Annotated in this window: 106 protein-coding genes, 1 tRNA gene, 1 other RNA gene and 1 pseudogene (1 of these 109 only partly in view); 35 read left to right on the plus strand and 74 right to left on the minus strand. The window is 63.6% G+C overall.

Features of this window, described 5'->3' with window-relative positions:
• The first annotated feature begins 513 nt into the window (after positions 1–513).
• A complete protein-coding gene (locus ABID58_RS26455) occupies positions 514–1,662 on the plus strand; it encodes a hypothetical protein (RefSeq protein WP_354035701.1) in 1,149 nt (382 codons plus the stop codon).
• Positions 1,663–1,886: 224 nt separating this feature from the next.
• On the opposite strand, the gene ABID58_RS26460 is transcribed toward ABID58_RS26455, so the two are convergent.
• On the minus strand, positions 1,887–2,198 hold the full coding sequence (locus tag ABID58_RS26460; protein ID WP_148749745.1) for an ArsR/SmtB family transcription factor: 312 nt from the start codon (positions 2,196–2,198) through the stop codon (positions 1,887–1,889).
• Between the two features lie 94 nt (positions 2,199–2,292).
• Between ABID58_RS26460 and ABID58_RS26465 the strand changes: the two genes are divergently transcribed.
• Positions 2,293–3,045: an SDR family NAD(P)-dependent oxidoreductase gene (locus tag ABID58_RS26465; RefSeq protein ID WP_354035703.1), complete on the plus strand. Its 753-nt coding sequence runs from the start codon at positions 2,293–2,295 to the stop codon at positions 3,043–3,045.
• 150 nt (positions 3,046–3,195) lie between these two features.
• On the opposite strand, the gene ABID58_RS26470 is transcribed toward ABID58_RS26465, so the two are convergent.
• Positions 3,196–3,864 (minus strand): hypothetical protein, encoded by a 669-nt coding sequence (locus ABID58_RS26470; RefSeq protein WP_354035705.1) that lies wholly within the window; start codon positions 3,862–3,864, stop codon positions 3,196–3,198.
• Positions 3,865–3,990: 126 nt separating this feature from the next.
• On the opposite strand from ABID58_RS26470, the gene ABID58_RS26475 reads away from it, so the two are divergent.
• Positions 3,991–4,554 carry a nucleoside 2-deoxyribosyltransferase gene (locus tag ABID58_RS26475; RefSeq protein ID WP_354035706.1) on the plus strand — a complete coding sequence of 188 codons (564 nt, stop codon included), beginning with the start codon at positions 3,991–3,993 and terminating at the stop codon, positions 4,552–4,554.
• An 88-nt stretch (positions 4,555–4,642) separates the two neighbouring features.
• Here ABID58_RS26475 and ABID58_RS26480 read toward each other — a convergent pair whose 3' ends face one another.
• From ABID58_RS26480 to ABID58_RS26500, 5 genes are all read right to left on the minus strand, one after another.
• A complete protein-coding gene (locus tag ABID58_RS26480) occupies positions 4,643–5,680 on the minus strand; it encodes a thermonuclease family protein (RefSeq protein ID WP_354035708.1) in 1,038 nt (345 codons plus the stop codon).
• Positions 5,681–5,892: 212 nt separating this feature from the next.
• The gene (locus ABID58_RS26485) at positions 5,893–6,447 is read right to left on the minus strand and encodes a hypothetical protein (RefSeq protein WP_246229689.1); all 555 of its coding nucleotides are present in this window, start codon (positions 6,445–6,447) and stop codon (positions 5,893–5,895) included.
• Positions 6,448–6,458: 11 nt separating this feature from the next.
• Complete coding sequence (locus ABID58_RS26490) at positions 6,459–6,668, minus strand: hypothetical protein (protein ID WP_354035710.1); 210 nt, start codon at positions 6,666–6,668, stop codon at positions 6,459–6,461.
• A gap of 126 nt (positions 6,669–6,794) precedes the next feature.
• A complete protein-coding gene (locus ABID58_RS26495; RefSeq protein ID WP_430640159.1) occupies positions 6,795–8,180 on the minus strand; it encodes an MATE family efflux transporter in 1,386 nt (461 codons plus the stop codon).
• Between the two features lie 38 nt (positions 8,181–8,218).
• Positions 8,219–8,719, minus strand: coding sequence for a hypothetical protein (locus ABID58_RS26500; RefSeq protein ID WP_148749752.1), 501 nt, complete (start codon positions 8,717–8,719; stop codon positions 8,219–8,221).
• A 306-nt stretch (positions 8,720–9,025) separates the two neighbouring features.
• Here ABID58_RS26500 and ABID58_RS26505 point away from each other — a divergent pair, with 306 nt between their 5' ends.
• The 3 genes from ABID58_RS26505 to ABID58_RS26515 all read left to right on the plus strand — a co-directional run bounded on the left by ABID58_RS26505 (position 9,026) and on the right by ABID58_RS26515 (position 14,048).
• Positions 9,026–12,073 carry an ATP-binding protein gene (locus ABID58_RS26505; RefSeq protein WP_354035712.1) on the plus strand — a complete coding sequence of 1,016 codons (3,048 nt, stop codon included), beginning with the start codon at positions 9,026–9,028 and terminating at the stop codon, positions 12,071–12,073.
• Positions 12,074–12,344: 271 nt separating this feature from the next.
• Complete coding sequence (locus tag ABID58_RS26510) at positions 12,345–13,547, plus strand: OpgC domain-containing protein (protein WP_354035714.1); 1,203 nt, start codon at positions 12,345–12,347, stop codon at positions 13,545–13,547.
• A 12-nt stretch (positions 13,548–13,559) separates the two neighbouring features.
• On the plus strand, positions 13,560–14,048 hold the full coding sequence (locus ABID58_RS26515; RefSeq protein ID WP_354035716.1) for a DUF2059 domain-containing protein: 489 nt from the start codon (positions 13,560–13,562) through the stop codon (positions 14,046–14,048).
• A gap of 6 nt (positions 14,049–14,054) precedes the next feature.
• Here ABID58_RS26515 and ABID58_RS26520 read toward each other — a convergent pair whose 3' ends face one another.
• From ABID58_RS26520 to ABID58_RS26545, 6 genes are all read right to left on the minus strand, one after another.
• Positions 14,055–15,551 (minus strand): sugar ABC transporter ATP-binding protein, encoded by a 1,497-nt coding sequence (locus ABID58_RS26520; protein ID WP_148749756.1) that lies wholly within the window; start codon positions 15,549–15,551, stop codon positions 14,055–14,057.
• A complete protein-coding gene (locus ABID58_RS26525) occupies positions 15,548–16,645 on the minus strand; it encodes an SMP-30/gluconolactonase/LRE family protein (protein WP_354035718.1) in 1,098 nt (365 codons plus the stop codon). The genes ABID58_RS26520 and ABID58_RS26525 overlap by 4 nt, the downstream gene beginning before the upstream one ends.
• Positions 16,642–18,765 (minus strand): ABC transporter permease, encoded by a 2,124-nt coding sequence (locus tag ABID58_RS26530; protein ID WP_354035720.1) that lies wholly within the window; start codon positions 18,763–18,765, stop codon positions 16,642–16,644. Before ABID58_RS26530 ends, ABID58_RS26525 begins: the two co-directional genes overlap by 4 nt.
• A gap of 79 nt (positions 18,766–18,844) precedes the next feature.
• Positions 18,845–19,861, minus strand: a complete 1,017-nt coding sequence (locus ABID58_RS26535) for a sugar ABC transporter substrate-binding protein (RefSeq protein ID WP_354035722.1) — start codon at positions 19,859–19,861, stop codon at positions 18,845–18,847.
• Between the two features lie 40 nt (positions 19,862–19,901).
• Entirely contained in the window at positions 19,902–20,873 is a 972-nt protein-coding gene (locus ABID58_RS26540) for an ABC transporter permease (RefSeq protein ID WP_148749760.1), read from the minus strand.
• A gap of 40 nt (positions 20,874–20,913) precedes the next feature.
• On the minus strand, positions 20,914–21,336 hold the full coding sequence (locus ABID58_RS26545) for a hypothetical protein (RefSeq protein ID WP_354035723.1): 423 nt from the start codon (positions 21,334–21,336) through the stop codon (positions 20,914–20,916).
• A 467-nt stretch (positions 21,337–21,803) separates the two neighbouring features.
• On the opposite strand from ABID58_RS26545, the gene ABID58_RS26550 reads away from it, so the two are divergent.
• On the plus strand, positions 21,804–23,417 hold the full coding sequence (locus ABID58_RS26550; protein WP_354035724.1) for an acyl-CoA synthetase: 1,614 nt from the start codon (positions 21,804–21,806) through the stop codon (positions 23,415–23,417).
• Between the two features lie 111 nt (positions 23,418–23,528).
• Here the strand turns inward: ABID58_RS26550 and ABID58_RS26555 are convergent, their stop codons facing one another.
• A complete protein-coding gene (locus ABID58_RS26555; protein ID WP_148749762.1) occupies positions 23,529–24,728 on the minus strand; it encodes an MFS transporter in 1,200 nt (399 codons plus the stop codon).
• 183 nt (positions 24,729–24,911) lie between these two features.
• On the opposite strand from ABID58_RS26555, the gene ABID58_RS26560 reads away from it, so the two are divergent.
• The 3 genes and pseudogenes from ABID58_RS26560 to ABID58_RS26570 all read left to right on the plus strand — a co-directional run bounded on the left by ABID58_RS26560 (position 24,912) and on the right by ABID58_RS26570 (position 27,094).
• Positions 24,912–25,715, plus strand: coding sequence for an MBL fold metallo-hydrolase (locus ABID58_RS26560; protein WP_354035725.1), 804 nt, complete (start codon positions 24,912–24,914; stop codon positions 25,713–25,715).
• A 150-nt stretch (positions 25,716–25,865) separates the two neighbouring features.
• Positions 25,866–26,099 (plus strand): annotated as a pseudogene (locus tag ABID58_RS26565) (hypothetical protein); the annotation flags it as partial.
• Positions 26,100–26,146: 47 nt separating this feature from the next.
• A complete protein-coding gene (locus ABID58_RS26570) occupies positions 26,147–27,094 on the plus strand; it encodes a fatty acid desaturase (RefSeq protein ID WP_148749764.1) in 948 nt (315 codons plus the stop codon).
• Between the two features lie 56 nt (positions 27,095–27,150).
• Here the strand turns inward: ABID58_RS26570 and ABID58_RS26575 are convergent, their stop codons facing one another.
• On the minus strand, positions 27,151–27,387 hold the full coding sequence (locus tag ABID58_RS26575) for a hypothetical protein (protein WP_148749765.1): 237 nt from the start codon (positions 27,385–27,387) through the stop codon (positions 27,151–27,153).
• A 143-nt stretch (positions 27,388–27,530) separates the two neighbouring features.
• On the minus strand, positions 27,531–28,505 hold the full coding sequence (locus tag ABID58_RS26580) for a helix-turn-helix transcriptional regulator (RefSeq protein ID WP_354035726.1): 975 nt from the start codon (positions 28,503–28,505) through the stop codon (positions 27,531–27,533).
• Between the two features lie 97 nt (positions 28,506–28,602).
• On the opposite strand from ABID58_RS26580, the gene ABID58_RS26585 reads away from it, so the two are divergent.
• On the plus strand, positions 28,603–29,247 hold the full coding sequence (locus ABID58_RS26585; RefSeq protein ID WP_354035727.1) for a glutathione S-transferase family protein: 645 nt from the start codon (positions 28,603–28,605) through the stop codon (positions 29,245–29,247).
• A gap of 16 nt (positions 29,248–29,263) precedes the next feature.
• Positions 29,264–29,698: a DUF6157 family protein gene (locus ABID58_RS26590; RefSeq protein ID WP_354035728.1), complete on the plus strand. Its 435-nt coding sequence runs from the start codon at positions 29,264–29,266 to the stop codon at positions 29,696–29,698.
• On the opposite strand, the gene ABID58_RS26595 is transcribed toward ABID58_RS26590, so the two are convergent.
• The 4 genes from ABID58_RS26595 to ABID58_RS26610 form a co-directional block, all read right to left on the minus strand.
• Positions 29,699–30,484, minus strand: a complete 786-nt coding sequence (locus ABID58_RS26595) for an enoyl-CoA hydratase/isomerase family protein (RefSeq protein ID WP_148749769.1) — start codon at positions 30,482–30,484, stop codon at positions 29,699–29,701. It abuts the gene before it with no gap.
• A 12-nt stretch (positions 30,485–30,496) separates the two neighbouring features.
• Entirely contained in the window at positions 30,497–31,606 is a 1,110-nt protein-coding gene (locus ABID58_RS26600; RefSeq protein ID WP_354035845.1) for a cyclic nucleotide-gated ion channel, read from the minus strand.
• 180 nt (positions 31,607–31,786) lie between these two features.
• On the minus strand, positions 31,787–32,005 hold the full coding sequence (locus ABID58_RS26605; protein WP_148749770.1) for a hypothetical protein: 219 nt from the start codon (positions 32,003–32,005) through the stop codon (positions 31,787–31,789).
• A gap of 120 nt (positions 32,006–32,125) precedes the next feature.
• Positions 32,126–33,574, minus strand: coding sequence for a TAXI family TRAP transporter solute-binding subunit (locus tag ABID58_RS26610; RefSeq protein WP_354035729.1), 1,449 nt, complete (start codon positions 33,572–33,574; stop codon positions 32,126–32,128).
• Between the two features lie 403 nt (positions 33,575–33,977).
• On the opposite strand from ABID58_RS26610, the gene ABID58_RS26615 reads away from it, so the two are divergent.
• Positions 33,978–34,325, plus strand: coding sequence for a DUF3307 domain-containing protein (locus ABID58_RS26615; RefSeq protein ID WP_246229711.1), 348 nt, complete (start codon positions 33,978–33,980; stop codon positions 34,323–34,325).
• Between the two features lie 162 nt (positions 34,326–34,487).
• A complete protein-coding gene (locus tag ABID58_RS26620; protein WP_187434681.1) occupies positions 34,488–34,886 on the plus strand; it encodes a hypothetical protein in 399 nt (132 codons plus the stop codon).
• Here ABID58_RS26620 and ABID58_RS26625 read toward each other — a convergent pair.
• Both ABID58_RS26625 and ABID58_RS26630 read right to left on the minus strand, forming a co-directional pair.
• Entirely contained in the window at positions 34,883–35,197 is a 315-nt protein-coding gene (locus ABID58_RS26625; protein ID WP_354035846.1) for a YkgJ family cysteine cluster protein, read from the minus strand. The two genes, ABID58_RS26620 and ABID58_RS26625, sit on opposite strands and share 4 nt — an antisense overlap.
• 18 nt (positions 35,198–35,215) lie before the next feature.
• Entirely contained in the window at positions 35,216–35,914 is a 699-nt protein-coding gene (locus ABID58_RS26630; RefSeq protein WP_027530661.1) for a helix-turn-helix transcriptional regulator, read from the minus strand.
• A 112-nt stretch (positions 35,915–36,026) separates the two neighbouring features.
• Here ABID58_RS26630 and ABID58_RS26635 point away from each other — a divergent pair, with 112 nt between their 5' ends.
• Together ABID58_RS26635 and ABID58_RS26640 are read left to right on the plus strand one after the other, a co-directional pair.
• A complete protein-coding gene (locus tag ABID58_RS26635) occupies positions 36,027–36,302 on the plus strand; it encodes a hypothetical protein (protein ID WP_148749774.1) in 276 nt (91 codons plus the stop codon).
• 38 nt (positions 36,303–36,340) lie between these two features.
• A complete protein-coding gene (locus ABID58_RS26640) occupies positions 36,341–37,069 on the plus strand; it encodes a glutathione S-transferase family protein (protein WP_148749775.1) in 729 nt (242 codons plus the stop codon).
• Positions 37,070–37,147: 78 nt separating this feature from the next.
• On the opposite strand, the gene ABID58_RS26645 is transcribed toward ABID58_RS26640, so the two are convergent.
• The 10 genes from ABID58_RS26645 to ABID58_RS26690 form a co-directional block, all read right to left on the minus strand.
• The gene (locus ABID58_RS26645) at positions 37,148–38,290 is read right to left on the minus strand and encodes an ABC transporter substrate-binding protein (RefSeq protein ID WP_354035731.1); all 1,143 of its coding nucleotides are present in this window, start codon (positions 38,288–38,290) and stop codon (positions 37,148–37,150) included.
• 76 nt (positions 38,291–38,366) lie between these two features.
• Positions 38,367–38,798: an acyl-CoA thioesterase gene (locus tag ABID58_RS26650; RefSeq protein WP_354035733.1), complete on the minus strand. Its 432-nt coding sequence runs from the start codon at positions 38,796–38,798 to the stop codon at positions 38,367–38,369.
• Positions 38,799–38,807: 9 nt separating this feature from the next.
• A complete protein-coding gene (locus tag ABID58_RS26655) occupies positions 38,808–39,569 on the minus strand; it encodes an SDR family NAD(P)-dependent oxidoreductase (protein ID WP_148749778.1) in 762 nt (253 codons plus the stop codon).
• Between the two features lie 25 nt (positions 39,570–39,594).
• A complete protein-coding gene (locus ABID58_RS26660; RefSeq protein ID WP_354035734.1) occupies positions 39,595–41,478 on the minus strand; it encodes a feruloyl-CoA synthase in 1,884 nt (627 codons plus the stop codon).
• A complete protein-coding gene (locus tag ABID58_RS26665) occupies positions 41,475–42,284 on the minus strand; it encodes a crotonase/enoyl-CoA hydratase family protein (protein WP_148749780.1) in 810 nt (269 codons plus the stop codon). The genes ABID58_RS26660 and ABID58_RS26665 overlap by 4 nt, the downstream gene beginning before the upstream one ends.
• Positions 42,285–42,444: 160 nt before the next feature.
• Complete coding sequence (locus tag ABID58_RS26670; RefSeq protein WP_354035736.1) at positions 42,445–43,572, minus strand: muconate cycloisomerase family protein; 1,128 nt, start codon at positions 43,570–43,572, stop codon at positions 42,445–42,447.
• Complete coding sequence (locus ABID58_RS26675; protein WP_354035738.1) at positions 43,569–44,324, minus strand: SDR family NAD(P)-dependent oxidoreductase; 756 nt, start codon at positions 44,322–44,324, stop codon at positions 43,569–43,571. Before ABID58_RS26675 ends, ABID58_RS26670 begins: the two co-directional genes overlap by 4 nt.
• Complete coding sequence (locus ABID58_RS26680) at positions 44,324–45,118, minus strand: amino acid ABC transporter ATP-binding protein (protein WP_148749783.1); 795 nt, start codon at positions 45,116–45,118, stop codon at positions 44,324–44,326. The genes ABID58_RS26675 and ABID58_RS26680 overlap by 1 nt, the downstream gene beginning before the upstream one ends.
• Positions 45,115–45,777 carry an amino acid ABC transporter permease gene (locus ABID58_RS26685; RefSeq protein WP_148749784.1) on the minus strand — a complete coding sequence of 221 codons (663 nt, stop codon included), beginning with the start codon at positions 45,775–45,777 and terminating at the stop codon, positions 45,115–45,117. Before ABID58_RS26685 ends, ABID58_RS26680 begins: the two co-directional genes overlap by 4 nt.
• A 191-nt stretch (positions 45,778–45,968) precedes the next feature.
• Positions 45,969–46,823 (minus strand): transporter substrate-binding domain-containing protein, encoded by an 855-nt coding sequence (locus ABID58_RS26690; RefSeq protein WP_354035739.1) that lies wholly within the window; start codon positions 46,821–46,823, stop codon positions 45,969–45,971.
• Between the two features lie 182 nt (positions 46,824–47,005).
• Here ABID58_RS26690 and ffs point away from each other — a divergent pair.
• From ffs to ABID58_RS26715, 5 genes are all read left to right on the plus strand, one after another.
• An RNA gene (ffs, locus tag ABID58_RS26695) (signal recognition particle sRNA small type) lies at positions 47,006–47,102 on the plus strand.
• A 94-nt stretch (positions 47,103–47,196) separates the two neighbouring features.
• Positions 47,197–49,035, plus strand: a complete 1,839-nt coding sequence (locus ABID58_RS26700) for a DNA polymerase III subunit gamma/tau (RefSeq protein WP_354035740.1) — start codon at positions 47,197–47,199, stop codon at positions 49,033–49,035.
• An 81-nt stretch (positions 49,036–49,116) separates the two neighbouring features.
• The gene (locus ABID58_RS26705) at positions 49,117–49,437 is read left to right on the plus strand and encodes a YbaB/EbfC family nucleoid-associated protein (RefSeq protein ID WP_148749787.1); all 321 of its coding nucleotides are present in this window, start codon (positions 49,117–49,119) and stop codon (positions 49,435–49,437) included.
• Position 49,438: 1 nt separating this feature from the next.
• On the plus strand, positions 49,439–50,041 hold the full coding sequence (recR, locus tag ABID58_RS26710) for a recombination mediator RecR (protein ID WP_148749788.1): 603 nt from the start codon (positions 49,439–49,441) through the stop codon (positions 50,039–50,041).
• 27 nt (positions 50,042–50,068) lie between these two features.
• Positions 50,069–50,494 (plus strand): hypothetical protein, encoded by a 426-nt coding sequence (locus ABID58_RS26715; protein WP_354035742.1) that lies wholly within the window; start codon positions 50,069–50,071, stop codon positions 50,492–50,494.
• Positions 50,495–50,513: 19 nt separating this feature from the next.
• Here ABID58_RS26715 and ABID58_RS26720 read toward each other — a convergent pair whose 3' ends face one another.
• Complete coding sequence (locus ABID58_RS26720; protein WP_354035743.1) at positions 50,514–51,878, minus strand: AmpG family muropeptide MFS transporter; 1,365 nt, start codon at positions 51,876–51,878, stop codon at positions 50,514–50,516.
• 141 nt (positions 51,879–52,019) lie between these two features.
• A complete protein-coding gene (locus tag ABID58_RS26725) occupies positions 52,020–53,222 on the minus strand; it encodes a DNA recombination protein RmuC (RefSeq protein ID WP_354035744.1) in 1,203 nt (400 codons plus the stop codon).
• 171 nt (positions 53,223–53,393) lie between these two features.
• Here ABID58_RS26725 and def point away from each other — a divergent pair, with 171 nt between their 5' ends.
• The 4 genes from def to ABID58_RS26745 all read left to right on the plus strand — a co-directional run bounded on the left by def (position 53,394) and on the right by ABID58_RS26745 (position 56,082).
• Entirely contained in the window at positions 53,394–53,918 is a 525-nt protein-coding gene (gene def, locus ABID58_RS26730; RefSeq protein WP_354035746.1) for a peptide deformylase, read from the plus strand.
• Between the two features lie 12 nt (positions 53,919–53,930).
• Complete coding sequence (gene fmt, locus ABID58_RS26735; protein ID WP_354035747.1) at positions 53,931–54,866, plus strand: methionyl-tRNA formyltransferase; 936 nt, start codon at positions 53,931–53,933, stop codon at positions 54,864–54,866.
• 120 nt (positions 54,867–54,986) lie between these two features.
• Positions 54,987–55,724, plus strand: coding sequence for a tRNA pseudouridine(38-40) synthase TruA (gene truA / locus ABID58_RS26740; protein ID WP_354035749.1), 738 nt, complete (start codon positions 54,987–54,989; stop codon positions 55,722–55,724).
• Between the two features lie 22 nt (positions 55,725–55,746).
• Positions 55,747–56,082, plus strand: coding sequence for a GIY-YIG nuclease family protein (locus ABID58_RS26745; RefSeq protein ID WP_354035750.1), 336 nt, complete (start codon positions 55,747–55,749; stop codon positions 56,080–56,082).
• Between the two features lie 153 nt (positions 56,083–56,235).
• On the opposite strand, the gene dapE is transcribed toward ABID58_RS26745, so the two are convergent.
• The 13 genes from dapE to rpmH form a co-directional block, all read right to left on the minus strand.
• Complete coding sequence (gene dapE / locus ABID58_RS26750; protein WP_354035751.1) at positions 56,236–57,402, minus strand: succinyl-diaminopimelate desuccinylase; 1,167 nt, start codon at positions 57,400–57,402, stop codon at positions 56,236–56,238.
• 10 nt (positions 57,403–57,412) lie between these two features.
• A complete protein-coding gene (gene dapD, locus ABID58_RS26755) occupies positions 57,413–58,258 on the minus strand; it encodes a 2,3,4,5-tetrahydropyridine-2,6-dicarboxylate N-succinyltransferase (protein ID WP_354035753.1) in 846 nt (281 codons plus the stop codon).
• 144 nt (positions 58,259–58,402) lie between these two features.
• Positions 58,403–58,846, minus strand: coding sequence for a DUF302 domain-containing protein (locus tag ABID58_RS26760; RefSeq protein WP_354035754.1), 444 nt, complete (start codon positions 58,844–58,846; stop codon positions 58,403–58,405).
• Positions 58,843–59,208, minus strand: coding sequence for a carboxymuconolactone decarboxylase family protein (locus ABID58_RS26765; protein ID WP_354035755.1), 366 nt, complete (start codon positions 59,206–59,208; stop codon positions 58,843–58,845). Before ABID58_RS26765 ends, ABID58_RS26760 begins: the two co-directional genes overlap by 4 nt.
• Before the next feature lie 106 nt (positions 59,209–59,314).
• On the minus strand, positions 59,315–60,232 hold the full coding sequence (locus ABID58_RS26770) for a LysR family transcriptional regulator (protein WP_354035756.1): 918 nt from the start codon (positions 60,230–60,232) through the stop codon (positions 59,315–59,317).
• Between the two features lie 23 nt (positions 60,233–60,255).
• Positions 60,256–60,945, minus strand: a complete 690-nt coding sequence (locus ABID58_RS26775; protein ID WP_354035757.1) for a pyrimidine 5'-nucleotidase — start codon at positions 60,943–60,945, stop codon at positions 60,256–60,258.
• Positions 60,946–60,959: 14 nt separating this feature from the next.
• Positions 60,960–61,946 (minus strand): DUF1036 domain-containing protein, encoded by a 987-nt coding sequence (locus ABID58_RS26780; RefSeq protein ID WP_148749973.1) that lies wholly within the window; start codon positions 61,944–61,946, stop codon positions 60,960–60,962.
• Between the two features lie 77 nt (positions 61,947–62,023).
• Positions 62,024–62,911 (minus strand): acetylglutamate kinase, encoded by an 888-nt coding sequence (gene argB, locus ABID58_RS26785; RefSeq protein ID WP_148749803.1) that lies wholly within the window; start codon positions 62,909–62,911, stop codon positions 62,024–62,026.
• Between the two features lie 212 nt (positions 62,912–63,123).
• Positions 63,124–63,453 carry a DUF423 domain-containing protein gene (locus ABID58_RS26790; RefSeq protein ID WP_354035848.1) on the minus strand — a complete coding sequence of 110 codons (330 nt, stop codon included), beginning with the start codon at positions 63,451–63,453 and terminating at the stop codon, positions 63,124–63,126.
• 32 nt (positions 63,454–63,485) lie between these two features.
• Positions 63,486–64,139 carry a ribosome biogenesis GTP-binding protein YihA/YsxC gene (gene yihA, locus ABID58_RS26795; protein WP_354035758.1) on the minus strand — a complete coding sequence of 218 codons (654 nt, stop codon included), beginning with the start codon at positions 64,137–64,139 and terminating at the stop codon, positions 63,486–63,488.
• 140 nt (positions 64,140–64,279) lie between these two features.
• Complete coding sequence (gene yidC, locus ABID58_RS26800) at positions 64,280–66,127, minus strand: membrane protein insertase YidC (RefSeq protein ID WP_354035759.1); 1,848 nt, start codon at positions 66,125–66,127, stop codon at positions 64,280–64,282.
• 16 nt (positions 66,128–66,143) lie between these two features.
• The gene (gene rnpA / locus ABID58_RS26805) at positions 66,144–66,584 is read right to left on the minus strand and encodes a ribonuclease P protein component (RefSeq protein WP_148749806.1); all 441 of its coding nucleotides are present in this window, start codon (positions 66,582–66,584) and stop codon (positions 66,144–66,146) included.
• A 26-nt stretch (positions 66,585–66,610) separates the two neighbouring features.
• The gene (rpmH, locus tag ABID58_RS26810) at positions 66,611–66,745 is read right to left on the minus strand and encodes a 50S ribosomal protein L34 (protein WP_008542748.1); all 135 of its coding nucleotides are present in this window, start codon (positions 66,743–66,745) and stop codon (positions 66,611–66,613) included.
• 455 nt (positions 66,746–67,200) lie between these two features.
• On the opposite strand from rpmH, the gene ABID58_RS26815 reads away from it, so the two are divergent.
• The 4 genes from ABID58_RS26815 to ABID58_RS26830 all read left to right on the plus strand — a co-directional run bounded on the left by ABID58_RS26815 (position 67,201) and on the right by ABID58_RS26830 (position 71,225).
• Positions 67,201–68,646, plus strand: a complete 1,446-nt coding sequence (locus tag ABID58_RS26815; protein WP_187434683.1) for a sensor histidine kinase — start codon at positions 67,201–67,203, stop codon at positions 68,644–68,646.
• Positions 68,647–68,919: 273 nt separating this feature from the next.
• Positions 68,920–68,996 (plus strand) — tRNA-Arg (locus ABID58_RS26820).
• Between the two features lie 85 nt (positions 68,997–69,081).
• Positions 69,082–70,941, plus strand: coding sequence for a tyrosine-type recombinase/integrase (locus ABID58_RS26825; RefSeq protein ID WP_354035760.1), 1,860 nt, complete (start codon positions 69,082–69,084; stop codon positions 70,939–70,941).
• 56 nt (positions 70,942–70,997) lie between these two features.
• Entirely contained in the window at positions 70,998–71,225 is a 228-nt protein-coding gene (locus tag ABID58_RS26830) for a hypothetical protein (protein ID WP_354035761.1), read from the plus strand.
• A 77-nt stretch (positions 71,226–71,302) separates the two neighbouring features.
• Here ABID58_RS26830 and ABID58_RS26835 read toward each other — a convergent pair whose 3' ends face one another.
• The gene (locus tag ABID58_RS26835) at positions 71,303–73,249 is read right to left on the minus strand and encodes a DEAD/DEAH box helicase family protein (RefSeq protein ID WP_354035762.1); all 1,947 of its coding nucleotides are present in this window, start codon (positions 73,247–73,249) and stop codon (positions 71,303–71,305) included.
• Between the two features lie 1,260 nt (positions 73,250–74,509).
• Positions 74,510–75,202, minus strand: a complete 693-nt coding sequence (locus ABID58_RS26840; protein WP_354035763.1) for a recombinase family protein — start codon at positions 75,200–75,202, stop codon at positions 74,510–74,512.
• Between the two features lie 240 nt (positions 75,203–75,442).
• Here ABID58_RS26840 and ABID58_RS26845 point away from each other — a divergent pair, with 240 nt between their 5' ends.
• The 3 genes from ABID58_RS26845 (at position 75,443) to ABID58_RS26855 (ending at position 76,567) form a co-directional block, all read left to right on the plus strand.
• Positions 75,443–75,670, plus strand: coding sequence for a hypothetical protein (locus ABID58_RS26845; RefSeq protein WP_354035764.1), 228 nt, complete (start codon positions 75,443–75,445; stop codon positions 75,668–75,670).
• A 116-nt stretch (positions 75,671–75,786) separates the two neighbouring features.
• Complete coding sequence (locus ABID58_RS26850) at positions 75,787–76,341, plus strand: hypothetical protein (protein ID WP_354035765.1); 555 nt, start codon at positions 75,787–75,789, stop codon at positions 76,339–76,341.
• A 25-nt stretch (positions 76,342–76,366) separates the two neighbouring features.
• Entirely contained in the window at positions 76,367–76,567 is a 201-nt protein-coding gene (locus ABID58_RS26855) for a hypothetical protein (protein WP_354035766.1), read from the plus strand.
• A 73-nt stretch (positions 76,568–76,640) separates the two neighbouring features.
• Here ABID58_RS26855 and ABID58_RS26860 read toward each other — a convergent pair whose 3' ends face one another.
• From ABID58_RS26860 to ABID58_RS26935, 16 genes are all read right to left on the minus strand, one after another.
• A complete protein-coding gene (locus ABID58_RS26860) occupies positions 76,641–77,717 on the minus strand; it encodes a recombinase family protein (RefSeq protein ID WP_354035767.1) in 1,077 nt (358 codons plus the stop codon).
• The gene (locus ABID58_RS26865; RefSeq protein ID WP_354035768.1) at positions 77,708–78,307 is read right to left on the minus strand and encodes a recombinase family protein; all 600 of its coding nucleotides are present in this window, start codon (positions 78,305–78,307) and stop codon (positions 77,708–77,710) included. The genes ABID58_RS26860 and ABID58_RS26865 overlap by 10 nt, the downstream gene beginning before the upstream one ends.
• Positions 78,308–79,144: 837 nt before the next feature.
• A complete protein-coding gene (locus ABID58_RS26870; protein WP_354035769.1) occupies positions 79,145–80,167 on the minus strand; it encodes an MBL fold metallo-hydrolase in 1,023 nt (340 codons plus the stop codon).
• 115 nt (positions 80,168–80,282) lie between these two features.
• On the minus strand, positions 80,283–81,089 hold the full coding sequence (locus tag ABID58_RS26875) for a helix-turn-helix transcriptional regulator (protein WP_354035770.1): 807 nt from the start codon (positions 81,087–81,089) through the stop codon (positions 80,283–80,285).
• A gap of 456 nt (positions 81,090–81,545) precedes the next feature.
• Positions 81,546–82,418 (minus strand): amino acid ABC transporter substrate-binding protein, encoded by an 873-nt coding sequence (locus ABID58_RS26880; RefSeq protein ID WP_354035771.1) that lies wholly within the window; start codon positions 82,416–82,418, stop codon positions 81,546–81,548.
• Between the two features lie 62 nt (positions 82,419–82,480).
• Positions 82,481–83,551, minus strand: coding sequence for an NAD/NADP octopine/nopaline dehydrogenase family protein (locus tag ABID58_RS26885; RefSeq protein WP_354035772.1), 1,071 nt, complete (start codon positions 83,549–83,551; stop codon positions 82,481–82,483).
• A 53-nt stretch (positions 83,552–83,604) separates the two neighbouring features.
• Positions 83,605–84,333, minus strand: coding sequence for an amino acid ABC transporter ATP-binding protein (locus ABID58_RS26890; RefSeq protein WP_354035773.1), 729 nt, complete (start codon positions 84,331–84,333; stop codon positions 83,605–83,607).
• Positions 84,330–84,986 carry an amino acid ABC transporter permease gene (locus ABID58_RS26895; protein WP_354035774.1) on the minus strand — a complete coding sequence of 219 codons (657 nt, stop codon included), beginning with the start codon at positions 84,984–84,986 and terminating at the stop codon, positions 84,330–84,332. Before ABID58_RS26895 ends, ABID58_RS26890 begins: the two co-directional genes overlap by 4 nt.
• A complete protein-coding gene (locus ABID58_RS26900; RefSeq protein ID WP_354035775.1) occupies positions 84,983–85,702 on the minus strand; it encodes an amino acid ABC transporter permease in 720 nt (239 codons plus the stop codon). Before ABID58_RS26900 ends, ABID58_RS26895 begins: the two co-directional genes overlap by 4 nt.
• Before the next feature lie 234 nt (positions 85,703–85,936).
• On the minus strand, positions 85,937–86,878 hold the full coding sequence (locus ABID58_RS26905; protein WP_354035776.1) for a diguanylate cyclase domain-containing protein: 942 nt from the start codon (positions 86,876–86,878) through the stop codon (positions 85,937–85,939).
• A gap of 97 nt (positions 86,879–86,975) precedes the next feature.
• Entirely contained in the window at positions 86,976–88,745 is a 1,770-nt protein-coding gene (locus ABID58_RS26910) for a tetratricopeptide repeat protein (RefSeq protein WP_354035777.1), read from the minus strand.
• A 132-nt stretch (positions 88,746–88,877) separates the two neighbouring features.
• Complete coding sequence (locus ABID58_RS26915) at positions 88,878–91,994, minus strand: efflux RND transporter permease subunit (protein WP_354035778.1); 3,117 nt, start codon at positions 91,992–91,994, stop codon at positions 88,878–88,880.
• The gene (locus ABID58_RS26920) at positions 91,991–95,170 is read right to left on the minus strand and encodes an efflux RND transporter permease subunit (protein WP_354035780.1); all 3,180 of its coding nucleotides are present in this window, start codon (positions 95,168–95,170) and stop codon (positions 91,991–91,993) included. The genes ABID58_RS26915 and ABID58_RS26920 overlap by 4 nt, the downstream gene beginning before the upstream one ends.
• 8 nt (positions 95,171–95,178) lie before the next feature.
• Positions 95,179–96,405, minus strand: coding sequence for an efflux RND transporter periplasmic adaptor subunit (locus ABID58_RS26925; RefSeq protein WP_354035850.1), 1,227 nt, complete (start codon positions 96,403–96,405; stop codon positions 95,179–95,181).
• Between the two features lie 216 nt (positions 96,406–96,621).
• Positions 96,622–97,719: a glycoside hydrolase family 3 N-terminal domain-containing protein gene (locus ABID58_RS26930; RefSeq protein ID WP_354035782.1), complete on the minus strand. Its 1,098-nt coding sequence runs from the start codon at positions 97,717–97,719 to the stop codon at positions 96,622–96,624.
• A 203-nt stretch (positions 97,720–97,922) separates the two neighbouring features.
• A complete protein-coding gene (locus tag ABID58_RS26935) occupies positions 97,923–99,218 on the minus strand; it encodes an MFS transporter (RefSeq protein WP_354035784.1) in 1,296 nt (431 codons plus the stop codon).
• 108 nt (positions 99,219–99,326) lie between these two features.
• On the opposite strand from ABID58_RS26935, the gene ABID58_RS26940 reads away from it, so the two are divergent.
• Positions 99,327–99,923, plus strand: coding sequence for a TetR/AcrR family transcriptional regulator (locus tag ABID58_RS26940; protein WP_354035786.1), 597 nt, complete (start codon positions 99,327–99,329; stop codon positions 99,921–99,923).
• A 119-nt stretch (positions 99,924–100,042) separates the two neighbouring features.
• Here ABID58_RS26940 and ABID58_RS26945 read toward each other — a convergent pair whose 3' ends face one another.
• From ABID58_RS26945 to ABID58_RS26970, 6 genes are all read right to left on the minus strand, one after another.
• Entirely contained in the window at positions 100,043–102,337 is a 2,295-nt protein-coding gene (locus tag ABID58_RS26945) for an MHYT domain-containing protein (protein WP_354035851.1), read from the minus strand.
• A gap of 334 nt (positions 102,338–102,671) precedes the next feature.
• Positions 102,672–103,694 (minus strand): LLM class flavin-dependent oxidoreductase, encoded by a 1,023-nt coding sequence (locus ABID58_RS26950; RefSeq protein ID WP_354035788.1) that lies wholly within the window; start codon positions 103,692–103,694, stop codon positions 102,672–102,674.
• A 452-nt stretch (positions 103,695–104,146) separates the two neighbouring features.
• Positions 104,147–104,830 carry a class I SAM-dependent methyltransferase gene (locus ABID58_RS26955; protein ID WP_354035790.1) on the minus strand — a complete coding sequence of 228 codons (684 nt, stop codon included), beginning with the start codon at positions 104,828–104,830 and terminating at the stop codon, positions 104,147–104,149.
• 26 nt (positions 104,831–104,856) lie between these two features.
• Positions 104,857–105,315: an Rrf2 family transcriptional regulator gene (locus ABID58_RS26960; protein WP_354035791.1), complete on the minus strand. Its 459-nt coding sequence runs from the start codon at positions 105,313–105,315 to the stop codon at positions 104,857–104,859.
• Between the two features lie 222 nt (positions 105,316–105,537).
• Entirely contained in the window at positions 105,538–106,551 is a 1,014-nt protein-coding gene (locus ABID58_RS26965) for a methyltransferase (RefSeq protein ID WP_148749831.1), read from the minus strand.
• An 8-nt stretch (positions 106,552–106,559) separates the two neighbouring features.
• Positions 106,560–107,525 carry a Bug family tripartite tricarboxylate transporter substrate binding protein gene (locus ABID58_RS26970; protein WP_187434687.1) on the minus strand — a complete coding sequence of 322 codons (966 nt, stop codon included), beginning with the start codon at positions 107,523–107,525 and terminating at the stop codon, positions 106,560–106,562.
• A gap of 129 nt (positions 107,526–107,654) precedes the next feature.
• On the opposite strand from ABID58_RS26970, the gene ABID58_RS26975 reads away from it, so the two are divergent.
• Positions 107,655–108,605 (plus strand): LysR family transcriptional regulator, encoded by a 951-nt coding sequence (locus tag ABID58_RS26975; protein ID WP_354035793.1) that lies wholly within the window; start codon positions 107,655–107,657, stop codon positions 108,603–108,605.
• Between the two features lie 341 nt (positions 108,606–108,946).
• On the opposite strand, the gene ABID58_RS26980 is transcribed toward ABID58_RS26975, so the two are convergent.
• A complete protein-coding gene (locus tag ABID58_RS26980) occupies positions 108,947–110,968 on the minus strand; it encodes a YgiQ family radical SAM protein (protein ID WP_354035794.1) in 2,022 nt (673 codons plus the stop codon).
• A 145-nt stretch (positions 110,969–111,113) separates the two neighbouring features.
• On the opposite strand from ABID58_RS26980, the gene ABID58_RS26985 reads away from it, so the two are divergent.
• A complete protein-coding gene (locus ABID58_RS26985; protein WP_148749835.1) occupies positions 111,114–111,314 on the plus strand; it encodes a hypothetical protein in 201 nt (66 codons plus the stop codon).
• Between the two features lie 6 nt (positions 111,315–111,320).
• On the opposite strand, the gene ABID58_RS26990 is transcribed toward ABID58_RS26985, so the two are convergent.
• Positions 111,321–111,986, minus strand: coding sequence for a GntR family transcriptional regulator (locus ABID58_RS26990; protein WP_354035795.1), 666 nt, complete (start codon positions 111,984–111,986; stop codon positions 111,321–111,323).
• Between the two features lie 8 nt (positions 111,987–111,994).
• On the minus strand, positions 111,995–113,181 hold the 3' portion of the coding sequence (locus ABID58_RS26995) for an FAD-binding oxidoreductase (protein WP_354035796.1). Its footprint extends 226 nt past the window's final position; 1,187 of the gene's 1,413 nt are visible here — the last part of the coding sequence; the start codon falls outside the window, past its right edge; its stop codon occupies positions 111,995–111,997.

Genomic DNA, 113,181 nt, shown 5'->3' on the forward strand with positions numbered 1-113,181 from the left:
TCCTCGTGGCCCAAAAGTGATTCGATCACTTCGAACTCACTTTAGCTCCACCGCCTTCTTGGTCGCGAAGGCCGGCTAGATGATCTTCAGTGCACCTAATATTTTTTCCGGCAATTACGGTGACAGTGCACTTAATATTTTTTCCGGATTAACTGCACTGTCGCCGTAACCCCCGGATTAAATGCACTGTCACCGTAACCCCGTAACCAGAAGTTTTCGGTTGTTACCCTATCGTAGCTGTCTATTGCGCTATTTGCGGCCGTGGGTGTAAAATCTCTCTATGCACACCGCGCTTTGGACGATTGTTGGAATTCTCATTGTGGGGGGCGCCCTTCTTCTGCTGTTAAGGGTCTTTTTGGATCGATACCTCCCGCCCAATGATGATAGCTAATGCGGGCGACGCTCCTCGTCGCGACCGCCGTTGCGACATGCATATCCCTTTACTGCGTAGGCGCCACATTCGGATATTTCCACCAACCTATTCCGGGTATTGAGGTCTCGCCTAAGGCCAGCTTGCTGGCTTTCATCGCAGCGCCGTCTTTCGCAGTCTTTGCCACTTATATCCTGCGACGTGCACCGTTCTCGTTCGGCTACGTGTGTTCGATCTATTTCCTTTGCATCGTCGTCGGGTATCTATGGATTAACCCATTCTCAAGGCTACCATACGACCACCAGGCAGCACTTGTTTCCGCCTTCTTGTCCGGCGCCGCTCTTCTTGTTGTGTTGGTGACATCGAGCCGCCTGCGCTTGGCTCGCTTTCAGCTTCGCCCGTCGTTCACAGAGCTTCTTCCCTATGCGCTCCTTGTGATTGGAGCCGTCACGGTTGGGGCCGCGCTACGTTATAACTTTCATCTAGTTGGCTTGGCGGATATCTATCAGTTCCGCGATAGCATCGATTTCCCAATGCCGCTCAGGTACGCAAACGGGATTGTGCAATCGACCCTTCTGCCGTTCGCATTCGCTTGCTTTGTAGAGCGCCGCCGGGCTTTACCATCAATCGCAGCACTCGTCCTGATGGCGGCGTTCTATCCGGCAACCCTTTCCAAATTTGCAGCCTTCGCGCCGTTCTGGTTGCTGTTTTTGCTAGCACTTCAGCGATTTTCAAAGCCAGAGAACGCGGTCATACTTTCAGTCCTTCTGCCGCTCGTTGTCGGTCTGGCAAGCCTAGCGGTCGAATCGGGCCTGCACCACGGAGTTTATCGCGTCTTCGGGCTGATCAATTTCCGGATGTTCGGCGTCACCTCGATCTCAATGGAGGTCTACAACGCCTTCTTCTACAGCCACGCTCCGACGCATTTTTGTCAGATCGGCTTTGTCCGGTCTCTCATCGGCTGCCCCTACGATCCGCAGCTCGGCGTCGAGCTTGCAAGGGCGTACGAACTCGGAAACTTCAATGCCTCTCTCCTATCAACCGAAGGGATTGCATCGGTCGGCACGGAATGGGCGCCCCTCACCGTACTAGCATCCGGCGCTATCCTCGCATTCGGGAGCGCGATGGCGTCGCATCTGCCGGCGCGGTTCGTTCTTCTCTCTTCCGGCATTGTGGTTCAGCAAATCATAAACGTGCCACTATCAACGGCGCTGCTCTCTCACGGCGCCGCATTGCTGTTCCTGCTCTGGTGGTTGACGCCCAAAATGGTCCCGCTAGACAATCCGCAGTAGCCTATTTGCGATGATCGTAGGCTGCGCTAGGGAAACTGGCGTGCTCGGAGTTACCGTGGTTACGTGGTTACGGTGACAGTGCACTCAATACGCCGTCAAATTTCGGTGACAGTGCACTTAACTCTCGTGCCGGATTAGGTGCGCCGTAATCTGCCACCGCAATCGAGCCGCGTGGAAACGTCAGCGACGCTCTCCCGCAAATCTGCTGACGTGAGCGAATGTCCTCAGTCCGGAAAGCTCAAGATCATTTTGAGCAGTTTGGGAAACCGCGCATTGATGTCCTCTTCGCGCAAAACGTTGCGGTGCTGGACGCCTTGCTTCGAGGTCCGGATCAGGCCAGCCTCCCGCAGGATCCGGAAATGGTGCGACAGCGTCGACTTCGCCATGTCAGGGCAAGGCGCCGCCTCGGTGCACGACATGCAATCGTTTTGCGCGGCAAGGCTTTTGACGATGCGCAGCCGCATCGGATCCGCGAGGGCTCCAAGCACCCCGGCCAAGGTAATCTCGTCCCGCGATGGGTGAACGAACTGCGCCATGCCTAAAATATAGCGCCTCCCTTGAACTCATTCAATAGTTCACTAGTATTGAACTATTGAATGTCGGCTGACGGCCGGATCGAGGAGAACTGCGATGACCAAGAGACTTGAAGGAAAAGTTGCGCTCGTGACCGGCGCATCCAAAGGCATCGGTGCCGAAATCGCCGCCCGGCTCGCGGCGGAGGGGGCCGCGGTCGCTGTCAATTACAGCGCCAGCAAACAGGGCGCCGACCGCGTGGTTGCCGCCATCGCCGCCAAGGGTGGTAAAGCCGTCGCCGTCCAGGGCAATTTGGCCGACGCCAACGCCGTGAAAAGCGTGGTCGCGGAGACGGTGAAGGCGTTCGGTGCGATCGACATCCTCGTCAACAACGCGGGCATTTACGAATTCGCCCCGCTCGAGGCCATCACGCCTGAGCATTTCCACAAGCAATTCGACCTCAATGTGCTCGGCCTGCTGCTGGTCTCGGCTGAAGCGGCCAGGCATTTCAACGCCAATGGCGGAAGTATCATCAACATCAGTTCGGGCGCGTCGACGATCGCGCCGGCGAATACGGCCGTTTACACGGCGACCAAGGCCTCGGTGGATGCGATCTCGTCCGTGCTGGCCAAGGAACTTGCGCCGCGCAAGATCCGCGTCAACGCCGTCAATCCGGGCATGATCGCCACCGAAGGCGTGGTCTCCGCCGGCCTGCACGAGGGCGACATGCGCAACTGGATCGAATCCACCACGCCGCTTGGCCGCATCGGCAAGGTTGAGGAGATCGCCGCCGCGGTGGCCTTCTTCGCTTCGGACGACGCGTCCTACGTCACGGGCGAGACCCTTCACGTCACCGGCGGCCTTCGCTGACGCGCAAGGTGCTTTGGCGGTCCGACGTCGCTGAAGGCCAGGTTCGGACGTCACAGCTTCCGATGAGAAAATGGCCCGCTTCGCGCGGGCCATTTTTGTCTGGTGCGACTGCTAACTGGTGCCAACAGCGCGTCCTGCTGTCCCGCAGGATCAAGGAAACAGGAATTCCCGGCCCTGAATGTAGTCCACCGTGGTGCGTATCAGCGCAAAGGCGAACACTGCAGCCGCGAGCGCTCCCTCGGACAGGCCGGTGGCGAGAGGACACAGGGCAGCGCCGAGGCAGATGAGGCCTAGCCCCAAGTTTATCACGGTCCACGTCACATACGCGCTCAGCTTGGCGCCGCCCAGTCCCAGAGAGTGACTCTTGATTCCATCGAAAATCAGCACGCAGACATCGAACACAAGCATTGATCCCATCCACAGATAGAAATTGTCCGGGGATGTTTGAGCGGTCGGATTCGGCGGCTTAACGTCGTGCGGAATGGGCACCGACTGAGCTATTTTGACGAAAAAGATCGCCGTAATGAGCAACATGTAGATGTCCCACACGTAGGCGGCGTGTCCCCAAAATCCCGCCGGTCGGCGATGCAGGTATTTGATGTCGAGCGAGCGATCTCCGCCGTGAAAGATCGGGACAGCCGTCACGAAGAAGGCGCCGAACAGCCAGAACGAGGTGTCCAGCGGAAAGCTGATGAATTTTCCAGGAAACAGATTGCTGCAGGCGACCGTGATCGAAACGCCGACGATAATCTGATAAGCGCGTTTGAAGTGATCGACCAGGCGGCTACGCTCTTGCGCTGCTACGGCTTCGTCAGTCATTCCGGTCTCCATTTCGGTGATGCGATGCGCGGTGGCCGATTCGTGCTGTGTTCAATTTTGTGTTTCTTGACGAGGCAACCAAGCGTATCGTCGTTGCAGTCAATCAGCTCGATGAATCGATTCTCCATGCCGAAAGTCTATCTAGCCGGTCCAGATGTCTTCTTGCCCGACGCCATCGAGATTGGCCGGCAAAAGAAGCTGCTATGCTCCAGATACGGGTTAGAGGGTCTATTTCCTTTCGATAATGAAATTACGACGAACGAGAGTGGGCAGCGCGTCGATCGTCTCATCTACCGTGCGAACGAAGCGATGATGCAGAACGCTGATCTGGGCATCTTCAATCTGACCCCCTTCCGAGGACCGAGTGCCGATGCTGGAACTGTCTTCGAACTCGGTCTGATGGTCGGCCTCGGCAAGCGCGTGTTCGGTTACACGAATGATGCCTCGGACTATGCTCATCGCGTGTCGACGTCGGCCGCAACCGGCCTACAGACGCGTCCATTGCAGGATGCCCATGGCATGACGGTCGAGAATTTCGGTAACTCCGACAATCTCATGATCGAATGGTCCGTGGTCGAGCATGGCGGCTTTCCCATTGTTCGGAATCCGGTGAAAGCGTCCAATCCCTTCGACGATCTCTCGGGATTCGAGAGATGCGTGCGTCTGGCGTCTGAAGCCCTTCTCAAATAGAAGTCTAATCATAGTACAACTACGGCGTTAGTGTGCCAATAGCGACGTAGAAAAATTTGCGGAGGGATTGGGAGGCAGTCGAGCCCCCTCAAAACCCCGCAATCACCTTCCCGTCCGCCCCAACCAGCGTCGACGGCGCTTCGCCGAACACCAACCCATCCGGCTGAAACTTGATCTTCGTCCCACCCTCGACGAAGTCGGCAAAATTGCGCGGCGTCGCCGAGTGCACCCCGTTCGCCAGGAAGTCGTCGATTGCGTAGCAGGTGTCCGGCTTGCCGCCGGAGCCTTCGGCCAGAAATTTCTGGAAGTTCTGGCTCGTGATCTTGGCCCTCTTGCGCGCCACCCAGTTGGTCTGGCGGCGGTAGAGCTTTGGCAGCATCACCGGGCGCTTGTCGGTCGCGAGCACGTCGGTCTCGTTCTTTTTCGGCTCGCGCAGATCGAAGTCGAAGGCGGGAATGGTTTTGGCGAGGTTCTTCCAGACCGGCAGCTTCTTCGTGCGCGCGGTCTTGGCGAGCGCGAGGAAGGCCTTGATCTCGTCGTCGTTCATCGAAGAGTAGAACGTCGGATAGGCAAAGCCCTGCTCGACCAGCCAGTGGTTGATGTCGACCGTCTTGTTCGCGACCGTCACCTCGATGTCGCCGACCAGCCGTCCATAGGTGTCGAACACCTCGTTCGGCGCATCGACATGGGTGAACACCCGGCAGGCGAGCGTCGCCTCGCCGGTGTTGCTGAGGAAATCATGAAGCGCCTTCGTCGATGTCGCGCCGAGGAACTGCCGGTAGGAATGCGTGACCTCGTGATAGGCCTGCCGCTTGGCGTCGGTCAGGGCCTTCTTCTCGGCGGGCGAGAGCGGGGACGGCTGGTAGTGCAGTTCGGGCGCGTCGATGCCCTGCAGGCGGATGGTGAGCTTGCCGTTCTTGATCGGCGCCGTCGCGGTCCTGCCCTTGACCTTGGCATTGTCGAAGACGTGGGTCGGCTGGAACGGCGAAGAATCGTTCTTGCGGAAACGGATGGCATCGGGGGCGACGTTCACGACGACCTTCGTGGTGTCGGCGTCCGACCGCCCCTCCGGCCAGAACTGGCTGATTTCGATCGTGCCTTCGACCTCCAGCAATCCAACCGGCATCGGCGCTCCTCCTCATGAGCCCGCGGTCGCATGGCGACTCGCACGCAATGAGACGGAGCGGACCATCTTCATGCGACAGGCCCATGACGGGAGGAGGGACGGAGACACACCGCCGCAGGGCTGGTTTGCTGTGCTTCCAACCTACGCAACAAAAAGCGCGAGCCGGCAAAGTGCCGGCCCGCGCCGTTCAGATCAGATGATGCAGTTGCGATCTAGCCCAAGCTCAGCCTTTCGCCGGCTTCTACAGACCGAGTATCGTCAGTTCGAGCATCGTGCGCCGGCTTGTACGGACAGACCATCGTCAGGTGGAGCAGCGTGGGCGTCTTGCTGTCTCCCTCGTACTCCCATTCCAGCCGGATCTCATGCGTGTTCGCGCCCGGGTCGGTCGCCTCGTGCGTGATGATGTTGGTCTTCATCGGAATCGGCGGCTCCGAATTGAAGCATTTCCGGACGCAGGCATCGAGCAACGCGCATCGGGTCAGCGGAACGACATCGGGCTCGTCCCTGGATAGCGGGGTGGTGTTCGGCTGGGCCGCGAGATCGACGCGCACCCGCCCCTTCTCCTTGTGCCAGTACTTCGCGCTGCCCTGCGGCCACTTCGAGGCCGGCGTCAGAATCAGGTGGTACTGGCCGTATTCCAGAGTCGGCAGATCGATGTGGGCCGATGCCTTGAGCTTGGCCACACTCTTTTTCATGTTCGCCAGAGGGTAGTAATTGCTGTTCATCAGGTTTCTGAATGAAGCCGTGGTGTAAGGTCTTGAGCCCATCGCCTTTTCCCTCAATATGTCTTTAGTTTAGCCCCGCGAAACTTGCCGACGGGAACGAATGTCCGGCGGCCAACGATTTGAAGCTCAGCTTCGCACGGCGTTGGAACGATACCACCTGAGAGTGAATTGTCCAGAATCGTCTCGATGTCGATCTGGTTCGTGACCTTGAGGCTAGCACCGTTCTTCTTCATGTTCTCGAGAGGATCGTAGTTGCCGTGCATCAGGGCCCTTTTCGCGCTGGTCTTCGTAGATTCCAGCCGTCGTTGCTTCCCGGTCTGCTTGACCCGACGTATCGAGCGCATCGTTCGGAACGAATGTCGTCAATGAACGCAACCAAAAGAGATTTCCTAGGTTGCGCTGGACACCACCGGTTTCTTGCGTGGTCCCCAGCGCGTGAGCGCAACGGCGACGCCGGAGAGAATGCCGAGCGCGATCATTGACGTTGCGTTCAGCGCGAAGAAGCTCGTGGCTGCTGCCGACTGCGCCGCGAGCCACCAGCCGCCGGCGACGATGGTGATGAGCCGTGCCGTCTGTGCCAGCACCGGCCCCACCACATTGCCGGCGCCCTGCGAGGAAAAATACATGGCCGAGGCAAGTCCGCTGAAGGCGTAGAACGGCGCCACCATCGTCAGATATTGGCGGCTCGCGTCGCGTGCTCCGGCATCATCCGTGAACAGGCTGACCCAAGGACCGGGGACGGCCGCGATCGCGCTTGCGAGCGCGCCGATCGCGATGAGAGCCACGAGGCCCGTCGTCCAGGCGACACGACGGGCGCGCGCGATGCGCCCGGCCCCGATCGCCAGGCCGATCATGGGCACCGCGCCAACGGCGACGGAGAAGGCGATGGTCGCCAGCACGTATTCGAGGCGTGCGCCGATACCATAAGCCGCGAGGACCGTGGTGCCGAACACCGCCAGCATATGCGTGAAGATGAGGTTCGTCAGTGTATTTTGCAGCGGAGAGAAGCAGGCGACCACGCCGACTTTGAGGATGTCGGCAAACAACGCCCACTCCACGCGAAGCCCATGCAGCCGGGGAACGATGCGGCCCCGGCCGGAGAACAGATACCAGCTCATCACGGCGATATTGACCGAATAAGCGATCAACGATCCCGTCGCAACACCCGGCATTCCGAACTGCGGCACCGGGCCGAGACCAAGACCCAGCGTTCCGCCAAGGATGATCTGCAAGATCGCGGAATTGACGATCATCAGCGATGGCAATTTCATGTTGCCGGTGCCGCGTAGGACGCCGGCCAGAATATTGACCAGCCAAGTGAGCACGGCTCCGCCGAAGTACACCTGGCTGTAGGCGACTGCCTGCGCCAGCACGTCACCCCTGCCGCCGAGCAACTCCAGCAGTTGCCGGCCACCGATCAGCATGCCAAGCATGAAAACTAGGCCGAAGAAGACCGCAATCAGGAGCGCGTGCGTGGCGAGGCTCTCTGCCCGGTCGCGGTCACCGGCGCCGAGCGCGCGGGCAATGGCCGACGAGACGCCGCCGCCCATCGCCGCGCCGGACATGCTCATGGTCAGCATCACGCAGGGAAACACCAGCGCCATTGCCGCCAGCGCTTCGATCCCGAGTTTCCCAATGTAGGAGGTTTCCGCGATCGCAACCAAGGTGCCGGCCGAAAACGCGAACGCGTTCGGCCAGGCGAGCGAGAGCAGCGTGCGCAGGATCGGGCCATCGAGCAGGGGATTCGCAGCTGGGCGAGGGGGCGGCGACAACAGACCTTCCTTCTTGTCGACCTGTTGGCGCCGACCGGTGGTCAGGCCTTCGCCGGCTTGTGCGGACAGACCATCGTCAGGTTGAGCAGCGTGGGCGTCTTGCTGCTGTCCTCGTACTCCCACTCCAGCCTGATCTCGTGCCGGTCGGCGTTGCGGTCGGACGCCTCGTGCGTGATGATGTTGGTCTTCATCGGAATCGGCGGCTCCGAATTGAAGCATTTGCGGACGCAGGCATCGAGCAGCGCGACGCGGGTCAGCGGAACGACGTTGGGCTCGTCCTTGGACACCGGCGTGGTGTTCGGCTGGTTGGCGAGATCGACGCGGGCGCGGCCCTTCTCCTTGTGCCAGTGCTTTGCGCTTCCTTGCGGCCATTTGCTCTTTGGGACCAGGATCAAATGATACTGGCCGTATTCCAGGGTCGGCAGGTGAATGTTTTCTGACGCTTTGAGCTTTTTGACGCTCTTCTTCATGTTCTCCAAAGGAAAGTAATTCGCATTCATCAGGTCCTTAAATGGCCGGCCCGTATAAACTCGCATACCCATATGTTTGCCCCTCAATGAGTCCCTTGGCTTCCCCGGGAATATGCCGCTCTGCGAAACTTGCCGGCTGCGACGAGAGCCTGGCAGCCCACGATTCGCAGCCTCTTTTTTCCGCGCGACATTCGCGAGGCTACCACCAGAGACTGTGAATCGTCCAGATCACCAACCGCTTTGGCAGCACTCCGCCGGGGATGGATCGTCTGCCCTGCTAGTAGGCGTTGCTAAGCAAGGTTCGATAAGCGATCTTGGCGCGATCCGCGCGCGGGGGCCCGATCGACAGTGCCTTTGGAATCACTTGAGAGCACGGGAATGCATTGCGCTGCATGTCGGTCGCCGATCGACCCAGGCGGGAGCCGGTGCCCCAAATGCGGCGCGGCCGTCCGGCGGTCGGATCCCGACAGCGAACGGCGGTTCGTCACGATTCTTCGTGCTGACGTCATCGACTCCACGGGTCTTGTTGCTGAATTGGATCCGGAGGCGGCGGTCTCGCGCCTGGAGCCGGCGCTGGCCGCCATGCGCGGCGCGGTCCGGCAGTTCGGCGGCATCGTCAGCAAGGAGCTGGGCGACGGGCTTGCCGCGGTGTTCGGTGCCCCGATCGCGGACGACAACCATGCGCCGCTGGCGTGCCATGCCGCGATCGAGCTGGTCCGGCGCGTCGCCAGCCTCGGTGATCCCGCCCTTCAGGTTCGGGTCGGCCTGCACTCCGGCCACGTCGTTGCCTACATGGTCGCCAGCGAATTCTCCAAGGTCTACGAGATCGGCGGCGCCGCTCAGCATCTGGCCGCGCGGCTGGAGCAGGAGGCAGAGGCGAACCAGATCTACGTTTCGGAAGCCTGCCAGAATCTCGCCGACGGGCATGTCCGGTTCGAATCTCTCGGCGGCAAATCGCTGCGCGGCTTCAGCCAGCCCGTGCCGGTCTACCGGATCGTCAGTGCCAGCGATCTCTCGAGCTGGCGGGTCCGGCGCGCCCGCAGCGTCTCCCGATTTGTCGATCGTACCACGGAGCGGGCCCTGCTGGACCGCGCGGCCGGGCAGGCCAGGGCCGGCCGGCAGACAGTCCTGCTGCTCGGCGATGCCGGCATCGGCAAATCCCGGCTGGCGCACGAGTTCGCCCAGAAGCTCAGGGGAGAGGGCTGGCGGCTGATCGACGCCGAGTGCAGCCCGAATCTCCAGGGAGCTCCATTCAGCACGCTCAAGCGAATCCTGCTGTCGGCCATCGACGCAGCCGCAAGGGACCCCGGCAATCCCGGCGATCCCCTGAAGGACTTGCCTGCGATCCAGCAGAGTGCCCTCGACGCGGTGCTCGATGTAGCGATCGCGAACCCGCAATGGGACGAGCTCGAGCCTCACGCCCGCGGACGCGTGATCTCCGATGCGAGCTGCGCCGTCATCCAGAGCCTGGCCGGTCGCCAGCCGACGATCCTGCTTTTGGAGGATCTGCACTGGATCGACCGGGCCAGCGACGTCGTCGTCGCCGCCATTGCCTCGCTGGCGGTGCCCGATCTCCTGGTGCTGCTCACCTCCCGCCCGAACGGCATGCCGGTCTGGATCGCGCGCTGCCATGCCGAGATCGTCGCGATGCGGCCGCTCGACGACGATTCGGGGCTGGAGATGCTGTCCGACATGCTCGGATCGTCCGAGACCAACGCCGATCTGAAGAGCCGGATCATCTCCCATACGGCCAACGTGCCCCTGTTCATCGAGGAGGTCTGCCGCGGTCTGAAGGACAGCGGCACCTTGCGCGGCGAGTGGGGCGACCTCGCTCTGGTGCGCCCGATCGACGAGCTCGGTATTCCCACCAGCATTCAGGGCGTGATCGCGGCACGCCTCGACCGCGTGTCGAAGCAGGAACGGTCCGTCTTGCAGGTCGCGGCGGCGCTGGGGGCGCGGTCGAGCGAGGCCACGCTGCGGAAGATTGCGATCCTGCCCGAAGATGCCCTGCGCGGCTGCCTCGTCTCGCTAGATCGCACCGAGCTGCTGGTTCGGATCGACAGCGAATTGGAGGATTCGCTGGAGTTCCGCCACGAGATGGTTCGCCAGGTCACCTACGATTCGATGGTCGACAAGGTGCGCGAGGACATCCACGCCCGCATTCTGGCTGCACTGGAAGGCAGCGGGGCTGAGGATTCCGACAAGCTCTGCTATCACGCCACGCGGGCCAAGGATTGGGACAAAGCTTTCCACTACGGCCTGGCCTCCGCGCAGAAATGTCTGGCGCGGTCCGCGTTTACCGACGCCGCGGACTATTTCGAGACCGCGATGCGATCGCTGGACATGACCCCGGAAAATCCCGCGCGGGAAGCCAAGGCCGTGGACATCCGCATCGAAGCGCGCGCGGCGTTCATCGGGTCCGGCCATGTTTCCGAATGGCTGAACCTCGGCAAGGAAGCCGAGCGTCGCGCCGATGCAATCAACGACATCGGGCGGAAGGTGGCGGCCATGACGGTCATGGCGGCGGCGCAGAATTTCTATGGCACGCCGGCCGAAGCGATCAGGCTCAACGAGGAAGTCGTGAGCCTCGCAGAGCGTTCGGACAGCTCCGGCTGGCTCAACGCCGCGCAATACGGTCTCGGTCAGGTTTACTTCCTCGCCGGCCGCTATCGCGAGGCGGACGGTTTGTTCGCACGAGCCCGCGCCCAATTGATGGGGCCGGAGGCGAGTGCGCCCTTCGGGACGACAGCGAAATACGCGTTGCTGCTTTGCTGCATGATGGGCAGCATCAACCACACCGTCATGGACGAGATTGATGCCGCGGAACGGCTTCAGCGACACGCCGACGCGATCGCGGAGGAAACCAGCCGCCCCTATGACCGCGTTGCCGCCGCCTATAGCGGCGGCTGGCTGATGCTTGGCCGGGGCGATCCGGCAGCGGCCGCGTCCATTCTCGAAGGCGGTTTTGTGCTGGCGCAAAAACACGGCATCCGGCTGTTCGTGCCGGTGCTCGCCTGCCATCTCGGCATCGCCTATCTGGAGCAGGGGCTGTTCGACCGGGCGCGCGGCATGCTGGCCGAGGCGCGCGAAGAGGCCCGCACCGTCGGCTATACCTCGGCGGTGCTGCGCTCGTCGATCTACCTCGCCTTGGCGACCAACCAGCTCGGCGATGTCCAGGCGGCCCAGAACATGCTGCGCGAGGCGCGCAACACCGCGCGCCAGCAGGGCTTCTCCGGCCTCGAGGCCGAGGCCCTGTTCGGCGAGGCCGTGGTGACGCCGCCATCGAGCGCAGAGAGCCGGACCATCATCCTGGCGGCCTTGCGCGCAGCGATCGCCATCGCCTCCGAAAGCGGCGCGAAGCCACTGCAACAGAAGGCCGAGGCGATGTTGAACGGCATGGTTGCCGAGGGCGATCAGCTGACCTGATTCCGGGGCGCGCGACGCGTGGGGTTTTTGCCCGACGGGTCAGATAAGTTTCGCAGGCGATACAAGGACTTAGCTACTGTGCATGGGGTTGTTTTCGGCTTTATGGCCGGCGGCCGTGCGTCGCGATGACAAAGTCCCTTGCGCGGACGCCAAGGTCGGCTACCGTCGGGGTTCTGGTCACCAGGTCAGGTGACGATTTGATTGATCTATTTTAGCATCCGAATTCATCGGCGCCGCGACGGCGCGACGCCCACCGGACGAGGCGGGGGCCATGATCATGCGGGACCAGTCAGCACTGTTGGCGCCGGTCGAGCGCGACTTGCGGCTCGACCTCTTCCGCGGCATCGGCCTGTGGATGATCTTCCTCGATCACATCCCGCACGACGTCGTGGCCTGGCTGACGCTGCGCAATTACGGCTTCAGCGACGCCGCCGAGTTCTTCGTCTTCATCTCCGGCTATCTGGTCGGCTGGATCTACGGGCCGATCGTCGCCGGCGGCTGGTTCCTCGCCGCGCTGAAGCGGCTGTGGCGGCGGGCGGCGGAAATGTATGTCGCCCACATCATGCTGTTCCTGCTGTTCACGGCGCAGATCGCCCGCACCGCCCGCCGCTTCGACAATCCGATGTACGAGCACGAGTTCAACGTCTTCAATTTCCTGGCGCATCCGGACGAGCTGATCGGGCAGGCGATCCTCTTGAAATACAAGCCCGTCAATCTCGACGTGCTGCCGCTCTACATCACGCTGGTGTTCGCCGCGCCCTTCATCGTCTGGTGCCTGGTGCGCCGGCCGAGCCTGACGCTTGCGGCGTCCGTGGTGCTCTATGTGTTGTCGCGCTGGTTCGACTGGAACGTCGCCTCCTATCCGCCCGGCACGACCTGGTATTTCAATCCGTTCTGCTGGCAGCTGATGTTCGTGTTCGCCGCCTGGTGCGGCATCGGCCAGATCGACAAGATCGGCGAATGGGTGTGGTCGAGGACCGCGATGGCGCTGGCCGCGGCGTGGCTCGTCTTCGCCCTCCTGATCGTGATGACCTGGCACGTCCACGCGCTCGAGGCCATGATTCCGAAATGGATGATCAAGGCGATCTACCCGATCGACAAGACCGATCTCGACATGCTGCGCTTCACGCATTTCCTGGCGCTGGCGATCTGGGTGACGCATTTCGTCTCGCGCAAATGGAAGGCGCTGCACACGGCGTGGCTGCGTCCCGTCATTCTCTGCGGCCAGCATTCGCTGCCGATTTTCTGCCTCGGCGTCTTCCTGTCGTTCTCCGCACACTGGATCCTGACGCAATACACCAAGGGCGTCTGGGAGCAGCTCGCGGTCTCGCTCCTCGGCATCGTCATCATGATCGGCGCCGCCTGGCTGCTCGATCGCGCCGAGCGGGTGCCGAACCTGTTCGTGAAAGTGACCGACGTTGAGGAGCCCGAGACGGCCGTCGAGATCGCACCGGCCCCCAATGCGAGCCGCTGAGTGGAGAGATCCATGTCCAGACGTTGGTTGACGATCGCCGGCATTCTCCTGCTCCTCGCCGGCGGCGCATGGGCCGACACGCCGTCGCCCGAGGCGATGAATGCGGCGCGCAAGCTCGTGGTCACGCTGAAGATAGGAGATCAGTATCGCGCGCTGCTGCCGCAGCTTCTGCTCAAGCTGCGGCCGGTGGTGGCGCAGGACAGGCCGGAGATCGAGCGCGACTATGACGCGATGACGGCGCCGGGCGCGGAGATCTACGCCCCGTTCCTCGCCTCGATGATCGACCGGATCGCCGCCGTCTATGCCGCAAGCTTCACCCTGGACGAGCTGCACCAGATCGAGGCGTTCTACGCCCAGCCGGCCGGACAAAAGCTGCTGGCGGAATCCGATGCGCTGGCGCAGGCGAGTGCGCAGATCGGCCAGGACGTCAGCCAGAAGGCCGCCGACGAGTTGAAGCAGCGCCTGATCGAGGCGCTGCGTCAGAAGGGACACAAATTGTAGACGCGGTTAGTGAATAGCCGCGTACATGATCTTCTCCTCGGTCGCCTCAAGCGCCGAAAACTCCTCCACCACCTTGCCCTGGCGCGAGACCAGGATGCGGTCGGAGAGCGCCATGATCTCGGGCAAATAGGATGAGATCACCACGACCGCCTTGCCCTCGTCGGCGAGCCTGTTGATCAGCTCGTGGATCTCGACGATGGCGCCGACGTCGACGCCGCGGGTCGGCTCGTCGAAGATGATCAGGTCGGGCTCCTGCACCAGCGATTTGGCGATCACGACCTTCTGCTGATTGCCGCCGGACAGCTCGACCACCTTGCCGTCGTCGCCGATGGCGCGAACCCTGAGCTTCTCGATCCAGGTCTTACCGACCGCATCGTTTTCCCGCCGCGACAGCATCATGCGGCCTCGCGGAAACTTCGACAGCAGGCCGAGATAGATGTTGCGCGCGATCGAGGACGTCTCGAAGAAGCCCTCGACCTTTCGGTCCTCGGTGACATAGGCGATGCCGGCCTTGACCGCCGGCGCCGGCACCCGGTAGCGCACCGGCTGGTCGTGCAGCAGGATCTCGCCGCCGTGGAAGAAGTCGCGCTTGAGTACGCCCGCGACGATCTTGAACGTCTCGGTGCGGCCCGCGCCGACGAGGCCGAACACGCCGGTGATCTGGCCTGCAAATACCGATAGCGAGTTGTTCTTCACCATCGGCGCCATCTTCAAATTCTGCACAGTGAGCACGCGCGCGCCCGCCGGCCGCACGCTGCTTTTCCGCGCGCCATAGAGCGTGTTGGAGAGGTCGCGTCCGACCATGGCCTGCACGATCGCGGCGCGATCGAACTTGGCGACATCGTCGGTCACGACATGCTTGCCGTCGCGCAGCACCGTGATGCGGTCGGCGAGCAGCAGCGCTTCTTCCAGCGCGTGCGAGATGAAGACGATCGAGACGCCGCGCTTCTTGAGATCGCGGACCAGGTCGAAGAAGTATTTCTTCTCTTCCGGCGTCAGCGATGCGGTCGGCTCGTCGAAGATGATGACTTTGGCGCGGTGCAGGACCGCGCGCGCGATCTCGACCATCTGCTTCTTGGCTGCGCCGAGGCCGCCGACGGTTGCGGTCGGCGTGACGTCGAAATTGAGCGATTGCAAAAACTGCTGCGCGGCGATGTAGATGCCGCGCAAGCGGTTATAGAACTTCTCCTGCCCGAGAAACAGATTCTGCGCGACCGTCATGGTCGGCACCAGGCTGTTCTCCTGGAACACCATGGCGATGCCGAGATTGCGCGCCTCCAATGGCGTCTTCGGTGCGACATCGGCGCCGTCGATCGTCATGGTCCCCGAGGTCAGCATCACCACGCCCGCCATCACCTTGGTCAGGGTTGACTTGCCCGCGCCATTCTCGCCGACCAGCGCGTGGATCTCGCCGCGGCGGAGCTCGAAGTCGACCCCGTCGATGGCCGGCACGCCGGCGTAGAGTTTTGTCGCCTTGCGCAGCGAGAGTGCGATGTCGCTCATGGGCGAAACTCCTCGGCAAGGCCAGCAAGGGGCAGTCGCAGGACCCGGCCGGGCCCCTTGGCGATCAGGACGAGATCGTCGCCCATCTCGATGGCCGCGACGATGCCGTGGTTGATGCCGTCGACCCTGCTATGCAGCGAGTAGAGCGGCTGGCCGTCCGCATCGAGACGGATGACGAGGCCATAGGAGCGCGGCGGCGCCCATGGCTTGATCACGCCCATGGTTTTGATGTGCGCGCCTTGCATCGGCTCCTTGAATGAACGTCCGGAGCGCAGGCGCGGCGCAACCCAATAGGCCGGATCGATCTCGGCCATCATGCGGCGCCGGTAACTGGGTTCGCGCAACACGAACTCGACGAGCTGGGTCCGTGCGGTGAAGGCGGTGAGCCAATAGCCGCCGCCCGAGGCCTTCGACAGCCGCGACGGATAGACGGGGAGGTGAGCGAGCACGACCTTTGGCGATGCGCCTGGCGAGACGAGAACGAGGCGATGGCGCCAGCTCTCGCTGACCAGCATGGCGTTGCCGTGAGCGCAGGCGCCGAAGGCATAGCCGAACCCCTGCGCCAATCGTGTCACGGCCTTGCTGCCGGGATCGAGCTTGAACACGCGGCCGGTCCGATTGAGCTCCAGGAGGTCACGTGCCCAATCGTCGATGCCGCATGTCGTCGAGCCGTCCGTTGCAATGAGCGTGTCGTCGTCCGCGAGCGCCAGCGCATTGACGGCGTTGAACGCGGCATCGGTGAACGTCACGCTCGGTTGCTCGGCCGAGAGGCTTGCGTACACACGCACCTCGCGTCCCTCGAGTGCGACGGCAAGGCCGCCGCCAGGAAGTGCACAGAGCGCCGATATCGGCTGCTCGAAACTGCGCACCTCCGATGCCGTGCCGCCGTTCAGGCACATCAGCCGCTGGCCGTCGGCGATGAAGAGGTTGCTTCCGTCGGTGGCGAGATCCTCCGGCGCCTCGCATGTCAGCAAGGTCTCGGCCGATTCCAGCCTCTGGTTCGGCTTCAATGCGCCGTCGAAGGACGGCACTGTGATGGTGGCCTCGCCGCGCCCTAGAAAACGGTTGGCGAAGTCTCTGACGGCAGCGATCACGACTGCTTTCCCCACCGCTTGTCATACTGGACGAAGTTCGGATCGGCGTTTTCGAGCTTGTAGCGACCGATCCTGTTGTTGAGGATGCCGCCCAGATAGAGATAGCCGCGATGCTCGCGCATCGAGGTGATCATCGGATGGTTCTCGCCGTGCAGGTCCCAGAACGATTCGACGATCTTGCCCTGCTCGTTGAACTTGACCACGCAGCCGGTGTTGATGTTGGGGAACAGCCATTCGTCGACCGGTACGCGCTTGGCCATGCGACGGCGGAAGCCCGGCATCTTCCAGGCGAGGTCGAGCGAGGGGCTGCGCATGCCGACCAGCGCCAGCCAGTAATTGCCGTCGGAGGCGAGGTTGATGTTGTCGGGGTAACCCGGCAGATTGTCCATGACGATTTCGACCGCGCCCTTCTTGGGGCCCGCGAACCAATAACGCTTGATCGAGCAGCCAAACGTCTCGGCGAACAGGATCGACTGGCCGTCGCTGGCAACGCAGATGCCGTTGGGGAATTTGAGGCCGCGCAGCTCGGTGCGCGTGGTGCCGGTCTTGGTGTCGTAGGAGATGATGCGGCCGTTGCCGCGCGCTTCCAGGCCGTCGATCGGCCATTCGTCCATCTCGTAACGGACTGTCGCTTCCGAGAAGAAGATCAGGCCGTCGTCGGTGATGTCGAGGTCGTCGGCGAGCCGCAGCCGGCTATCGTCGTTGACCGAGCGCATGCTGCGGTTGGTCTCGTCGGTCGCCTTTTCCACGGTGCCGTCAGGCTTGATACGATAGAGCCCCATGCCGCCGATGCAGACATAGAGATTGTCCTCGCGGTCGAAGGCCATGCCGAGCGGCTGGCCGCCGATATGGGCGAACACCTCCATTGTCTGATAGTCGGGCGCGAGGAAGCGCATGATGTCGCCGTGGCGTGAGCCGGCATAGAGATTGTCGTGGCGATCGAGGATAACGTCTTCCGGCGCCTCGATGCGGCCGAGGCCGATCGCCTCGACGTCACGCAGCTTGTCGTTCTGCTCGAAGGGCCCGCCTTGCCCGATTTCGGTCGGTGGCGGCGGTGGCAGTTCGTGATAGGTCGGCGCGACATAGACCTTGCTGATGATGCGGGTCCGGTTCTTCTGCCAGCGGATGTCGACCATCGCGGCGACGAGCAGGATGCCGGCGAGCGCCATACGGTTGACGCCGCCGCGCGCGTTCATGGTCGTGAGACCGTTGGTGATCAGGAGCACGATCAGCACCCCGACTGCAGATTTTGCGACCGAGCCCTTGCCGCCGCCGAGCGTGATGCCGCCGAGCACGGTCGCGGTTAGCACGATCACCTCCGGGCCGACGCCGATGTCACCGCCGACCGTGCCGAGCCGGGAGGCGAAGAACAGCGCGCCAATGCTGGTCAGCACACCGCTTGCGACGTAGCAGAGCGCGATCGTCCGGCGAACCGAAATGCCTGAATTATACGCCGAACGGCGTGAGCCGCCGATCGCGGTGATGTGCCAGCCCGGCCGCAGCCGCGTCATGAAGATGTGGCCGAAGATCGCGATGACGATATAGGCCAGTGCGACGGTCGGAATACCGAAGACAGAACCGGCGCCGATGAAGTCCCAGGACGGGATGTCGGGGAAGGCCGAGGCGATCGCGTTGGAGTAGCGCTGGATCAGAAGATCGTAGGCCGAGCGATAGATGATCAGCGTGATCAGCGTGGTGATGAAAGCGCGTAGCCGCAGATACCCGACCAGGATGCCGTTGACGGCGCCGAGCGTCGCGCCGCAGAGCAGCGTCGCGACCACCACCGCCGGAACCGGCCAGCCCAGCACGTCGAGCAGATAGAGCGCGCAGAAATCGGTCAATGCGAAGATCGAGCCGACGGAAAGATCGATGCCGCCGACGATGACGACCAGCGCAAGCCCAAGCGCGATAAAGCCGATCTCTCCGGCCTGGCGCGCGGTGTCGGCGAGGCTCGCCGGCGACAGGAAGTTGTCGATGGACCGGCTGAACGCGAAGCCGACGATCAGGAGAAGGATGACCGGGATGGCTGTCTCGGTCCATCGCTTGGACAGGATTTCACCAAGCAGATGATCCGGCCAGTAGCGGTAACGCAGGCTCGTCAGGGTGTCGCGCATCGGCATTCCAGCGGGGCGTGGACAATGGTGGGAGCGAAGTCCCCGAGACAGGCATGGCCTCGGGGACTTCGAGCGTCGGAGCGGACTATTTCTTGAGATCGCTGAGATTCCAGCAGGCCGTCTGGCTGTCGGCGTTCTCCTTGGTGATCGGAATCAGCGTGGTGTATTCCGAGCCCTTGATCGAGCCGGGCTTCGCGCCCGATGACAGCAGCCATTTGATTGTGCCGGCCATCTGCGCCGCCTGGGTCGGCACGTCGTAGCTCATGTTGAGATCGAACGCGCCGGACTTGACCAGCTCGCAAGCGCCCTTGCGCTCGCCGCCGCCTGAGGTCGCGAGAAACACCTTGCCGGTGAGGCCCGCTTCCTTGACCGCGGCTGCGGTGCCGATGTCCATGCCGTCCCAGAAGCCGACGATGCCGCAGAGGTCGGGATTCTGCTTCAGCACCGTTTGCGTGATCGCCTTGGCCTTGGCGGCGTCCCAATCGGCGGCCTGGCTCGACACCACCTTGATCTCGGGATGCTTGGCCAGGACGTTCTCGACGCCTTTGAGAGTATAGGCGCTCGCGGCGGCCGACAGCGCGCCCTGGATGATCGCGATCTTGTTCGACTTGCCCTCGCAAGCCTTGACCACGCCTTCAGTCTGGCGTTCGCCGATCTCGACCCAGTTGGCGCCGACGAACGCCGAGCTCCGATAGGCCGAGCCCATGTTGATCTGGATGACGTAGATGCCTTCATTCTCGGCGCGCTGCAGCAGCTTGGCGTAGGTCTGCACGTCCGGATTATGCACCACCATCACCGCCGGCTTTTCGGAGATCAGCGACGTGACGGCTTGCGCGCCGGCATTGGTGTTCCAGTTAGCGTCGCGGATCACGAACTTGACGCCGAACGGCTCAAGCTCCTTTTTCAGTCCGGCATACCAGCCCTCGGTGAGGTCGAAGTTCATCGCCACCGGCACATAGGCCACGGTCTTGCCGGCGAGCGCTTCCTTGAATGGCTTCTGGAACGGCTCGTCCAGGCCCTGCTGGGCGAGAGCCGGCCCAGTCAGTGCCGAGAGAGCCAGTGCGGCGAGGGTTGCTTTTGTCGGATTGCCAGGATGTTTCATTGCTTCCTCCTTGGTTATGGTTGTCGTTCTTGTCGGTCGTTCAGATGTCGCCCTGCTGTGCCGTTTCTTCGTTGCGCGGATTCAGGAAGGAGTCCGTGATGACGGCGAGCAGCAGGACCACGCCTTTAATGAGATTTTGCCCGGCGTAAGAGATGTCCATGATGGTCATGCCATTGAGCATGGTGCCGATCAGGAGCGTGCCGATGATGACGTTCAGCACGCCGCCACGCCCGCCTGAGAGCCCGATGCCGCCCAGCACGACGACCAGGATCACGTCGTAGATCAGCGTCGAGTTGAAGATGCGGGTCGGCATCGAATTGACGGAGGCCGCCAGCACGAGGCCGGCAAAGCAGCCGATCAGGGCGGTGATCACATATTGCAGGACAATGATCGGGCGGGAGGGAATGCCGGTCACGCGCGCGGCGTAAGGGTTGTCACCGATCGCATAGATATAAGCGCCCCAGCGGGTTTGCCGCAGCAGGAATGCGACCACGATGCAGGCGATCGCGAACATCCAGATCGAGGTCGGGATGCCGAGAACGGTGCCCTGTCCGAGACGTTCGAATCCGTTCATGCCCGGGCTCCATTGCACGACGTCGAGCTGGAACAGCGCGGCTTGTCCCAGCCCGGCGAGCAACAGACCCGTTGCCAGCGTCGCAAACAGCGAGGGCACCTCGGCATAGGCGATCAGCCAGCCATTGACGAGGCCGAAGGCGATCGTGAGCAGCACGGCAGTCAGAAGCGAGGTCGGCAGCGAATGGCCGTTCTGCACCATCTGAAGTACGAGCCCCGGGGGCACGGCGAGGGCCGCGATCAGCGAGATGTCGATGCCGCGGCCGATCACGACGATCGCCATGGCGAGGCCGAGGATGCCGAGCACTGCCACGTTCTGGAGCAGCGTCAGCATATTGTCCGCGGTCAGGAAGCCGTTGAGGAAGATCGAGAACACGAGGAACAGCAGCGCGAAGACGGCGAAGACGATCTCCTGCTGGTTGACCCGAAAGCGCTTCATCCCGTATTGCCTTTCTTCGACGTCGGCCTCTGTGGGTCAGTTATGACGATCGGGTCTCTGTGCGATAGGTCTGTGGGAGCGGTGTCGGGCCTTCCGTGAGTGCCCTCACCTGGGCCTGGTCGTCGGAGCCGATCGAGATGTGGACCAGCGTATTCAGTCTGGCGTCTTTGTCGACGAGAATGTCTGCCGCGATGTCCGGACCGAAGATGCGATCGATCTCGGTTCGGACTTTCTCCTGCACAGCGATGTCGCGAAGCGCGGGCTTGAAGATCTTGCCAACTGCGGTGACCGGGAGGGTCTCGAGCAGCACGATGCGCTTCGGCCGGTCGGGATGCAGCTGCGCCGTAGCTTCGAAGAGATCGTGCAGATTGCGGGAAGAGATGGGCGAGTTGTAGGGCCGCCCTTCCAGCGCCTCGATGTCGGCGATGGTTTGGACCGGCTGGCTGAATCGCGTCGTGGTCAACGAGGGCGCTCTCACGGCCACCGCCATCCAGGCGGCACGGCGGGTTGTGCAGCAGCTGATCTGTCCTGATGCAAGCGAACGCTTCCTGCCTATCTCATTGACCGATTCTTGTTCTTCATAGGCCACACGCCCGGACCCGGCTTGCTCCGGAGCGCAAAGCTTTTGCTTGTCCGCGCAAACCGGTCTTGCGTATAGGCGGCGGCCATCCAAAATCTCGGCGCCGGACGAGCTTGTGCGATGCACAAACGACGTTCACTTTGGCTGCACGATGGGTGGGCTGACGGGCGTCTGCATTATCGCTTCCGGCTCACGGATGTACCGGTGTCCGAATGGATTTTGGACCGCCCGCTTCCGCGCTGCAATTCCATCGTCGATCGGCTTGCCGAACATCTGCCCGCCAGGGCTCGGATCGATTTGACGCGGCAGATTGCGCCGACTACGCTTTGTGCAAATTCCCGGGGACGGAAATGTCGAACGATATCGCGGCCATCATCTCGAAAGCGCGCGAGCATTCCATCGGCGACCTTCTGCGCCGCTCGGCGGGCCGCGAGCCGACCAAGCTTGCGGTGAGCTGCGGCAGCATGAGCTGGACCTTTGCGGAGATGGATACGATCTGCAACCGGCTCGGCCGCGGCCTGCTCGGGCTCGGCGTGAAGAAGGGCGACCGTCTCGCCGTGCTCTCGCGCAACTCGCATGCCTTCGCCGCCCTGCGCTTTGCGGTGGCGCGGATCGGCGCCGTGCTGGTGCCGATCAACTTCATGCTCAATCCCGATGAGATCAATTTCATCCTGAAAAGCTCTGGCGCAAAACTGCTCGCGACCGGCCCCGATTTCGTTGAGCCGGCGCGCGCCGCAAGCGCGAAGGATTGCGCTGTCGAAAAGATGATCTGGCTGCCGGGCGAGGACTTCGCCACGGCGCCCGCTGGCATCGCCACCTTCGACGATCTGCTTCATGCCGACGGCTCGTTCCTCGAGGCGTCCGTCGACAGCCGCGATCTCGCGCAGATCGTCTACACCAGCGGTACAGAATCGCTCCCCAAGGGTGCGATGCTGAGCCATGAAGCGGTGATGTGGCAGTATGTCAGCTGCACCATCGACGGCGGCATGAGCGTAGACGACAAATTCCTGCACGCCCTGCCGCTATATCATTGCGCGCAGCTCGACGTGTTCCTGGGACCGCAAATCTATCTCGGCGCCTCCGGCGTGATCACGGGCAAGCCGACCGCGGACAACATTCTGGCGTTGATCCAGGCGCACAACATCACCTCGTTCTTTGCGCCGCCGACGATCTGGATCGCCATGCTGCGCTCACCGAATTTCGACAAGACAGATCTTTCGACGCTGCAGAAGGGCTATTACGGCGCCTCGATCATGCCGGTGGAGGTATTGCTTGAGCTGCAGCGTCGACTGCCCGCCGTAAAATTCTGGAACTTCTACGGCCAGACCGAGATCGCGCCGCTGGCGACCGTGTTGCGGCCGGAAGAGCAACTGCGCAAGGCCGGCTCGGCCGGCAAGCCCGTGCTCAACGTCGAGACGCGCGTCGTCAACGCGTCGATGGAGAACGTGAAGGTTGGCGAGGTCGGTGAGATCGTGCACCGCTCGCCGCATCTGCTCTCCGGTTATTACAACGATCCCGTGAAGACCGCGGCGGCGTTTGCCGGCGGCTGGTTTCACTCCGGCGATCTCGCCACTGTTGACGCCGAAGGCCACATCAATGTGGTCGATCGCGTCAAGGACATGATCAAGACCGGTGGCGAGAATGTCGCCAGCCGCGAGGTCGAGGAGATGGTCTATCGCATCCCTGAAGTCTCCGAGGTCGCCGTCGTGGGCTTGCCCGATCCGCGCTGGATCGAGGCTGTGACTGCGATCGTCGTGGTCAAGGCCGGCGAGAAGCTGGATGAAGATGCCGTCATCCGGCATTGCGCCGGCCAGATGGCGCCTTTCAAGGTGCCGAAGCGCGTGATCTTCGTCGAGAGCCTGCCGAAGAATCCCAGCGGCAAGCTGCTCAAGCGCGAGCTGCGCCAGCGCTTCGTCGGCGGCGAGACGCTCGACAAGGCGATCCAGAAGAATTTCGGCACCTGAGGCGGAGCGGTCGTCATGAAAGCCTGGCAGGTCGCGCACGACTGGTCGATCGAGGGCATGGAGCTGGCTGATTTGCCGGAGCCTGTGCAGTTTCCTCAAGTCGCGTTCGCCTCAATACTTCTTCACGTGCACGCCGAACGCCAGCCACAGTGCCATTGAGGCGAGGCCGAAGCCGCCGAGTAGCAGGAAGGTCGGACCGTAGCCGATCCATTGCGCGATCCAGCCGCCGAGTGCGGGGCTCAGGCTTGCGCCAATGCCCTGCACAGTGATGACAGCGCCCTGGCCGAGATTGATGCGGCCGGTGCCGTCGAGCGAGCGCGCGACCATGCCGGGGACGGCGACGGTCTGCAGTCCGGTGCCGATGCCGTCGAGCACCTGCATCGGCACGACGCCCCACCATCCCGTGACGAAGAAGGCGAGAACGCCGCGGATCGGTAGCACCATGAAGGAGACGAGGATCACCGGCCAGTAGTTGCGTTTCCCCGCGACTTGCATGCCGACCAGGGACGTCACGATCATCACGCCCTGCGCAATGACGACGATGGTCGCGACGAAGCTTGGACCATTCGCCTCGCCTGCGCTCACGGCGGCAAGGCCATAGAGCGGCACGATGGCGGCGTTGCCGAGATGGAAGATGGCCAATGCCAGCGCCAGCACCAGCAGCGGCTTGTGCTTGAAGAGAACGGAGAGACCGGCCGGCGGGTTCTTGCTCTCGTCTTCCTTGCTGCCGCGAGCCTGGCGATCATCGATGGCCTTGGCCGGAATCATCAGGACGCAAGCGACGGCGACGGCGCCGAAGACGGCAGCCAGCACGAACACCCAGACGTAGCCGAATTTGTATCCGAGATACCCCGACAGCGCCGCGCCGACCATGTTGCCCGCATGGTTGAAGGCCTGATTGCGTCCGTTCAGCGCATTGAAACCCTTTTGCTTGGCGATGCCGAGAGTGATCCCGGTGACCGCCGGCACGATCGCGGCGCTCGCCAGCGATTGTGCAACTTGCGAGAACGTGACCGCCCAGAAATTTTGTGAGATCAGGATGATGGCGGAGGCCAGCACAACGCAGATGCCGGGGATGACGACCCATAGCCGCTTGTTGCGGCTGGAATCGATGAAGCCGCCGATCGGCGTCGTGACCAGCATGCCCGCGACATTGCCGATCGTCAGCGCCGTGCCGATCAATCCGGTTGCCCAGCCGCGCTCTTGCAGGAACACCCCGACGAACGGCCCAATGCCCGACTGCATGTCGGCCATGAAGAAGTTGACGGCGTAGAGGGGCCAGAGACGGGGTGAGGAAGGGCGCGATGTCATCGAGACGCTGAACGTGATGCTGCCGATCGACTGTGATCTCGCGCAGGCGGGCATGGATGGCCATGTGTGCCGGGGCGGACATGAAAGTAACCTGTGCTGGCCGTGTTGGTTCCTCCGGACTTGCGATCGCTGGACCGCGATGTCATTTCATGTCTGCGACGGTCTCATTTCTGGATCACGGCCATGCCCCTCTGGACCTGCGAAACCTGCGGCGCGCAATTCCCGGACAGCGAAAAGCCGCCGACGTCCTGTCCGATCTGCGAGGACGAACGGCAATTCGTGAACTGGAAGGGACAAACCTTCCTCAGGCGCGAGGCGCTGGCGGAGCGTCATCGCGTGGTCTGGCGCGACGATCTCGGCCTGACCGGCATCGGGTCCGAGCCGAGCTTTGCGATCGGCCAGCGCGCCCTGCTGGTGCCGCTCGCGGACGGTTGCGTGATGTGGGACTGCGTGCCGCTGGCAACGCCAGACGCGATCGCGCATGTCCGCTCGCTCGGCGGATTGAAGGCGATCGCGATCTCGCATCCGCATTTCTATGGTGCGTTTGCGGACTGGAGCGAGGCGTTCGGCGGTGTACCGGTCTATCTGCACGCCGACGATCGTCAGTGGGTGATGCGGCCGTATCCCGCGATCGTGCACTGGACCGGAGACAGCCATCGCATCTCCGACGATATTCTGCTGCTCCGCACCGGCGGCCATTTCGCAGGCGCCACCATGCTGCATCATGCGCGCGGCGCGGACGGCAAGGGCGCGCTGCTGACCGGCGATATCGCGCAGGTGACGATGGACCGCCGCTTCCTCAGCTTCATGTACTCCTATCCGAACTACATGCCGCTCAACGCCGCCGCGGTGCGGCGGATCGCGGCGGCGGTCGAGCCGCTCGCTTTCGACCGCATCTACGGCGCCTGGTGGGGCCGCAACATCGCCTCCGGCGCCAAGGCGGCCTTCGCGGCGTCGGTGGAGCGATACATCGCAGCGATCGCCTGACGATCGAAATCCCATTGCTTTCGCCAATTAACTGTACGATTGGTACAGTTATTAAGCGAGACGCAATGATGCGTATGCCGGTCCGGCACGTTCGATGCATGGGTGTTGCGGCGGGCGGGTTTTGCGGCCGCGTGAGCGGGAGTTGGACGCATGACCGGGCAGCGCGACCACCAGATCTTTGAAGCCGGCAACGTCGCGCTTCAATCCGGCGCCGTATTCCTTGCGATGAAGCTTGCCTACCAGACCTATGGCACGCTGAGCGCGGCCAAAGACAACCTCATCTTGAATCCGACCTCCTTCAGCGCCCAGCAGGTCGACACCGAGTGGCTGATCGGCTCCGACGGCGTGCTCGATCCCGCCCGCTATTTCATCGTCATCCCCTCAGGGCCGAGGTCGCAGCGCTTCTCAGCAAGTAATGTAGGCATCCGATCATGATTGATGCGACTGTTTCAGAGCCCGGCCATCGCCTGAAGCCACTGAGCCCGGCCATGCTGCGCGAATTGTCGGCGCGCTCGAACCTCAGGGGTGCGGCGCAAAGCCTCGGTCATTATGGCATGATCGTGCTGGTTGGCGTACTGATCTCGATGGTGTCGTCGCGCCATAGCGTGCTCTGGGCGCTGCCGCTGATGGCAGTGCAGGGCTATCTCGTCGCGTTCCTGTTCATGGCGGTGCATGAGACTGCGCACAAGACCGCGTTCAGAAGTCGTGGCTTCAACCTCGCGGTCGGTTATTTCTCGGCCTTCATCATCGGACTGCCCTATGAATATTACTGCCTGTTCCACTGGGACCATCATCGCTACACCCAGGATCCGGACAAGGACCCGGAACTGATCGTCGGCGTCAAGCCGACATCCGACACCCAGCTTGCGATTGCCTATAGCGGATTGCTTCAGGTTGCCGGCCGGCTCCGGCTGATGCTCGGCCATGCCGCCACCGGCAAAGTGGTCGTGCCTTGGATCCCCGAGAACAAGCGTGGCACCATCGTGACTGAGGCGCGTGCCTATGTCGCGCTCTACGCGTTGCTGCTCGCATTGTCGCTGTGGTTCTCGTCCGCACTGCTTCTGTGGATATGGATCGGGCCGGTGATCATCGGGCAATTCTTCCTGCGGCCCTATCTCTATGCCGAGCACACCGGTTGCGACCGTACCCGCAGCGCGTTCCAGAACACCCGCACCACCTATACCGGCGCCATCGTCAAATGGATTGCGTGGAACATGCCCTACCACGTCGAGCACCACGCCTATCCCTCGATCCCGTTTCACGCGCTGCCGAAGCTTAACGGAATCGTCGATGGGGAGATCGTCCATCGCGGACGCGGCTATATCAGAACGACGCGCGAGACCTGGGCGTGGTTTCGCCGGGATCGAAAGCGCGCTTAGCTCAACGCAAAACTCCGGCCGCAGCGCGACCGGAGCTTTGTCGTGACGGCACGATATCAGTAGATCCCGTAGGCGCAGACATTCACGACGCGAACGCGCATGCCGCGGCGGGTCTGGACGACGCGCTCCTGGTAGCAGTTGCTGACGCCGGTGTTGACGTAGAGACCACCATAACCGAAGCCCCAGCCGGGACCCCAGTGGTGGAAGCCGTGGGCCGACGCAGCGGTGGGCGCGAGGGCGGCAGCGCCGAGCGAACCGGCGGCGATCAGACCAAGAGCAAGCTTACGAAACATTCTTATTCTCCAGTGTGGCGCGAGGCCGTTGTTGTGTCCCTGCTTCTCGGTCGAGGCGACACGCGAGTTCGTTCACGCGATGAGGCAAGAATCGCGTTTCGGGATTGTTTCGTCGGTTGCGGAGAGATGCGCCGTCGTCAGGCTTACCGCGCCACGCGATAGCGCGCGGCCATCGCCTGTGTCATCTCGGCCATCTTCTCGCGGAGATCGGCGGGCTCCAGCACCTCGACCTCGGACCCGAGCCGCAGCAATTCGGCTGCGGCATGCCATGATGTCTTCCCGGTCGGCACCCTTGCGATGCACCAGCCGTCGGCATCAGTCGTCTCTTCGATCTGGGTGCGCGCCTTGACGTAGGGCTGGCTCAGCGCATCGAGCAGCTTTACGCCGAATGGTGAGAGCCGTACGATCGCGACGTTCGGGTGCATGTCGGCCTCGAGCCGCAGCGTCGCATTCTGCCAGTAGGCGGCGAGATCGAAATCGGCGGGACGATCGAAGCGGTCGTCGAGCGCCGTGCAGTCGAGCACGCGCGCGATGCGATAGGTGCGCACGCTGCCGTCGACCTGGCCGGCGAGATACCAGTTGCCGCCCTTCAGCACGAGGCCGAGCGGAGCGACACGGCGCTGCTTCTCGGCGCGCCAGCTCTGATAGCGGATTTTGATGAGTGTCCCGCGCAGGGCCGCGCCGGCAATCGCGCGCAGATGCTTCGGCTCTTCCGGCTCGCCGAACCAGCCTGGCGCGTCCAGATGAAAACGCTCCTGCATCCGGCCGGCGTCTTCGCGCAAGTTTGCGGGCAGTGCCGCCATCAGCTTGTTCTGTGCGGCGATCATCGCGGCATCCAGCCCCAGCGCCGCCGCCGGGCCCGGCAATCCCGCCAGGAACAGCGCGCCCGCTTCGCTCTGCGACAGCCCGTTGAGGCGCACGCGATAGCCGTCGAGCAGGCGGTAGCCACCCTCCGCACCGCGGTCGGCATAGACGGGGACGCCGGAAGCCGCGAGCGCATCGATGTCGCGATAGATCGTGCGTACCGAGACTTCGCAGGCCTCCGCAAGTTCGGGCGCAGTGATCTGCCCCCTGGCCTGGAGGGTGGTGAGGATCGACAACATCCGGCTCGCGCGCATGATCCTTTAGACCATACCTGACACAGGATGTCAGGTATGGTCGGCTAGAGATGCACCCATCGCAAGCCGCCCAAGGGGGCCCAAAGGGAGATCCGCCATGACCGATCCGAACCGCATCACGCTGTATTATTCGCCGCAGAGCCGGGCCACCGGCACGCGGGTGCTGCTGGAGGAGCTCGGGGCGCCCTACGATCTCCACGTCCTCAACATGAAGGCCGGCGAGCAGCGGAGGCCTCCCTATCTCGCCATCAATCCGCTTGGCAAGGTGCCGGCGATCCGGCACGGCGAGGCGCTCGTGACCGAGCAGGTGGCCATTTACATCTATCTCGCCGACCTGTTTCCGCAGGCCGGCCTTGCGCCCGCGCTCAACGATCCGCTGCGAGGTCCCTATTTGCGCTGGACCGCCTACTACGGCTCCTCCTTCGAGCCCGCGCTGATCGACAAGTTCATGCAGCGCGAGCCTGCGCCGGTCACGCAGTCACCCTACGCCGATTACGACACCATGCTGGGTGCGCTCGAGGCGCAGTTGTCAAAGGGACCATATCTGCTCGGCGAGCGGATGACGGCGGCCGATATTCTCTGGGGTGTTGCGTTCAGTTGGACGATGATGTTCGGTATCGTGCCGAAGAAGGACGTGTTCGTCCGCTATTCCGAGCGCATAACGTCGCGCCCTGCGTTCCAGCGGATAAATGCGACCGACGCCGAGATGGCGGCGCAGCATGCCGCGGCCGTCGGAGGATAGAGAAGCCGGTCATCAGATGACAAAGCCGATTTACACGACGAACTGCTTCAATACTTTCATCCGGGTCGCCGAAGACTGCCCGGCGCCTACCGGCGAAGATCCACCGCCGCGCGCCGGAAAGCCGACCGTGGCGAACCTGCAGTACGCGATGATCGCGACGGAGCCCTACAAATACACGTCGGACGACGTGATCTTCGCGACGTCTGCGGCTGGTCGGGAACTGGGTGCGAAGGCGACGAAGCAGGAGCGCACCCTCGCCCGCAAGGCGTTCTTCTCCAAAGGCCAAGCTTGCATGCGTGCATCCGGCCTCGGCAAGCGTTTTGGCTGGGGCGTTCATGCCGATAGCGAAGGGCGGATCGCGATCTACGCCATTGACAGCGAGCGCTATCAGGCACTCGCGCGCGATCTCAAGCTCACGCAGGTCCGCGCGATGCGGTCGAAGCGGGCGTGATCAGAATTTCGGCGCTCTCTTCTCCGCGAATGCCTTGATGCCTTCCTTGATCTCGTCGCCGCGCATGCTGTCGCGGTGGCGCTGGTCGGCGGCTTGCTCATCCAGCTCGCCGCGGACGAATTCGTTGATTGCGCGTTTCATGCCGCGCATCGCGTTTGGGGCATTGCCGGCGAGAACATTGGCGAGCTTGTCGACTTCCTCGTCGAGTGTTTCCACCGGAACCATGGCGGTGAGATAGCCGATCCGCAGCATCTCCGGAGCACTGATCTTCTGCGCAGTGAGAAACAGCCTCTTGGCGTTGTCGACGCCGAGCCGCGTCACGTAGCGTTTGATGCCGCTCCCGTAGTAGTGCAGTCCGAGCCGCGCCGCCGGCATGAACATCTCGGCTGTGTCGACGCCGATACGGAAATCGCAGGCCAGCGCGAGGTCGGTCGAGCCGCCATAGACGCCGCCATTGAGACGGCAGATCGTCGGCACGCCGAGATCCTCCAGCCGGTTGACCACGACTTCGAAGGCCGAGCCGGCGCTCTGCTGCTCGTTGGCGCTCACCGCGCGCTCCGCGACCGAATTGAGGTCATAGCCGGCCGAGAAGGCGCGTCCCGTGCCGGTCAGCACCAGCACGCGGATATCGGGATCGGCCTCGACCCGGTCGAACAGCTTTGTCAGCTCGCCGAGATCTTCCGCCTGGAGCCGGTTGAGATGCTTGGGCCGGTTCAAGCGGATGGTGGCGCGCGCACCATCGATTTCGAGCACGGGGCCACTGGCCGCGTCGGCTGTGTCCGACATTCTTGTCTCCATTTACTTGTTTTCGAGCGTGCGGCGCTTCGCTTCGGCGTCGATAGTCTCGGCGAGGTCTGGGTGCCGCGCCATCAGCACGCGGAAGTCGACGAGGTCGAGCACCAACAGCCGCGACACTTTCGTGGTCGAGACATTGGCGCCGCGCATGTTGTTGCCGAGCAGTGCCATCTCGCCGAAGAAGGCGCCTTCGCCGAGCTGCACCTTCTTGCCGGGGAGGTCGACCTCGACCGCGCCGGCGGCGATAAAATACATGCAGTCGCCCTGCGCACCCTTGCGGATGATCATGGTGCGCGCCGGCAGCTCCATGGTGCGCAGCATGTGGGTGACGTCGGCGATGGCCGCGGGCCCCAGCGCCGCGAAGAACGGCACCTTGCTCACGGATTCCCAGGTCTTGAGGAAGTTGTCACGCCGCGTTTCCGCCGCGAACCCGGTCGCCAGAATACCGGTCCAGAGGCCGAACACGCCGAGGCCGGAGATCATCACCAGCGCCGCGACCATGCGGCCGAGCGGCGTGACCGGCACGACATCGCCATAACCTGTCGTGGTCAGCGTGACGACCGCCCACCACAGCGCGGCAGGGACGCTGCCAAACGTCTGCGGCTGCACGTCCCGCTCCAGGAAATATTCGGCGACCGAGGCCAGGAAGACCACCATCAGGAAGATCACCAGCACGCTGATCAGCGGGCCCGATTCCAGCACCAGCACGCGGCGGAGCTGGCGCAGGCCGGGAATGCCCGGCACCACCTTCAGCACCCAGAGCACGCTCAGCAGCCAGGCCGTCTTGGGCTCGGCGCCGAGGACCAGCGCGACCGGCACGGCCAGCGCCCCCAGGGCGTCGACCAGCCCGGCGGAGGAGGACATGTAGAGGCCCAGCCGCCCCTGCCGCGCCATGTGGCGCAGCCGGACCAGCCATTCGAACACGAAATAGGTGAGACAAGCCCACAGCAGGAAATCGACCCAGCGGTGCGCCGTCTCATAGGCCGGATCGAGCGTCAGCAGCACCATGCTGACCACGCCGATCGTCACGGCCACATAGGCCGCCTTGGTCATGTTGCGGCCGGCGGTCGCGGCCACGAACTGGGCCAGAGCAGGAAACATCGGCTTGGACATGCGGAATGGCGGCTCGATCTTGGTGCTGACGGTCCCGGGCCGGGACTTGAGCTGGGACTTGGGCGCCAAAGTGCCCGCCCGCACCGGAGCCGTCAACGACGGGGCGGGCAGCCGCGCCATCCGCCCCGATCAGGGCGCGGATGCCTCGTCCAATGGCTGGGAAGGTGCCGGGCCTGCTGGCTATTTGAAATGCGGAGGCTCGTCGTAACCGCGGCGGCTGCTCAGGAACAGCAGCATCATCAGGCCGACGCCGACGACCACGGAGAACCCCGCTCCTAGCGCCAGTGCCACATAACCTTCCGTCGGGATCGGATCGCCTCCGACCGACATGGCCGAGTAGGCGAAATAACCAACCGCAACCAGCATTCCCAGCAAGATGATGAGAAGGAGTAGACGCATGGTGCGTTCTCCGGTTGTGCTGGAAGCCAACGGTTGCGGTGGGGAAACGGTTCCACGGGCTGCAGGCAGCGATTCGCCAAAAGGAGATGGGCGCCTGCCATCCAGGCGCGAATCGATAGGTCAGGCGCTCTGAGCTGTCTTCACCACCACAACGTTGCTGTCTTCGGGCGGGGGGAGCGCGGCGGGGGCGGCGATCTTCTCGAGCTCGCTGGCATGGCGCTTCAGGTAGTCGCGGCGCATCCCGATCTCGTCGCGGACGAATTCGTAGCCGAGCTTGAAGGTATCGAGCCCGTCGGTACTGATCGTGCCGTCGCGCAAGCCGATCACCGCGCCGCGCAAGATGCCCTCGAGCTCGTCCTGGAGACATTCGAGCTGATCCAGCGAATGGGCGTGCTCGATCCGCTCCCCGATATCGAGGATCGCGGTAGAGAGCTCGCTCGCCTTCTCTGGCGCGACGCGGGTGATCTTGGCGTAGATCGCGGCGAAGATCGAGCCGATGACGCTGAGCGCGGCGGCGCCCAAGTACATCACGTCGCTGTACTTATCCATGAACGACTTGGTGTCGTCATTGATGTAATCGGCGGCGCCCTGATGCGCCATCACGAAGGCATCTTTCTCGACTGAGGCCGGCTCGATATGGGTGGCAAAGCCGTTGTCGAGCCCGAGCGCGGACTTGTTCTCGTAGACGATGCGCGCGATGTCGCCAGCGGTGGTCGGCGACATTTTGGACTGCGCGACCAGCAGCCATTCGAGGCCGATCGTGTCGAGATCGTCGTCGGGAATCTCGGGCGAGGCGGACAGCGTGCCGGCTGTCAGCGTCTCGTCGGAAATGCCGGGGAATTTACGCGCCAGCGCCTTGGCTTCGTCGATGGCGTTGAGCGTGAAGCCGCCGCGCCTGGCGACCTGCTCGTAAGCCTTGTCGCGCACGGCCTTGGAGGCGTGGACGACAGCAATCACCGCACCAAAGCCGCTGGCCGGCGCGAACAGCTTGTCCAGCGTCGCGCCCTGCGGCGCCATCTGGATCTTCGCGGCGTCGGGGCTGTCGGCGGGAATATCGAGGATGCTGCGGACGAAGGCGAGGGACGAATCATTCTCGGCGAGAACGGCGACCTTCTTCTTCTTGAGCTCGGCGAGCGACTTGATCTTCTTGTTGCCGGGGCCGAGCAGCAGCACGAGATCGTGCTCAAGGATCGCGAGCGTGCGCGCCCGCAGCGGCACCTTGGCGTCGGTGCGCAGGACGGCAAGATCGGCCTGCCTGCGATCGAACTGCGCGAGCGCCTTGGCGTTGTCGGCGTTGTTGACGATCTTGATCCGGAAGCGCGAGGCGTTGTTCTTCAGCAGTGTGGCGAGCTTGGTCGCGAACAGTGCTTCGTCGCTGCTGGGAGCGCCGACGGCAAAAGTCAGCGTCTCCGAATTGTGCCACCAAACGCGCCCGGCCCAGACGGTGGCAAGCGACAGCAGCAGGGTCAGCACGACATACAGCAGGACCTGCTGCTGATTGGTCTTGATCACCTTGGGACGCCGTGGCGGCGGGAGCTCGGTTGACGAGGTCGGGCCTTCAGCACTCATGGCAGCACTCTGGCCTCGTTCCCGAAATGGCGGGCGGCACGGCCATCGCCGGCGGCACGCTCAAAAATTCGTAAGCGTCTGAAAAAAGAACGATAATCCTCTACCTGAGGATGATAGCGCTCCAGCGCGAGAATGCAAATTCCGCGCCGAAGGTAACCTTACTCAACCGATCCGCGTCGTTTGGTTATGCTATCACCGTTTAGCCACAGTTGGCGATTTTCCAATTCCCCCGGCTGCATTCCGTCGCGGGAGATGTCATAAATCAGCGGTCCCGATGTTCTGACGGGTCCAAGAAGAAGTTGCGCTGAACGCTCCATTTTTTCCTTTTAGGTCAACGAGGGCGTCAGCTTTGTCGTTTCCACCTCTGTCATCGGCGGTTCCGGTCGAAGCGCTCATTGGCTGGATGTTGCTGCTTACCTTCAAGCACATCATCGCCGATTTCGTGCTGCAGACCGCCTGGATGGCGCAAGGCAAGGACCAGAAGCACGGCTGGGCTTTGCCGCTTCTGGTGCATTGCCTGATTCACTTTGCGGTTGCGCTGCCGCTGATCCTGATCGTGGCGCCGAAATTCTGGTTCGTGGCGCTGATCGACTTCGTCATTCACATCACGATCGACCGCGCCAAGGGATGGGTTTCGGCCAATTTCCGCGTCAACCAGGAGCACCCCTGGTTCTGGACCCTGATCGGCGTCGACCAGGCGCTGCACCATCTGACCGGCTTCGGCCTCTCCATCTTCATGGCGGCGAACTGACTGCTGGCACTGTCGTTCCGGGGCCCGCAAAGCGGTACGCAACAAGTCCCGCCCGGTTGATTCGTGGCCCACGCGCAAGCACCCCGGGTGACTACCGCTCGGGTTGGTTAACCTTTCATTAGAGAATTGCGCTGCATCTTCCCTACACGAGGGAGAACTGCAATGTTTTCAAGCCGCGACGCTTATGAAAGCGATTTCTGCCCGGTTCGCGACGAGCTCCTTGGCGAGATGTACCGCGCCAGCGAGAGTGGCCTGCCGAGGCTGGTTGAGAGTGTTTCCCCTGACGCGCGCGCCAGGCTGGCGCTGTTCTGCTATCGCCGCAGCCATCTTCATTCGTTGGCCGTCGCGATCGCAGCCAGCTGCAGCGAGCGCGACCTGATCGAGAACGGCGGCCGTGTCGGCTCGACGCTCTACGCGCTGTCGCGCCAGGGCTCGGCCAAATCGTCCCCGTCGGTGTCGGGTGGCCGCAAGCCGATCACGCTGTCGACCAAGCCGCTCTCGGTGCTCGCACCGCTGGACGACGAGATCGACGACGAGATCAGCGAAGCCGTCCCGGCTTAAGCGGTCTCGATCACAGGCAGTCCGAACTTCCGCCGTGCCATCGCGCATTCGGCGTCGCCCGGCATGCAGGTGCGGCACACCTCCGGCCGCACTGCATAGATGCCGCACGTAGTCGCCTTGCCGATCTCGCCCTGCAACGCTGAACAGCGATCGCCCTCGCAGCGCATGCCGGATTGTCGCGCGTTGACGAGCGTCTCCGGGATCAACGCAAGCTCCTCGTCGCTCTCGATCGAGAAGCGCGGCCAGTTCTGCGAATAGCCGCAGCAGGCGCCGCAGCTCTGGCAGCGGCTCGACAGATCGGTCTCTTCCATCAGCGTCATGTGTCCTTGTCAGGTATCCTTGGGCGGACCCCAGACCAGGCTCTGCCGCCATTTTGCGCGCAGCACGTCGCGCCGCTCCGGATATCTTTCGTCGAGATAGGTCGCATCTACCACGCGGTCGGTGCGGAAGCTGCGAAAATCGCTGCGCAGCTCGCACCAGGCCGCGAGCAGGCGCACGGCTTCGAGATAGCCGACCGAGATCGGCCAGATCATGCGCTCGCTCGGGCGGCCCTGCTCGTCGCGATAACGCAGCATGATCTTCTTGCCCTCGTGAATCTGGGTGCGCGTGCGCGCCATGTCCAGGCGATCCGGCTCCCTGTTCCAGCTCGGCCGCGCGCGGCTAGCAGGCTCCAGCACGAAGGGACGCAGGCGTTCAGGCACGGTGTCGGCGATCTTGGCCATCAGGTCTTCGGCCGCGCGCGCCAGCGTGGAATCGGCATGGCCCGCGACCCATTGTGCGCCCAGCACCGCCGCCTCGATCTCGTCGGGTGTCAGCATCAAGGGTGGCAGGTCAAAACCCTTCTCGAGAATGTAGCCCATGCCGGCTTCGCCACGGATCGGCACGCGCTGGCCCATCAGCGTTGCGATGTCGCGATAGATCGTTCGCTTCGACGTCTCGAGCTCGGCCGCAATCGCGTCCGCCGTTAGCGGCTTACGGGTACGCCTCAGTACCTGGATGATCTGAAACAGCCGGTCGGCGCGTCTCATGACGATTCTCTCATCGGGGGCGGATCAGAAAACGGCGCGTGGCTGCTGACAGGATATTGGCAGCAGGGGAGTTCTATACCGGGACAACACATCGACTGAAGAGGATTTGTCCATGATCATTCCAACCCATCTCGGTCCGGCCGGACCGCTGTGGCGGAGCCAGGCCTCGTTGCTAGCCTCGCTGCAGACCTGGGTCTTCGGCCGCCTCGCACCTTTCGATCTCACCATCGTCGATCTCCGCGTTGCGCTCGTGACCATGCTGACACGCTCGCTGGTCCAGGCCGCGGACGCGCTGGTCCGCCATGTGATGGGCCGCGCCTGGCGGGGGGCCCGTTTCGCAGAAGATATCACGGCTGCTGCCACCATGGTGGCAGCAGCCCGGCGCTAGGTTCCATCAACTCTTTCGGCAGGTTCAGGAGAGCTCCAATGATCACGCTTTACGGCTTTGGCACCGGCTTCGGCCTGCCGGAAATCAGCCCTTTCGTCACCAAGACGGAGGTGCAGCTCAAGATGGCGGGACTGCCCTACCGGAAGGAGCGCGCGATGCCGCCGGCGTCGCCGAAGGGGCAGCTTCCTTTCATTGATGACGGCGGCGAGGCGGTGGCCGATTCCACCTTCATCCGCGCCCATATCGAGCGCCGTTACGGCTTCGACTTCGACGCCGGCCTTTCCCTGCACGAACGCGCCCAGGCCTGGGCGTTCGAGCGCATGATCGAGCACCACGTCTATTGGTCGCTGGTCGGCGCGCGCTGGGTCGATGCTGCCAATTTCGCCAAGGGCCCTGCGCATTTCTTCGACGGGGCGCCCGAGCACAGCCGCGAGAAGCTGCGCGAGGACGCGCAATTCCGCGTCGCCGAGAATTACCTGCTCTCCGGCCTCGGTCGTCACGCTCCCGATGACGATGTCGAGCTCGCGGTTCGCTCGCTGTTCGCACTATCGGTGCAGCTCGGCGACAAATCCTATCTGCTGGGCAACAAGCCCAGCGGGGTCGACGCGACCGCGTTCGGCGCGCTTGCGGGCATCTTGACGCCGTTCTTCGAATCCCGTCTGCGCGAGCGCGCGGAAGGATTTCCGAACCTGACCGCTTATGTCGACCGGATGATGGACACCTACTATCCGGAGTTCGCCTGGACGCCGCTGCGACAGGCGGCCTGATGCAATTGCGCGGCCAGCGTAAAAGAAAAGAGCCGGCCCATCGGGCCGGCTCTCGTCGTCCTGGAAACTTGTCGCCGCTTACTTCGCGAGCGTGTATTTGCCGTCCTTGACCGTGAGCAGGATGCGCGAGCGGTCGTCGAGGCCGTAGCGATCCTTCTCGGTGAAATTGTAGACGCCCTGGCTCGCCGCGATTTCCCGCTCCGAGAGCAGCGCCTGACGGATCGCCTCGCGGAATTCCGGCGTGCCCGGCTTGGCCGTCTTCAGCGCAACCGGAATAGCGCGCTTCAGGATCTCGAAGGCGTCGTAGGAATGGCCGGCGAACTGGCTGCGGCTGTTCGGGCCGTATTTGCCCTCGTAAGCCCTGTTGAGCGCGAGGCCCGGCTTCTTGGTCGCCGCCTCGTCCGGCTGGTCCTCGGGATCCATTACCGGGCCCGATGCCATCAGCACGCCCTCTGCCGCCTTGCCGGCGATGCGGATGAAATCCATGCTGGCAGCGCCATGGGTCTGGTAGATCAGGCCCTGATAGCCGCGCTCGCGCAGTTCGGTCTGCGGCAATGCTGCCGCGGTGCCGGAGGCGCCGATCAGGATCGCATCGGGATTGGCGGCGACGAGCTTCAGCACCTGCCCGGTCACGGACGTGTCGGGACGGGCAAACCGCTCCTCGTCGGCCAAAGTCATGCCCATTGACACGCCTTGGGCCTTGAAGTCGTTGAACCAGAGGTCGCCGTAGCTGTCGGAATAGCCGATATAGCCGACCGTCTTCACGTTGTGGGACTTCATGTGCTCGTAAAGCACCTTGCCCATGATCGGAATCGGCTGCGGCATGGCCACCGACCACTTCATGCGTTCCGGCGTGATCGGGAACGGCGCGAGGCCGAAATGCGGAATGCCGGCCTCGTTGGCGACGTTGGAGACCGCGATCGTCGGCGGCGTCAGCGCCGAGCCCATGATGATGTCGGCCTTGGATTCGGTGACGAAGCGGCGGGCGTTGGTGGTGGCGGTGGTCGGATCGCCGCCGTCGTCGAGCACGATCACCTTCAGCGGCACGCCGCCGATCTCCTTCGGCACGAATTCCAGCGCGTTACGCTCGGGAATGCCGAGCGCCGCGCCCGGGCCGGTCGTGGTAGTGGTGATGCCGATGGTGATTTCGTTGGTCTGGGCCAACGCCGGCAGGGCCGGCAGCGCCAGCGCGACTGCGGCGGTCAGGTAAAAGCGTTTCATCTATTCCTCCCTTTTCGTGTTTCTTTGAAAGCAGAAATTCGGGGCCATTTCAGCCCCGTCTTTTGGTGATGCGCGATTAGCTCCGGATCTCGCTCCCTGTGAATTTCGCTACCATTTCCGGCGGAAACGGTGCCGATTTCAGCTTGTCGGGGTTAACGGGATCGCGGCCGACCAGGACGCGGGTCTCAAAACCTTCGATTGCAAGTGCCTCGCCCTTGTAGACGTTGTGCTTCACCTCGAAGCTCGAGCGCTTGATGCTCTCGATTCTAGTCTCGATGGTGATCCAGTCGCCATAGGTCGAGGGGATGTAGAACCTGGACCGCGTGTCGACCATGGGGATGCCCACCAGGCCGTATTTGCGGACCAGATCCTGCTTGGAGAACCCGGCGACCTCGAACAAGGTCGACGTCGAATCGTCGAACATCGCGAAATAGCGCGGGTAGTAGACGATGTTGGCGGGGTCGCAGTCGCCCCACTGGATCTGGACCTCGCGCCGGTTCACGAACATGCGATTCTCTTACTTCGGCGCCATGCGCAGGGAGCCGTCGAGCCGCACCACCTCGCCGTTCAGATAGGAGTTCTCGACCATGTGCAGCGCGAGCGCGGCGAATTCGTCGGCGTGGCCGAGCCGGCGCGGGAAGGGGATCGCGGCGGCGAGCGAGTCCTGGGCCTCCTGCGGCAGGTTGGCCAGCAGCGGCGTAAGGAACAGGCCGGGCGCGATTGTCAGCACGCGAACGCCGAACTGGGCCAGCTCGCGCGCGATCGGCAGCGTCATGCCGACGATGCCGCCCTTGGAGGCCGAATAAGCCGACTGGCCGATCTGGCCGTCATAGGCGGCGACCGAGGCGGTGTTGATGATGACGCCGCGCTCGCCGCTCGCCTGCGGCTCGAGCTTGGCCATCTCGGTCGCGGCAAGCCGCAGCATGTTGAAGGTGCCGATCAGATTGACCTTGATAACCTTGTCGAAATCGGCGAGCGCCATCGGACCGTCACGGCCGACGACGCGCTTCGCAACGCCGATGCCGGCGCAGTTGACCAGCACGCGGGCCGGGCCATGGGCCTTGGTCGCCTGGGCGATCGCGGCTTCAGCGGAGGCGGCATCGGAGACGTCGCAGGTCACGGCCACGCCCTTGATCTCGGCGGCAACGGTCTCCGCGAGCTTGGTATTGAGATCGCACACTGCGACCCTGGCGCCCTGTGCCGCCAGCTTTCGCGCGGTGGCGGCGCCCAGTCCCGATGCACCGCCGGTGACGATGGCTGCCTGATCCTTCAACAACATGGCGTTCTCCCTTGGCGATGATTTCTTAAGCGACCGATATCACACGGTCCGATGGATTGGCAGCGTAGAGCTCCTCGATCAGCGCGCCGCGATGCTCGATCACCGCGCGCTGGTTGATCGAGCCCTTGTCGGTGACCTCGCCCTTGTCGATCGACAGCGGCACGTCCAGCAGGATCGCACGCGTGATCCGCGTCGAGGAGCCGGTGGCCGAAGAGAGAAAGCCGGTCAAGCGCTCACGGAGGGCTTCGCGCACCAGCCGGTCCCCGGCGGTGGCGGCGAGATTGTCGGCCGGCAGCGCGGGGTTGATCAGGCGGCAACCGTCGAGATCGAGCAGCACCAGCGCGGAAACCTCATCGCGGTTGATGCCGGCGATGACGACGTCGCGCACCAGCGGCGCGCAGGCCGCGACGAAGCGCGCACGTAGTGGACCGACGCTGACCCAGGTGCCGCTTGCGAGCTTGAAATCCTCGCTGACGCGGCCGTCGAAATCGAAGCCGGCGTTGAGATCATCGGGATCGGCAGGCTTGAGCGCATCGCCCATCTTGTAAAATCCTTCCTCGTCGAAGGATTTTGCGGTGATATCGGGCTGGCGCCAGTAGCCGGGCATCACGTTCGGGCCCTTGGCACGAACTTCCATCTTGCCGTTGTTCGGCACCAGCTTGGCGTCGTTGCCCGACACGGGAAGGCCGACATGGCCGGAGCGGCTGGTGCGCGGATTGACCGACATGAAGAACGGCGCGGTCTCGGTTGCGCCGAGGCCGGTCAGCATCGGGACGCGATAGCCTTTTTCTTTCACCGCGAGCGCGTCGAGGCTGTTCCAGACGAAGGGCGACAGCGCCGCGCCCGAGAAGAACATCGCGTGCAGCCGGTCGAAGAACTTTGCACGAAGACCCTGGTCGTCGCGCAAGTAAGGCAGCAACGACTCGTAACCCTTGGGCACGTTGAAATAGACCGTTGGCGAAATCTCCTGGAGATTGCGCACGGTCTCCTCGATGCCACCAGGCATCGGCTTGCCGGCGTCGAGATACATCGAGCCGCCGTTGTAGAGCGTCAGCCCGATATTGTGGTTGCCGCCAAAGGTATGGTTCCAGGGCAGCCAGTCGATGATGACGGGCGGCTCGTCCTTGAGGAAGGCGAGCGTCTCGCGAAGCATCACCTGGTTGGCACAGATCATGCGCTGGGTGTTGATGACGGCCTTGGGATTGCCGGTCGAGCCCGACGTCAGCAGGAATTTCGCGATCGTGTCGGGACCGATCTTGCCATGCACCGCGTCGAGGTCGCTTCGGATCGGCGTTGCCATGAGATCGGCGAGCAAGGTGACGTCGCGGCCCGGCACATGGCCATAGGACGCGGCGATCTCGGTGCCGAGCGAGACGTTGGCGGCAAGCGCGTCCGCGAACTTGTCGGCGTCCTCGGCGAAGACCAGGCCGGGCGTCAGCAGCTTCATCAGATAAGAGAGCTTGCCGTAATCCTTTGAGACCAGCGAATAGGCCGGCGATACCGGACAGAACGGAATGCCCGCATAGAACGCGCCGAACGCCAGCAGCGCATGGTCGATCGAATTGCCGGAGAGGATGACGACCGGCCGCTCGGCCGACAGGCCGCGCTGGATCAGGCTTGATGCGATGTGCCGGCTCGCGGTGAGCAGCTCGGCATAGGTGATCTTGCGCCAGCCGCGGCCGCCTTCGCGCTCCGCCATGAACACGCGATCCGGCGTCGTCGTCGCCCAGTGATGCAGGCGCTCGGTGATGCGGACGGGGTAATCGCCGAGCGGCTGCTTCGGCCGCAAATAGATCGTGCCGTCGGCGCGACGTTCGATGTCGACGACGGGATCGCCGAACGAGATTGGCCGCAGCGGAGAATTGCTCGCGCCGCGCTCTGTGCTGGAAGAGGACGGCTGTGCACTCATGACTTCGGCTTTACCTTGGCGGTCTTGTGCTCGAGGAATTCGCGGATCCTGCGTTTTGCCTCTTTGTCGCTCTGCGCGACGGTGGCCATCAGCGATTCCATCAACAGGCCGGTCTGCGGGTTGGCCTCCGCGATCATCGGCAGCGCCTGGAGCACGGCGAAATTCGTCAGCGGCGCGTTGGACGCGATCTTGGTCGCGAGCTCCAGCGCCTTGGTGAGGCCGTTACCTGCTTCGGTGACATATTGCGCAAAGCCATAGGACGCGCCCTCGGTCGCGCTGTAGACGCGCCCGGTCAGCATCATGTCCATCATCCGCGCGACGCCGATCAGCCGCGGCAGCCGCACCGAGCCGCCGCCGCCGACGAAGATGCCGCGCTGTCCCTCGGGCAGCGCGAAATAGGCTGTGGGCTCGGCGACGCGGATGTGGGCGGAGCAGGCAAGCTCGAGCCCGCCGCCGATCACCGCGCCCTTCAGCGCCGCGATCACGGGCACGCGGCTGTACTGGATGCGGTCGAACACCCGGTGCCACATCTGCGAATGCAACAGGCCGCCCGTGGCGTCGTGATCTTGCAGCTCGGACAGGTCGAGGCCGGAAGAGAAATGGTCGCCGATGCCGTGGATGACGACAGCACCGATATCCTCGGGCAGGGACGCAAAGCACTCGCCGATTTCAAGGATGATGCCGTCATTGAGCGCATTGCGCTTGGCCGGCCGGTTCAGACCCACGGTCAGAACCCGGTCCACCCTCTCGATCCGAAGCAGGCCGGAGGCGCCCGCGTCAGCGGTCTCGGCGTTTCCCTGTGTCATTTGCGTCCTTGTCAGAATAGTTATGTTGTATAACGAATTTGGGAGGAGTCAAGAAGGGGACTGAGACCGTTGGGTGCGAAAAGCGGCGCTCCACATTCGGTGTCGTCCCTGCGCAGGGCCGGGACGGCAGCAACGGGTGTTGTACACCCCAAGGCGAGGCTTACGCCTCCGCCAGCACCCGCGCGTTCGTGCGAATCGAGGCTTCGCTGACGCGAATGCCGAGGCCGGGGCCGTCGGGCACGACAACGTGACCTCCGCGATTGGCGACGCGCTCCTCGAGCACATCCTCGATCAAAACATGATGCGGCATGTAGAACTCGCAGCCGAGCGAGATGCCCGGTGTTGCCGCGATCAGCTGCGTGCCGGCGGCAAGGCCTATGCCGCCCTCCCACAACGTGCCGCCATAGCCGGGCAGGCCGGCGATGTCGGCGATCGCCATGATCGCCTGCGCCTCGAACAGGCCGCCGGCCTTCATCAGCTTGATCGAGACGGCGTCGGCGGCCTCCTGGCGCACCACGTCCATCATGTCGCGGCGGTCGAAGCAGCTTTCGTCGGCGAGCACGGGCGTTTCCAGCGCCGCGGTGAGCTGCGCCATCATGTCGAGAAATTTGCGCGGCACCGGCTGCTCGATAAAGGTCGGCGCGAACGCCTCGACATCGCGCAGGATCTTGATGGCGCCGAACGGCGCCAGCGCCTGGTTGTAGTCGACCCGCAGATCGATGTTGTCGCCGAACTCCTTGCGGATCGCTTCGAGATGATCGAGGTCCTCGCGATGCGGTTTCACGCCGGTCTTGACCTTGTAGATGACATTGCCGTCGGGAACCATTCTTCGCATGCGCTCGAGATCAGCAGCGAAATCCGGATCGGCAATCGAGAAGGAGAGGGGAATCGTGTCGCGCACGCGGCCGCCGAGGAGGTCAGCAACGGAAAGCCCCGAGGATTTGCCGACGATGTCGAGCAGCGCCATCTCGATCGCGACCTTGGCCTCGGCGTGCCCGACCAGCGCGCGGTCGAGCTCGGCCATCAGCGCGCGGATGCGGCGGACCGGCTTGCCGAGCACGATCGGCCGCAGATAGATGTCGAGCGCGGAGAAGGCTGCTTCAGCCGTTCCCGTGAACACCTCCCACGGCGCCGCCTCGCCCCAGCCGATCACGCCGTCGCTCGACGTCAGCTCGATCAGCACGCGCTTTACGGTGCCCTTGACATTGCCGACGCCCTGCAGGCGGGCCATCTTGATCGGGCTTTCGATCAGGAACAGCCTGAGACGTTCGACGGTCGCTTCGGTCATATCAGGCCTCCATTGACGTGCCAGATCTGGCCTGTGACGTAAGACGCTCCCGGTGACGCAAGGAAGGCGATGATCTCGGCGACCTCTTCCGGCCGCCCGCGCCGGCGCATCGGGATCAGCGCTTCGGTTGCGGCGATCTGCTCGGGCGACAGCCGGCTCTCGCTCGGCTTGTCCTTGACGATGAGGCCCGGCGAAACCGCATTCACAGTGATGCCGTCCTTGGCGAGCTCCATCGCGGTGAGCCGCACAAGCGCTTCAAGCGCGGCACGGCTCGCGGCGGTGGCGGCGAAGGGCGCGAATTCAGGCCGGATCGCGTGTGCGACGAACGAGGATACCGCGACGATCCGCGCATCCTGTCCGGCCCGCAGCAGCGGAAGCGCCGCCTCGACCATCCGCGTGAACGCCAGTGCGGATTCATCCATCGCCTGGCGAAACTGATCCGCCGGCGTGCCGATGGCGCTGCCACGACGGGCGTGGCCGCCGACCAGGATCAATCCGTCGAGCCGGCCGAAAGCGCGTTGTGTGGCGGCGAGTGCGTCGGTGACGGCTGCCTCCTCCGCGAGATCGCCGAGGCACTTTGCCACGACCGCACCCTTTGCCTCAGCTTCGGTTGCAGTGGCGTCGAGACCTTCTGCGTTCGAGCGCGTGTGGAGCAGAAGGGCGACCCCCGGCGCTCCGAGCAATTTTGCGGTGGCGCGACCGATGCCGCTGGCGGCACCGGTGACGAGATAGACGCGGTCGATATCGGGCATCACGGTGTCGCGTTGGCCGGCGGCAGCGCGCCGGTGCGGTGGAAATGGCTGAGGAAGGCGCGTGTCGCGGCTTCCTGTGGATTGTCGATCACCTGCCGCGCCGGGCCTTCCTCGACCACAACGCCATCGCGCATAAAGATCAGGCGGTCGGCGACCTCGCGGGCGAAGGCGATTTCATGGGTCACGATCACCATGGTCATGCCCTCGGAGGCCAGTTGCTGGATCACATTCAGCACCTCGCCGACGAGCTCGGGATCGAGCGCCGACGTCGCCTCGTCGAACAGCATGACATCAGGCTCCATCGCGAGCGCGCGTGCGATCGCGACGCGCTGCTTCTGGCCGCCGGAGAGCGTCGCCGGATATTGATCGGCCTTCTCCGCAAGTCCGACTTTCGCAAGTTGGGCACGTGCGAGCTTTTCGGCGTCCGCCTTGGCCATGCGACGCACCGTGACCGGTCCCTCCATCACGTTCTGCAACGTCGTCATGTGCGGGAACAGGTTGAAATGCTGGAACACCATGCCGGTGGTGGCGCGGAATCTTGCGAGTGTCCTCACGTCAGGGAGCTTGGAACCATCGCCGAACGCAAAGCGCGTGTCGCCGACGCGGACGCTGCCGCCGTCGGGTGCGACCAGCAGGTTAATGCAGCGGAGCAGCGTCGATTTGCCGGAGCCGGACGGCCCGATCAGCGCCACGACGCCGCCCTTGGCGACGTCGAGATTGATGTTCTTCAAGACCTCGTTGCTGCCGAAGCGCTTGCGCAAGGCTCGGATCTCGATCTTTGACATCTCGCTCATTCGCTGACCGCCAGTCGCTTCTCGCCACGCCTGGCGAGGATGGTCAGGGGGATCAGGATCGCCGCATAGGCGACCGCGACGGCGGTGTAGGTTTCCAACGGCCGGTAGCTGTCATGTGCGGCGACCTGGCTTTGATAGACCAGATCAGGCACCGCGAGCACCGAGACCAGCGAGGTGTTCTTGAACTGGATGATCGACTGGTTCATCAGCGCCGGGATCATGCGCTTGATCGCCTGTGGCAGCACGATACGCCGCATGGACTGCCCCGGCGTCATGCCGAGCGCGGCCCCCGCTTCCGACTGGCCGCGGTCGATCGAGATGATGCCGCCGCGGATGATCTCCGAGTAGAACGAGCCGCCATAGAGCGAGAGCGCCAGCGCAGAGGCCGTGATCGGCGTCATCTCGACACCCGCCAGGATCGGCAGCGCGTAATAGAACCAGATCAGCTGCACCAGGATCGGCGTGCAGCGGAACGCCTCGATGAAGGTGAGGGCGGTCAGGCGCACGGTCTTGAAGCGCGATAGGCTGCCAAACGCTCCGAACAGGCCGAACACCAGGCCGAGCACGACAATGACCACCGTGAAGCCGACGGTGACGCCAAGCCCGTTGAGAAAGAGCCAGCGATAGCTCCAAAGGATGCCGAAGTCCCACTGATACATGCGTGCTTTCTTGCTTCACCTCTCCCGCTTGCGGGAGAGGTCGCGTCGCATCGAAGATGCGATGCGGGTGCGGGCTCTCTCCTCTTGGGGAGTCTTGCCAGCGGAGACACCCTCACCCCAGCCCTCTCCCGCAAGCGGGAGAGGGAGTGGAGCGGCGCGCGAGGATCGAGACTGCCCCAAGCTTGTGATACCTACAGCGAAACGCCCGGCGGAATGTCCGCCTCCGTCACGCCCACCAGCTCCATGTTAGTGATGATGGCGTTGCGGATGAAGCCGAGGCCCTTGTTGAAGTCGATCCAGGTGTTGACGTAGTCGCGGAAGGTCTTGTCGGTCTCGCGGCGGAAGCCGGCGTTCGAGGTGGTGGCGAAGATCGGCGTCGGCAGCACGAACTGGCCGAGCGAGGGGTTCTTCTTCAGCACCGTCAGCGACAGCATGGTGATCAGGCACTGCGCGTCGACGCGGCCGGTCTGCAGCGCGGCGGTGGCGTCGTCGGCGGTCTTCAGCCGCGAGATCTGCGCCTTCGGCGTCAGGCGGCTGACGACCTGGTCGTGCGAGGAGCCCTGGTCGACCGCGATCTTGACGTCGGGCGAGTTCAGTTCGGCCCAGCTCTTCGGCTTGAAGTCCTTCTTGCAGAGGATGCCAAAGGCGTTGTTGAAGACCGGCACCGAGAAGTCGATCACCAGCGCGCGCTTCGGGGTCGGGTTCAGGCCAAAGAAGATGTCGATCTTGTTGGACTGGAGATCGAGCACCGAATTGCCCCAGGTGGTTTCGGTGATCTCCAGCTCGGCTTCCATGTCGTCGGCGAGCGCCTTGGCGATGTCGACGTAAAAACCCTTCCACTGGCCGCTGGCGAGATCCTTCATGTAATAGGGCGCGCCGCCGCCGACCGCGCCGATCCGCATCTTCTTGGTGCGGCGGATGCGGGCAAAGGTCGATTCGTTGGGATCGGCCGCCTGGGCCACAGCCGGAGAGGCCAGCGCGCCCGCGGTCACCGCGCCGATGGCGCCAAGTCCGACAATCGATGCAACATCACGACGTGTAACCATTGGGATCAATCGCTTTTCTGATCAGGTGGGTTCCGGCAGCGTTCTTACCAAGGCGGCGGAGACTGCGAAAGCACAGCCTATCGGCTGAGCAGACCCGGAATTGCCCGGATGCTGGGCAAGATCAAGCTCGCCAAAGTGATACCCGCTTGCTTTCCCGACCTTTTGGCCCCAAATAGGGACCGGGAGATTGGCGGTGGACGAGCCACTCGCCAACCGGGTCAGGTCCGGAAGGAAGCAGCCCTAACGAGGTCCGGATCGGGTCGCTCGTCAGTCTCCTACCTGTTTTTTCGAGCGAATTGCGTCGGCGGGCTTCCCGCCTGCGCGCTCCTGTCCGCAAAAGCCAGCCGAGAGACATTCCATTGCGGATTGACCGATGACCGACGCTGGCGCCCCTTCCACTCCTGACAGCGCCGGCCAGGCCGCCAACGCGCCTTACCGCGTTCTCGCGCGCAAATACCGCCCCTCCTCGTTCGACGATCTGATCGGCCAGGAGGCTGTGGTCCGCACCGTCTCCAATGCGTTCGAGACCGGGCGCATTCCGCAGGCCTGGATCCTCACCGGCGTTCGCGGCGTCGGCAAGACCACCACCGCGCGTATTCTGGCCCGTGCGCTCAACTACGAGATGCCGGACGGCTCGGTGAAAGGGCCGACCGTCCAGATGCCGACCCTGGGTGTGCATTGCCAGGCGATCATGGAAAGCCGGCACATGGACGTGCTGGAGATGGACGCGGCGTCGCACACCGGCGTCGACGACGTCCGCCAGATCAATGACAGCGTGCGCTACGCCCCGGCCAGCGCCCGCTACAAGGTCTACATCATCGACGAAGTCCACATGCTGTCGACGGCGGCGTTCAATGCCTTCCTGAAGACGCTGGAGGAACCGCCGGAGCACGCCAAGTTCGTGTTCGCCACGACCGAGATCCGCAAGGTTCCGGTTACGGTGCTGTCGCGCTGCCAGCGCTTTGACCTGCGCCGCGTCGAGGCCGACGTGCTGATGAAGCACCTCGCCAACATCGCCGCGAAGGAGAACGTCGAGATCGAGCCCGAAGCGCTCGGCATCATCGCGCGTGCGGCCGAAGGCTCCGTGCGCGACTCCCTGTCGCTGCTCGACCAGGCCATTGCGCATGCGGCAGGCCAGGTGAAGGCCGATGCGGTCAGGCAGATGCTGGGCCTTGCCGACCGCACCCGCGTCATCGACCTCTTCGATTCGCTGGCGCGCGGTGACATCGCGAGCGCCTTCAAGGAGTTCCGCGACCAGTACGACGTCGGCGCCGATCCGATCGTCGTGCTCTCGGACCTCGCCGAGTTCGTCAATTTCGTCACCCGCGTGAAGATCGTGCCGGCAACCGCCGACAACGTCGCCTATGGCGAGACCGAGCGCGTGCGCGCCAGGGATTTCGCCTCGAAGATCTCCATGCGCGTGCTGTCGCGGATGTGGCAGATGCTGCTCAAGGGCATCACCGAGGTGCAGGCCGCAACCCGGCCGGCTGCGGCCGCCGAGATGGTGCTGGTGCGCATCGCCTATGTCGCCGACCTGCCGACGCCGGACGAGGCGATCAGGATGCTGGAGCAGAACGGCGGCAGTTCGCCGGTCGTGGGCGGCAGTGCCGCGCGCAGCGGCGCGCCGGCGGCACCAATGGCTTCCGCGGCGTCCGTGACCTCTGCTGCGCCAGTTCGCATGCCGACCTCGTCACCGACTGCATTCGGCGGCGGTGCCCGGCCGCAAATGGCGGCGCCCGCGCCAGACCCGCAGGGGGCGGCACCCCAGCTGCGCATCACCAGCTTCGCCCAGCTCGTGGCGCTCGCCGGGCAGAAGCGCGACCTCATGACCAAGGCCGCGCTCGAAGGCGACATGCGCCTCGTTCGTTTCGAGGAGGGCCGGCTGGAGGTCGCGCTCGAGCCGAACGCGTCGAAAACCATGATCTCCGAGCTCGCGCGAAAATTCGAGCTGTGGACCGGCCGCCGCTGGACCATCATTGTTTCCAACGAGCAGGGCCAGGCGACGCTGCGCTCGATGAGCCAGGCCGCCAAGCAGGAACATGCGCGCAGCGCCGAGGCCGATCCGCGCGTGCAGGAGGTGCTGTCGCGCTTCCCCGGTGCGAAGGTCGTCGAGGTCCGCAGGCTTGCCCCCGAGACGCCGGAAACCAATATTAACGCTGACTATGGCTCTGACGATCCGCCCGACGGTTCCGACGCCGACGACGATCTCTAGAGCCTGATCCGGAAAAGTGTGAAGCGGTTTTCCGACAAGATCATGCTCAAAACAACTTAGGCTTTCCAAGGACGAGCACCCATGGCTGATTTTCTCGGCATGATGAAGCAGGCGGCGCAGCTGCAATCCAAGATGCAGGAGATGCAGGAGCAGCTCGCCAATGTGGAGGTCGAGGGCATCTCCGGCGGCGGTCTCGTCGCCGTGCGCATGACCGCGAAGATGGACGTCAAGGGCGTCAAGATCGACCCCTCGCTGATGAAGGCCGAAGAGCGCGAGGTGCTGGAAGATCTGCTGGTCACCGCGCTCGGTGATGCCCGCCGCAAGGCGGAGACCGCGATGCAGGAGAAGATGCAGTCGCTGACCGGCGGCCTCGGCCTGCCGCCGGGGCTGTTCGGCCAGTAATATGGGCGCGGTTGCAGGTCCCGAAATCGAGCGGCTCGTCCAGCTTCTCGCGCGGCTGCCGGGTTTGGGCCCGCGCTCCGCGCGGCGCGCGGCGCTGCATCTGATCAAGAAGCGCGAAGCGCTGATGATGCCGCTATCGGGCGCTCTGCAGGTCGCGCTCGACAAGGTTCAGGTCTGCAAGACCTGCGGCAACATCGATACGCAAAATCCCTGCACAATTTGCACCGATCCGAAGCGTGATCCCGCCATCATCGTCGTCGTCGCCGACGTCGCCGATCTCTGGGCGCTGGAGCGGGCCAATGCGACCCAAGGGCGCTACCACGTGCTGGGCGCGACCTTGTCGCCGCTCGATGGCGTCGGCCCGCAGGACCTCAGCATCGACGCGCTGGTCGCGCGCGCGCATGCGGCCGAGGTGCACGAGATCATTCTTGCGCTGAATGCGACAGTCGACGGACAGACCACCGCGCATTACATCACCGACCTGCTTCAGGACGCCAACGTAAAAGTAACCCGGCTGGCCCATGGTGTGCCTGTTGGTGGCGAGCTTGATTATCTCGATGAGGGCACGCTCTCGGCCGCGATGCGGCAGCGGACCCTGTTCTAGCCATCCAGACTTGACGGAACGGACGACATGACGAAACTTTTCGCCACACGATCGGCTTTGGTCGCGACGATGCTGCTGCTGGTGACACCGGCCATCGCCGCGCAGCGGGACGACGAGGCGCCGCCGCCCTCGAAGCCCGGCAAGCCGATCAGCGCCGGCGAGGTGCTCTCGGGCGAGCTGAATGCGATGAAGATCCGCGACGTCAAGAACGCCGGCAAGCGGATTGCGATGTACCAGATCACCTCCGAGCCGCGCCGCCTGCCGGCGCCGAACGGGCTGTGCAATCTCGAGACCGGACCTGAAACGTTTCAGCTCGTCACCTCCAGCGACGCGCAGGCCACGCAGTTGAAATCGTTCGTCGGCAAAGAGATCTCGGTCAAGATCGACGAAATCGCCTGCGCCAGCGACCCCGGCCAGATGAGTGAGGCCGTGGTCACGAAGTGGACTTGGTGAGGAAGTAGGAGGGGCGGCGCTACACCCGCACGGGCCCCAGCGCCTCAAAATGCCCGCGCTTTTGCAGCCAGACGAGCAACACCAGGCTCGGGATCGCCACCAGCACGCAGATCAAGAAGAACAGCGGCCAGCCGGTCGTATCGGCCACGAAGCCGGCTCCTGACGAGAGATAGGTCCGCCCCACCGCTGCAAGCGCGGTGAGCAGCGCATATTGCGTCGCTGTGTGCAGCGGGTTCTGGCACAGCGCCGAGAGATAGGCGACGAAGATCACGGTGCCGATGGCGCTGGTGAAATTCTCGGCGCAGATCGCGAGCGCCAGCGCCCATTGATTGGTGCCGACCAGCGCAAGCCAGGAGAAGGTCAGGTTCGCCAGCGCCTGCACCACGCCACCGATCCAGAGCGAGGTTGCCAGCGAATAACGCCGCGCCACAAAGCCGCCGGCAAAGCCGCCGATCAGGGTCGCGGCGAGGCCGACGCCCTTCACGATCGCCGCATAGTCGTTGCGGGTGAAGCCGAGGTCGATCACGAACGGCGCCGTCATCGTTCCCGAGAACGCGTCGGTGAACTTGAACAGCACGACGAAGGCGAGCGCCGCGATCGCGTCCTTGCGCGACAGGAACTCGGAGAAGGCGCCGATCGCCGCGTGCAGCACGCGCGCGAACGCGGTCTCGTCGTGCGTCACGGCTTCCGCCCGCACCGATTGCTCGGGCTCGGTCGCCGCGAGAGCCGTGATCGTCCCGATCAGCACCATCGCCGCCATCACCACATAGCCCCACATCCAGGCCGATGTGCGCGTGATGCCGGTGCTCTCGAAGCCGGAGACAATGAACAGCGCACCCGCGGTCGAAACCAGCATGCCGATGCGATAGGCCGCGACATAGGCCGCCATGCCGGCGGCCTGCTCGCTCTCGGGCAGGCTCTCGACGCGGAAGGCGTCGACCACGATGTCCTGCGTCGACGACGTCGTCGCCACCAGCAGCGCGCCGAGTGCCACATAGAAGGGCGATCGCGCCGGATCGGTCAGCGCCAGCAGCAGGATCGCGACGATCAGCAGCAATTGCGAGAACAGCAGCCAGCCGCGCCGCCGCCCGAAAGCGCGCGTGAACAGCGGCACATGCAGCGCATCCACCAGCGGCGCCCACAGGAATTTCAGTGTGTAGGGCGTGCCGACCAGTGCAAACAGCCCGATGGTCTTGAGATCGACCCCGGCCTCGCGCATCCACACCAGCAGCGTCGAGCCCGACAGCGCCAGCGGCAGTCCCGAGGAGAAGCCGAGGAACAGCACGATCAGCACCCGCGGCTGCAGGTAAACAGCCAGGCTGTCGCGCCAGGAGCGGGCGGGGGCGGAGGTCGCGGCAGGGGAGGTCGCGTCGGGTGCGGTCATGGGGAGGTGTTAGCAGATTCTGGGGACGCTGCCTCGGCCACAAAAACCGTCATGCCCGGGCTTGTCCCGGGCATCCACGTTCTTGGTGCCGTTGCAAAGGTCGTGGATGGCCGGGACAAGCCCGGCCATGACGACTCCGCATCACTCCCCCGCCTGGAGCTTCCTTGGAAACAGCTCCGGCGCGCCTGACGCCACCAGCCGCGGGCCGTCCGCCGGCGCGTCGGTCTTGCTGAAATCGAGCTCCTCGATTCTGCCTGCGCGCTTCTCGATCTTGTCGGCGGAGATCAGGATCTGGCGGACGTCCTCGTTCGCGTCGGCAAAGTGCTTCTGCAATTTCAGCACGCGATCGCGCAGGCGTCCCAAATCGTCGCCGAGCTTGATCACTTCGGTCTGAATCTGGTCGGCGGCATCGCGCATGCGCGCGTCCTTCATGATCTGCTGCATCACCTGGATCGCGAGCATCAGCAGCGAGGGCGACACCAGCACGACCTTGGCGCGATAGGCCTTCTGGATCACGTCGTCGAAGCCGTCATGGATCTCGGCGTAGACCGATTCCGACGGCACGAACATCAGCGCCATCTCCTGGGTCTCGCCGGTGACGAGATATTTTTCCGCGATGTCGCTGACATGCTTCATCACGTCGCCGCGCAGCCGCTGCGTGGCGACGCGCTTCTCCTCGTCGGTGCGGGCATCGTGCAGCGCCGTCATCGCTTCCAACGGGAATTTCGCATCGATGCAGAGCGGACGCTGGTCGGGCAGGAACACCACGCAGTCGGGCCGCTTGCCGGTCGAGAGCGTGAACTGGAATTCGTAGGCCCCCTTCGGCAGGCCGTCCTGGACGATCGCCTCCATCCGCGCTTGTCCAAAGGCGCCGCGCGACTGCTTGTTGGCGAGCACGTCGCGCAAGGTCGTCACCTGCGTGGTGAGGTCGGTGAGGTTCTTGTGCGCGTTGTCGATGATGCCGAGCCGCTCGTGCAGCGCGCGCAGGCTCTCCATGGTGTTGCGGGTCGAATGTTCCATGGACTGGCCGACCCGATGGGTCACTGAATCCAGCCGCTCGTTGACGGCCCGCGCCATCTCGGCCTGGCGGCCGGCCAGCGCCTGGGTCATGGCGTCGGCCCGGCCGGCGGCCTCGCTCTGGGCGTGCAGGACCTGGCTGAGGCGCTCCTCCAGCTCGTCGGCGCGGATGGCGTGCGCCATCGCGAGTTCCGCGCCGCGCCGCCCGGAGCGCGCGATCACGACCGCAATGACAATCAGCAGGATGACGACCAGCGCGCCGAAGCCGATCAGCGCGTCGATGGTGCGCACCGGCCAGTCGCCGAGCATGAAAATGATCTGGTTCATGCCAGCCCTTCTAGCCGATTCGCCGGGGCATTCGAACGAATAGCGAACATTTATGGTTAATCGATCCCTAATTTTTATGGTTAACAAAAGGCGAAGTTTTATGGTTAGCGGACCGTTAACGCGCTCCCGGCCGCATTGACCGCTTGTCGCGCGCGGCTTAAATCGCCCGCCATGGCCCTCAGAGAAATCATCATCCTGCCCGACAAGCAGCTGCGTCTGGTCTCCAAGCCGATCGAGAAGGTCACGCCGGAGATCCGCAAGCTTGCCGACGACATGTTCGAGACCATGTACGACGCACCCGGCATCGGGCTTGCAGCGATCCAGATCGCGCAGCCGCTGCGGCTGATCACCATGGACCTTGCCAAGCCCGACCAGGACGGCGAGACCAGGCCGGAGCCGCGCGTCTTCATCAATCCCGAGATCATCGCGTCTTCCGCGGATCTGTCTGTCTACGAGGAAGGCTGCCTGTCGATCCCCGAATATTACGAGGAGGTCGAGCGGCCGGCGAAGGTGCGCGTGCGCTTCACGGATCTGGACGGCAAGGTGCACGAGGAGGACGCCGAAGGCCTCTACGCCACCTGCATCCAGCACGAGATCGACCATCTCAACGGCGTGCTGTTCGTCGACTATCTCTCGAAGCTCAAGCGCGACCGCGTGATCAAGAAGTTCGAGAAAGCCGCCAAGCGCGCGGAGTAAGGTTCTCCGTCGATGTCCCTCCGCCTGATCTTCATGGGCACGCCCGATTTTTCCGTGCCGACGCTGCTCGAGCTCGTCGCGCATGGCCACGAGATCGTGGCTGTCTACACCCGCGCGCCGAAGCCGGGCGGGCGGCGCGGGCTGCAATTGCAACCGACCCCGGTCGAGGAAGCCGCGCGAAAACTCGGCGTTCCCGTGCTGACGCCGAAAACGTTGAAGACACCGGAAGCGCTGGAAGAGTTTCGCGCGTTTGACGCCGATGCGGCCGTCGTCGTCGCCTATGGCATGATCCTGCCGCAGGCGATCCTCAATGCGCCAAAGCTCGGCTGCTACAACCTGCACGCCTCGCTGCTGCCGCGCTGGCGCGGCGCAGCCCCCATCAATCGCGCGATCATGGCCGGCGATGCCGAGAGCGGCGTGATGGTGATGAAGATGGATGTCGGCCTCGACACCGGCGACGTCGCCATGGCCGAGCGCCTCGCGATCACCGATGACATGACCGCAGTCGATCTGCACGATCGCCTGTCCCGGCTTGGTGCCGATCTGACGGTGCGCGCGATGGCCGCGCTCGACCGCGGCGGCCTCCAGCTCAAGAAGCAGAGCGAGGACGGCGTCACCTACGCCGCCAAGATCGACAAGGCGGAGGCGCGGATCGACTGGAGTAAGCCCGCGCACGCGGTGCTGCGCGACATCCACGGCCTGTCGCCGTTTCCCGGCGCCTGGGCCGAGCTTGCCGGCGTCACGGAGAATGCGCGCGTAAAAATCCTGCGCTGCGAACTGGCGAATGGCTCCGGTGCGCCGGGCGAGGTGCTCGATGGCCAGCTTACCATCGCCTGCGGCGAGGGCGCGATCCGCATCCTCGAGCTGCAGCGCGAGGGCAAGGCCCGGATGCAGGCCGTGGACTTCTTGCGGGGTGTGCCGTTGAAGGCAGGAGCCAAATTCACCTAACGCTGTCATACCCCGCGAAGGCGGGGTATCCAGTACGCTGAGACTTCTCGGTTCGAACCGATAAGCTGCGGAGTTCTGGATCGCCCGGTCAAGCCGGACAATGACACCACCCGGATTGAGATGCCCCGCTACAAGCTCACCATCGAATATGACGGCGCACCCTTCTTCGGCTGGCAGGTGCAGGAGACGCTGCCTTCGGTGCAGGGCGCGCTGGAAGCGGCCGTGAAGGCGATGACCGGCGCGGACGCGCGCGTGCATGGTGCGGGCCGCACCGATGCCGGCGTCCATGCGCGCGGCCAGGTTGCGCATGTCGACATCGAGAAGCAGTTTCCACCGGGGCGTTTTCGCGACGGCTTGAATGCGCATCTGCGTCCGCATCCCATCGCGGTCCTCGAAGCCGACATTGTACCTGATACTTTCGAGGCGCGCTTCTCGGCCGTGAAGCGCCACTATCGCTATCGGGTCATCAATACCCGCGCCAATCTTGCGCTCGACATCGGCCATGCCTGGCGCGTGCCGCGCCGGCTCGATGCGGATGCGATGCATGCAGCGGCACAGCGCCTGCTCGGCAAGCACGATTTCACGACCTTCCGCGACACCGAGTGCCAGGCCAGGTCGCCGGAGAAGACACTCGACCAGCTCGACGTGCTGCGCGACGGCCGCGAGATCGTCATCGTCACCTCGGCGCGCTCGTTCCTGCACAGCCAGGTGCGCTCGATGGTGGGATCGCTGGTCTGGGTCGGCGAAGGCCGCTGGACCGCAGACGATCTCTCCGCAGCGCTTGCAGCCCGCAGCCGCGCCGCTTGCGGCATTGTCGCGCCGCCGGAGGGGCTGTATCTGGTGAAGGTGGATTATTGAGCGTGATGCCGCCTCCGTCGTCATGGCCGGGCTTGTCCCGGCCATCCACGTGCGTCAACATGCGACCATGCATGGCGGATGGGTCTACATCCTGGCGAGCGCGGCCAACGGCATTTCATATGCCGGTATGACGAACGATATTGTTCGTCGCATTTACGAGCACCGAAATGGACTCGTGCCTGGCTTCACCAAGAAGTACGGCGTCAAGCTGCTCGTCTATTTCGAGCGCTACGAAGACATCCAGACCGCGATCCAGCGCGAGCACAACATCAAGCATTGGTCACGGACCTGGAAGGTCAGGCTGATCCTCAAGGATAATCCCGAATGGAAGGATCTGTACGACACGATCACGCAGTGAGACGTGCCCGTACTCTCGCCACGTCGTCATGGCCGGGCTTGTCCCGGCCATCCACGATCTTATCTTTCTTGAGGCATCAAAGATCGTGGATGCCCGGGACAAGCCCGGGCATGACGGAGGAGTGATTGGCGGCAGCCAGATAGCCTCACAGCCCTAGGCAAAATACCGCGTCAAAATCCCCCGATACACCTTCGTCAGCTTCTCCAAATCTCCCACCGGCACGCGCTCGTTGATCTGGTGCATGGTCTGGCCGACCAGGCCGAACTCGATCACCGGGCAATAGCTCGAGATGAAGCGCGCATCCGAGGTGCCGCCTGAGGTCGACAGCTCCGGCTTGCGGCCCGTGACCTCTTCGATCGCGGAGACGGCGAGGTCGGTGAACGGCCCCGGCTTGGTCACGAACACGTTGGAGTTCGACGGCTCCCAGACGATGCGGGCGCGGATGCGGTTGCCGCAGGCTTTTGTCAGGCGCGTCTCGACCAGCTCGCGCAGGCTCGCCTGCGTATGGTTGTCGTTGTAGCGGATGTTGAATTTTGCGCGGGCTTCGCCGGGGATGACGTTATTGGCCTTGTTGCCGACGTCGACCGAGGTGAATTCGAGATTGGACGCCTGGAACTGCGCGCTGCCATGGTCGAGCGGCTCGTCGCTGATGGCAACGATCAGCCGCGCAATATCCGGCACCGGATTGGCCGCGCGATGCGGATAGGCGACATGGCCCTGCACGCCGTCGACGTACAGAGTGCCGGACTGCGAGCCGCGGCGGCCGACCTTGATGGTGTCGCCGAGCGTTTCGACATTGGAGGGTTCGCCGAGCACGCAATGGTCGAACTTTTCGCCGCGCTCGGCCGCCCATTTGAGCAGCTTGATGGTGCCGTTGATGGAGACGTCTTCCTCGTCGCCCGTGATCAGGAACGAGATCGAACCTTTTCCGTCCGCACGCGGCTTGCCGTCGTTGGCAGTGAGATGCTCGAGCACCGCGGCGACCGAGCAGGCGATGCCGCCCTTCATGTCGACAGCGCCGCGGCCGTGCAGGAAACCGTCCTTCACTTCGCCCGAGAAGGCACCGACGCTCCAGGCGCTCTCGTCGCCGGGCGGCACCACGTCGGTGTGGCCGGCGAAGGTGATGTGCGGGCCCTCGTTGCCGATCCGCGCATAGAGATTATCGACATCGGCGGTGCCGGGTTCGCTGAACGTCACGCGGTGGCAGGTGAAGCCGGCTGCATTGAGGGCTTGTTCAAGCACCCGCAGCGCGCCGGCGTCAGCCGGGGTTACCGAGGGGCAGCGGATGAGATCGCGGGCAATAGAGAGGGCATCGGTCATGAGTCTGGTATTAATCCCGCAGCAGCTCGTTGATGCTGGTCTTCGAACGCGTGCGCTCGTCGACGCGCTTGACGATGACGGCGCAGGCGGTGCTCGGGCCGATCTGGCCGTTCTTCATGGGCTTGCCGGGCAGCGCACCGGGCACCACCACCGAATACTCAGGCACTTCGCCCATGAAGATCTCGCCGGTCTCGCGGTCGACGATCTTGGTCGAGGCCCCCAGGAACACCCCCATCGACAGCACCGCGCCCTTGCGCACGATGACGCCCTCGGCGACCTCGGAGCGCGCGCCGATGAAGCAGTCGTCCTCGATGATGACGGGCTCGGCCTGGAGCGGCTCGAGCACGCCGCCGATGCCGGCGCCGCCGGAGATGTGCACGCGCTTGCCGATCTGCGCGCAGGAGCCGACGGTGGCCCAGGTGTCGACCATGGTGCTCTCATCGACGTAAGCACCGAGATTGACGAAGGACGGCATCAGCACGACGTTCTTGGCAATGAAGGCCGAGCGGCGCACCACGGCGCCCGGCACCGCCCGAAAACCGGCATCGCGAAAACGGTTCGGGCCCCAGCCTTCGAACTTCGAGGGCACCTTGTCCCACCAGTTCGCCTGGCCCGGGCCGCCGGGAATGACGTCCATGTCGTTGAGGCGAAAGGAGAGCAGCACGGCCTTCTTCAGCCACTGATTGACCTTCCACTTGCCGTCGGCCCCGCGCTCGGCAACGCGCGCCTCGCCCTTGTCCAGTATCTCCAGCGACTGGTTCACGGCGTCGCGCACTTCGCCCTTGGTCGAGGTCGAGATGCCGTCGCGTGCGTCGAAGGCGCTGTTGATGGTGGATTCCAGGGCGGACAGGGACATCGGAGGGCTTCCTCGAAACTGGAGTTATTTGAGGGCAAAACGAGGGGGCTTTTTCGGGATTTGGGCCGGGAGAGTCAAGAACGCTCTCGGCGGATATTCCGGGGCTGGCCAACGCGCGTGGCACATGGCCCATTCGCCGGCATTTCAGAGGCCAAGGCCGGTGACGATGCCCTCGCAAATCCCGGCCAGTTCTTCGCCAAGCGTGGCCAGTGCCGGCGAGCCGTACCGCGCAAAGGCCTGACGGGGATCGAGCCAGCGCAGCTCGGTTCGCTCCTCAGGGAAGCCGATCGCCGCGAACTTCAGCGGCGCCTCGAGCAGCGCCGCCGAATCGGCCGCCAGCAGGCGCCACATCAGGCGTGGATGGAAGAACAGGATCTGCCGCGCCGCGCCGATGTCATAGCCGTCGCGATGCAGCAGCATCTGCGGATTGATCTCGTGCAGCACCCAGAGATCGGCCGCAACGATCTTCTCCTTGAGGCGCGTCACGACCTCCTCGACCGGCTGTGTGCTGACGCGCATGTGCTGGAACGAAGAGGCCGGGCTGCCGGGCTCCGAAAAGGCAACAGCACGACGAGCTGGGTCTGTCATCGGACGGCCCCTTCATTCTGCTCCGCCGCCTTGTTCGCCTCGAATGCGTCGAGGGTTCGCGCGGAATACACCAGTGCGGCGCCGGCTCCGATCGCGACCGCGACGCCCAGTGCTTCCGCGAGCTCCTCGCGGCTTGCGCCGTACTTCGCTGCGGCATGGGCGTGCACGGCGATACAGCCGTCGCAGCGTGCCGTGACAGCGGCCGCGAGCGCGATCAGCTCGCGGGTCTTTCCGTCAAGCCGGCCGGTCTGCGCGCTGGCGGCGCTCAGCGCGCGATAGCCCTTGACTGTCTCCGGATTCAGCTTGCCGATATCCCCGATGCGCGCCAGCAGTTCGCCTTGATAAGTCTTCCAGTCCAACATTGCGGATCTCCTCGATCACAGGTGGCGTTGAGGAAGAGATAGTTGGCGGTCGCGGCGACGCCCATCGCCTGTCGCCGTATGGCCACCATACGTCGAGCCGAAATCGTCAGCGGAATTGATGTGCGTGTTCGGCCAGGAAGTCCACGATACTGCGCACCCGCGGGATGGCGCGCGTGTCGCGGTGAAATCCGAGCCACACATCGCGACTCGGAAGCGGCGTCGGCGTCGTGATGGCGCGCAGCTCGCGATAGCCCGCGGCGAGACGTGTCGGCAGGCAGACCAAACCGGCCCCGCTGGCAGCGGCCGCCGCCTGGCCATCGCGACTGTTGCTGCGAAAGGCAATGTGAGCATTCGGAAAATGCTGGCGCAGCCATTTAGTCTCGGCGACTGTTTCGGCAAGTGCCGCATTCATTGCAACAAGGACGGCGTTGGCGCCGCCTCGCTTGAAATCCGGCAGGCCCCGCCTCTCGAGATAGTCAGGCGCCGCGTAGAGGGCGAAGGGAAGACTGCCGATCTTCCGTTGCACCAGCCCGTCCTGCTGGAAACGTGTGAAGCGCACGGCAATGTCGACCTCGCGTCGGGTCAGGCTCAGCACCTCGGCGTCGGTGACGAGCTCGACGCCCATCCCCGGATGTATGGTGCAGAACCTGGCCAGCAGCGGCGAGAGGATCCGCGCGCCGATCCATTCGGCCGATGTCACGCGGACGGTGCCGCTGATCCCGGCGTTGCTGCCGGTCGCAATCCGCTGCGCGGCAAGCGCGGCCTCTTCCATGTTGCCGGCATGGTCGAGGATCTTCCGCCCGGTCTCGGTAAGCTCGAGCCCGGATGGCTTCCGCTGGAACAGCACCGCGCCGAGCTTCTTCTCGAACAGTTCGAGCCGGCGGCTCATGGTCGGCTGTGTCGTGCCGAGTGCCCGTGCTGCGCCGGACAGGCTCTTCTCGCGCGCGAGATTCAGAAAATAGCGCAGATCATCCCATTCGATTTCGGGCAGGTCCGCAGCAGGCAAGTCCGGCTTCCGGGGCACCTTCGCTCCTCGCGTGGTTGCGCTCAGGCGGCGAGCGATTGCAAAAACCCCGCCAGATCGTCCGTGACGTGGTCGACATGGGCCGCATCGCGGCCTTCAAGTTCCCAATCCTCTCGCACCACTTCCTTGGTCCCGTCAGGCACCACCAGCACGGTGGTCATGCCGAGTTGATGCGGGACGGTGAGGTTGCGGGCGAGGTCTTCGAACATGGCGGCCTTGGTCGGGTCGACCGCATGCAGGTCGAGGAATTTCCGGTAGGTCTGCGCCGCCGGCTTGGGTTCGAATTCGGCGGCGATGATGTCGAACACGCCGTCGAAATGTGAGCCGAGGCCGAGCCGTGCCAGCACCGCATCGACATGGTCGACCGAGCCGTTGGTCAGGATCAGTTTTCGCCCCGGCAATTTTGCGATGGCCGCGCCGAGCGCCGGGTTCGGCTCCAGCGGCGAATGGTCGATCTTGTGCACGTAAGCGAGATAATCGTCAGCGCGCACGCCATGCAGGGTCATCATGCCGCGCATGGTGGTGCCGAAGCGCTGGTAATAGTCCTTCTGGATCTTGCGCGCTTCTTCCGGGCCGACCTGCAGCCAGTTGCACACGAACTCGCCGATCCGCGCATCGACCTGCTGCCACAGATTGACGTGATGCGGATAGAGCGTGTTGTCGAGGTCGAACACCCAGGTGTCGATGTGGGCGAAGGCGCGGGGGGATTTCATCAGAGCTCTCTCAATCACGGCACGGCAAACCGCAGCGTCTTGCCGCCGCTCGACATGTCCACCACGCCAAAACCCGTGGCCGCAAATCCACGCGCGCCGCAATCGGTCTGCTCGTTGGTCTCGAACTTGGTCTCGCGGGTGCAGAGCTGCTTGTCGCCGCCCCAGTTCAGCGGTCTGTCCTTCAGCTTGATGGCGCGGTTGTCGCCATCGATGGCTTCCGCGAAGCTGAAGATCTGCTTTGGCTGGCCGGCGACGTCGGGATGCAGGCAGGTCCTGGGATCGATGCGGTACCAGCCGCGGCTCGTCACCGACTTGCCGTCGTCAGTCGCGACTGCCGCCATCACCTTGTGCGGCGTGTCGTTGCACCAGGTCAGGCCACTCGGGGACGGCGCCTGCGCCGCATCGACCATGGTCTTGAAGAGATTCGGCGACGAAATCACGTCGGTCGGCAATCCGCGGCTCTTCAGGAACGCCGCGAGTGCGGCCTGCGTCTTCGGTCCGTCGACGCCGTCGATCGCGCCGATGTCGTAGCCTGCGATCACCAGCAGCCGCTGGATGCCGGCGAGCCGCGCCTGCTCGTCGTCATATTCGGAATCCTCGGCGAGATAGGCGACGAGATTGCCGTTGTCGCCTTGCGTCGGCGTGATCTGGGTGAAGGCGGCCTGGGTCTGGCCGGTGCGGCACTGCCGCGCGGCCGCGATGACGAAATTGTCCTGCGCCACGCACAGCGTGTCGCTGCCGTTCTGCGGGATCGGTGACGCACCATAGACGCCGAGCGCGCGGGCGTTGAGCAGGATGCGGTCGGCGGTCAGCGTGCCCTGCACCACGACGCGGCAGGTCGCCGGATCGATCCTGAACCAGCCTCGCGTCGCCGTCGCCGCCTTGTCGTCGATGCCGATCGCGGCCTCGACGACGTAGGACATGCGGTTGCAGATCTTGAGGTCGGCGAAGGCCGGCGCGGAGGAGAAGACGAACGACACGGCAGCGGCCGGCAGTGTCATCAGGAGACGCGTCAGAGGCGAGCGGCGATGCCGCCGCTCTTGACCGGCCATGACGGAATCTCTCGTCTTCTCGCCGCTCACTTATGTATCAGCGTTCCCGTGCCCGTGTTGGTGAATAGCTCGAGCAGCACCGCGTGCTGCATCTTGCCGTCGATGATGACGACGCCCTCGACGCCCTGCTCGAGCGCGTAGATGCAGGTCTCGACCTTCGGGATCATGCCGCCGGAAATGGTGCCGTCGGCGATCAGTTTGCGCGCGTCCTTCACCGAGAGCTGCGGGATCAGCTTCTTCGACTTGTCGAGCACACCAGGCACGTCGGTGAGCAGCAAGAGACGCTTGGCCTTCAGCGCGCCGGCGACCGCACCGGCAAAGGTGTCGGCGTTGACGTTCAGCGTCTGGCCGTCCTTCGAGGTCGCGAGCGGCGCCAGCACCGGGATCAGCTCGTAGCCGATCAGCTGGTTGAGCAGCGTGAGATCGACCTTTTCAGGGTCGCCTACGAAGCCGAGATCGACCGCCTTCTCGATGTGCGAATCCGGATCGATGATGGTGCGCGTCGTCTTCGACGCCTTCACCATGTTGGCGTCCTTGCCTGATAGCCCCACGGCCTTGCCGCCGGCTTCGTTGATGTAGCCGACGATCTGCTTATTGACGGAGCCGGCGAGCACCATCTCGACGATCTCGATGGTCGCGGCATCGGTGATGCGCAGGCCGGCTGCGAACTCCGAGACGATACCGAGGCGCTTGAGCATGGTCGCGATCTGCGGCCCGCCGCCATGCACCACCACCGGGTTGATCGCGGTCTGCTCGAGCAGCACGATGTCGCGGGCAAAATTCTTCGCGGTCTCCTCGTCGCCCATGGCATGGCCGCCATATTTGATGACGATGGTTTCCTCGTCGTACTGCTGCATGTGCGGCAGCGCTTCGGACAGGATGCGGGCCTGGTCGAGCGGGGAGATTTCGGTCATGAGGCGGATCTCGCTGGCGGGACTAACGCGGCCAGCGTTCTATCTGATTGGCGGGCGAGGCGCAAAGTGATGTTCTTCCCCCTCTCCCCTTGTGGGAGAGTGTGGATCGCCGCGATAGCGGCGAGACGGGTGAGGGGTCTCTATCCGCGGAGGCAGACCCCTCATCCGGCGCTTCGCGCCACCTTCTCCCACAAGGGGAGAAGGAAGAACCACTATTCCCGCGTCGCCACCACCGCCGCCAGCGTCACCGCCAGCCAGCTCAAGATCATCAGCGTTCCGCCGGTCGGCGCCGCGAATGGAAACAGCGAATGGCCGGCATATTGCAGCACAGTGAGGTCGCCGGCGAACAGCGCGGCGCCGATCACGAAGCCGGTCGCGGCAATCAGGCCAATTCCGCCGTGCAGAAGGCCGCGCGCGAGCAGGGCGACGCAGGCCAATATGGCCGTTGCATGAAACAGCAGCATGGCGCTGGCGGAGGCAAGCCGGCTGGCGTCGGCGCCGTGGGCGGAGGCGGCGGCCAGCGCGACGCCGGCGGCGCCCATCAATCCGGCAAGGGCGATCAGCAGACGAGCCGTCACTTGGTCCGCTCTTCCAAGAGCTTTGCCATCGCGGCGCGCAGCTCGGCCATGCCGGCCGATTCGCGTGAAGACGTCGCGAGCACGTTCGGGAACGCGGCCGGACGCTTGGCGAGCGCGGCCTCGGTCTCGGCGATGCGCGTCTGCAGCTCGGAGGCCTTCACCTGGTCGGCCTTGGTCAGCACGATCTGGTAGCTGACGGCCGAGCGGTCGAGCGTCCCAAGGACCTCGAGGTCGACATCCTTCAGCCCGTGGCGTGCGTCGATCAGCACATAGACGCGCGCGAGCGAGGTGCGTCCGAGCAGGAATTTGTGGATCAGCTCGGTCCAGGACGCGACCTGGCTCTTCGGTGCCTTGGCATAGCCATAGCCGGGCATGTCGACGAGGCGCAGATCGGTTTTGCCCGGGACCTCGAAGAAGATCAGCTCCTGGGTGCGGCCCGGCGTATGCGAGGTGCGCGCGAGCGCGTTGCGGCCGGTCAGTGCGTTGATCAGGCTCGACTTGCCGACATTGGAGCGGCCCGCAAAGGCGATCTCCAGCCCCGCCATCGGCGGCAGCGTTTGAATCGAGGGCGAGGCCCAGATGAACTGCCAGTCGCGGGCGAACAGCTTTCGCCCGGCCTCGATCAGCTTCGCATCTTTGTCGTCGGTCATGCGAAAGCCTCACCCTTCGTCATGGCCGGGCTTGTCCCGGCCATCCACGTCCATCCACACAGTACCCTCCAAAACGTGGATGCCCGGGACAAGCCCGGGCATGACGATGTGGAGGCATTTGCGCCCGGCAATGACGACGACTACGTCGCCTTCCTCGCGAACGTCGCCTTGAGATTGTCGAACAACTCCACCTTCACGCCGTTGCGGCGCATGATGAAGCTCTGCTGGAGCACGGAGAGCGTGTTGTTCCAGGCCCAGTAGATCACGAGGCCCGCCGGGAAGCCGGCCAGCATGAAGGTGAAGATCAGCGGCATCCAGTTGAAGATGAGCTGCTGCGTCGGATCCGGCGGCGTCGGGTTCAGCTTCATCTGGAACCACATCGTGATGCCCATGATGATCGGCCAGATCCCGAGCGCGAGATAGTGGCCGAACACCGGCAGCGTGGTCGGATCGAACGGGATCAGCCCGAACAGCGTGAACAGATTGGTCGGGTCGGGCGCGGAGAGGTCCTTGATCCAGCCGAAGAACGGCGCGTGCCGCATCTCGATGGTGACGAACAGCACCTTGTAGAGCGAGAAGAACACCGGGATCTGGATCACCACGGGAAGACAGCCGGCGACCGGATTGATCTTCTCCTTGCGGTAGATCTCCATCATCTCCTGCTGCTGCTTCACCTTGTCGTCGGGATAGCGCTCTTTGAGTGCCTGAAGCTGCGGCTGGACCGACTTCATCTTTGCCATCGAGGCGTAGGACTTGTTCGCCAATGGGAAGAACAAGAGCTTCACGATCACGGTCACGAGCAGGATCGAGATGCCGAAATTGCCGAAGAAGCGGTAGAAGAAGTCGAGGCCGAGGAACATCGGCTTGGTGATGAAGTAGAACCAGCCCCAGTCGATCAACAGATCGAAATGGTTCAGCCCGAGCTCCTTGTTGTAGCCGCCGAGCCCTGCGAACGGGAACACGCCGACCACGCCGGCTTCCTTGGCACCGGCGAACAGCCGTGCGTTCGCCGTCGTCGTGCCGCCGATCGCGACGGTGACGGGATCGAGCAGATAGTCGGTCTGGTAAGTATGGACGTTGCCGTTAAGGTTCGAGGAGAACCGCGCCTGAAGCTGTGCGCTGGTGTCGGGCAACAGCGCCGAGGCCCAGTACTTGTCGGTCATGCCGAGCCAGCCATTGGTGGCCTTGAAGCTCACCGACTTGGCTTCGTCGATCTTCTTGTAGGCGTATTCCTGCAGGCCATCGAGATAGCCGATCAGGCCTTCGTGCAGGATGTAATAGCCCGACACCTGCGGCGTGCCGTGGCGCGAGATCAGCGCGAACGGATAGAGCGTGACCGGCGCGTTGCCGACGTTGCTCACGTCGTCCTTGATGGTGAAGAGATAGTGATCGTCGACCGAGATGGTGCGGCGGAAGGTGAGGCCTTCGCCATTATCCCACTTCAGCACCGCCGGCGAATTCGGCGTCAGGCTGCCGCTGCCCTCCTGCTGCCAGACGGTCTGAGCATCAGGCATCTTCGACGTCACGCCTGTTGCCGCCACCCAGCCGAACTCGGCGTAATAGGGCTCTGCCGTGCCGGAAGGCGAATAGAGAATGATCGGCGGCGATTTCGGGTCGACGGTCTCGCGGAACTGCAGCAGCGCGAGGTCGTCGATGCGGCCGCCCTTCAGCGAGATGCTGCCGGCGAGGCGCGGCGTATCGATCTTGACGCGCGGGCTCGCGGCAATCGCGGCGTCGCGGCTGACGGCCGGCTGGGCCTGCTGGTTCGCGCCCGGCGCGGTGGTCGGCGCAGGCGCGCTGCCTGATTGCGGCGTGGCGCCCGGCGTTGCAGACGCCGTCGGCTGCGGCGCGGTCTTCTGGAGCTCGGCCTGCGTCTGTTGCTGGGCGCGCTGCTTCTCCATTGCCGGCACGTTGTAGAAATATTGCCAGGCGATCAGAACCAGGCCGGAGAGAATGACGGCGAGGATGGTATTGCGATTGTCAGTCATCACTGTGGTCTCGTCATCAATCCGGTTTGCGGCTGGCGGCTGGGCCAGAGCTTGGATCAGGTCTTGGATCAGGGCTTGGATCAGGCTTTGGCCCGCGTCCCGTTACCTGTCCCTTGTTAGGTCCTTTGGCCGTATGCCGCGCGGGCTTCGTGAACGCTATGCGCAGATCGTCGAGCATGGTCGTGAAGTCGCGCGAGAGCGCGTCCCTGCGGCCGACCAGCACGTAATCATGATGGGGTTGCATCGACACCGGATCGAGCCGCTTCACCAGTTCGCGAAGCCGGCGCCGGATGCGATTGCGCTCGGGGGCGTTGCCGTTCTTTTTGGTAACGGTGAAGCCGATCCGGATCGGGCCAGAGTCGTCGCGACCACGGCTTTGCAGGACGAACGCGGGACTATTCACCCGCGCGCCATTGGCAACGGCGAGGAAATCCGCCCGCTGCCTCAGCCGATCCATAATGAAATCCCAAAAAGGGGTCCGGCTCAGGCGCTCAGACGCTTGCGGCCGCGAGCGCGGCGCGCGGCCAGAACCTTGCGACCGCCGGCGGTCGCGAGACGGGCCCGGAAGCCGTGGCGGCGCTTGCGCACCAGTTTGCTGGGTTGATAAGTCCGCTTCACGGGTTTTTCTCCGCTGACCGGGCAATTTGCCTGTAGAATTGATGATAAAGTCCGGAAGATGCGGCCCAAAATGAGCCATTTCCGGCCCCAGAAGAGCCGCTCCCGGTGTCGCACCGGGCCATCGCGGACAATTTGGCCGGCTTATAAGGGAGCGTCTTGTTTTCGTCAACGTCGCAGGACCGCACAGTTCCGGTGAATATCGCTGTTTCCTTGGGGTTTTTAACCCATGAGGTGGCGAGTAGCGGTATCAGCGCCTACATCCGACCTTGGCAGATTAGCGATCTGTAATTTGACCTCCCCGGGGGGCGGGTCGCATCCTCCATCAGTCGAGCTCTATCAGAAGGCCAGCAGGGGCGAATTTCGTGATAGCGACAGACCTCCAGCAGCCGACCCAACAGACCCAAGATCTGGATCGAGTTAGGGACCAGGATCCGGATCGGCCAGCGGATCAGCCGGTGACGCGATCCCGCGGACCGGATGGGCTTGGCCTGTCCGGCAAGCTGTTGCTGCTGACCGTCCCCCTGGTGATGATCGCGGCCGTCCTGCTCTATGTGCCGGCGATCGCCAACTTCTGGGTCAACCGACTCAACGACCGCGTCGCCGCGGCCAACACGGCGGCGCTGGTGCTCGATGCCGCGCCGCTCGGCATGGTGCCGGATTCGCTGTCGCGGGAAATCCTCAAGAGCATCAATGCGCGCGGGGTCGCGATCAAGATGGGCCAGCAGCGCCGCCTGCTCGCCAGTGACAATCTGCCCGCCACGATCGAGCACGACATCGACCTGCGCGACATGACGGTGTGGCAGGCCATCACCGGCTCGTTCCAGATGATGCTGGAGACCGGCAACCAGCCGATCCGCGTCGTCGGCCCCGGCGTCGGCAACGCCCAGTTCATCGAGATCGTGACCGACGATCTGCCGCTGCGGCAGTCGATGTACCGCTTCTCCCGCAACGTCGTGGTGGTCGCACTGATCATCGGCGTCCTGACCGCGGGCCTCGTCTATCTCGCGCTCCATTATCTCTTCGTGCGGCCGATGCGGCGGCTGACCGCGAGCCTGGTCGGCTTCCACGAGAACCCCGAAAGCTCGGCGCGGATCATCGTTCCGAGCCAGCGCAGCGACGAGATCGGCGTCGCCGAGCGCGAGTTGTCGGACATGCAGCGCGACCTGATGTCGATGCTGCATCAGAAGAGCCGGCTCGCCGCGCTTGGCCTCGCCGTCTCCAAGATCAACCACGATTTGCGCAATCTGCTGGCCTCGGCGCAGCTGCTGTCGGACCAACTCGCCAGCGTGCCCGATCCGCGGGTGCAGCGTTTTGCGCCAAAGCTCGTGCGTTCGCTCGAGCGCGCCATCGCCTTCTGCCAGTCGACGCTGTCCTACGGCCGCGCCCAGGAGGCCGCGCCCGACCGCCGCATGATGCTGATCGAGCCTGTGGTCGTCGAGGTGCGCGAGACCGCGGGTCTTGCCAACGACGTCTCGATTGCCTGGGTCGCCGCGATCGAGCGCGGGCTCGCTGTCGATGCCGATCCCGACCAGCTGTTTCGCGTGCTGCTCAACCTCGTGCGCAACGCCGCCCAGGCGCTGGAGAGCCATTCCTCCGGCGACGGCGGCCCGCAACAGATCCGGATCACCGGCAAGCGCGAGGGCGCGGTCGCCATCCTGGAGGTCTCAGATACCGGCCCGGGCGTGCCCCAGAGGACCCGGGAGCATCTGTTCGAGGCGTTCCAGACCTCCGGCCGCCCCGGCGGCAGCGGGCTCGGCCTCGCCATTGCCGCCGAGCTCGTCCGCGCCCATGGCGGCGACATCCATCTGGTCGAAGGCACCATCGGGGCCACCTTCCGGATCGTCATCCCCGACCGCCCCGTGGAACTCCTCTCCATCCGCAACGAGCGGGCGCGGGCCTGATCGGCCAGCGGCCGATAGTCTTCTGTCATTCCGGGACGGCCCAAAGGGCCGGACCCGGAATCCATAACCCAGGCTGGTGGTTATGGATTCCGGGCTCGCGACTTCGTCGCGCCCCGGAATGACAGTAAGAGGTGTGAAAATACGCGAAAATCTCCCCATCCGGGACCTTGCCAATCGGGACAAGAGCGGTTAGTCAAAGCGCTCTTTCGCACCCCTCCGGCGCTCGCTGGAGGCTGCGTGCGGGCCCAGCCCGCACACTTGTTTGCGAAACACGCGCCCGTAGCTCAGCTGGATAGAGCATCAGACTACGAATCTGAGGGTCGGACGTTCGAATCGTTCCGGGCGCGCCAGTCGCACAAGTTCCTATTGGAAATCAAGAACTAACGCGATTACAAGCGCTTAGCTGCCGCGCGGTGGTGTGAAGCGGTGGTCGAAATGCGTGTTCTGATGGGCGTCATCAAAGACCGACACAATACCTATTATGCCTTGAAAACGGTGCCTGCGAAGCCGAAGGGGCTACGTACCGCAGTGGCCATTGAGCTGAACAATGGCAAGGCGGCGCAGGCGAACCTGAAGCGGTCGCTGGGCACCAAGGACATCCGCGAGGCCAACATACGCGCCAAGCCGGTGTTGGCTGAATTCGACCGCATCATTGCGAGAGCAAAGGCGCGTCTTGCATCAACCTCGGTCCCCTCGATCAAGCGCACCAGCCTGAACGACACCGAAATCAAGCGCATGGCGGAGTGGGTGTACGCCAAGGCGCTGGCTTGGGACGAGCGCATACGGTTCGGCGGACGCGACGAGCAGGCGAGAATCGGAGACGAAATCATACGCCTTGAGGGCTCAGTGGAGACACCACTAATCCCGCCGGAGCAATGGCCTGCGCGGGGACTACCTCGTCAAGTATTTCAGGAGAACCGCGCCGAGCTGGTGGATACGATACGAGTGCTGCGAGAGGCGGCGGCGATGGGTGACATCTCAGCCGTGCAAGATCATGTCTTGGAGGCTATGTGGGCGTTCAACATTGAGCTGGACGAGCATAGCGCCTCGTACATCAAGCTCAGCATCGCGTGCTTGCATTCGTACTTGAGAGCGCTTGAAGACATCGAGAGGCGAAACGAGGGTATCACCGTCGAAACACCCGCTGCGGCTAAGCTGGAGCCTGCGGCCACGGGGGAAGGCGGGACGCTGCAAGACGCGCTGGAGGGTTGGAAGCGACATCGGGCTCGCCCCAAGCGCACGGTGGATGAGTTCAGCCGCAGCGTGGAAATGTTCGTGCAGCTTCACGGCAACATGGCTGTAGCCGCGATCAAGAAGAAGCACGCGCTGGACTATCGCAAGGCGCTTCAGGACGTGCCCCGTCACCGTACAGGCGAGTTGCTGCGCGCCACGCTTCCCGCTCAAGCCGAATGGGGACGAGAGCACCCGGACGAACCAAGGATCACCGCAGCCACCATCAATAAGCAACTCGGCGGTGTGCAGTCCATCTGCATCTGGGCCAGTGATAACGGGCTCGTGCCGGACGACGTGACCTGGACGGACCCGTTCAGCAAGCTCAGGCTTCCAGAGGAGCGGTCTGAGCGCACGTCGTTTGAGATTGCGGAGCTTCAGGCGCTGTTCAACGCGTCAGTGTTCACCGAACACAAGTTCCCGCTGGGAGCACATGGGGCCGCCGGGTTTTGGTTGCCTGTGCTTGCGCTCTTCTCTGGCGCACGCCAAGCGGAGCTGGGAAGCCTCACCGCTGCCAACGTGCAGGTAGACGCAGAGACGGGAGTACCCTTGCTCTACTTCGTGACTGAGCGCGCACGAGGCAAGCGGGTCAAGACCGATGCCTCCGAGCGTGTCGTACCCGTGCATCCCGAAGTGGTCCGCTTGGGCTTCATCAGCTATGTCGACGAGCGACGGAAGGCCGATGGCGCAGACGCTTGGCTATTCCCCTCGGTATCTCCTGACCGTGGCCGCGCTGGTGTGCCCGCGTGGTCGCAATGGTTCGGCCGCTATCTCCGTGCTTCAGGGGTGACGGACAAGGCCAAGGTGTTCCACAGCTTCAGACACACCGTGAAGGATGCGCTGCGCAGGGGCAGGGCGGACCACGAGATGCGCGAGGCTCTCATTGGGCATGCACAAGCTTCGTCGGTGAGCTGGGGCTACGGAGCAAACGCCATGCTGTCACGGTTCGGCGCTGCTGCGCTGTCGGACGCCATCAACCGCATTTCCTATCCCGGCCTTGACCTGTCGCGTGTCAAGCCGCTGGGCGTACCAACGCGTACACGCGGCAAGACCAAGGCAACCTAAGTGCCACCGGCAAAGCATGGGGCAACGCCGGAATACCTTCGAAAGCATCACGCATCATGATCACCAAAATCATCACCGCAGCCCTCTACGCAACAGCTCAGTTTGCAGCCGCTCTGGCACGCGCTGGGGAGCGCGCGGTGTGCGCACCGACGACCATTCAGGCCCGCTTCTGGGAGGGCGTGGGGCGCGCGGGGGAAGCACTGGAGCGTTCCATTGGGGGCTTGGATGAGCGACTGTGCACCGACCTGAGCGCATACATGATCCAGAGGGCCTATGGTGGCTGAAGCCCGCTGCCAGTAATCAAAAAGGCCGCACCCCCGGGAATGCTCCAAATGGAGACCTTGGGTGCGGCCGTTGTTGCTTATGCTGCCTTCACGAGGAAGCTCTTCGCTCCCCTGCCTCTGCCTTCCGACCCATAGGTTACGCCAAGCGCCTTCAGAGCGAGCGTGGTGGGGTGGTTCTCGTTTCGCAGGTTCTTCTGCAGCTCCTTCTTCGCGTTCGTGCTCAGCCCCAGCTCCCGACCTATCACGGTCATTGTGGTGCTACCGGGCGCACGGTTTCGAATGAAAGTAAGCAGCCTCTCGTGCGGAGCGCTCTTCGTGTTTCGCTTATGCACCTTGGGGCCGTCAGGATCGAAGGGCCAATCGACCACCTTCAATCCGGGCATCTCCCGACGAATTGCCGCGAGGATGTCGTGCCCGCGCTCCCCTGATGGAAGCACGATGAAGATGTCTGCCTCGGGGCATCCGCCCCGGTCATCAGTGACGTGGCGACAGCAGATGCGGTTGATCGCTTGTATAACGGACGCGGACAGCTGACGCCGCACCATCAGCTCACGCAAGTTCCCTTGCCCTTTCCATGACGGATTGTCCAACCAGTCATCGCCTTGCACGCCTTGGAGTGCGAAGAAGACGTTGGTGGGCCATGTCACCGCGTCCCGATAGGGGAGGCCGAAGATTACTGCGGTGTCGCACGCGGCGTATTCGTTGCTTCCGTCGACCACGCCCCAGTGGGCCGTTGCTGTCTTGGCAAATGGCAGCTTGTCGTGCTCAGGCAGCTCGTGCTCAACGGCTTTGTGAACACAGAAAAACACGGAGCGCTCAGGACCGAGACGCTCCGTAAGGTCAGCAATGAGGCGAGGGAATCGCGTCTTTGCCTTTTCCACCATCGCTCCTTTGCCGATACCTCCGCTGGTGTAAGCAACATGCATTGTGACGTTGCCGTAATCACGAACGCCCGACGGAGTCGGGATGATGTAGGCCCGGTCCTCCATTAGCTTGTAAATGAAGTCCTCTCGCGCGGTTGCATCCAGCACAACTGGCCCCGGAGCATCCAGAGGCACCAACAGGGCAGAGGAATTGAGCGTCGGCTGCGTGCCCTTCAGCGCGAAATAGGCGTGCTGATCTAACACGGCCTCCGCTGCGGCCACTGTCTTGTCCACCTGACCCGCGATCCGTTGCCGATCATTGTCGTCAGCCTTCCCGACATACTGGTCGTACGGCAGCTTGAGCATGTCGGCGCGGAGGGCGCTCATGTTGAGCGGCTCGGGGGTCTCACCTTCGTACCAAGCCATGCAAGCTCCGCCACCGAAGCCCTCACTCAGGCCTGCGTGGTGACCCAAGGCAACATAGAGGGCCTCCAATGCCTCTACTTCGCGGGCATGCGCGGCGCGCAGCTCATGGGGAATGTAACCAATCGCACGGGCCAGATTGTCCAGTTTGACTTGGCTCTCTTCGATGACGTTGCACAACGCTTCATCCACGATGGTCAAGAGCCGCTTGCCGCCGTTCCAATGCGTCAGACGCGCCCATTTGCCGTCACGAGCGTTCGTTAGTGTCTGGGTGGCGTTCACGTAGGCTTGGTGCGTGATGACGAGCACATCGCTATCGTGAAGCTGTTCAGGATGAGCACGATGGCCTGAGTGGTCCGCGATAGCCACTTGGCGTCTCGCGAGGGCGTTGATGGCTGACACCATGTCGTCCGCCTGGGCGATTAGTCGGGTGACGATAAGGATACCTACAGGTTTGCCACCACTGGCGTTCTGCTCAGCTTGAAGGGCAGCATACACCTTGGCACCCAAGGTCTTCCCCGAGCCTGTAGGGGGCCACAGGATACGCCAACGTGGTTTTGCACCGGAGGCGGTGTTTCGGATAGCTTCTGCGTAGGTGTTGGCCATAGTGGCCCAGAGTTCGCGAAGCGGAAGGCTGGGGATGTTGTGGTATTGCGTCGTCCATTGGTCGGTAAGACGATCAACGAACATTTGCGGCGACACGAGAGCATACTCGTGCGAGCCGATAGGATTCAGCATTACGTAGAGTTTTCCGGGGATGTAATGGAGGGTGAACCTCTATAGAAGATACTCTTTAGAGGTCTGCCCCCCATTGAAGGATGGGATGGCACATGGGGCCGCCGAAGGGCGACTGTGCCAACTACAGCGTGCATAGATGTGACTGATGCACATAGAGGTAGCTTATTGTTTATCTCCAATTCGGGCCGCTCTCAGGTGCGCGCCTCGGCAGGCTCAATGGTGCCCTTCAGGGGGCACACGGAGCCCTCAGGATTCGGTTGGGAGCCTTGGTGCTCCAAGCCCAACCAGCCCCCAAAAACGCATCAGTGGATTCCCTGAGCCTTCAGGTGGCCGTCGTGGTTGAGGTATGGTTGGTGTTCAGCACAAGCCTCCCAAATGCGCTGCGGTTTGCCTGAGGTCTCTGCTGGGTGATCGCCGAGCGTGCCTCAGTGGCACCGAGGGGCACTCACGCCTGACATAGGGAAACCTTGCGTTCCTCCGGTCAGTTCGGTGGAGCACGCAGGGTGGCCAAGGTCTCCCCTGCGAAGGGATCGGTGGCGCCTTTCTCGATTGCGTGGCGATAGGACGCGGCGGCCGGGCGTGTCTTGCCGGGGGCGAGGTAGGTCCGGCGTGCGAGTTCAGCGAGTTCAGCGGGAGACCACCCGGCTCTCATGAAGCCACCGAGGGCCTCACGTTGCTGGATGGTGCGGAGATAGGAGCGGACTTGCTTGAAGTCGGGATGGCTAAGGGGGCGGGGAGTATCGGGCAGCGGTACGGGTTCTGTCATTCGTGGTGTTGTGATTGATGGTGGCGGTGATGAGCGCAGGGTATTCCGGCGCCTTTCCTCCAGAACTCCGGTAGTGCGCCTGCTAACCCATTGATGCCTTCGGGAATACTCAACGAAATCAATGGAGGTAAGCTTGCAAAGGGAGACCGGGGGGCTCGTGAGTTTCCGGCGACCGATCCATGAGGCTCAAATCTGAGGCTCCAGCGCGCACACCGCAGGCGTAAGTCAGGCGGCGCCCCGCCCCTTCAACCCGAACTATTTGAAGCCGGGGGGCCGGGGTCAGGCAAAAGGAGCCTCAGTGTCGTGGGAGAGGCTCATCAAGGGAGCCTCACGTCCGGAGTCCCTGCGGCGCCTACCCGCCATACCCCGCGATGAAAAGTGCTGCCGCGCCGAGCACCGCAGCGGTCACAGTCATCTCGAACGAAATCGCAACTGCCGCCAGGGCGGAAAAGAGCGCTGCGAGCGTCATGGTCGGTCTCTCCTGTACAGCTATTTCAATTGGCGGAAGCGTTGAGCCGGGTGAGGAGCCGCGACACCGCAGTTGGGTGCCACACGTCCCCCCGAGGAGCCCTGATGCCCCGCGCGTGAAGCGCATCGGCAATCCCCCGTGTCGTGGTGATGCCCGAGCGGCGTATGTCGTCCACGATACCCCTGAGGTCGGAGGCCTTCTGCGTGGCGGCTTCCTTGAGCGCTGCCACGGCTTCCACGTTGCCGGTTTGCTTGCCACGGAGAGCACGGGCACCATTGGGATTGCCCAGCTTCACCCCACGGGCCTTAGCGGCGGCCAGTGCGGTCTTGGTGTTCTCCGAGATAGTGCGGCCCACGGCCTCAGCTACGGCAGCGATGATGTGGATGGTGAGGCGATTGGCGTCGGGCATGTCAGCCGCGACGAAGTCGACACCGCGCTCCTGAAGGCTTGCGACGAAGTGTAGATTGCGAGCAAGCCGGTCAAGGCGGGCAATCACCAGCTTCGCACCCGTCGCCTTGGCGTGACTGATCGCGGCTTGGAGCTGTGGGCGTGAGTTGCGCTTGCCGCTTTCCACCTCAACGTATTCAGCCACCAGCTTCCAACGGCCGCCGTTGAGATACCGGTTCACCGCGTCCCGCTGTGCTTCAAGGCCGAGACCGCTGCGGCCCTGCTTGTCAGTCGATACGCGTAGGTAGGAAACGAATTTGCCCTCAGCCACCGTGGGTCTCCCATGTTACAGAACGCCGCAACGAACGTTAGATCAATTCGTAACAGCGGCATTGATTGGAGACCACGCGCATTTTGGAATCCCAGCGATTCATTTCTGCATGGGATAGACGACGAGGCATTATCTCTCAGGTGCCGCGAGGGCCATGGACGAGCGACGTCGCAACCGAGTTGCAAATGTCTCTTGAAACTATCTGGCAATCCGTAGACGGTGCCCGTGGAGGGGCAGCACATGACAGGGATTATCGCGCTGAATTGCGTCAACGGTGCACGTCCGGTGAACGACGGCTCCGTCCCCGAAACAATTATTTGCGCTGCCGTTCGTGCCTCTAATGGAAAGATCATCAGGGGCCAACGGCACAATGACGCTATCCGTGCACTTCAAGCGATGGATGGGTATCACGGCGAACAGCCGCACGGTGAAGATCAGGGGTTCCTCACGTCAACCACAGGTTCGTAAATCGACGGGAGGCCTATCGGCTACATTTTCCCGACAGGGTAGACCTGATTGGGACAGGATACGCCCCAAGGGCCATGGGCTAAGGTTGCGCGAACATGCGGCAAAGGGGGCGTTCGATGGCCGGTTTGGCGTGTCTCAAAATCGGAATGCAAGTGGCAGGCATAGTGTTGGTTATGGCGTGGTCCGACCCCGCGAACGCCGAACCCAGCCAGTATGTCTGCACCGCGGAACACGCAGCGGGACTACATTTCGATAGGCAAGCGGGAACATGGGGGGTCAAAGAGTTCGGTGCGAGCAAGTACAATCTGCGTCGCCTGACTGAGGGCGACCGGGACAAGTCTAAGAGCAAGTATTGGCCTCTACTTGAGCGCCACCCCAAGGCCAACTGGGCATTTTTCAAGATAGGCGGGGATCAGGAGATGCCGCTCGTAGCCTGCTTTGAGGACAAAGCCGACAAGGTCCTATCGAACCTGTTTCGATGCGAGCCAATCGTGCACGATGCTCGTTTCGACAAGGACACACGCCGCTTCGAGGTTATCGTCAGCGGCGGCTACGTGGATCAAGGATTTTGGGAGCAGTATCGTCGAGAGAACCCTGGCAACACGGTTGCCCAAGATCCTTCCAGACCGGATGACCTATTTATCGAGATAGGAACCTGCAGCCCGTCATAGAACACATTGTCGTCTGGAGATTGCAATGAAAGTCACGGTTTATAGGTTCACGCAGTTCGACGCGCAGACGGACATGAGAGTAACCTCACGACGGTGGGCCACCCGTGATGCTATCGAGCTGGTAGGGGGCACCGTGTTGGAGAACACTGCTATCGAAATCGACCCTTCACATCTGACCGGCGGGGTCGAAGGTATGACCAGCGCCGATTTTGATCCGCGGCGCTAAACACAGTCCATTGAAGGTGGTCACGCAAGGTGGTACGAAAGGCGTCGCAGCTACACTGATTTGTGCTTGTTTTTCAATGGGAAGGCTGGGTCTTGGTCGCCTCGTTCCGGGCGCGCCATTTCGGTATAAAACTGGGCACTCCAAAACCTGGCGTTTTTGCGCCGGACGCGGCGACGAGAGTGCGCAAGAGCACGCTTTTCGACCCCATGATGCAAATTTCTTTCGCGTCCACCTCGATGCGCTGGGCCAGGGCGCGGAGATGGTCACGGCGGTAGCCGCCCGACTCCGTTCGCATTCGCCTGCGGGCCTGGCTGGCGAAGGTTTTGAGTGCCTGGGGTGTGATGCTCGGCCCAGCCCGATCGAGCGCGCCCTCGGCCCGCTCTGCGTCGGCGCGGGCCTGGTCGCGGACAGCCTTCAGTTCGGTCACGCGCTCCTTGAGCATCGGGTCGGACACGTCGGCGATTCCGTTTTCGATCGCGTCGTACAGCCGCTTGAGCTTGGCTTCTGCTTCGGTCGCGCGCTTGCGCAATTCGGCAATATGCGTTGTTCGGCGCTCGGCGCGCTCCTTTCGGCGATGGAGGACGGCCGACAGCACTTCCTCGAGACGTTTGGGCTGCAAAAGGCGCTGCTCGATGTGCTCGGCCACCACGCTGTCCAGCTTTTCCATCGGAACGGTGCGGCCCTTGCAGCCCGTCTCGCCCTGCCGGGCTTTGGTCGAGCAGGTATAATACCTGTATCTCCCGCTCTTACCGGTCCTCAGTGTCATCGCCCCACCGCACGTGGCGCAAAAACAGATGCCGGTAAGGAGGGTCGGGCCGCTGACGACGCGCGGGGCGGTCAGCGCCGGGCTGCGCGACTTGAGCAACGTCTGCACCGCCTCGAACTCGGCCGCGTCAATAATCGGCGGCACCGCCATTTCCACCACCTCGGCCTCCGGTTTGCGTTCGCGGCTCTTCCAATGCTTGGTGTTGAAACGGTGGCGACCGATATACGTCGTTCGCGTCAGTACCTTGTGCACCGCATCGACGCCCCAGCGTCCGCCATCGCGCGTTCGAATGCCGGACTCGTTCAGATGCTTGGCAATCGATTTGACGCCCATCGATCCGGATGAGCCGCTTCCTTCGCGCGCCAGGCGATAGATCAGCCGCACGGTCTCGGCCTGGACCGGGTCGATCTCCAGTGTCTTCTTGGTGCGGTGACCGCGCTGCTCGGCGGCAAGAACGACACGGTAGCCAATCGGTGGCAGTGCGCCATTCCAGAAGCCTTGCCGCTCCAGAAGCCTTGCCGCGCGTTCTCCTTCATGGCCCGCAGCGTGTGCTTGGCGTTCTCCTTGGACTGGTATTCATCGAACAGCGCCATGATCTGGCGGATCATGTTGCTCATCGGATCGTCGCCGAGCTCTTGCGTAATCGACACCAGACGCACGCCGTTCTTGGCAAGCCGGCGGACATAAAACTCAAGCTGGAACTGGTCGCGGAAGAAGCGGCTGAAGCTGTGAACCAGGATCACATCGAACGCCGGCGGCCTGACCGTCGCCGCGTCGATCATGCGCTGGAACTCCGGCCGCCGATCGTCGGTCGCAGACGCGCCCGGCTCGACATAGTCGGCGACAATCTCCCATCCGCGCGATGCGCAATAGCCCTTCGCCTGGCGGCGCTGATCCGGGATGGAGAGATCGCTGTCGGCCTGCCGTCCCGTTGAGACCCGCAAGTAGAGCGCTGCCCGAACCATTGCCGCCATGGTAATGCCCCCTCAGTCCTTTCCAAACAGCTCGTTGAACAGATCACCGAACCAGGCTTCGAAGACATCGATCTCCGTTTCGGTCACCGGCACGTCCTTCGGCCAGTCGTCCGTCACCGCCCATGTCACCGAAGTGCGCTTCGCTCGTCGTCGGCCAGGACGTGCGGGCGCACGCGCATAGCCGTAGAGATCGTCAAGTGGCGCACTGTCCGACGGACGCCGCGGGTGCGATTTGTGAGGGGAAGCCATGGCGCCACTGTGGCAAGCCTGACCGGTCCACAGAACGGCCGATGTGTACGCCACGTCACGCTGCGGTGCTGCGATCTCGCACTTCCTCTGCAGCTTGAGCGCAACCGCGCACAGCAAGCCATGATCGCATGGCGGTAAAGAGCCGGGCCAGCGGAGCGCCGTCAAGGCCGCAAGCCGGCGGAGCCGGTCGCGCGCAGCGCGAGCCTTGACGGCGCTCCGTTGGTCCGGCACCGGCCTTCCATGCGATCATATCCGGACATCCCGCCGAGCCCGCGCAACAGCACGCTACGCTGCGAACGATGGCGCTCGGAACGTTGATTTTGAATGCTTTTGCGGTTCGAGCGGCACCAGGCCGCTTCATAAGGTGCCGCTACCGTGCCATCCAAAACAATGTGCAGACAAACACTTACGATCCCCGACGGCACAGAGCGACACCGTCGCTTTTATCTAGCCGTCCGAAACCAGCTCGGCCGGTAGCCTGAGCGCTGCCGCACTGTCCTTCGCTAGATCGCGATCAGTCAATGTCCGGCGTTGTGGATAACGGACGCGAGAGCGGACACCCAAAATCGACGCCAAAGCCGACAGGAGCTAATCCGGATACCTTCTCAGCTCCGGGTTCCATTTCCTTGCGACCACGCGGTCACCGATCGTAAAGCGTAGGAGGTCTTCTCCCACCTCCAGCGGGCCGTCGTAGGTGCTCTGTGTCCGCGACACGAGCTCAGTCAGCTTTGTTTGGAGAAGTATGACGTGTGAGTAGACCGCGAGCTTGGGCTTCACGCGCGAAAAGACCATGCCGGCTTCCTCAGGCGACGTATGATGATCCGCAACCGGTTTCATCTGCGGCAACTTTGCCAATTGTGCCGACATCGCAAAAACTTCGTGGATCAGGAGATCGCTTCCAGTCGCATGCTTCATCAGGTTCTCGTCAAACTTCGTGTCACCTGAAATCGTTACAGATCGCGTACCGTAGTCGATCCGATAACCCACCGATGGCTTGATCAGGTCACCGTGATTGACGGCAAACGCGGTGACCTTGACGCCCACCTCGTCGAATACCACGCGGTCTTCTTGAAAGTCGTGGACTTCAATCTGCGTAGCGGCTTCCGCGATGTGTTCGTCGGCCCGACGGATGCGGATGTCATCGGAAAATGCCTCCGCAAGGCCTTTGGCAATCTTCGCCGCACCACTCGGCTCGTTCGTCCCATCCGATGGACCCCACAGCCTCATGGGCTTGGCGCGCGATCCAAATGGACCGAACTCGTACCCCGTCATCCATAGATCGGGCAGGCCCGCGACATGGTCCGAATGATAGTGGGTCAGAAAAACGGCATCGATGCCTTTGCCGGATGAGATACCTAATTGATAGAGGCGCACCGTCACCCCCCGGCCGGCGTCGAATAGGAGATTGAGCCCGCCGGCTTGAACGAGCGTTGCCGGTCCGAAGCGCGCAAGGATGGGTTCAGGACCGCCACCCGTACCGAGCAGCGTGACGACAATTTCGTTAGAGACCGCCGGCTTTTCCTCAGCCGCCGCGCTGCCATAGACCGAATAGATCAATACCAAAGTTGCGGCGATACTGGCTAAAATGGATTGCCTTGTCATTGTCGTCATGGCGCGCACTCCTTCCTGGCGGTCGTGATTGCCGGATTGACCATAATGCGGGCCTGCATCGGCAGATTCGTTTTCCGAGAGCAAACGTCGCTACGGACTGGTGCGCTTGTATATTTCAGCCATCCGGAGAAAGAATGTTCTCCCAATCGCCGATAAACTGGCTTGGTCCAATGCCGACCAAGGCGTGGCATTCGCGAATGAAATGGGCCTGATCAAAATAACCGGTTTCGTGGGCAATCCGGGTCCACGACTTCATCGGTTCGTCGCGGTGAGCCGTCAAGGCTGCATCGAACCTGACCGTTCGCGCATAGAGTTTGGGGGAAAGGCCCACTTGTGAGGTAAAGCGGCGTTGAAAATGACGTGCGCTCAGCCCCGATCGTTTCACAAGATCCTCGATGCGAACGCGACCGCGGGACGCCAGCAGCAGACGGGACGCATAGTCGATCCCATCCTCGGTTAGACTGTCATCCTGCATCATCGCGAACCAGCGTTCTGCAGCGGCTATGCGCGAGGCAAAGTCCGCAGCCGACCGCACGGTATCGCTGAGCAATACCCCGCGCTTGCCGAGAACGTCGCGGGCCGGGATGCCTTCATTCACGAGAGACGTCATATTGACGCCGACGAGGCGGTGGAGCGCAGCCGGCTGCAGCAAAATGTTGAAGATGTGGACTTCGCCTGACATGTGGAGCTGTATTCGGCGCGACCCTTGCGGACCGACCACGACCGTTTCGGGGGCCGTCTGCAGGGGACCTCCGTCAATTCGAAGACGGAATGGATCGCCCAAATAAATGTCGATGATTTGATGGGGTCGAGCCGTTAGTGGCCACGTCAGTTCTTCGGAGCCCAACGTTGCGCGGCGTTCCTCGAACGAGCGAACGATGCTGCGAAGCTCGGGATGCGGGGTCCTTCGTCTGACATCCATCGACCGCCTCCGTTTTGGCGCCACCGCAAGGCTTGCGTCTGGCGATCTCCACGTTAGCACAAACTGTCCTTCGGCAATAATGGCAGGTACCGCACCGATAGGCGTCGGCTGTCGCATCATTTGAAGCGCGATGTTTTCCGCTTCTGGCCCATCGCGTCAATCCCGGAATTGACCGAGAGGGCCGCTATCGAAGGCGTAACCGAACTACCACTCTGCGGGGTAGGCAGCTGGCCCTTAAGGCATGTTGCAAAGGCGCAGGGCGTCGCAGATTTACCGATTGGAGCGCGTGGCGGGCCGCTACATCATAGCGCCACGGCGAAGCAATAGTGCCCATCTTCATCGGCCGTGGCGCGCCATTTTGCCATCATTCGGAATAAAATTGCGGACCTGGCCCGCCAGGCTGCGGGATCCGCGCTGCGCAAGGCGAGGCGAAACCGGCGCGATGTCAGGCCGGGCTCATTCGGCGTAGGATTGGGTGGACCAGGCCGCCCTTAGCTTCGGCGAGACATGAGCGCCAAACTGGCCGAACCACTTGTTGAACAGGGCCTCGGCCTCGCCCGACTTGAACATCTTCCCCATGGAGTGGTTGACGATCCAGATGATCGTCGGGTTGAGCTTGGGCACCATGAAGCCCTGCGGCGCATAGCCATATTCGTCACCAACGATTTCAAGCGCATCCGGCTTCTTTGACTGCCGTATCAACCCGTAGAAGGCGCCGTTGTCGCTGAAATAGGCGTCGGCGCGCCTGGTCTCTACGGTGATCAGCCCGGCCGCGTGGTCGTCGACGTTAAGGATGCGGATGTTCAGCTTCTTTTCGGCGACGAGGTTTTTGAGGTCGGGCTCGCTACTGCCGCCGGTCGCCACGGCGACGATCTTGCCGTTCAAATCGTCATAGCTCTTGATGCCGCTGCTCTTGAGGACGAGCATCTGGCTTGATGAAACATAAGAGACCGACGAGAAGTCGACCTGCTTGTTGCGGCCGAAGGTGTTGACCGTGCCTTCGCATTCGAGGTCTATCGTGCCATTGGCGACGAGCGCCTGACGGTTCTGGATCGTGACCGGGATGTATTTGATCTTGATCTCCGGCAGCTTCAACTCGCTCTTGATGTCGTCGATGATGCGTGTGCAGAACTCGACCGAATAGCCGGTGGGGTTCTTTTGGTCGTCGAGGTAGCTGTAGGGAAACAAAGCGTCCCGGACGCCCATGGTAATGGTCTGGGTATCGCGCAACTTCTTGACGATGGAGTCGACCTCCTGCGCCCCGGCAGACGAAGCTGCGAAAGCGATCGCCAGGAACGCGCCTGTGGCGGCAGCAAGATTGAGTGTCATGGGTCTCTCTCGGTTGTCGCGATCGCTCGCATGGTGATCCGCCCCCGGCTGAGGGCAAGTGTCTAGTATCCTCCGCGTGCCCGCGCCTGGAGTTCCTCCCTCGTCATCTGCTCGAAGCCGAGCGCGGGCAAAAGGTCGTTATCTCCTGCGAAGTCGCGGCCGTAGGCCGCCGAAAGCATGGTCATCCCAGCCTCGTGCAATGTCGCCGGCCGCCCGACGAACTGCCCGAGCAGCACTGTCGGCAGCAATCCGAAGGGCACGTCCTCGAGCACATAGCGGCTGTCCAGCGTCGCAGGGCCGAAGCCGCCGCGTCCGCGATTGTGCAATTCAGCATTCATCTCGGCGATGCTGGCGACCGGGAGTTGATAGGAGTAGGCGTAGTGTTCACGGATGGTTCGGACCGAAACGCCGAAGGCTTCGGCGATCGCCAGCCGCTCGGCGTCGAGCGTTTCCATGACACGCCCGACGGCGGGCGTGACGTTCTCTGCCTGCCCCCAGCGCTCGCCTCGCTCCATGCGCGTCAGGTTGAACAGGGCGATGGCGAGGTGGTTCTGCGGGTTGAGATTGCTGAGCGCGATGGCGAGAAGCCCCTCGCGTTCGACGAAGCGGTCGCCGAACAGCGCGGTGCAGAGCGCGAGACCTTCGGTACTGCCTCCTTGCGGCACCGTCGCGAGATCGATCTTCGATCGCACCGAGTTGACGGCGACCTCGGTCGGCGAAGTCTTGCGGCCGGTCGTCAGCGTCGTGCCCCAATTGATGATCGGTGAACTGACTCCACGCGCCGCCAGCTGCCGCGAGAGATAGAGCGCGCCAAAGGAGGCGTGCGAGCTAATGATGATCGGCTGTCCATCCCGCAGGTGCTGCGCGGCGGCATCGAGGGCCATCTTGTGGGCGTAGCCCGGCATCGCGAGCATCACGACATCTGCGTCGGCGATGGCTTCGGCTGCTCCGCCGGCGATGCGCGGATGGAAACTGGTCTCGATCGCCATCGTCGCCTGCAACGGCTCTCCTGCCGCGAGGGCTGCCGTGCTCCGGCCGGAAGGCGACCACAGCATCGGGGCATGCCCGGCCGTCGAGAGATAGGCGGCGGCGCCGCAGGCGGCGGAGCCGGCTCCAAGGATACTTACGCGCATCGTGCGAGCGCCTTTTCTGGGTTTGGTTGGGGAAGGGCGATCATCTCAGCGGCTCAATGCGTCAGGACGTTGGTGAGGAACTGCCTGGCCCGCTCCGAAACGGGGGCAGTGAAGAACTGGGCCTTGGGCGTGTCCTCTACGATCTGGCCGCGGTCCATGAACAGCACGCGATCGGCAACGCGCTGGGCGAAACCCATTTCATGGGTCACGACCATCATGGTCATGCCTTCGAGCGCTAGTTCCTGCATGACTTCCAGCACCTCGTTGATCATTTCGGGGTCGAGCGCCGAGGTTGGCTCGTCAAAGAGCATGGCCTGCGGGTCCATGGCCAGCGCGCGGGCGATCGAGACGCGCTGCTGCTGTCCGCCTGAAAGTTGGCTGGGTCGGCTGTCCCGCTTGTCGCCGAGCCCGACCCGCGCCAGAATTTTTTCCGAGCGCGCATCCGCCTCCGCCCGCGAGCGCTTCAGCACATGGATTTGCGCCAGGCTGACGTTCTGCAACGCCGTCATGTGCGGATAGAGTTCGAAGCTCTGGAACACCATGCCGATGCGCGAGCGCAGCGCCGGCAGGTCGGTCCTGGGCGAGGAGACGGAGACGCCATCCACGGTGATCGTGCCGCGCTCGAACGGCACGAGCCCGTTGATGCATTTGATCAGCGTGCTCTTGCCGGAGCCGGACGGCCCGCAAACCACCACAACCTCGCCGAGGCTGACCGTAGCGGAGCAGGCGCGCAGGATGTGCTGGTTACCGTAGGATTTGTGCACATCTTCGATGACGATCATGTCGGAAGGCCCCTCCTGTAGAACTCCGCGGCCTTGGTCGTGCCCAGACAAATCGCCAAATAGACTACCGTGACCAGCGCATACATCTCAGTGGCGCGCCCATCGCGGGACGCAACGACGCTCGCCGCGGTGAGGAAATCATGCAGCGAGACGACATAGACCAGCGACGTGTCCTGGAAGACGATGACGATCTGGTTCAGGATCAGCGGCATCATCGCCCGCAGCGCCTGCGGCAGGATGATGAGGCGCAGCACCTGGACGCGCCGCAGCCCGGTCGCCAACCCCGCATCACTCTGTCCGTTGCGAACGTTTGAGATCCCGGCGCGGACGATCTCGCAGTAGAACGCCGCCTCGAACAGCACGAAGGCCAGCAGTGCCGAGGCGAGCGACCCGACCGGCCTGCCGATGACGAGTGGCACGAGGAAGTAGAACCAGAACAGCACGAGCACCAGCGGCAGCGTGCGCATCACAGTGACGTAGGTCGAGGCGGGGACGGAGAGCAGCCGGTGCGAGGACAGCCGCATCAGCGCAAGCCCGAAGCCCAGGATCAGCCCGCCGACGGTCGCGACCAGTACGAGCAGCGCGCTGAGCGCCATGCCTTCCGCCAGAAACGCCGAGGAGCGGGCGATGATACCCCAGTCGAAATCGCTCATGCCGGCGTCTTTCGCAGGGCTGCGCCGCCGATCCTGATGTCGATGAAGCGCATCAGTCCCGTCACGCACAGGCCGATGACGAGGTAGCCGATCGTCGCGAAGGTGAAGGCCTCGAAACCTTGGAAGGTGTAGTTCTCGACATGGCGGCTTTGCGCGGTGAGTTCGAGTACGCCAATCGTGAGGCTGAGAGAGGAGAGCTTGACGGTGATCAGGAATTCCGAGGTCAGCGGCCCGACGATGGCGCGCAGGCCCAGCGGCAGCACGATCAGGCGGAAGGCCTGCGCCGGGCGCAGCCCCGTCGCCAGCGCTGCCGGCATCAGCGGGGCGCCCACCGCCTCGATTCCAGCGCGGACCTGCTCGGCGACGCGCGAGCCGGCGAAGAGGCCGATGGCCACCACAGCGGTGACGATCTCCGGATAGGGCAGGTCCCGCTTGAGCCAGAGTCCGAAGGAATCGGGGACCACCTCGGGTAGAACAAAATACCAGAGAAAGAGCTGCACCAGTGGCGGAACGTTGCGGAAGACGTCGATATAAAGTCCGGCCAGCAGTCGGGCACCACGGGAAGGGGCGCTCCGGGCGGTTCCGGCCAGGAGGCCGATCATGAGCGCGACGGCCCAGCTGGCAAGGCTGATAATTACGGTCCAGAGCAGGCCGCTCCACAGCCAACCCATATAGGTATCTTTAAAGAGGATCGACCAGTCCCAACGGTAATTCATGTCGCGAGAGCCCTGCCGCGCAATAACTCCACGATGCAGCGCGAATCTCGGTCGTCCATTGGCGCCTCTTGAATTCCACTCCCGGAATGATTCCGCCATCGATTGAATAATGTCAAACGTGCCGGTTGCAGGCGGCGGGCCAATTGGCACCATTCTGAAAGAGGCGCCTCCTGGCGCGCCATTCTGTCCCCCGTGCAGAATGAAACTGCGATGCTCCTCCAGCGGCAATCTGCTCTAGGCCGCGATGGTTTGCTTTTCGTCCCCGATCAGACGAACCCGGCTGCGGCCGGCGGCCTTCGCGTCATAGAGCGCGATGTCGGCTTCCGCGAACAGTTCGACGATCCGCCGGCGGTGCGGGCGACCAACCAGAGCGGCTCCGATCGAGGCGCCGACTTCGAGGCGAAGACCGTTCCAGAAGAGCGGACGGCTCAACATCATGACGGTCTGCTGCAGCACGCGCGCGATCCGCGCAGGATCTTTCGGAGCGCGCAAGATGATCGCGAATTCGTCGCCACCGAGTCGGCCGACCAGACCGGCATTATGGAAGGCCCGCCGCAGACGCTGCGCGACCTCGCACAGGCATGCGTCTCCAGCCAGATGGCCGAATGTATCGTTGAGTTTCTTGAAGCCGTCGAGGTCGATCAGAACGAGTGCCGACGCAAAACTGTGATTCAGGCTGTCGTTGACGACCTCGCGATAACGGGCCTGAAAAACGGCACGGTTGGCGAGCCCGGTGAGCGGATCGGTTTCGGCCTGCTGCCGCAGGCTCTCTATCGCCTGTCGGTCGGAGGTGACGTCCTGCTTGGAGCCGAAGATCCGCACCGGCCTGCCGCCCTCTCGCACCGCGTTGATCGAGAGGCGCATCCAGCGTTTTTCACCGCGCCAGGTTCTGATCTCGGTGTCGAGCGTGACCGGGCAACCGCTCCGGATCACCTCAGCACGCGCGAGCTCCATGTGGCGCCGGGATTCGTCGATGTAGAGATCAACGATGCTGGCGCGCCGCAGCGGATTGCTCGCGGGATAGCCGAAGATGTCGTAGACGCCCTGGGTCCAGCTCAGGCGCTCCGTCCCGAGGTCGCACTCCCAGGCGCCGATGCGAGCGGCATTCAGAGCCTGATCATAGAGCCGTACGCGCACCTCATCCGGCAATGTCGAGGTACCATGGTCTTCTCTCATCGACGATCCGGCAGCATGTCGCGATTTTGCCCAAGTCCTTAAAGGCTAGGGCTGCTGCGTTAACGAACCCTATATATCCGGCTCGAGGATCTCAGCCTCAATGACCGAACGCGGCGGCCAGCGCCCGCAATTCGTGCCGCACGCGATCAAGTACACTCTCATACTCGCGCGTCTCGGTCTGCCGGAACAGCCGCACGCTCGGATACCAGGGGCTGTCCGCGCGATCGAGCAGCCAGCGGTAGTCAGGCGTCCATGGCAGCAGGATCCAGGTCGGACGTCCCAGGGCGCCGGCGAGATGGGCAACGCTGGTGTCGACCGTGATCACGAGATCAAGACAAGCGATCAACGCGGCGGTCTCGGCGAAGTCGGTGAGATCGGCGGTCAGGTCGACAATGTCGCTTCTCTCGCGCAGCACCGCCGCATCATGCGGGCGCGGCGCCTTCTGCAGGCTGACATAGGTAGCGTCGACGTCGAGGATGCGGGACAGCGTTCGCAGCGGAATCGAGCGCGTCTCGTCGTTCACGTGGACAGGATCGCCGGACCAGACCAGGCCGACCCGGAGCCTGGTGCGAGGGCCAAGACGATTGTCCCAGGCCTGAACAAGGCTGTCCGGAGGGGCCGGCAGATACGGTCCCGACGGGATCGTATCGAGACGGGTCTCGAAGGCGAGCGGCAGGCTGGATATCGGGCAGTGCAGATCGAAAGCCGGCAGCGTGCCCATCGCCGACCGCGGAACGCAAAGGGATGCACCGCCCAGCGCCGACATGAGCCGATGCAGCGGGTCTTGAACGACCAGAATAACGCGTGCTCCACGCTCCGCCAGCATGGGGACGTAGCGGACGAAGTGAATGGTGTCGCCTAATCCCTCGTCCGCCGCGACAAGGATCGTCTTTCCCTCGATGTTTTCTTCCCCGAGCCACATCGGTCGCTGAAACTCAGGGTGTCTGGCCGAAGGCAATTTCAATCGGGCCTGGTGTCCGTGCCAGCCGGCTTCGAGATTGCCCGTCAGGAGATGGGCCAGAGACACATTCCATTCCGTCACCGTACTGTTCAGCCCGAGCGACGTCATCCGATCGGACAGCGCGAAGACCTCCTCGAAGCGATGAAGGTGGAACAGCGCGACCAGCTTGTTGTCGAGAGCATCCACGAAGCGCGGCTGGATCTCGATGGCCTTGTCGAACCATGCCAGCGCCTCTTCATTCCTGCCGAGCCGCCGCAACGAAAGACCGAGATTGTTGCAGATCTCGGCATTATCAGGGTCGAGCTGGTGCGCCCGTCTGCCGTCGGTCGCGGAGTCCTCGAACCGTTTCAGGCAATAGAGAACCCATGCGCGGGTCCGCAGCGTCGGGGCATGGTCCGGGAGCAGGCTGTCGCTGAGATCAAGACAGGCAATGGCCTCCTCGTTCCGCCCGAGCTTGTGGAGCACGATCCCGCTCTTATACAGCGCGTCTTGATGATGCGGATTGAGCTCGAGCGCGTGTTGAAAGCTCGGCAGTGCTTGATCAAGGCGCGCAAGCTGAACGAAGATGTCGCCACGCTGTCGCCACAGCTCGGCGTCGTCAGGCCGCAGCTGTATCGCCTGGTCGAGGACGTTGAGGGCTTCGTCGCAGCGCCCATACTGCTGCAGGATGGTCGCGAAGCTCGCCAGATATTCCGGCTTCGGTGCGCGCTGGATCGCGCCGACGATCCACTGCAGGGCCTCGTTGTATTGCCTGGCCTGGAGAAACAGCAGGCCCATGAGGTGCTGGGCGTCGGTGTGCTCGGCATCTAGTCCGAGGGCCTGCTGGTAGCAGGCGCGCGCGTCGAGATGCCGTCCGTCCCTGAAATGCGCAAGGCCCGCTTCACAGAAGGCGGTTGCTGTGCTCATCGCTGTTGCGTTCCAGGCGGTCATTGAGTTCTTGCAGGCGGCTCTGCGCTCGCGATGTCGTCAATTCGCGATCATAATCGCTTACGAGCGTACGGGTGGGAGCTGGTGCGAAGCCGTCGGCGCAGCGCCCGATCAGCCGCTGATGCCGGAAAGAGGCGAAGCCGGCGCACCGCCGGCCGCGGATGCCTGAGGCGCACCCGCGGCGCGCATTTTCTTCCGCCGCCTCAGCCTGTCCAGGATCAAATACATCGCCGGCGTCGAGTAGAGCGTGAACAGCTGGGCGACGACCAGGCCGCCCATGATGGTGATGCCGAGCGGCTGGCGGATCTCGAAGCCCGGGCCGGTGCCGAACGCGATCGGGACGGCGCTCAAGAAAGCCGCCAGCATCGTCATCGTGATCGGCCGCGCCCGCAGCCGTGCCGCGAGCAGGATGGCGTCGTGGGCGTTGAGGCCGCGATGCCGCTCCGCGTCGAGGGCATAGTCGACCATCATGATGGCGTTCTTCATCACCATGCCGACCAGCAGGATACAGGCGATGGTGGTCACCAGCGTGAACTGCGTTCCCGTTGCCCACAGCGCGACCAGCGCGCCGAAGGCGGTCGGCGGCAGGGTCGAGAGAATCGTCAGCGGATGGACGTAGCTCTCGTAGAGCATCCCGAGCGCGATGTAGATCGCGATCAGGGCGGCCGCGAACAGCGCCGCCTGCTTGACGATCGACTTGTCCGCCTCCTTGGCCTCGCCGCGGAATTCCGCCTTGATGTCATCGGGCAGCTTGGCCTCGGCCTCTTCCTTGCGGATCGACGCGATGGCGTCGCCGATCGAGGTGCCGGGCTTGATGTCGAACGAGATCGTCGCGGCCGGAAACTGGGCGCTGTGGCGCACCCACATCGCCGCATGCGCGCGCTGCGGTCGGGTCAATGCCGTTAATGGTACCGATTTGCCGCTGGCGCTTGGCACGTAAATCTGGCCCATCGAGCCGGGGTCGCTCGCCGCCTGCGGCTCGACCTCGAAGATCACGCGCGCATAATTGGTCGGAAGGAACAGCAGATTGATCTGGCGCTGGCCGAAGGCGTCGTTGAGCGTGTTGTCGACTGCGACCGGCGTGACGCCGAGCATCGCGGCGCGCAGGCGGTCGATGGTCAGGCCGGCCTGCAGGCCGCCGGTTTCCCAGCTCGCGATGACGTCGATGATCTGCGGAATGCCGCGGACGCGGCGGATCATGTTTTCCGCGGCGCGGAGCACCTGCTCCTCGTCGATGCCCCACAGCGTATATTGATAACGCGAGCCGGCGGACTGGACGCCGAGATTGAGATCCTGAAGCGGCACGAAGAAAACCCTTACGCCGTCAATCCTGTTCATGCGTTCGCGCAACCGCGCGATCACTTGCTGGATCGACAGCTTGCGGACGTCAGGCGGCTTGAGCGCGACCAGCATCTGCCCGATGCTGAGCGCGTTGCCATTGCCCTCGCCGATGTAGGACGTCAGACCTGAGATTGCGGGATCTTCCAGGATCGCCGCGCCGACGGCGCGCTGCCGGTCCTCCATGGACAGGAACGAGATGTTCGACGGAGCCACGGTCCGCACGAACATCACGCCGGTGTCCTGGGTCGGCATGAAACCCTTCGGCAGCTGCAGATAGAGCCAGACGCTTCCTGCCGTCAGCGCGGCGATCATCAGGACGGTGAGAAGGCGGTGGCGCAGCGTCCAGTCGAGGCTGCGGGCATAGAAGGTGCGGCGCTGGGGGACCGCATCGGGATTGTGCAGCTTCTGCCGGCCGCGATCCAAGAGATGTCCGCACATCATCGGTGTCAGCGTCAGCGAGATCGCCGCCGAGGAGACGATGGCGACCACCAACGTCACGCCGAACTCGCGGAAATAACGCCCGACGACGTCAGGCATGAACAGGATCGGGATCAGCGCCGCGATCAGCGCGACGGTGATGGCGACGACCGTGAACGCCATCTGGCGGGCGCCTTTGATTGCGGCCTGCAGCGCCGGCTCGCCTTCGGACATGCGCCGGATGATGTTCTCGATCATGACGATGGCATCGTCCACCACGAAGCCGGCGGCGATGGTCAGCGCCATCAGCGACAGATTGTCCAGGCTGAACCCGCACAGGCTCATCACGAACAGGGTTGCGGCCAGCGAGACCGGGATCGTGACGCTCGGGATCAATGTGGCCCAGAACCGCCTGAGGAACAACGCGATGACCAGCACGACGAGCGCGGAGGCGATCACCAGCGTAAGCTTGACGTCGTTCACGGCGGCCCGGATCAGCGTGGTGCGATCGTAGATCGTATGCAGCTTGATGCCGGGCGGCAGCCAGCGCTGGATTTCCGGCAGCTCGGCCTTGATGGCGTCGACGGTCTCGACGATGTTGGCGTCAGATTGCTTATAGACAAACAGAACGATGCCGCGCTCGGTGCCGTACCAGCCGGCGAGACGGTTGTTGATGACGCTGTCGGTCACCGACGCGACGTCGCCGAGGCGGATCGGGGCGCCGTTGCGCCAGGCCAGCACGATATCGCGATATTCGGAGGCCTGCAGCAGCTGGTCGTTGGCTTCGATGGTGAGGCGCTGGCCATCGACCGACACCGCGCCCTTTGGCAGGTTCTGGGATGCATTGAGGACGGCGACGCGCGCCGCTTCCAGCGACAGGTTCATGGCGGCCAGCCGCGCCGGCGACACCTGGATGCGCACCGCGCTGCGCTCGGCGCCGGTGACGTTGATTCGCGCGACGCCCGGCAGCTGCGACAGTTTTGGTGAGATCACGCCGTCGGCAAGGCTGTAGACCTCTCCGGGCGTGAACACGTCGCTGGTCAAGGCGAGCGCGACGACCGCCGCGCCCGCGGGATTGGCCTTCCAATAGGTGGGTGGCCAAGGTCCCTTCGGCAGGTTTGGCCCTGCCGAGTTGATGGCAGCCTGGACCGCCCCGGCCGCGGCATCGATGTCGACGGAGAGCTCGAACTGCACCGTGATGCTGGTGCCGCCCATGGCGCTGAACGAGGTGATTTCCGTCACGCCCGGGATTAGCGCGAGCGTGGTCTCGATCGGCTGCGATAGCGCGTTCGCAACCGTGACCGGGCTCGCGCCGGGGAAAGGCGCGTAGATTCCGATCGTGGGCCGCTCCACTGCCGGCACCGAGGCGATCGGCAGACGAAAATAGGCGACGCAACCGAGCAGGAACACGCCGATCATCAGCAGCGTCGTCGCCACCGGCCGCAGCACGAATTGGGCGGTGATGCTCACGGCGCCGGCCGCTCGGCTTGCGGCAGCGCCGCCGGATCATCGGCGGATCGCCATCCGAACCTTGCGCGGAGCGAGGCAAACGCGAGATAGACGACGGGCGTCGTATAGAGCGTGAGAACTTGCGAGACGATCAATCCGCCGACGATGGCGATGCCGAGCGGCTGGCGCAGCTCGGAGCCGGTGCCCGAGCCGATCGCCAGCGGCAGCGCGCCGAACAGCGCCGCCATCGTCGTCATCATGATCGGGCGGAAGCGGAGGATGCAGGCCTGCCGGATGGCGTCGAACGAGGACGCGCCGTCCTCGCGCTCGGCGGCGAGGGCGAAATCCACCATCATGATCGCGTTCTTCTTGACGATGCCGATGAGGAGGATGATGCCGATCAGCGAGATCAGATTGAGATCCTGCCGGTACAGCATCAACGCCAGCAAGGCGCCGATGCCTGCCGACGGCAAGGTCGACAGGATCGTGATCGGGTGGATGTAGCTCTCATAGAGCATGCCGAGGATCAGATAGACTGTCACGATCGCGGCGAGCAGCAGCCATTTCTCGTCCGAGAGCGAGTTGGCAAACTCGGCGGCTGTGCCGATCAGCTTGGTCGTGACCGCATCCGGCAGTCCGATCTCGCGCTCGGTCTGGCGCAGCGCCTCCGTTGCCTGGCTCAGCGAAACGCCCTCGGCCAGGTTGAACGAGATCGTGGTGGCGGGAAACAGGCCCTGGTGCGAAATCAGCAGCGGCGCGTGCTGCCGCTCGATCCGCGCGAAGGCCGACAGCGGCACCGGCACGGAGGCCTTGCTGAAGGCGCCGCTGAAGCCGCTGGTCTGCTGGTCGATGGTGCTGGCCTGGGCCGCGGCCGCGGTCAGATAGATCTTGCCCAGGATATCAGGATCGTTGCGCAAGGCAGGATCGACCTCGAGGATCACGTGATACTGGGTGAGGGGACCGAACACGGTTGCGATCTGGCGCTGCCCGAATGCGTCATACAGTGTCTGGTCGATCGTGTTCAGGCTGACGCCGTAGCTTGCCGCGAGCTGGCGGTCGATGGTGACGGACATCTGCAGGCCTTCGTCCTGGCGGTCGTCGGCGACGTCGGCGAGCTCCGGGCGCTTGCGAAGCGCCTCGACCAGGCGCCGGCTCCAGAGCCGAAGCTCGTCCTCGTCGAGATCCTGCAGCGCATACTGGTATTGCGTGCGTGCGACGCGCGATTCGATCTGCAGATCCTGCGCCGGCTGCAGATGCAGCGTGATGCCGTGAACGCCCTCGACCGCACGCTGCAGCCGCGCCATCACGGCGGCTGCGGATGATTTCCGCGCGTCGGGGCTGCCGATATCGATATAGAGCCGGCCGCTGTTCAACGTCGTGTTGACGGATCCGATACCGACGAAACTGCCGACCGTGACGACATCGCTGTCGCGCGCGATCACGGCGGCGAGCTGCTGCTGCCGCTCGGCCATCGCCGCAAACGAGATGTCCTGGGCCGCGTCGGTGGTGCCGATCAACAGGCCGGTGTCCTGCAGCGGCAGGAATCCCTTGGGGATGGCGACGTACAGCATGCCGGTCGCGACCAGGGTGAACACGGTGAAGACCAGCGTGAGCCTGCGGTGCCTCAGCACCCAGTCGAGCCCCCACAGGTAGAAGCTTGCGGATGCGTCGAAGCCGCGCTCGCTGATGCGGAACAGCCAGCCGTGCTGCGCATCGGGGTCCTCGCGTTGCAAAAGCTGCGCGCACATCATCGGGGTCAGCGTCAGCGAGACGAGTCCTGAGATGACGACGGCAAAGGACAGCGTGATCGCGAATTCCCGGAACAGCCGGCCGACCACGCCGCCCATCAGGAGCAGCGGGATGAACACGGCGATCAGCGAGACCGTCAGCGAGACGATGGTGAAGCCGATTTGCCGCGCGCCCTTCAGGGCCGCCTCGAGCGGATCCTCGCCCTCCTCGACATAGCGCGCGATGTTCTCGATCATCACGATGGCGTCGTCGACGACGAAGCCCGAGGCGATGGTCAGCGCCATCAGCGAGAGATTGTCGAGGCTGAAGCCGCACAGCGCCATGGCGCCGAAGGTTGCAACCAGCGAGACCGGCAGCGTGACGCTCGGGATCACGGTGGCCCACAGCTTGCGCAGGAAGATGAAGATCACCAGCACGACGAGGGCGACCGTCAGCACCAGCGTGAACTGCACGTCGTGGATCGCGGCCCGGATCGTCGTGGTGCGGTCGCTGACGACCGAGATCTTCAGCGCGGCGGGGAGCGAATCCTGGAGCTTCGGCAGGATGCTCTTGATGGCATTCACCACCTCGATCGTGTTGGCGCCGGGCTGGCGCTGGATGTCCAGCAGCACGGCGCGCTCGCCCTGGAACCACGCCGCCTGCTCGGAATCCTCGACGCCGTCGATGGCGCTGCCGACATCGCGCAGCAGCACTGGCGCACCGTTGCGATAGGCGATCACCGCATCCTGATAGGCCTCCGCGGTGAAGAGCTGGTCGTTGGTGTCGACGTGAAACGCCTGGCGCGGGCCGTCGAGCGAGCCCTTCGGATTGTCCGCGGTGGTGGCGGCGATGCCGCGGCGGACGTCGTCGAGCGACATGCCGAGCCCGGCCAGTCTCGTGGGGTTCATCTGCAGGCGTATTGCTCGGGTCTGCCCGCCCTCGATGCTGACGGCGCCGACGCCCGGGATCTGCGACAGCTTTGGCACCAGAATGGTCGCGGCGTGATCATTGGCCTCGTGCAGCGCCATCGTCCTGGAGGTCAGTGCCAGGATCAGCACCGGCGTGTCGGCCGGATTGACCATGCGATAGGTCGGCGGGCTCGGCAGCTGCTCGACCGGAATCCAGCCCGCCGCCGCATTGATCCGCGCCTGCACATCCTGCGCGGCCGCGTCGATCTTGCGCGAGAGGTCGAATTGCAACGTGATCTGGCTGTAGCCGTACGAGCTGGTCGAGCTCATGTCCGTCAGCCCGGAGATCGTGCCGAAATAATGCTCCAGCGGCGCGGTGATCGAGGTTGCGACGACGGTGGCGGAGGCGCCGGGATAGCGCGTCACCACCTGGATGGTGGGAAAGTCGACATTGGGCAGCGGCGCGATCGGCAGCTCACGGTAGCCGAGCATGCCCAGCAGCACGACTGCGACGATCATCAGCGTCGTTGCGATCGGCCGGAGGATGAAGGGCGCGGACATGGCGGACCTCAGTCAACGCGCGGCTCGGAGCGCGGCTGGGTGGCCGGCTGCGCCTTGGCGGTCGGCGTCACGCCCTCGATCGTGATGCGGGAGCCGTTCTCGAGCCGGTAATAGCCGTCGGTGACGACGCGTTCGCCTTTGGCGAGGCCGCGCTCGATCATCGCGCGTCCGTCGAAGATCTGCCCGACCGTGACCGGCCGGAACGCCGCCGTATCGTCCGCCTTCGCGACCCAGACGAAATCGCCGCGCGGCCCGTGCCGCACGGCGATCGCGGGCGCCGTGATCGCGTTCTTGCGCGTGTCCACCGTGATCCGCCCGTTGGCAAAATTGCCCGGCCAGAGTTTCAGCGCCTTGTTGGGAAACGTCGCCTTCAGCTTGATCGTGCCGCTGGCCTGATCGACCTGGTTGTCGACCAGCGTGATCATGCCCTTGTCCAGCTCGGTGGTATTGTCGGCCGTGAGCGCGACCACCGGTGCATCGGCCTGGCCGAGGCTGAGCCGGGTCTGGCCGACGGCGACCGCGGCCAGGGTGAAGATCACCGAGATCGGCTGCAATTGCGTGACGGTGACGAGGGTCGCCGGCGACACCGCGCGGACGTAATTGCCCTGGTCGACCTGGCGGATGCCGAGCCGTCCGCTGATCGGCGCGCGGACGCTGGTGAAGCCGAGCTGCGTGCGCGCATATTCGATCTGGGCCTCGTCGTTCCGAACCTGCGCCTTGTACTGCTCGACCAGCGCGTGCTGCTGGTCCACCACCTGCCGGGAGATCGCTGCGGCCTTCTGGATCAGCGCGTCGTAGCGCTCCATGTCGATCTGGGCGCCGTCCAGCAGCGCCTGGTCCTTCTGCCTCACCGCGACCTGCTGATCGAGCTGGGCCTGGAACGGGCGCGGATCGATGATTGCGAGGATGTCGCCTTGCTTGACGTCCTGCCCCTCCTGGAAAAGGATCTGGACGATCTCGCCGTCGACCCGGCTCTGCACGTTGACGGTGTTGTAGGCCTGGATCGTGCCGATGCCGATCAGGTAAATCGGGACGTCCTCTGCCTTCGCGGCCGCGACCTTTACGGCGACCGGCGGCCGTGCTGCAGGCGTGGCGGCGGCAGTTTGCTCGGCTTCCGCCGCCTGGATGAAGGGCAGCGCGAACGGAAGCTTGAGGTCATGCCTGAAATAATAGCCGGCATAGCCCGCCGGCAACACGACCAGCGCGGCGATGAGGAGTTTTGCTGTGCGTTTCACGTTCAAGCCCATCACCCAAGCCGGCCGCCGATGCCCGGTTGATTGTCCCGGCGCGGAACCTCTTAGCATGAAGCAACCTGACGTTGATATCGGCAGGACGCGATATGCTACCATCCGTAACATTAGCACGCGTAGCGGATAGAGATCAACGGCGCTTGCGTTGCTGAACGTCTGGCTTGCCGATGGATTTTGGCGGGGCCCGACCCCCGGTGCCGCCTAGACGACTTCGACCGTCGCTGCGTCGAACTGGGTGCCGGCGCCGCGATGGCGGGCCAGCACCTCGCCTGATAGCTCCGACACCGCGTTTTGCGCGGTGCTATCCAGCATCGCGTGGACGCGCCGGCTTGATGCCTTCAGCACCGCCGGATCGAGCTTGCCGGAGTCCACGCCGTTGATGATCGACCGGGCAAGGTCGCGGGCGCGTTCGGTGTCGGTCAGATGCGAGCAGATCATCAGCATGTCGTTGCCGGCGGCCATGAAGCGCGCGCCGGAATCCGGCGCGTCCAGCCGGCCCGCCATCGCGCGCATGCCGACGTCGTCGGACACGATCACGCCTCGGAAATTCATCGCCTCGCGCAACAGCCCGTGCGTGATCGCGCGCGACAGCGTGACGGGATCGTTGGGGTCGAGCTTACGGTACAGGATGTGCGACGTCATGATCATCTCGATGCCATCGGCGATCGCCGCGGCAAACGGCAGCAGCTCGCGCGCCTTGATCTGGTCGAGCTCGAGATCGAGCACCGGCAATTCGTGATGCGAATCCACCTGCGTGTCGCCATGTCCCGGAAAATGCTTGCCACAGGCGCGGACGCCGCGGCGTTCCATCGCCTTGGTGAACGGCAGCATCGACTTGATGACCTCGTCGGCCGAGCGGCCGAAGGCGCGCTCCCCGATCACGGGATTGGCGGGGTTGCTGTGAATGTCGAGCACCGGCGCAAAATTCAGATTGCAGCCAAGCGAGGCGAGCTCGACGCCCATGGCATCGCCGACCTGCTCCGCGGTGCCGGCCCAGCGCGCCGCATAGGAGAAGCGCGTGATCGGCGCCGGCGTGCGGCAGACGCGTCCGCCTTCGTGATCGATAGCGATGAACTGCTTGTCGCGCTGCGAGGCATCGCGGATCGCGGCGATCAGGTCGCGGTGGATCGACAGCCAGTCCCGATAGGGCAGATCGTGGCGGAAATTGCTCTTGTAGAGGATGACGCCGGCGGGCCGGAGATCCCGCAGCAGCGCGCGGTCGCGGTCATCGAGGACGCTGGTCGGCCGCAGGCCAATGAAGAAATGGTCACCGACCGTTGAAAGCAGGGAATCGTTCATCCGCCAGCGCCCGCCACAAATCGTTTGGTTGATTGAGATGGAGCTGGACGCATCGCGAAATCAGCCCCTGCGCGAGCTTTCGAACCACCCGCTTCGTCATCGCAATATTTCAAATTTCCTCAACGGAATCAATCGACAAATCAAACGTCACGGGCGGCTGCGCCGGCAAGGTCAGCGTTGATCGCCATGCCGGCGCGATATTCTCACGCCACAGCCAGCACCGGCTGCTTCGGCTGCCGTCCAATCATCAGCGACAGCACGGCAGCAATGATGCCGGTGACGCCCGCGATCATGAAGGCCTGCAGATAATCGCCTTGCGACGAGCGCATGAAGCCGGCGAAGAAGGCGGCGCAGGCCGCCCCTAACTGATGGCCGGCGACGACCCAGCCGAAGATCAGCGGCGCATTCTTGTCGCCGAACGCTTCGTTGGCGATGCGCACGGTCGGCGGCACGGTCGCGATCCAGTCGAGGCCGTAGAACACCGCGAATACCGACAGGCTGACAACGGAGAAATCCGAGTAGGGCAGGTAGATCAGCGACAGCCCGCGCAGGCCGTAATAGAAGAACAGCAGCTTGCGCGGATCGAAGCGGTCGGTGAGCCAGCCCGACAGCGTGGTGCCGAACAGGTCGAAGAACCCCATCAGCGCCAGCAGGCTCGCGGCCTGAACCTCGAAGATGCCGTGATCGCCGCAGAACGCGATCAGATGGGTGCCGACGAGGCCGTTGGTGGTGAAGCCGCAGATGAAGAAGGTCGCGAACAGGAACCAGAAGGTCGGCACCTTGGCCGCGCGCACGAGGTTGCTGATCGCGGCGACGAACGGGTTGCCCTGCGCCGGGCTTGCGGGCTGGTCCTCATGCGGGCTGCCATAGGAGCGCAGGCCGATCGCGGCCGGCCGTTCCGGCACCAGAACATACACCAGCGGAATCAGCGCCGCGCAGCATGCGGCGACCGTCAGCACCACAGGCTTCCAGCCGCCCCATTCGACCAGCGATGCGAGGCCCGGCATGAAGATGAGCGTGCCGGTCGCCGTGCTCGCGGTCAAAAGTCCCATGACCAGGCCGCGATTGGTGGTGAACCAGCGATTGACGATGGTGGCGCCGAGCACGTTGGCGACCGCGCCCGAGCCGATGCCGGACAGCAGTCCCCAGGTCAGGAACAATTGCCACGGCGTGGTCATGAAATAGCTCGCAGCCGTCGAGGCCGACATCAGCGCCAGTGCGCCCAGCACCGTGCGGCGGATGCCGAAGCGCTGCATCACGGCCGCGGCGAACGGACCCGCGAGGCCATAGAGGAAGATGCCGATTGCGGCCGACGACGAGATTACGCTGACGTCCCAGCCAAACGCTTTCTGCAGCGGCAGCATCAGCACGCCCGGCGTCGCGCGCAGGCCGGCGGAGGCCAGCAGCGCCAGGAAGATCACGGCAACGACCACGAAGGCGTAGTTTGGGCCGAACGGCCTTTTGGAGATGGCGGAGGATTGAACGGAAGCTGGGGGCATGTTACTTACCGGTACGTATTGCGATGCGGTACTAATACGTACCGGTCAGTAACATTGTCAAGCCCAAACCCACACCCCAAGCTCATGTCGAAGGTCGGACGAAGCCAGATGCCGAAGAAAGCCGAAAAGCCCGTAGCGGCACCCCTCCGCGCCGCCGACCGGATTCGCGCCTCCGCCAGCGAGCTGTTCTACCGCGAGGGCATCCGCGCCGTCGGCGTCGACGAGGTGGTGGACCGGGCGGGCGTCACCAAGCCGAGCCTCTATCGCAGCTTCGCCTCCAAGGACGACCTCGCCGCCGCCTATTTGCGCGACTACGATCTGAGCTTCTGGGAGAATTTTGAACGCCCCGACGGCAAGACCTATAGCAACGCCCGCGATCATGTGCTCGCCTATATCAGCCAGCTCTCGTCGCGCGCCGTCGCCAAAGGCTATCGCGGCTGCGGGCTGAGCAACGCCGCAGTGGAATATCCCTCGCGCGACAATCCCGCGCGCCAGGTCGCCGAAGCGCACAAGAAGGTCTTCCGCAAACGCCTGCGCGAGCTCGCAGCCCACATGGGCGCGCGCCAGCCGAACGTGCTTGGCGATGCGCTCTTGCTGCTGATCGAAGGCATCTATGTCACCGGCCAGCAATCGGAAGACGGCCCGGCGCAGTCGGCGCTTGCGGCGGCGAAGCTGCTGATCGATGCGAGCGTGAAGACGGGGTGAGGTGGCGGTCGCTGCCTACGAAACCACGCGCCCGCAGCTCAGCCGGATAGAGCATCGGACTCCGAATCCAAAGATCGGACATTCGAATCGTGCCGGGCGCGCCACTCATCATCAGGCATTCACGCGCTCTTCGGCCGAAACGCGACGATAGATCCGCTTGGCTCTTCCTGGCGCATCGCCGCCTCGACGGCCTTCGCAAGCGCGGCCTGGTCGAAAGGCTTTGACAAGCGCGGCAGGCTGGATCGCGTGTCGCTGGGAAGGTCCACGTATCCCGAGCTGAGGAGGATGACCGTCCCGGGGCGCTCCGCAGCGACCGCGCTTGCAAGCTGCAGTCCGGTCATGCCCGGCATGGCATAGTCGGTCACGACCAGGTCGATAGTACGCGTGCGGCGGAGCAAATCCAGCGCCTCCTCGCCCGAGCGCGCCGCGAGCACCGTGTGCCCGAGATCCTCCAGCATCACGGCCGTGTTCTCGAGCACCAGGAGGTCGTCGTCGACGACCAGCACGGCGAGCTGCCGGCTGGCCCGAGGCACGGGTGCCGGAGCCTCCGCGCGCAAGTCCGGCACCGCCATCTCTTCGGCTATCGGCAGCCAGATGTCGGCTGTCGTGCCCTCGCCAGGACGGCTCTTCAATACGAGCCTGCCGCCAGACTGCTCGGCAAGGCCGTGGACCATTGACAGACCGAGCCCGGTGCCTTTGCCGACGCCCTTGGTCGTGAAGAACGGCTCCTGTGCGTGCTTGAGGGTGTCATCGTCCATGCCGCAGCCCGTGTCGCTCACGGAGAGCGCAACATAGCCGCGCGTCGCAAGGCCGCCATCGTCCCGCTCCTCGCGAGCGGCAATGGTGATCAGGCCACCGTCCGGCATCGCATCACGCGCGTTGACCGCCAGGTTGAGGACAGCCAGCTCGAGCTGGTTCGCGTCGACCTTTACCTTCGGCAGGTCCATCGGGAACAGCGTCTCGACACGAATTCCGGCCTCGAATTTCAACAGCGACGCCATGCCGTGCACGAGGTCGCGGACATCGACGACCGCCGGCCTGAGATCCTGCTTACGCGCGAAAGCAAGCATGCGCTGGGTCAGGGAGGCGCCCCGCTGCGCGCCCTGCATCGCGTTGTCCACCAGGCGCTGGATCTTCGGATCGCCCGACGGCAGGCGCTTCTTCAAAAGCTCGAGGCTGCCGAGAACGGCCGCGAGCAGGTTGTTGAAATCGTGGGCCACGCCGCCGGTCAACTGGCCGATGGTCTCCATCTTCTGCGACATCATCAATGCTTCGCGCGCCCGATCCAGCGCCTCCTGCGCCCGCCTCCTTTCGCTGACGTCGCGCACGATATTGGCAAAGCCGGCGATTGCGCCGCTTTCGTTCCGCACCGCGACGATCGTTGCCTCCGCCCAGAAGCGGCTGCTGTCCTTGCGCACACGCCAGCCTTCGATTGCGGACTTCCCCTCCCGCTCGGCTTCAACGAGCGCGCGTGCGGGCGCCCCGGTCGCACAGTCTTCCTCGGTATGAAAGATCGTGTAGCTCGTTCCGACGATGTCATCGCGATAGCCCATCAGCCGGCGCGCGCCGAGATTCCAGTTGCCGACGCGCCCATCCGGATCGAGCATGAAGATCGCATGGTCGGCGATACCCTCCACGAGCAGCCGAAAGCGTTCTTCGCTGCGCCTCAGTGCGTCGGCCTCGCGTTGGGCGCGCTCCGCGGATGCCCTGTCATAGACGGCGGCGGCGATCCCGATGCTCAGGATCACAATGGTGATGCCGGCGAGCAGGAACCCGAGCGGCGCCTGACCGACGCCGAGATGTCCTGCCTGCCCTGCCATCGGGATCATCGGCAGGAACGTGGCGCCTTCCATCGCGGCGTAGTGCATGCCGGAGATCGCAAGGCCCATCACCAATCCCGCGAACAGCCGTTGGACTGCGCTGGTGTTGCGAAAGGCGAGCCAGAGCGCCACGACCGAGGCGCTGATCGCGATCACGATCGAGAGCACGACCCACAGGAGATCGTACGCCATCAAGGCCGCCATTCGCATTGCGGCCATGCCGGTATAATGCATACCGGCGATACCAAGGCCCATCGCGAAGCCCGATGCGAGAAGTGCCTGCGGGCGTCGTCCGACAACGGCGAAGGCGGCAGCGGCGACGACAATAGGAATGACAAGCGAGAGGAGGGTCAGGAATGGATCGTATGAGACCTCGATTCCGGGCAGGTTGAAGGCCAGCATGCCGACAAAATGCATCGACCAGATGCCGCCGCCCATGGCAATCGCGGCGGCTACGAGCCAGGATCGGCGAGCCGACCCCGAAGCAGCTCGCATCCGGGTCGCCAGGTCCAGCGCGGTATAGGAAGCGAGGGCCGCGATCAAAATCGAAAGCGCGACCAGAACGGGATCGTGAAAAGTCGTATGGTGATGCATTTCGGCTGACGCTAGCCGAACTTGCATTCGCGTTCGCGGTCCCGCAAATTGTCCTCCCCCGACGACGCCGAAATCATCCTCGGCACCAGGATCGTTCCCGCCAGACATGACCGCGCCGATGATGGCTGCGATATCCGCACGCTTCGTCAGTCGAGAATCAGTTGAGAAGACTACCGGCCGGTAGCCTGCACCGTAAAGATGGAACAAGTCGGCTGGTTCCCGCACGAGGTGCATGACGGGCGGCCGCCCGTCACACGCGGAATGACAGTGCCACGGCAAGCCGGGAACTTGCGCTCAGTCTGCCTGATCTGACCAAGGCAATGCGTCGCGCGCCTCACCGCCACCCCAGCGCCGGCGCGACATGCTTCAAGATCGCCTCGATCGCATGCGCGCAATAGTCGACCCCGAGCTGGTTCGGGATCGTCAGCAGCAACGTATCGGCCTCGGCAATGGCTTCGTCCTGCCGCAACTGCTCGATCAGCACGTCGGGCTCGGCGGCATAACTCCGTCCGAAGATCGCCCGCGTGCGCGGGTCGATGAAGCCGATCTGGTCCTCGCCGCCGCGCTCGGAGCCGAAATAGGCGCGGTCGCGATCGTCCATCAGCGCAAAAATGCTGCGGCTGACGGAGACGCGCGGCTCGCGGCTGTGGCCGGCTTCCTTCCACGCCGCGCGATAGCTGCGGATCTGCGCGGCCTGCTGCACGTGAAACGGCTCGCCGGTCTCGTCGTTCTTGAGCGTCGAGCTCTGCAGATTCATGCCGAGCTTCGCGGCCCACACTGCCGTGGCGTTCGAGCCGGCGCCCCACCAGATCCGTTCGCGCAGGCCTTCCGAATGCGGCTCGAGCCGCAGCAATCCCGGCGGATTGGGAAACATCGGCTGCGGATTGGGTTTTGCAAAACCCTCGCCGCGCAGGATATCGAGAAAGACCTCCGCGTGGCGCCGGCCCATGTCGGCGTCGCTCTCGCCCTCGGCCGGCTGGTAGCCGAAATAGCGCCAGCCGTCGATCACCTGCTCGGGCGAGCCGCGGCTGATGCCGAGCTGAAGCCGTCCGCCGGCGATGAGATCGGCGGAGCCCGCATCCTCCGCCATGTAGAGCGGGTTCTCGTAGCGCATGTCGATCACGGCGGTGCCGATCTCGATCTTGCTCGTCCTCGCGCCGACGGCGGCGAGCAGCGGAAACGGCGAGGCGAGCTGCCGCGCGAAGTGATGGACGCGGAAATACGCGCCGTCCAGGCCGAGCTGTTCAGCCGCCACCGCAAGCTCGATGGATTGAAGCAGCGTGTCCGCTGCCGAGCGCGTCTGCGATTGGGGCGAGGGTGTCCAGTGTCCGAAGGACAGGAAGCCGAGTTTTTTCATGGGCGTCATTTAACGATGACAGGGACGGCGTCAACCGCCGGCGCGGGCGGTGGGGTATGCGATGGGCCGGTGCAACCGCCGCATTCCAGTCCGGAAGGATGGCGATGCCGAGATGCTGAATCGTCGCCTCCTGCATCGCACGGCATCGTCGACCTTACGCCGCTGGTGTTCTTTTCCAGCGGGTATCATCCCGGGCCGGGGGGTGCCGATGGAGCGGTGAGGGCAGGGCTATCGCATATAGGAGAGCCTCCCCTGCGGCCATCCTTCGAGACGCCCGCCGTTGGCGGGCCCTCAGGATGAGGACCCGTGTGCGGTAGCAGTTTCAACGGGCACCGATGCCGCTTAGCCTCATCCTGAGGAGACCGCGAAGCGGTCGTCTCGAAGGACGAGGCGCGCACTCAGGTCGTGCAAAATGCCATATGCGATTGCCCTGTCGGTAATGCCTGCACGCCTCAGGCGTAGGCCACCCAGCCGCGGAACGTGAAGCCGGTATAGAACAGCGTCGGGTCGGAGAAGCCGGCATTGCGCAAGATCATCTCGTCCTGCTCTGGCGCAAGAATGCTCAACTGCCCGTCAACTGCCTTTCGGGCGGCGGCCGCCTTCTCGGGTTCGACTCCGGATGCGGCGAGAAAGGCGGAATATCGCGAAAGCCACAGCGGCCGCTCATTGTCGTCGCCGGGGATGCTGAAATGGGCCGCGACGAATGGCGCGCCAGGCTTGAGGCGGCGGCGGATTTCGGACGCTATTCGCAGCCGTTCGCCGACATCGACGAAATGCAGGGTCAGCAGGCAAGTCGCGCCATCGAACGGCCCAGCTGGCGCATCGTCGATATAGCCTTGATGCAGATGCGCGCGCGACGCGAGCGGGCCCAGCGTCTGCTTCGCGAGATCCAGCATCGCAGCGGACGGGTCCACGCCATCAAAGGTCCAGCGCGGCTGCGCTTGCGCAAAAGCATTCAGCTCCAGGCCGCCGCCAGCACCAAGAACGAGCATCCGCGCATCTTTATGCGCACGCTCGGCCAGAAGGATCGCCGCCATGGACAGCATGGAATTGTATCCGGGAACGAACCGCGGCGGTCCTTCCGTATATTTCGCCACCATTTGCGGATCGGAGAACGCGTTTTGAATGTCGGTCATGACGTTGTCCTGCTGCATTGAGTTCATCACGCGTGATGCGCGCTCATGCTGTGAAGCTTTCGGGACCCGAGACGCTTGCGCAGGTCGTCGCTCAGCATGGCCAGTGTCACCTCGCCAAAACGCGACAGCAGCAGCGCCTCTGCATCGTCAAATGCCTGATCGAGGGCGGCATTGACGGCCTGCTCGATGAGGCAGCCGGGCGCCTCCGTCCGGTTGCCCATGGCGAGAAGCGAGGGACTGCCGAGCGCGATGTAGACATCGCGCAGCGTCATCTTCGAAAACTCGCAAGCGAGCGTCCAGCCGCCGCCGTGGCCCTTCTCGGAGCGGACATAACCGAGGTCCCGCAGCCCCGCCATGATGCGGCGGATCACCACCGGATTGGTGTCCATGGCCTTCGCCAGCGTCTCGGACGTGAAGGGGCCAGGCTGCTGCGCCATGTGCAGCAGGACGTGGAGTACGCCGGATAGACGGCTGTCGCATTTCATGTAACTTTGTATGTTACATGATGGAGGCGAGGTCAAGCGATTGCGGTGCCTGTACGTGGGTCACTAGATCTCGGCGGCGGTCGCGTCGCGCATACGCGGATTGATCGACAGTGCGAAAGCTTGCTAAGGCCGATGATGTCATCGAATAGCACGCCCCACTCGTTGCGGCGTGTTTGTCCGCCTCTGGCGCATCGCCGCATAGCCGCGGCCGGCTTCCAGGTCTCAACAAAGCCGCGACTCGGTCAGATTAAAGCGGCCTGCGCGGAGAACCGCGATGGGACGGAAGCCACTCTCGGTCAGGAGCCGATAATATTCCCTTTCGGTCCGTTCCCGTCCACCTGGACCGCGTAGCATGTTTAAATCGCTCATCGCGCACGACCTGCCCGCGTCATCGGTACCGGGCAATTCGGGCATCGCACGTTCGACTAATAGCAGTCTGCCTTTTTGGGGAAGCGCTTTGCGGCAGTTTCCCAAAATGATGCGGCTGCGCTCATCATCCCAGTCGTGAATAATGCTTTTCAAGATGATCGCATCGGCCACTGCAGGCACCGCGTGAAAGAAATCGCCTGCAACAAAGTCGACGCGGTCGGAGATTCCGAGGTGCCCGAAGTGCTGGTTGGCGGCGTCGGCGCACCTCGGTAGATCGAAAACCGTTCCTCTGATGGTTGAATATGCCCTCGCCACCGCGCCCATGAGTTGCCCGGAGCCGCCTCCGACATCCATCAAGTGGGAGATCGTGCCAAGGTCGTAGGCCTGCAGTAGATCGTGCGTGACCAGCCGTGTCAGGTCCGTCATGGCTTCATTGAATACCCGCACATGCTCTGGCGAGCGCGCCATCAGGTCGAAATTGTCGTCGACGTCCTGAAGTTGGGAAGCCGTCTTGCCCGACATGATCGAATCCAGAAGACCATCCCACCTCCTGGTCAGCATGGAGCCTTCAAAAATGACCCAGTTCTTGAATGATCGTCCCGCAGCACCGTCGAGTCCCGCCCCCAGCTCGGTTAGCAAGTAGCGGCCTTCACCGACGCGAGAGCAGATGCCGACGGTCGAGAGAGCGACGAGCAAGCGGGCAAGTGCGTCCCGATCCGTGTGGGTTCGGCTCGCAAGTTCGTCGACCGTTCGCGGTCCGTCGCGCAGCAACTCGGCGAGCCCCAGCCGGGCAGCGACATAGATCACTGCCGTCACGCGGTGCGATTGAACAAGATCCAACAACTTTTCGCGGGGATCGGTGGTCATGTGCCGCTCTAGCCTTCGATCGGGAATCCTGACGCCTTGACGATCGGTCCCCAGCGTTCGAACTCGGCGCGCTGGATATGTTCAAGTTCGTCCGATGTCGTTCCTGTTGGCTCGCACCCCATGGCATGAATCTTTGCGCGCATTTCGGGATCGCTCCCGATTGCAATGATCTCCTTTCCCAGGCGCTCAACGAACTGACGCGAGGAATGGGCAGGCGCATAGAATGCGAACCACCCGGCCGCGTCGATATCGATCCCGCTCTGCTTCAGAGTTGCGGTCTGGGGCAGGAAGGAAGATCGCGCAGCGGCTGCGGTGGCGATGATGCGTATGCCACCGCCCCCATGTTGCTCCAGGAGTTCGGAAAGAAACGCCATATACATCGGGACCCGGCCGGCCAGCACATCCGGGAGGGCAGCAGGCGTACCCCTATAGGGCGTGTGGCGCAGGTTTAGGCCTGTGATCCGGCCAAACTCGCCGCAGATGAAATGAGGTGCTGTACCTGCTCCCGGCGAGCCGTACACAGCCTGTTCGGGATTGGCCTTCATCCAGTCGATGAGTTCGTGCACCGAATGGATGGGCAGCTTCCCGCTGACCGCCAGAGCCAGATCGACCGTCATCACCTGCGAAAGTGGCACAAAGTCGCGCTCTGCATCATATCCCAGGCTCCTGAAGAGATGCGGCTGAAGCGTGAATTGCGAAGCGGAAGCAAACAGCACTGCCTCCTCTCCCGGTGCTGCATTCTTGACCGCCTGAGCGCCGATACGCCCGCCAGCGCCAGCAAGGTTCTCCACAATCGCCACCTTGCCGAGCCTGGTCTGAAGCTGCTCGGCAAACAGCCGCGCGATCGAATCTCCCGACCCACCAGGCGCGAATGGAAACACGATCTTCAGCGGCTGGTCGGCAGCAATAACGGGTAGCGGAAGAGCCAGAGCCGAAAACCCGGCCAGTATGGCGCGACGCGAGTAAAGCTGCATGGCGTTCTCCATGTGCTTGGGACAGCAATGCGATAATCCGGCCGGCTTTCCATCTCGCTATTCTGAAGCAACAACGCTATAACCCGAAATTGCATTTTCCTATCGGGCTATAACGTGAGGTGAATGCCCATGCAGTGGCACGACCGCATCGGCCGACGCCTACGCCTCAAGGATCTGCATACGCTGCATACGCTGCAGACCGTCGCAGAGGTCGGCAGCATGGCCAAGGCGTCTCGCCGTCTCGGGTTGTCGCAGCCGGCGATCTCCAAAGCTATCACCGATATGGAGCATTCCGTCGGAGCTGCGCTGCTGGATCGCACTTCGCGCGGAGTTGAACTCACTGAGTGCGGTCGCCTTCTTGTCGATCGCACGCGCGTCGTTTTCGACGAAATAAAGCTAGGTGTTACCGACATTGTGCAAAGGTCAGATCCGGCGCAAGGGCTCGTTGCGATCGGTACGACCGAGCCGGTCACCGCCATCGTTACAGAAATTATCGGACATCTCGTCCGCAGATATCCAGGCATCAGGTATCATATCACGATAGGTGATCGGGATGCGCTGGAGCATGCTCTGCGCCAGAGAATGCTTGATCTTGCCATAACGCGCTGGGCGCCGTTGCCGGTCGCCGATGATTTGTCCGCGGAGGTGCTGTTTAGATCCTCCCTTGCGGTGATGGCGGAGCGACGGCATCCGCTCCTGCAATCGAGGAAGAAGTTGAGGCTCGCAGAACTTATGCAAGAGCAATGGACGCTCTCGCCGCCCGATTCTTTTTTGGGGCGTACCGGCGTCGAGCTATTTCGGCGACATAACCTGCCGCTTCCGCCAACGACCGTCACCACGATTTCAATCTACATGCGGTTGAATCTGTTGGCGAGCAGCCGGTTTATAACCCTATTGCCCATGCAGATACTCGGAATGCGATCGAGTAGCGCATGGCTGCGCGCGCTGAACGTCGATCTTGGCGATACTTCCGCCCCCATAGCCTCAATCACCTTGAAGGGACGACGGGCCGGAAGTGCCGTCAAATTATTCCAAGAGGCCAGCCGGGAGGTCTGTAAGGCGCTGGTTGGAGTGAGCTGATTGGTCCGAGCGGACTGTTCATAAGCGGACCTGACGAGTTTATGAGTACGAGTTTATGAGTAGGCGCCCTCGTAGGCAGATGCCTGTCGAGCTGTCGCGTGAGCGAGCGCTTGCCACACGCGCCGATCATGCCATCTTGCGCCTGTTTTGCCCGACGGGTCAAGCGCTTTTCTGTTTTTCGGAAATGTCGTGCTCTGAACAACAAGCTCAGGCGCGATGACGACTCATCCCGATCGCGTTGCGCTTTAAGCCTTTGATTTCGCTATCCCGGGCTACTGTGCATGGGGTTGTTTTCGATTTTTGCAGGGGTGCAAGTCACAACGAGCCTGCTCGCGTCCCCGCTACTTCATCACCCGCAGCCCCTTTGTCGTGAACCGCTGCGTCTTGTCACCCGGACGCACCGGCCGCCTCGTGCCGGCGGCCTTGCCGGTGCCCGGAGGCTGGTGCGCAGGCACGAGCTGGTGGGGCTGCGAGCCGATCAGGTCGGCGCGGCCCATCTCCTTCAGCGCCTCGCGCAGCACCGGCCAGTTGTCGGGGTCGTGGTAGCGCAGGAAGGCCTTGTGCAGGCGGCGCTGGCGCAGGCCCTTGATTGCCTCGACCTTGTCGCTGCCGCCGCGGCGCACGCCGCGCAAGGGATTGACGCCGGTGTGGTACATCGCAGTCGCGGTCGCCATCGGCGAGGGCAGGAAGGTCTGCACCTGGTCGGCGCGATAGCGGTTCTTCTTGAGCCAGAGCGCGAGGTTCATCATGTCCTCGTCGGTCGTGCCCGGATGCGCCGCGATGAAATACGGGATCAGGTAATATTTCTTGCCGGCCTGCTCGGCCGCCGCATCGAACATCCGCTTGAACTTGTCGTAGGCGCCGATGCCCGGCTTCATCATCTTGTCGAGCGGGCCGCGCTCGGTATGCTCGGGCGCGATCTTCAGATAACCGCCGACGTGATGGGTGACGAGCTCCTTGATGTATTCGGGGCTCTCGACCGCGAGGTCGTAGCGCACACCGGAGGCGACCATCACCTTCTTGATACCCTTGGTCTCGCGCACCTTGCGGTAGAGCCGGATCAGATCGTCGTGCGAGGTGTTGAGGTTCGGGCAGATCTCGGGGAATACGCAGGACGGCCGCCGGCACGCCGCCTCGACCTTCGGGTCCTTGCACGCCATCCGGTACATGTTGGCGGTGGGGCCGCCGATGTCGGAGATCACGCCGGTGAAGCCCGGCGTCTTGTCGCGGATCTTTTCGATCTCGCGCAGGATAGAACCCTCGGAGCGGTTCTGGATGATGCGGCCCTCGTGCTCGGTGATCGAGCAGAAGGTGCAGCCGCCGAAGCAGCCGCGCATGATCGTCACCGAGAACTTGATCATGTCCCAGGCGGGGATCTTGGCTTCGCCATAGGAGGGATGCGGCGCGCGCGCATAGGGCAGGTCGTAGACCGCGTCCATCTCCTCGCTGGTCAGCGGGATCGGCGGCGGGTTGAGCCAGAGGTCGCGGTCGCCGTGACGCTGCACCAGCGGCCGCGCGTTGCCGGGATTGCTCTCACGATGCAGCACGCGTGAGGCGCGCGCATAGGCTTCCTTATCCTGCTCGACCTGCTCCAGCGCCGGCAGCCGGATCACGGTCGCGCCCTTCTGGCGCGTGGCGCCTTCGTCGGCGGAATCGAGATCGTCGGCGTGCAGCTCGGCATAGTCTTCGGGCACGCGGCGGAACAGCGCGACACCCCTGATGTCGTCAAGCTCGCGCGGTGCTGCGCCGGCAGCAAGCCGCTGCGCCACCTCGACGACGGCGCGCTCGGCATTGCCGTAGAGCAGCAGGTCGGCCTTGGCGTCGGCCAGCACCGAGCGGCGCACCTTGTCCGACCAGTAATCGTAATGCGCGATCCGGCGCAGCGAGGCCTCGATGCCGCCGAGCACGACCGGCACGTCCTTGAACGCCTCGCGGCAGCGCTGGGCGTAGACGATGGTGCAGCGGTCCGGCCGCCTGCCGCCTTCGCCGCCGGCCGTATAGGCATCGTCGCTGCGGATGCGGCGGTCCGCGGTGTAGCGGTTCACCATCGAATCCATGTTGCCGCCGGTGACGCCGAAAAACACCTTTGGCTTGCCGAGTGCCTTGAACGGCTCGGCCGACTGCCAGTCCGGCTGCGCGATGATGCCGACGCGGAAGCCTTGCGCCTCCAGCAGCCGGCCGATGATGGCCATGCCAAAGCTCGGATGGTCGACATAGGCATCGCCCGTCACCAGCACGATGTCGCAGGCATCCCAGCCGAGCGCGTCCATCTCGGCGCGGCTCATGGGGAGGAACGGCGCCGGCTTGCGCGGGCGCGCCTGCGCCATCAGGGGCTTTTCGGCGGTGATGGTTTGGGTGTCCATGGCGCACAGGCATAGGGCTCCGGGGCCGCGAATACAACCGACGGGCACGTGAAAGGTTAAGGTTCCGGGAACCATCTGCCTTCGCGAACATTGTGATGGGGTTTGCGGCGAGCCCGGCTCGCGCGCGCTCGGTCCAGGATCCCGGATGACCACGATATTCGCCTCGGGCGGTGGGGGAGCTGTGAATACAGTCATAGAAAATTTGCTGTCGCGGAAGCAGAAGCTTGTGGAACAGCTCGAGCAGGCGCAGTCGGTCGAGGACCGCGACAAGATTGAGCATCAGCTCGAACAGATCAACACCGCGCTGGATTTTCTGGACAGACCGGAATCGGGAGACGCGCGGTAGGACCGCTCAGTCCACCTTCAGCGCTTTTGCATAGACCACGCCCGAATTGGTGATGTGCGTCGTCATCGCCGCTTCGAAGGAGGCGTGCTCGCCGCGCGCGAACAGATCGAGCAGCTTGCGATGCTCGTCGAAGGAGGAGCGGGTGCGCACGTCGATCGGCGAGGTCAGGTTGGTGCGGAGCGCGGCGACGCGGCTAGATGCGAGCTGGTAGGATTCGGCGAGGTACCGGTTGCCGCAATGCGCGAACAGGCCCTCGTGAAAGCTGGCGTCGGCGCGGCCGTAGGCGATGTTGTCCTTGGCCTCGACCGCCGGCTCCATCGCCGCGATCGCATCGCTCATGGTCGCGATCGCACCATCGCGGTCGTGGCGAAAGGCGAGCTCGGCGGCCCTGGGTTCGAGCGCGATGCGGAAAGTGCAGAGTGCGGCAATGTCCGCCGCGCTCGGCGTGAACACAAAACTGCCGACCTGCGGCCGGATCACCACGAGCCCCTGCGCCTGCAGCTGGCCCATCGCCTCGCGCACCGGCGTGCGGCTGACGCCGAAGGAATTTGCCACCATCTCCTCGGAGATGGCGGCACCGAGCGCAAACTCGCCGTCGATGATCGCCTGCCGCAGCCGCAGCATCACCCGCTGCGACAGCGATCTCGGCGCATCGAGCTTCAGCGCGCGCATGGATGCTCTCAGATGACCTTGCCGGGGTTGAGCAGATGATCGGGATCGAGCGCGGCCTTCAACGTCCGCATCAGGGCGATCTCGCCCTCGCTGCGGGCATGCCCAAGCCACTTCTTCTTCAGCGTCCCGATGCCGTGCTCGGCGGAGACGCTGCCGCCCATCTCGCGCACGAGACCATAGATGATCGTGTCCATCTCCTCCTTCGGCTGCTGCTCGACGGGAAGGCCTGTGACCCAGGAGACGAGGTGCAGATTGCCGTCGCCGATATGACCGTAATAGACGCTCTCGCAGCCCTTGATGCCGGAAGCCAAGGCCGCCTTGCAGCGCGTGGCGAACTCGTCCATCCGCGCCACCGCAAGGCCGATGTCGTAGGAGATGTGAGGACCCAGCACCTGGCCGAACTCGGCGCAGATGTCGCGCACGCGCCAGAATGCCTGCGTCTGCGCCAGCGATTGCGCCACGGCGGCATCCGCGAGCAGCCCGCGCTCCATCAGCTCTTCGAGCCAGGCCTGGAAGCGTGGCGCTTCGACGCTCTCGTCGGTGCCCTGCGCTTCGACCAGCACATAGAGACCCTGGCCGGCGGCGACCGGCGGCTTGACGCCGGCGCGCGTCGTGATCACGTCCCAATAGTCCGGCCACATCACCTCGAACGCCGACAGCAGCGGGCCGAGCCCGCTGCGTGCGGCATCAAGCAGCGCGATCACCGCGGCATAGTCCTTCAATGCGCAGAGGGTGGCCATCGTCGAGCGCGGTTTCGGAAACAGCCGCAGCACAACGCGGGTGATGATCCCGAGCGTGCCTTCCGAGCCGATGAAGAGATGCTTCAGATCGTAGCCGGCATTGTTCTTCATCAGCTTGTTGAGGCTGGTGATGATGGTGCCGTCGGGCAGTACCACCTCGAGACCGAGCACCAGCTCGCGCGTCATGCCGTAGCGGATCACGCGATTGCCGCCGGCATTGGTCGCGAGATTGCCGCCGATCGCGCAGGAGCCGCGCGAGCCGAGATCGAGCGGAAAGAAGAAGCCGGCCTCGTCGGCTGCCTTCTGGATCGTCTCCAGCGGCGTGCCCGATTTCACCGTCATCGTCATCGAGGCGCGATCGATCTCCTCGATGCCGGTCATGCGCTCCAGCGAGATCGCGACCCAGCCCGCTTCGGGTGCGGCGCCGCGGCAGAGCCCGGTCAAGCCGCCCTGCG

The sequence above is a fragment of the Bradyrhizobium sp. S3.2.6 genome (assembly GCF_040546885.1).
Classification (GTDB): Bacteria; Pseudomonadota; Alphaproteobacteria; order Rhizobiales; family Xanthobacteraceae; genus Bradyrhizobium; species Bradyrhizobium cytisi.

Bases quoted from the DNA above. Each gene is read 5' to 3' on its own strand.
- ABID58_RS26900 (WP_354035775.1), bottom strand. From the start codon at position 85,702: ATGAATTACCGTTGGGACTGGTCGATCCTCTTTAAAGATACCTATATG.
- ABID58_RS26560 (WP_354035725.1), top strand. From the start codon at position 24,912: ATGCCCCTCTGGACCTGCGAAACCTGCGGCGCGCAATTCCCGGACAGC.
- ABID58_RS26665 (WP_148749780.1), bottom strand. From the start codon at position 42,284: ATGACACAGGGAAACGCCGAGACCGCTGACGCGGGCGCCTCCGGCCTG.
- ABID58_RS26790 (WP_354035848.1), bottom strand. From the start codon at position 63,453: ATGGGCGCCGCCGGCGTCGCGCTGGCCGCCGCCTCCGCCCACGGCGCC.
- ABID58_RS26465 (WP_354035703.1), top strand. From the start codon at position 2,293: ATGACCAAGAGACTTGAAGGAAAAGTTGCGCTCGTGACCGGCGCATCC.
- ABID58_RS26905 (WP_354035776.1), bottom strand. From the start codon at position 86,878: ATGAGAGAAGACCATGGTACCTCGACATTGCCGGATGAGGTGCGCGTA.
- ABID58_RS26510 (WP_354035714.1), top strand. From the start codon at position 12,345: ATGATCATGCGGGACCAGTCAGCACTGTTGGCGCCGGTCGAGCGCGAC.
- ABID58_RS26775 (WP_354035757.1), bottom strand. From the start codon at position 60,945: ATGAAATCCCCCCGCGCCTTCGCCCACATCGACACCTGGGTGTTCGAC.
- ABID58_RS26535 (WP_354035722.1), bottom strand. From the start codon at position 19,861: ATGAAACATCCTGGCAATCCGACAAAAGCAACCCTCGCCGCACTGGCT.
- ABID58_RS26855 (WP_354035766.1), top strand. From the start codon at position 76,367: ATGAAAGTCACGGTTTATAGGTTCACGCAGTTCGACGCGCAGACGGAC.
- dapE (WP_354035751.1), bottom strand. From the start codon at position 57,402: ATGACCGATGCCCTCTCTATTGCCCGCGATCTCATCCGCTGCCCCTCG.
- ABID58_RS26985 (WP_148749835.1), top strand. From the start codon at position 111,114: ATGACCACGATATTCGCCTCGGGCGGTGGGGGAGCTGTGAATACAGTC.
- rnpA (WP_148749806.1), bottom strand. From the start codon at position 66,584: ATGGATCGGCTGAGGCAGCGGGCGGATTTCCTCGCCGTTGCCAATGGC.
- ABID58_RS26960 (WP_354035791.1), bottom strand. From the start codon at position 105,315: ATGAAATGCGACAGCCGTCTATCCGGCGTACTCCACGTCCTGCTGCAC.
- ABID58_RS26520 (WP_148749756.1), bottom strand. From the start codon at position 15,551: ATGAGCGACATCGCACTCTCGCTGCGCAAGGCGACAAAACTCTACGCC.
- ABID58_RS26570 (WP_148749764.1), top strand. From the start codon at position 26,147: ATGATTGATGCGACTGTTTCAGAGCCCGGCCATCGCCTGAAGCCACTG.
- ABID58_RS26680 (WP_148749783.1), bottom strand. From the start codon at position 45,118: ATGAGCGAGATGTCAAAGATCGAGATCCGAGCCTTGCGCAAGCGCTTC.
- ABID58_RS26480 (WP_354035708.1), bottom strand. From the start codon at position 5,680: ATGCCGGTTGGATTGCTGGAGGTCGAAGGCACGATCGAAATCAGCCAG.
- ABID58_RS26470 (WP_354035705.1), bottom strand. From the start codon at position 3,864: ATGACTGACGAAGCCGTAGCAGCGCAAGAGCGTAGCCGCCTGGTCGAT.
- ABID58_RS26920 (WP_354035780.1), bottom strand. From the start codon at position 95,170: ATGTCCGCGCCCTTCATCCTCCGGCCGATCGCAACGACGCTGATGATC.
- ABID58_RS26700 (WP_354035740.1), top strand. From the start codon at position 47,197: ATGACCGACGCTGGCGCCCCTTCCACTCCTGACAGCGCCGGCCAGGCC.
- ABID58_RS26630 (WP_027530661.1), bottom strand. From the start codon at position 35,914: ATGAGACGCGCCGACCGGCTGTTTCAGATCATCCAGGTACTGAGGCGT.
- ABID58_RS26610 (WP_354035729.1), bottom strand. From the start codon at position 33,574: ATGAGTGCTGAAGGCCCGACCTCGTCAACCGAGCTCCCGCCGCCACGG.
- ABID58_RS26760 (WP_354035754.1), bottom strand. From the start codon at position 58,846: ATGACAGACCCAGCTCGTCGTGCTGTTGCCTTTTCGGAGCCCGGCAGC.
- ABID58_RS26950 (WP_354035788.1), bottom strand. From the start codon at position 103,694: ATGAAAAAACTCGGCTTCCTGTCCTTCGGACACTGGACACCCTCGCCC.
- ABID58_RS26955 (WP_354035790.1), bottom strand. From the start codon at position 104,830: ATGACCGACATTCAAAACGCGTTCTCCGATCCGCAAATGGTGGCGAAA.
- ABID58_RS26885 (WP_354035772.1), bottom strand. From the start codon at position 83,551: ATGCGCGTAAGTATCCTTGGAGCCGGCTCCGCCGCCTGCGGCGCCGCC.
- ABID58_RS26540 (WP_148749760.1), bottom strand. From the start codon at position 20,873: ATGAAGCGCTTTCGGGTCAACCAGCAGGAGATCGTCTTCGCCGTCTTC.
- ABID58_RS26975 (WP_354035793.1), top strand. From the start codon at position 107,655: ATGCAGTGGCACGACCGCATCGGCCGACGCCTACGCCTCAAGGATCTG.
- ABID58_RS26850 (WP_354035765.1), top strand. From the start codon at position 75,787: ATGGCCGGTTTGGCGTGTCTCAAAATCGGAATGCAAGTGGCAGGCATA.
- ABID58_RS26890 (WP_354035773.1), bottom strand. From the start codon at position 84,333: ATGATCGTCATCGAAGATGTGCACAAATCCTACGGTAACCAGCACATC.
- ABID58_RS26505 (WP_354035712.1), top strand. From the start codon at position 9,026: ATGCATTGCGCTGCATGTCGGTCGCCGATCGACCCAGGCGGGAGCCGG.
- ABID58_RS26780 (WP_148749973.1), bottom strand. From the start codon at position 61,946: ATGACACTGCCGGCCGCTGCCGTGTCGTTCGTCTTCTCCTCCGCGCCG.
- ABID58_RS26490 (WP_354035710.1), bottom strand. From the start codon at position 6,668: ATGCACGGCAACTACGATCCTCTCGAGAACATGAAGAAGAACGGTGCT.
- dapD (WP_354035753.1), bottom strand. From the start codon at position 58,258: ATGTCCCTGTCCGCCCTGGAATCCACCATCAACAGCGCCTTCGACGCA.
- ABID58_RS26835 (WP_354035762.1), bottom strand. From the start codon at position 73,249: ATGCTGAATCCTATCGGCTCGCACGAGTATGCTCTCGTGTCGCCGCAA.
- ABID58_RS26705 (WP_148749787.1), top strand. From the start codon at position 49,117: ATGGCTGATTTTCTCGGCATGATGAAGCAGGCGGCGCAGCTGCAATCC.
- ABID58_RS26720 (WP_354035743.1), bottom strand. From the start codon at position 51,878: ATGACCGCACCCGACGCGACCTCCCCTGCCGCGACCTCCGCCCCCGCC.
- ABID58_RS26605 (WP_148749770.1), bottom strand. From the start codon at position 32,005: ATGCGTCTACTCCTTCTCATCATCTTGCTGGGAATGCTGGTTGCGGTT.
- ABID58_RS26660 (WP_354035734.1), bottom strand. From the start codon at position 41,478: ATGAGTGCACAGCCGTCCTCTTCCAGCACAGAGCGCGGCGCGAGCAAT.
- ABID58_RS26990 (WP_354035795.1), bottom strand. From the start codon at position 111,986: ATGCGCGCGCTGAAGCTCGATGCGCCGAGATCGCTGTCGCAGCGGGTG.
- ABID58_RS26715 (WP_354035742.1), top strand. From the start codon at position 50,069: ATGACGAAACTTTTCGCCACACGATCGGCTTTGGTCGCGACGATGCTG.
- ABID58_RS26685 (WP_148749784.1), bottom strand. From the start codon at position 45,777: ATGTATCAGTGGGACTTCGGCATCCTTTGGAGCTATCGCTGGCTCTTT.
- ABID58_RS26940 (WP_354035786.1), top strand. From the start codon at position 99,327: ATGCCGAAGAAAGCCGAAAAGCCCGTAGCGGCACCCCTCCGCGCCGCC.
- ABID58_RS26550 (WP_354035724.1), top strand. From the start codon at position 21,804: ATGTCGAACGATATCGCGGCCATCATCTCGAAAGCGCGCGAGCATTCC.
- ABID58_RS26825 (WP_354035760.1), top strand. From the start codon at position 69,082: ATGCGTGTTCTGATGGGCGTCATCAAAGACCGACACAATACCTATTAT.
- ABID58_RS26965 (WP_148749831.1), bottom strand. From the start codon at position 106,551: ATGACCACCGATCCCCGCGAAAAGTTGTTGGATCTTGTTCAATCGCAC.
- ABID58_RS26460 (WP_148749745.1), bottom strand. From the start codon at position 2,198: ATGGCGCAGTTCGTTCACCCATCGCGGGACGAGATTACCTTGGCCGGG.
- ABID58_RS26620 (WP_187434681.1), top strand. From the start codon at position 34,488: ATGTTTTCAAGCCGCGACGCTTATGAAAGCGATTTCTGCCCGGTTCGC.
- ABID58_RS26515 (WP_354035716.1), top strand. From the start codon at position 13,560: ATGTCCAGACGTTGGTTGACGATCGCCGGCATTCTCCTGCTCCTCGCC.
- ABID58_RS26880 (WP_354035771.1), bottom strand. From the start codon at position 82,418: ATGACACTCAATCTTGCTGCCGCCACAGGCGCGTTCCTGGCGATCGCT.
- ABID58_RS26725 (WP_354035744.1), bottom strand. From the start codon at position 53,222: ATGAACCAGATCATTTTCATGCTCGGCGACTGGCCGGTGCGCACCATC.
- ABID58_RS26475 (WP_354035706.1), top strand. From the start codon at position 3,991: ATGCCGAAAGTCTATCTAGCCGGTCCAGATGTCTTCTTGCCCGACGCC.
- ABID58_RS26580 (WP_354035726.1), bottom strand. From the start codon at position 28,505: ATGCGCGCGAGCCGGATGTTGTCGATCCTCACCACCCTCCAGGCCAGG.
- ABID58_RS26930 (WP_354035782.1), bottom strand. From the start codon at position 97,719: ATGAACGATTCCCTGCTTTCAACGGTCGGTGACCATTTCTTCATTGGC.
- ABID58_RS26765 (WP_354035755.1), bottom strand. From the start codon at position 59,208: ATGTTGGACTGGAAGACTTATCAAGGCGAACTGCTGGCGCGCATCGGG.
- truA (WP_354035749.1), top strand. From the start codon at position 54,987: ATGCCCCGCTACAAGCTCACCATCGAATATGACGGCGCACCCTTCTTC.
- ABID58_RS26655 (WP_148749778.1), bottom strand. From the start codon at position 39,569: ATGTTGTTGAAGGATCAGGCAGCCATCGTCACCGGCGGTGCATCGGGA.
- ABID58_RS26910 (WP_354035777.1), bottom strand. From the start codon at position 88,745: ATGAGCACAGCAACCGCCTTCTGTGAAGCGGGCCTTGCGCATTTCAGG.
- ABID58_RS26830 (WP_354035761.1), top strand. From the start codon at position 70,998: ATGATCACCAAAATCATCACCGCAGCCCTCTACGCAACAGCTCAGTTT.
- ABID58_RS26555 (WP_148749762.1), bottom strand. From the start codon at position 24,728: ATGACATCGCGCCCTTCCTCACCCCGTCTCTGGCCCCTCTACGCCGTC.
- ABID58_RS26575 (WP_148749765.1), bottom strand. From the start codon at position 27,387: ATGTTTCGTAAGCTTGCTCTTGGTCTGATCGCCGCCGGTTCGCTCGGC.
- ABID58_RS26895 (WP_354035774.1), bottom strand. From the start codon at position 84,986: ATGAGCGATTTCGACTGGGGTATCATCGCCCGCTCCTCGGCGTTTCTG.
- argB (WP_148749803.1), bottom strand. From the start codon at position 62,911: ATGACCGAAATCTCCCCGCTCGACCAGGCCCGCATCCTGTCCGAAGCG.
- ABID58_RS26865 (WP_354035768.1), bottom strand. From the start codon at position 78,307: ATGGCGGCAATGGTTCGGGCAGCGCTCTACTTGCGGGTCTCAACGGGA.
- ABID58_RS26595 (WP_148749769.1), bottom strand. From the start codon at position 30,484: ATGTCGGACACAGCCGACGCGGCCAGTGGCCCCGTGCTCGAAATCGAT.
- ABID58_RS26745 (WP_354035750.1), top strand. From the start codon at position 55,747: ATGGCCGGGCTTGTCCCGGCCATCCACGTGCGTCAACATGCGACCATG.
- ABID58_RS26645 (WP_354035731.1), bottom strand. From the start codon at position 38,290: ATGAAACGCTTTTACCTGACCGCCGCAGTCGCGCTGGCGCTGCCGGCC.
- ABID58_RS26870 (WP_354035769.1), bottom strand. From the start codon at position 80,167: ATGACGACAATGACAAGGCAATCCATTTTAGCCAGTATCGCCGCAACT.
- ABID58_RS26615 (WP_246229711.1), top strand. From the start codon at position 33,978: ATGTTGCTGCTTACCTTCAAGCACATCATCGCCGATTTCGTGCTGCAG.
- ABID58_RS26690 (WP_354035739.1), bottom strand. From the start codon at position 46,823: ATGGTTACACGTCGTGATGTTGCATCGATTGTCGGACTTGGCGCCATC.
- ABID58_RS26670 (WP_354035736.1), bottom strand. From the start codon at position 43,572: ATGACCGAAGCGACCGTCGAACGTCTCAGGCTGTTCCTGATCGAAAGC.
- ABID58_RS26675 (WP_354035738.1), bottom strand. From the start codon at position 44,324: ATGCCCGATATCGACCGCGTCTATCTCGTCACCGGTGCCGCCAGCGGC.
- ABID58_RS26980 (WP_354035794.1), bottom strand. From the start codon at position 110,968: ATGGACACCCAAACCATCACCGCCGAAAAGCCCCTGATGGCGCAGGCG.
- ABID58_RS26500 (WP_148749752.1), bottom strand. From the start codon at position 8,719: ATGGGTATGCGAGTTTATACGGGCCGGCCATTTAAGGACCTGATGAAT.
- ABID58_RS26935 (WP_354035784.1), bottom strand. From the start codon at position 99,218: ATGCCCCCAGCTTCCGTTCAATCCTCCGCCATCTCCAAAAGGCCGTTC.
- ABID58_RS26945 (WP_354035851.1), bottom strand. From the start codon at position 102,337: ATGCATCACCATACGACTTTTCACGATCCCGTTCTGGTCGCGCTTTCG.
- ABID58_RS26485 (WP_246229689.1), bottom strand. From the start codon at position 6,447: ATGGGCTCAAGACCTTACACCACGGCTTCATTCAGAAACCTGATGAAC.
- ABID58_RS26875 (WP_354035770.1), bottom strand. From the start codon at position 81,089: ATGGATGTCAGACGAAGGACCCCGCATCCCGAGCTTCGCAGCATCGTT.
- ABID58_RS26845 (WP_354035764.1), top strand. From the start codon at position 75,443: ATGACAGGGATTATCGCGCTGAATTGCGTCAACGGTGCACGTCCGGTG.
- ABID58_RS26590 (WP_354035728.1), top strand. From the start codon at position 29,264: ATGACAAAGCCGATTTACACGACGAACTGCTTCAATACTTTCATCCGG.
- def (WP_354035746.1), top strand. From the start codon at position 53,394: ATGGCCCTCAGAGAAATCATCATCCTGCCCGACAAGCAGCTGCGTCTG.
- ABID58_RS26585 (WP_354035727.1), top strand. From the start codon at position 28,603: ATGACCGATCCGAACCGCATCACGCTGTATTATTCGCCGCAGAGCCGG.
- ABID58_RS26640 (WP_148749775.1), top strand. From the start codon at position 36,341: ATGATCACGCTTTACGGCTTTGGCACCGGCTTCGGCCTGCCGGAAATC.
- yidC (WP_354035759.1), bottom strand. From the start codon at position 66,127: ATGACTGACAATCGCAATACCATCCTCGCCGTCATTCTCTCCGGCCTG.
- ABID58_RS26625 (WP_354035846.1), bottom strand. From the start codon at position 35,197: ATGGAAGAGACCGATCTGTCGAGCCGCTGCCAGAGCTGCGGCGCCTGC.
- ABID58_RS26635 (WP_148749774.1), top strand. From the start codon at position 36,027: ATGATCATTCCAACCCATCTCGGTCCGGCCGGACCGCTGTGGCGGAGC.
- ABID58_RS26970 (WP_187434687.1), bottom strand. From the start codon at position 107,525: ATGCAGCTTTACTCGCGTCGCGCCATACTGGCCGGGTTTTCGGCTCTG.
- ABID58_RS26600 (WP_354035845.1), bottom strand. From the start codon at position 31,606: ATGTCCAAGCCGATGTTTCCTGCTCTGGCCCAGTTCGTGGCCGCGACC.
- fmt (WP_354035747.1), top strand. From the start codon at position 53,931: ATGTCCCTCCGCCTGATCTTCATGGGCACGCCCGATTTTTCCGTGCCG.
- ABID58_RS26650 (WP_354035733.1), bottom strand. From the start codon at position 38,798: ATGTTCGTGAACCGGCGCGAGGTCCAGATCCAGTGGGGCGACTGCGAC.
- yihA (WP_354035758.1), bottom strand. From the start codon at position 64,139: ATGACCGACGACAAAGATGCGAAGCTGATCGAGGCCGGGCGAAAGCTG.
- ABID58_RS26530 (WP_354035720.1), bottom strand. From the start codon at position 18,765: ATGCCGATGCGCGACACCCTGACGAGCCTGCGTTACCGCTACTGGCCG.
- recR (WP_148749788.1), top strand. From the start codon at position 49,439: ATGGGCGCGGTTGCAGGTCCCGAAATCGAGCGGCTCGTCCAGCTTCTC.